Annotated in this window: 89 protein-coding genes and 1 pseudogene; 37 read left to right on the forward strand and 53 right to left on the reverse strand. The window is 70.0% G+C overall.

The window, feature by feature from the left end; genetic code table 11:
* The coding region (locus tag WCD84_RS01200) for a transposase zinc-binding domain-containing protein (RefSeq protein WP_449280038.1) at positions 1–563 on the reverse strand (563 nt) is incomplete at its 3' end.
* A 61-nt stretch (positions 564–624) separates the two neighbouring features.
* Between WCD84_RS01200 and WCD84_RS01205 the strand changes: the two genes are divergently transcribed.
* Both WCD84_RS01205 and WCD84_RS01210 read left to right on the forward strand, forming a co-directional pair.
* Positions 625–819, forward strand: a complete 195-nt coding sequence (locus WCD84_RS01205; protein ID WP_019186234.1) for a hypothetical protein — start codon at positions 625–627, stop codon at positions 817–819.
* Between the two features lie 146 nt (positions 820–965).
* Positions 966–1622, forward strand: a complete 657-nt coding sequence (locus tag WCD84_RS01210) for a hypothetical protein (protein ID WP_449280043.1) — start codon at positions 966–968, stop codon at positions 1620–1622.
* Between the two features lie 283 nt (positions 1623–1905).
* Here the strand turns inward: WCD84_RS01210 and WCD84_RS01215 are convergent, their stop codons facing one another.
* The 6 genes from WCD84_RS01215 to WCD84_RS01240 are packed head-to-tail and all read right to left on the reverse strand — an operon-like array spanning position 1906 to position 10902.
* Entirely contained in the window at positions 1906–3018 is a 1113-nt protein-coding gene (locus tag WCD84_RS01215; protein ID WP_343280148.1) for an ABC transporter permease, read from the reverse strand.
* Positions 3015–4202, reverse strand: coding sequence for an ABC transporter permease (locus tag WCD84_RS01220; protein ID WP_343280149.1), 1188 nt, complete (start codon positions 4200–4202; stop codon positions 3015–3017). The genes WCD84_RS01215 and WCD84_RS01220 overlap by 4 nt, the downstream gene beginning before the upstream one ends.
* On the reverse strand, positions 4187–5221 hold the full coding sequence (locus WCD84_RS01225) for an HlyD family secretion protein (protein ID WP_296278223.1): 1035 nt from the start codon (positions 5219–5221) through the stop codon (positions 4187–4189). The genes WCD84_RS01220 and WCD84_RS01225 overlap by 16 nt, the downstream gene beginning before the upstream one ends.
* The gene (locus WCD84_RS01230; protein ID WP_449280044.1) at positions 5214–6659 is read right to left on the reverse strand and encodes a TolC family protein; all 1446 of its coding nucleotides are present in this window, start codon (positions 6657–6659) and stop codon (positions 5214–5216) included. Before WCD84_RS01230 ends, WCD84_RS01225 begins: the two co-directional genes overlap by 8 nt.
* Positions 6660–6688: 29 nt before the next feature.
* The gene (locus tag WCD84_RS01235; RefSeq protein ID WP_343280151.1) at positions 6689–9769 is read right to left on the reverse strand and encodes an efflux RND transporter permease subunit; all 3081 of its coding nucleotides are present in this window, start codon (positions 9767–9769) and stop codon (positions 6689–6691) included.
* Positions 9766–10902, reverse strand: coding sequence for an efflux RND transporter periplasmic adaptor subunit (locus WCD84_RS01240; RefSeq protein WP_343280152.1), 1137 nt, complete (start codon positions 10900–10902; stop codon positions 9766–9768). Before WCD84_RS01240 ends, WCD84_RS01235 begins: the two co-directional genes overlap by 4 nt.
* A 168-nt stretch (positions 10903–11070) precedes the next feature.
* Between WCD84_RS01240 and WCD84_RS01245 the strand changes: the two genes are divergently transcribed.
* The gene (locus WCD84_RS01245) at positions 11071–11559 is read left to right on the forward strand and encodes a MarR family winged helix-turn-helix transcriptional regulator (protein ID WP_343253637.1); all 489 of its coding nucleotides are present in this window, start codon (positions 11071–11073) and stop codon (positions 11557–11559) included.
* A gap of 76 nt (positions 11560–11635) precedes the next feature.
* On the opposite strand, the gene WCD84_RS01250 is transcribed toward WCD84_RS01245, so the two are convergent.
* The 5 genes from WCD84_RS01250 to WCD84_RS01270 all read right to left on the reverse strand — a co-directional run bounded on the left by WCD84_RS01250 (position 11636) and on the right by WCD84_RS01270 (position 16986).
* On the reverse strand, positions 11636–12904 hold the full coding sequence (locus WCD84_RS01250) for a glutamate-5-semialdehyde dehydrogenase (protein ID WP_343280153.1): 1269 nt from the start codon (positions 12902–12904) through the stop codon (positions 11636–11638).
* Between the two features lie 17 nt (positions 12905–12921).
* Positions 12922–14082 (reverse strand): glutamate 5-kinase, encoded by a 1161-nt coding sequence (proB, locus tag WCD84_RS01255; RefSeq protein WP_343280154.1) that lies wholly within the window; start codon positions 14080–14082, stop codon positions 12922–12924.
* A 336-nt stretch (positions 14083–14418) separates the two neighbouring features.
* Positions 14419–15750, reverse strand: coding sequence for an MATE family efflux transporter (locus WCD84_RS01260; RefSeq protein ID WP_343280155.1), 1332 nt, complete (start codon positions 15748–15750; stop codon positions 14419–14421).
* Between the two features lie 7 nt (positions 15751–15757).
* Positions 15758–16621, reverse strand: coding sequence for a 4,5-DOPA-extradiol-dioxygenase (gene ygiD, locus WCD84_RS01265; protein WP_343253641.1), 864 nt, complete (start codon positions 16619–16621; stop codon positions 15758–15760).
* Positions 16622–16677: 56 nt separating this feature from the next.
* Entirely contained in the window at positions 16678–16986 is a 309-nt protein-coding gene (locus WCD84_RS01270) for a hypothetical protein (RefSeq protein WP_343280156.1), read from the reverse strand.
* A gap of 158 nt (positions 16987–17144) precedes the next feature.
* On the opposite strand from WCD84_RS01270, the gene WCD84_RS01275 reads away from it, so the two are divergent.
* Positions 17145–18221, forward strand: a complete 1077-nt coding sequence (locus tag WCD84_RS01275; RefSeq protein ID WP_343280157.1) for a catalase family peroxidase — start codon at positions 17145–17147, stop codon at positions 18219–18221.
* Positions 18218–18832: a cytochrome b gene (locus WCD84_RS01280; protein ID WP_343253644.1), complete on the forward strand. Its 615-nt coding sequence runs from the start codon at positions 18218–18220 to the stop codon at positions 18830–18832. Before WCD84_RS01275 ends, WCD84_RS01280 begins: the two co-directional genes overlap by 4 nt.
* Before the next feature lie 7 nt (positions 18833–18839).
* Here the strand turns inward: WCD84_RS01280 and WCD84_RS01285 are convergent, their stop codons facing one another.
* Together WCD84_RS01285 and WCD84_RS01290 are read right to left on the reverse strand one after the other, a co-directional pair.
* Positions 18840–19451 carry a beta-lactamase hydrolase domain-containing protein gene (locus WCD84_RS01285; protein WP_343253645.1) on the reverse strand — a complete coding sequence of 204 codons (612 nt, stop codon included), beginning with the start codon at positions 19449–19451 and terminating at the stop codon, positions 18840–18842.
* Positions 19448–19759 (reverse strand): ArsR/SmtB family transcription factor, encoded by a 312-nt coding sequence (locus WCD84_RS01290; RefSeq protein ID WP_343280158.1) that lies wholly within the window; start codon positions 19757–19759, stop codon positions 19448–19450. Before WCD84_RS01290 ends, WCD84_RS01285 begins: the two co-directional genes overlap by 4 nt.
* A gap of 125 nt (positions 19760–19884) precedes the next feature.
* Here WCD84_RS01290 and WCD84_RS01295 point away from each other — a divergent pair, with 125 nt between their 5' ends.
* Genes WCD84_RS01295 through WCD84_RS01305 form a run of 3 tightly spaced genes read left to right on the forward strand, consistent with a single transcriptional unit; the run spans position 19885 to position 21625 of the window.
* Positions 19885–20757: an MBL fold metallo-hydrolase gene (locus WCD84_RS01295; protein WP_449280039.1), complete on the forward strand. Its 873-nt coding sequence runs from the start codon at positions 19885–19887 to the stop codon at positions 20755–20757.
* Positions 20754–21179, forward strand: coding sequence for a YeeE/YedE family protein (locus WCD84_RS01300; protein WP_343253647.1), 426 nt, complete (start codon positions 20754–20756; stop codon positions 21177–21179). Before WCD84_RS01295 ends, WCD84_RS01300 begins: the two co-directional genes overlap by 4 nt.
* Positions 21176–21625 (forward strand): YeeE/YedE family protein, encoded by a 450-nt coding sequence (locus WCD84_RS01305; RefSeq protein ID WP_343280159.1) that lies wholly within the window; start codon positions 21176–21178, stop codon positions 21623–21625. Before WCD84_RS01300 ends, WCD84_RS01305 begins: the two co-directional genes overlap by 4 nt.
* A gap of 6 nt (positions 21626–21631) precedes the next feature.
* On the opposite strand, the gene WCD84_RS01310 is transcribed toward WCD84_RS01305, so the two are convergent.
* On the reverse strand, positions 21632–21856 hold the full coding sequence (locus WCD84_RS01310; RefSeq protein ID WP_343280160.1) for a hypothetical protein: 225 nt from the start codon (positions 21854–21856) through the stop codon (positions 21632–21634).
* Between the two features lie 115 nt (positions 21857–21971).
* Here WCD84_RS01310 and WCD84_RS01315 point away from each other — a divergent pair, with 115 nt between their 5' ends.
* Both WCD84_RS01315 and WCD84_RS01320 read left to right on the forward strand, forming a co-directional pair.
* Positions 21972–22241, forward strand: a complete 270-nt coding sequence (locus tag WCD84_RS01315; RefSeq protein WP_343280161.1) for a hypothetical protein — start codon at positions 21972–21974, stop codon at positions 22239–22241.
* Between the two features lie 159 nt (positions 22242–22400).
* On the forward strand, positions 22401–23045 hold the full coding sequence (locus WCD84_RS01320; protein ID WP_343277873.1) for a hypothetical protein: 645 nt from the start codon (positions 22401–22403) through the stop codon (positions 23043–23045).
* A 22-nt stretch (positions 23046–23067) separates the two neighbouring features.
* Here the strand turns inward: WCD84_RS01320 and WCD84_RS01325 are convergent, their stop codons facing one another.
* The 12 genes from WCD84_RS01325 to rlmE all read right to left on the reverse strand — a co-directional run bounded on the left by WCD84_RS01325 (position 23068) and on the right by rlmE (position 35694).
* Complete coding sequence (locus WCD84_RS01325; protein ID WP_343280162.1) at positions 23068–23592, reverse strand: M48 family metallopeptidase; 525 nt, start codon at positions 23590–23592, stop codon at positions 23068–23070.
* Positions 23593–23644: 52 nt separating this feature from the next.
* Entirely contained in the window at positions 23645–24937 is a 1293-nt protein-coding gene (locus WCD84_RS01330) for an adenylosuccinate synthase (RefSeq protein ID WP_343280163.1), read from the reverse strand.
* 122 nt (positions 24938–25059) lie between these two features.
* A complete protein-coding gene (locus tag WCD84_RS01335) occupies positions 25060–25248 on the reverse strand; it encodes a DUF2065 domain-containing protein (RefSeq protein ID WP_343280164.1) in 189 nt (62 codons plus the stop codon).
* Between the two features lie 16 nt (positions 25249–25264).
* Entirely contained in the window at positions 25265–26128 is an 864-nt protein-coding gene (gene hflC / locus WCD84_RS01340; protein WP_343280165.1) for a protease modulator HflC, read from the reverse strand.
* Positions 26125–27282: an FtsH protease activity modulator HflK gene (hflK, locus tag WCD84_RS01345; protein ID WP_343253655.1), complete on the reverse strand. Its 1158-nt coding sequence runs from the start codon at positions 27280–27282 to the stop codon at positions 26125–26127. Before hflK ends, hflC begins: the two co-directional genes overlap by 4 nt.
* 99 nt (positions 27283–27381) lie before the next feature.
* Positions 27382–28701: a ribosome rescue GTPase HflX gene (gene hflX, locus WCD84_RS01350; RefSeq protein WP_343253656.1), complete on the reverse strand. Its 1320-nt coding sequence runs from the start codon at positions 28699–28701 to the stop codon at positions 27382–27384.
* Positions 28702–28761: 60 nt separating this feature from the next.
* On the reverse strand, positions 28762–29046 hold the full coding sequence (hfq, locus tag WCD84_RS01355; RefSeq protein ID WP_343253657.1) for an RNA chaperone Hfq: 285 nt from the start codon (positions 29044–29046) through the stop codon (positions 28762–28764).
* A gap of 167 nt (positions 29047–29213) precedes the next feature.
* A complete protein-coding gene (gene miaA / locus WCD84_RS01360) occupies positions 29214–30161 on the reverse strand; it encodes a tRNA (adenosine(37)-N6)-dimethylallyltransferase MiaA (RefSeq protein ID WP_343253658.1) in 948 nt (315 codons plus the stop codon).
* Between the two features lie 76 nt (positions 30162–30237).
* A complete protein-coding gene (putP, locus tag WCD84_RS01365; RefSeq protein WP_343280166.1) occupies positions 30238–31743 on the reverse strand; it encodes a sodium/proline symporter PutP in 1506 nt (501 codons plus the stop codon).
* A gap of 145 nt (positions 31744–31888) precedes the next feature.
* Positions 31889–32788 (reverse strand): dihydropteroate synthase, encoded by a 900-nt coding sequence (gene folP / locus WCD84_RS01370; RefSeq protein ID WP_343280167.1) that lies wholly within the window; start codon positions 32786–32788, stop codon positions 31889–31891.
* Between the two features lie 329 nt (positions 32789–33117).
* A complete protein-coding gene (gene ftsH, locus WCD84_RS01375) occupies positions 33118–35031 on the reverse strand; it encodes an ATP-dependent zinc metalloprotease FtsH (RefSeq protein ID WP_343280168.1) in 1914 nt (637 codons plus the stop codon).
* Between the two features lie 30 nt (positions 35032–35061).
* A complete protein-coding gene (rlmE, locus tag WCD84_RS01380) occupies positions 35062–35694 on the reverse strand; it encodes a 23S rRNA (uridine(2552)-2'-O)-methyltransferase RlmE (RefSeq protein ID WP_343280198.1) in 633 nt (210 codons plus the stop codon).
* A gap of 69 nt (positions 35695–35763) precedes the next feature.
* Here rlmE and yhbY point away from each other — a divergent pair, with 69 nt between their 5' ends.
* Positions 35764–36069 (forward strand): ribosome assembly RNA-binding protein YhbY, encoded by a 306-nt coding sequence (yhbY, locus tag WCD84_RS01385; RefSeq protein WP_343277870.1) that lies wholly within the window; start codon positions 35764–35766, stop codon positions 36067–36069.
* A gap of 13 nt (positions 36070–36082) precedes the next feature.
* The gene (locus tag WCD84_RS01390; protein WP_343253662.1) at positions 36083–36460 is read left to right on the forward strand and encodes an Mth938-like domain-containing protein; all 378 of its coding nucleotides are present in this window, start codon (positions 36083–36085) and stop codon (positions 36458–36460) included.
* Between the two features lie 93 nt (positions 36461–36553).
* Here the strand turns inward: WCD84_RS01390 and WCD84_RS01395 are convergent, their stop codons facing one another.
* Genes WCD84_RS01395 through surE form a run of 4 tightly spaced genes read right to left on the reverse strand, consistent with a single transcriptional unit; the run spans position 36554 to position 39532 of the window.
* Positions 36554–37345: a peptidoglycan DD-metalloendopeptidase family protein gene (locus WCD84_RS01395; RefSeq protein WP_343280169.1), complete on the reverse strand. Its 792-nt coding sequence runs from the start codon at positions 37343–37345 to the stop codon at positions 36554–36556.
* A gap of 38 nt (positions 37346–37383) precedes the next feature.
* Positions 37384–38061 carry an exopolysaccharide biosynthesis protein gene (locus WCD84_RS01400; RefSeq protein ID WP_343280170.1) on the reverse strand — a complete coding sequence of 226 codons (678 nt, stop codon included), beginning with the start codon at positions 38059–38061 and terminating at the stop codon, positions 37384–37386.
* A gap of 5 nt (positions 38062–38066) precedes the next feature.
* Positions 38067–38750: a protein-L-isoaspartate(D-aspartate) O-methyltransferase gene (locus WCD84_RS01405; protein ID WP_343253664.1), complete on the reverse strand. Its 684-nt coding sequence runs from the start codon at positions 38748–38750 to the stop codon at positions 38067–38069.
* Positions 38747–39532: a 5'/3'-nucleotidase SurE gene (gene surE / locus WCD84_RS01410; protein WP_343253665.1), complete on the reverse strand. Its 786-nt coding sequence runs from the start codon at positions 39530–39532 to the stop codon at positions 38747–38749. The genes WCD84_RS01405 and surE overlap by 4 nt, the downstream gene beginning before the upstream one ends.
* 55 nt (positions 39533–39587) lie before the next feature.
* Here surE and WCD84_RS01415 point away from each other — a divergent pair, with 55 nt between their 5' ends.
* A complete protein-coding gene (locus WCD84_RS01415) occupies positions 39588–40136 on the forward strand; it encodes a Smr/MutS family protein (protein WP_343253666.1) in 549 nt (182 codons plus the stop codon).
* Positions 40137–40148: 12 nt separating this feature from the next.
* On the opposite strand, the gene truD is transcribed toward WCD84_RS01415, so the two are convergent.
* On the reverse strand, positions 40149–41210 hold the full coding sequence (truD, locus tag WCD84_RS01420) for a tRNA pseudouridine(13) synthase TruD (RefSeq protein WP_343253667.1): 1062 nt from the start codon (positions 41208–41210) through the stop codon (positions 40149–40151).
* A 42-nt stretch (positions 41211–41252) separates the two neighbouring features.
* Positions 41253–41732, reverse strand: a complete 480-nt coding sequence (gene ispF, locus WCD84_RS01425; protein ID WP_343253668.1) for a 2-C-methyl-D-erythritol 2,4-cyclodiphosphate synthase — start codon at positions 41730–41732, stop codon at positions 41253–41255.
* Between the two features lie 93 nt (positions 41733–41825).
* Between ispF and WCD84_RS01430 the strand changes: the two genes are divergently transcribed.
* From WCD84_RS01430 to WCD84_RS01440, 3 genes are all read left to right on the forward strand, one after another.
* On the forward strand, positions 41826–43457 hold the full coding sequence (locus tag WCD84_RS01430; RefSeq protein WP_343280171.1) for an RHS repeat domain-containing protein: 1632 nt from the start codon (positions 41826–41828) through the stop codon (positions 43455–43457).
* Between the two features lie 82 nt (positions 43458–43539).
* Positions 43540–43878 (forward strand): hypothetical protein, encoded by a 339-nt coding sequence (locus tag WCD84_RS01435; protein ID WP_343280172.1) that lies wholly within the window; start codon positions 43540–43542, stop codon positions 43876–43878.
* A gap of 210 nt (positions 43879–44088) precedes the next feature.
* Positions 44089–44319 carry an RHS repeat-associated core domain-containing protein gene (locus tag WCD84_RS01440; protein WP_343253670.1) on the forward strand — a complete coding sequence of 77 codons (231 nt, stop codon included), beginning with the start codon at positions 44089–44091 and terminating at the stop codon, positions 44317–44319.
* A 77-nt stretch (positions 44320–44396) separates the two neighbouring features.
* Here WCD84_RS01440 and ispD read toward each other — a convergent pair whose 3' ends face one another.
* The 6 genes from ispD to WCD84_RS01470 all read right to left on the reverse strand — a co-directional run bounded on the left by ispD (position 44397) and on the right by WCD84_RS01470 (position 50204).
* A complete protein-coding gene (gene ispD / locus WCD84_RS01445) occupies positions 44397–45086 on the reverse strand; it encodes a 2-C-methyl-D-erythritol 4-phosphate cytidylyltransferase (protein ID WP_343253671.1) in 690 nt (229 codons plus the stop codon).
* 34 nt (positions 45087–45120) lie between these two features.
* Positions 45121–45447 carry a cell division protein FtsB gene (ftsB, locus tag WCD84_RS01450; RefSeq protein ID WP_449280040.1) on the reverse strand — a complete coding sequence of 109 codons (327 nt, stop codon included), beginning with the start codon at positions 45445–45447 and terminating at the stop codon, positions 45121–45123.
* Positions 45448–45457: 10 nt separating this feature from the next.
* A complete protein-coding gene (gene eno, locus WCD84_RS01455) occupies positions 45458–46744 on the reverse strand; it encodes a phosphopyruvate hydratase (RefSeq protein ID WP_343253672.1) in 1287 nt (428 codons plus the stop codon).
* 309 nt (positions 46745–47053) lie between these two features.
* Positions 47054–47887, reverse strand: a complete 834-nt coding sequence (kdsA, locus tag WCD84_RS01460; protein ID WP_343253718.1) for a 3-deoxy-8-phosphooctulonate synthase — start codon at positions 47885–47887, stop codon at positions 47054–47056.
* 29 nt (positions 47888–47916) lie between these two features.
* The gene (locus WCD84_RS01465; RefSeq protein ID WP_343280173.1) at positions 47917–49581 is read right to left on the reverse strand and encodes a CTP synthase; all 1665 of its coding nucleotides are present in this window, start codon (positions 49579–49581) and stop codon (positions 47917–47919) included.
* Between the two features lie 122 nt (positions 49582–49703).
* Entirely contained in the window at positions 49704–50204 is a 501-nt protein-coding gene (locus WCD84_RS01470) for a globin (protein WP_343280174.1), read from the reverse strand.
* 142 nt (positions 50205–50346) lie between these two features.
* Here WCD84_RS01470 and parE point away from each other — a divergent pair, with 142 nt between their 5' ends.
* A complete protein-coding gene (parE, locus tag WCD84_RS01475) occupies positions 50347–52251 on the forward strand; it encodes a DNA topoisomerase IV subunit B (protein WP_343280175.1) in 1905 nt (634 codons plus the stop codon).
* A gap of 120 nt (positions 52252–52371) precedes the next feature.
* Here parE and hutG read toward each other — a convergent pair whose 3' ends face one another.
* The 4 genes and pseudogenes from hutG to WCD84_RS01495 form a co-directional block, all read right to left on the reverse strand.
* Positions 52372–53151, reverse strand: coding sequence for an N-formylglutamate deformylase (gene hutG / locus WCD84_RS01480; protein ID WP_343253676.1), 780 nt, complete (start codon positions 53149–53151; stop codon positions 52372–52374).
* Positions 53152–53195: 44 nt separating this feature from the next.
* On the reverse strand, positions 53196–54563 hold the full coding sequence (gene gorA / locus WCD84_RS01485; RefSeq protein ID WP_343280176.1) for a glutathione-disulfide reductase: 1368 nt from the start codon (positions 54561–54563) through the stop codon (positions 53196–53198).
* A complete protein-coding gene (locus WCD84_RS01490) occupies positions 54560–55810 on the reverse strand; it encodes an NAD(P)/FAD-dependent oxidoreductase (protein ID WP_343280177.1) in 1251 nt (416 codons plus the stop codon). Before WCD84_RS01490 ends, gorA begins: the two co-directional genes overlap by 4 nt.
* A gap of 101 nt (positions 55811–55911) precedes the next feature.
* Positions 55912–56391, reverse strand: a pseudogene (locus WCD84_RS01495) (FKBP-type peptidyl-prolyl cis-trans isomerase); the annotation flags it as partial.
* 71 nt (positions 56392–56462) lie between these two features.
* Here WCD84_RS01495 and WCD84_RS01500 point away from each other — a divergent pair.
* From WCD84_RS01500 to WCD84_RS01510, 3 genes are all read left to right on the forward strand, one after another.
* Positions 56463–57017: a C40 family peptidase gene (locus WCD84_RS01500; RefSeq protein ID WP_343280178.1), complete on the forward strand. Its 555-nt coding sequence runs from the start codon at positions 56463–56465 to the stop codon at positions 57015–57017.
* A 111-nt stretch (positions 57018–57128) separates the two neighbouring features.
* Positions 57129–57776 carry a C40 family peptidase gene (locus tag WCD84_RS01505; protein WP_343253680.1) on the forward strand — a complete coding sequence of 216 codons (648 nt, stop codon included), beginning with the start codon at positions 57129–57131 and terminating at the stop codon, positions 57774–57776.
* A gap of 168 nt (positions 57777–57944) precedes the next feature.
* Complete coding sequence (locus WCD84_RS01510; protein ID WP_343253681.1) at positions 57945–58796, forward strand: bile acid:sodium symporter family protein; 852 nt, start codon at positions 57945–57947, stop codon at positions 58794–58796.
* 64 nt (positions 58797–58860) lie between these two features.
* Here WCD84_RS01510 and WCD84_RS01515 read toward each other — a convergent pair whose 3' ends face one another.
* On the reverse strand, positions 58861–60285 hold the full coding sequence (locus WCD84_RS01515) for a M16 family metallopeptidase (RefSeq protein WP_343280179.1): 1425 nt from the start codon (positions 60283–60285) through the stop codon (positions 58861–58863).
* A 10-nt stretch (positions 60286–60295) separates the two neighbouring features.
* Positions 60296–61744, reverse strand: a complete 1449-nt coding sequence (locus WCD84_RS01520) for a M16 family metallopeptidase (RefSeq protein ID WP_343280180.1) — start codon at positions 61742–61744, stop codon at positions 60296–60298.
* Positions 61745–61881: 137 nt separating this feature from the next.
* Here WCD84_RS01520 and bla point away from each other — a divergent pair, with 137 nt between their 5' ends.
* Positions 61882–62757: a subclass B3 metallo-beta-lactamase gene (gene bla, locus WCD84_RS01525; protein ID WP_343280181.1), complete on the forward strand. Its 876-nt coding sequence runs from the start codon at positions 61882–61884 to the stop codon at positions 62755–62757.
* A 56-nt stretch (positions 62758–62813) separates the two neighbouring features.
* Here the strand turns inward: bla and WCD84_RS01530 are convergent, their stop codons facing one another.
* Positions 62814–64181, reverse strand: coding sequence for a dicarboxylate/amino acid:cation symporter (locus tag WCD84_RS01530; RefSeq protein WP_343253685.1), 1368 nt, complete (start codon positions 64179–64181; stop codon positions 62814–62816).
* A gap of 152 nt (positions 64182–64333) precedes the next feature.
* Between WCD84_RS01530 and WCD84_RS01535 the strand changes: the two genes are divergently transcribed.
* Positions 64334–66058, forward strand: a complete 1725-nt coding sequence (locus WCD84_RS01535) for an alkaline phosphatase (protein ID WP_343280182.1) — start codon at positions 64334–64336, stop codon at positions 66056–66058.
* Between the two features lie 86 nt (positions 66059–66144).
* Here WCD84_RS01535 and WCD84_RS01540 read toward each other — a convergent pair whose 3' ends face one another.
* The 3 genes from WCD84_RS01540 to WCD84_RS01550 all read right to left on the reverse strand — a co-directional run bounded on the left by WCD84_RS01540 (position 66145) and on the right by WCD84_RS01550 (position 68443).
* Positions 66145–67473 carry a peptidoglycan-binding domain-containing protein gene (locus WCD84_RS01540; RefSeq protein ID WP_343280183.1) on the reverse strand — a complete coding sequence of 443 codons (1329 nt, stop codon included), beginning with the start codon at positions 67471–67473 and terminating at the stop codon, positions 66145–66147.
* Positions 67474–67496: 23 nt separating this feature from the next.
* Positions 67497–67883 (reverse strand): hypothetical protein, encoded by a 387-nt coding sequence (locus WCD84_RS01545; protein ID WP_343280184.1) that lies wholly within the window; start codon positions 67881–67883, stop codon positions 67497–67499.
* Between the two features lie 107 nt (positions 67884–67990).
* Positions 67991–68443 (reverse strand): CopD family protein, encoded by a 453-nt coding sequence (locus tag WCD84_RS01550; RefSeq protein ID WP_343253719.1) that lies wholly within the window; start codon positions 68441–68443, stop codon positions 67991–67993.
* Between the two features lie 73 nt (positions 68444–68516).
* Here WCD84_RS01550 and WCD84_RS01555 point away from each other — a divergent pair, with 73 nt between their 5' ends.
* Positions 68517–69107, forward strand: a complete 591-nt coding sequence (locus WCD84_RS01555) for a class I SAM-dependent DNA methyltransferase (protein WP_343280185.1) — start codon at positions 68517–68519, stop codon at positions 69105–69107.
* A 91-nt stretch (positions 69108–69198) separates the two neighbouring features.
* Positions 69199–70527, forward strand: coding sequence for a polyhydroxyalkanoate depolymerase (locus WCD84_RS01560; protein WP_343280186.1), 1329 nt, complete (start codon positions 69199–69201; stop codon positions 70525–70527).
* Between the two features lie 17 nt (positions 70528–70544).
* Here WCD84_RS01560 and WCD84_RS01565 read toward each other — a convergent pair whose 3' ends face one another.
* Together WCD84_RS01565 and WCD84_RS01570 are read right to left on the reverse strand one after the other, a co-directional pair.
* Positions 70545–71465 (reverse strand): sensor domain-containing protein, encoded by a 921-nt coding sequence (locus WCD84_RS01565; protein WP_343253691.1) that lies wholly within the window; start codon positions 71463–71465, stop codon positions 70545–70547.
* Positions 71465–71845 (reverse strand): PadR family transcriptional regulator, encoded by a 381-nt coding sequence (locus WCD84_RS01570; protein ID WP_449280041.1) that lies wholly within the window; start codon positions 71843–71845, stop codon positions 71465–71467. Before WCD84_RS01570 ends, WCD84_RS01565 begins: the two co-directional genes overlap by 1 nt.
* Before the next feature lie 99 nt (positions 71846–71944).
* Here WCD84_RS01570 and WCD84_RS01575 point away from each other — a divergent pair, with 99 nt between their 5' ends.
* The 3 genes from WCD84_RS01575 (at position 71945) to WCD84_RS01585 (ending at position 75302) form a co-directional block, all read left to right on the forward strand.
* The gene (locus WCD84_RS01575) at positions 71945–72943 is read left to right on the forward strand and encodes a peptidylprolyl isomerase (RefSeq protein WP_449280042.1); all 999 of its coding nucleotides are present in this window, start codon (positions 71945–71947) and stop codon (positions 72941–72943) included.
* Positions 72944–73072: 129 nt separating this feature from the next.
* Positions 73073–73369: a hypothetical protein gene (locus WCD84_RS01580; RefSeq protein ID WP_343253693.1), complete on the forward strand. Its 297-nt coding sequence runs from the start codon at positions 73073–73075 to the stop codon at positions 73367–73369.
* A 118-nt stretch (positions 73370–73487) separates the two neighbouring features.
* Complete coding sequence (locus tag WCD84_RS01585; RefSeq protein ID WP_343280187.1) at positions 73488–75302, forward strand: DUF885 domain-containing protein; 1815 nt, start codon at positions 73488–73490, stop codon at positions 75300–75302.
* A gap of 156 nt (positions 75303–75458) precedes the next feature.
* Here WCD84_RS01585 and WCD84_RS01590 read toward each other — a convergent pair whose 3' ends face one another.
* Positions 75459–77090, reverse strand: coding sequence for a serine hydrolase (locus tag WCD84_RS01590; RefSeq protein ID WP_343280188.1), 1632 nt, complete (start codon positions 77088–77090; stop codon positions 75459–75461).
* A 116-nt stretch (positions 77091–77206) separates the two neighbouring features.
* On the opposite strand from WCD84_RS01590, the gene WCD84_RS01595 reads away from it, so the two are divergent.
* From WCD84_RS01595 to WCD84_RS01620, 6 genes are all read left to right on the forward strand, one after another.
* On the forward strand, positions 77207–78043 hold the full coding sequence (locus WCD84_RS01595) for a DUF72 domain-containing protein (protein WP_343280189.1): 837 nt from the start codon (positions 77207–77209) through the stop codon (positions 78041–78043).
* Between the two features lie 116 nt (positions 78044–78159).
* On the forward strand, positions 78160–79101 hold the full coding sequence (locus WCD84_RS01600) for a DMT family transporter (RefSeq protein ID WP_343280190.1): 942 nt from the start codon (positions 78160–78162) through the stop codon (positions 79099–79101).
* A gap of 3 nt (positions 79102–79104) precedes the next feature.
* Positions 79105–80814 (forward strand): ExeA family protein, encoded by a 1710-nt coding sequence (locus tag WCD84_RS01605; RefSeq protein ID WP_343280191.1) that lies wholly within the window; start codon positions 79105–79107, stop codon positions 80812–80814.
* A gap of 9 nt (positions 80815–80823) precedes the next feature.
* Positions 80824–81579: a general secretion pathway protein GspB gene (locus WCD84_RS01610; protein ID WP_343280192.1), complete on the forward strand. Its 756-nt coding sequence runs from the start codon at positions 80824–80826 to the stop codon at positions 81577–81579.
* Between the two features lie 96 nt (positions 81580–81675).
* Positions 81676–82206: an RNA polymerase sigma factor gene (locus WCD84_RS01615; protein ID WP_343280193.1), complete on the forward strand. Its 531-nt coding sequence runs from the start codon at positions 81676–81678 to the stop codon at positions 82204–82206.
* On the forward strand, positions 82207–82866 hold the full coding sequence (locus WCD84_RS01620) for a hypothetical protein (protein WP_343280194.1): 660 nt from the start codon (positions 82207–82209) through the stop codon (positions 82864–82866).
* A 6-nt stretch (positions 82867–82872) separates the two neighbouring features.
* Here WCD84_RS01620 and WCD84_RS01625 read toward each other — a convergent pair whose 3' ends face one another.
* Entirely contained in the window at positions 82873–83262 is a 390-nt protein-coding gene (locus tag WCD84_RS01625; protein ID WP_343253702.1) for an MAPEG family protein, read from the reverse strand.
* A gap of 98 nt (positions 83263–83360) precedes the next feature.
* On the opposite strand from WCD84_RS01625, the gene WCD84_RS01630 reads away from it, so the two are divergent.
* The 4 genes from WCD84_RS01630 to WCD84_RS01645 are packed head-to-tail and all read left to right on the forward strand — an operon-like array spanning position 83361 to position 87766.
* Positions 83361–83588 (forward strand): RNA-binding S4 domain-containing protein, encoded by a 228-nt coding sequence (locus WCD84_RS01630; protein ID WP_343253721.1) that lies wholly within the window; start codon positions 83361–83363, stop codon positions 83586–83588.
* Positions 83585–84142, forward strand: coding sequence for a LemA family protein (locus tag WCD84_RS01635; protein ID WP_343280195.1), 558 nt, complete (start codon positions 83585–83587; stop codon positions 84140–84142). Before WCD84_RS01630 ends, WCD84_RS01635 begins: the two co-directional genes overlap by 4 nt.
* A complete protein-coding gene (locus tag WCD84_RS01640; RefSeq protein ID WP_343280196.1) occupies positions 84139–85911 on the forward strand; it encodes a DUF2207 domain-containing protein in 1773 nt (590 codons plus the stop codon). The genes WCD84_RS01635 and WCD84_RS01640 overlap by 4 nt, the downstream gene beginning before the upstream one ends.
* Before the next feature lie 19 nt (positions 85912–85930).
* Positions 85931–87766 carry an ABC transporter ATP-binding protein gene (locus tag WCD84_RS01645; protein ID WP_343280201.1) on the forward strand — a complete coding sequence of 612 codons (1836 nt, stop codon included), beginning with the start codon at positions 85931–85933 and terminating at the stop codon, positions 87764–87766.
* The last annotated feature ends 397 nt before the right edge of the window (positions 87767–88163 follow it).

The raw sequence follows: 88163 nt of genomic DNA on the forward strand, positions 1-88163 counted from the left end.
CCGAAGCGCTGGATCAGGGTCACCGCACCGCACTGGGCGCTGGCGCGGTCGATGCCGGCTTGATCGGCCAACCAGCCGGCGATCACGCGCTGCACGATGCCCAGCACCGGGCCAATGGCTTCTGGCTTGCTGGCGAACAGGAAACGCAAGGGGTACGGAAAGCTCAGCACCCATTGCCGCACAGGCCGCGGGCCGAACACCTCCTCGACCAGGTGCCGCGCACTCTCGGCCATGCGTCGCGCGCCGCAACTCGGGCAGAACCCGCGCTTCTTGCAGGAGAAGGCCACCAGCCTCTCTGCACGGCAGTGCTCGCACACCACCCGCAGGAAGCCGTGCTCGAGCACGCCGCAACGCAGGTAGGCATCGAACGCCTCGCGGACATATCCGGGCAGCGAGCGGCCCTCCGCTTCGATCCGTACAATGAAGTCCGGGTAGTGCGCCTCTACCAACGCGTACAGCAGCGTGCGCTCGGGCGCGTGGCGCGCGTACCGCGAACCGGTGTGGGCGGACGGCAGTGGCGCGCATCCCGCGGCTTGCCGCCGGGATGTGGCGAGGCGCGGCACGCAGCGCTCCGGTGCGGGGACGGCTGCTCAGTGTTGCGCCTGTGTTCGCACGTTCGTATCGGTGCGTTCTGATCTTCGCGTCAGACATTGCCGCGGCGACTCCCGCCTCGACCGCCTCGACACCCAGGTGCAGGGCGCGGCCCAGAGCGCCGAATCCGCCAATCAGGGCGCCCAGCGCGCCAACCAGCGCCTCGACCAGATCGAAGGCCGCGTGCAGCAGCTGGAATCGTCGCCGCGCCGCGTGCCGCGCGGGTGAGCACGCACTCCGCTTGACCGACCGGCGCGGGGATCCGTCGCCTGCGCGGCGCGGATCCCCGCGTTGGATGGTGTTCCGCCCCCGAGGAGCTTCCCATCCGTACTTTCCCCCACTCCCTCCCCCACCCGGGCCGGCGCGCGGTTGCGCTGGCGCTGGCGCTGGTCAGCGTGGGCGCCACCGCCAGCGCGCGCGACGACGGCACCCCGCCGGTGACGTCACTGGACGAACTGCCCCGCGGCCAGGACGTCTCCGACACGGTGATCGAACTGGCCGGCTGGGTCGTCGCCTCCGGCGACAGCCAGGGCTATCCCTTCGCGATCATGGACAAGGCCGCCGCCCAGATCCTCGTGTTCGGCGGCGATGGTCGCCTGCGCGGCGCCGCGCCCGGCCTGTTCGGCTCCGCCGTGGGCGACCACACCGCCCCCGGCATCGCGGGCCTCGCCCTGCGCGAGATCCCCGGCCGCGACCGCACCACCCCGGCGGGCCGCTTCGTCGGCGGCTACGGTCCGTCCATCGATGCCGGCCGCGTGCTGTGGGTCGACTACGAGTCCGCGGTCTCGATCCACCCGACCGCGACCGGCGTGCCGGAGGAAAAGCGCCCCGAGCGCCTGGCCTCGGCAACGCCGGATGACAACCGGGTCACCCACGGCTGCATCAACGTGTCTCCGGCGTTCTACGAGCAGGTCGTCAGCCCCACCTTCGCGCGCGGCGGCGTGTTCTACGTGCTGCCGGACGAAGGCTCGCTGGAGGAGGCGTTTCCGGAGTTCGCGGGCGCCGGCACCCGGAAGACCGCCGGCGACTGAGCGCCGGTGCGTGGCCGCGCGGCGGATGACGCGGCGTCTCCGGTGCGTCGTCCGCAGCATGAAAAAGGCGACCCGGTCGCCCGGGTCGCCTTTTCGTTACCGCACCCGCCGAAGTCACTTCAGGCCGCGGTTGCGGCGCAGGGCATCGGCGCTCGGCATGCGGACGCGGAAAGCCTTGCAGCTTTCGGCCGGATCGATATTGTCGGCCAGCACATCCAGCGCGCAGACGATCTCCGATACCCGCGCAGAAGCCGCCCCGGCCCCGTGCTCCGTGACCGGCCCGTCAGGTGCCGTCCCGCCCCGGGGCGTAGCGCCATACCGCCAGCGCGCCATACAGCAGTGTCAAAAAAGCGAGGTTGCACAACTCGGGAAGCGCCTCGGCGAAGCTTGCGCCCATCTGGTTGAACTTCACCATCAGGTTGATGCCGGGCGTGGAGGGAACAAGCCTCGCCAGCCACGCCAGGGGCTGTGGCATCGCCACGGCCGGCCATGAGAGCCCGGACAGGAAGAAGAGTGGCAGCGCGGTGACGAGCATCAGCTGGAAGGGCCGTTCGCGGGTGCGGAAGAAACTGCCCGCGAACAGCGCGAACGCCACCACCGCGGCCACGTACAGCGCTCCGCCCACCAGCGTACCGGGCGGATTACCGCCACGCGGATAGTCCTGGAGCCACATCACCAGACCGTTGTAGTACAGCATGCTGCACACGCCGATCAGCGCGAACGCGGCGGCGATGCCGAGCAGGCCGCGGCGCGAGAACGCCAGCCGACCCAGGCGTTCGCGACGCGTGCCGGCCATGACCAGCATGCCGATCAGCAGTGTCTGCTGCACGATCAGCTGTGCCACGCCCGGCACCACGGCGCTGCCGTAACCCTCGCGGGTGTTGAACAGCGGCCGCGCCACCACCTGCAGCGGCGCTGCGCCGGGTGCGCCGGCGAAACTTGCCTGCACCACGGCGGCCTCGCGCGCGAACGCGGCGGCGGCCTCGCCCAGGCCCTCCAGCACCACGCCGCCGCGACCGAGGAACGCACCACTGCCGTACAGCGCGAGCTCGCCCTGCCCGCCGCGCAGGATCCCGCGTTCGAACCCCGCGGGCACCACCAGCAGGCCCTGCGCTTCACCGCGGGCGATCCTCGGCCGGGCCTCCTCCAGCGAGGTCGCGTCGCCGACGATCCTCACCGCGCGCACCGCGCCCGCCTTGCGCACCAGGGCGCGGCTCATGGCGCTATGGTCGAGGTCGACCACCAGCACCGGATACTGCGAAGCCACCTGGTGCCGGTAGGCGACCGGGTAGAAGAACGAATACAGCACCACGGCGCCGATCAGCGTCACCACCGCGTAGCGGTCCGAGAACACGGCGCGCAGCGTCTCCAGGAAGGCGGCCCTGACCTGGTTCATCGCTGCCCCCAGGAGACCGGATCGCGCGCTCCGCGCGCATACAGGCGCAGGCCCGCGCCGCCGGCCACCAGCACGAACAGCAGCAACGTCCCCAGCAACGACAGCGAGGCCGTCCATGCCGCATCCAGGTCGAGCTGCTGCGCCTGCAGCTTGAGGTAGGCGGTGAAGGGAAGCAGCTGGCTCCAGGCCTGTGCGAACAGCGGCGCTCCCTGCACCGGGAACGTCGCGCCCGAGAACGCCAGCGACGTGCCCGCGTACAGTCCGGTCAGCGACAGCGACGTGCCCATGTTGCGGGTGGCCCCGACCAGCAGCAGCGCGATGCCGCCGTAGGCCAGGTACATCGCCGCCTGCGCGGCGACCAGCAGTACCGCGCTGCCGGCCACACCGCCGCGGATCGCGGCCAGCCAGACCAGCGACAGCGTGCCGTAGGCGGTGAACAGCAGCAGGTACGGGGCCAGCTTGCCGGCCACCGCCGGCAGCAGGCGATCGCCGCACCCGGCCAGCCATGTGCCCACGCTGCCGTCACGCAGTTCGCGCCCGAGCGCGCCCACCATCGCCAGGCAGGCGGCGAGGTGCAGCAGTGCCGGGAACAGCAGGCCGAGCAGGAAGTGCTCGTAGCTGCGCGCGGCGTTGGCCAGCACGGTGGCCTGCACCCGCAGCGGCGGCTGGCGGACCGCTTGCGCCCCACCGACCCGCGCCACCCCACGGCGTACGAGATGCGCACTGGTCGCCTGCGCCGCCTCTCCGATCCCCCGCAGCACCGCCTGCCCTGCCGTCTGGTGGCTGGCGTTGTAGTAGGCGAAAACAACGGCGCTGCCGCCACGCAGGACCTGGCGCTCGGCACCCGCAGGCACGTGCACCACCGCGAACGCCCGGAGCGCGCGCACCTCCGACCAGGCCTGCGTCAGGTCCGCCGGCCGCGCGGCCACCCGCAGGCCCGGCACGGCATCGAGCCTGCGCACCAGTTCGCGGCTGGCCGCGCTGTTGTCATGATCGACCACCGCCACCGGCAGTTCGCGCGGCACGCCGGCCGAGAACATCCAGGCCAGCAGCGCCAGCGCCAGCAGCGGGACCCACGTGGCCAACGCCAGATCCCAGGGATCGGCGCGCAGCCGTGCGCACTCGCGCAACGCCGAACGGACGAACGCCTCGCGTGCCGTGGGCCGCGTCAGCGTTGCGGCCATGCGAACAGCACGCTCATGCCCGGCCGGAAGCCTGCGACTTCCGCGACCGGCCTCGCGCGCACTTCGAAACTCCTCACGTCGTAGCCGGCCGACTGCCGGGTCGCGCGCCAGGTCGCGAAATCGCCGGCCGGGCTGATGTGGTAGACCTCGAACTCGACGTCCTCGCGCTCCAGCGCCGGGATCGAACCGCGCAGGCGGCGGCCCACCTCCAGGCCCGCGAACTGGTCCTCGCGCAGGTGGAACGCCACCCACATGTGGTCGAGGTCGACCAGGGTGAAGACCGGATAGCCGGCCGCCACCAGCTCGCCGGTTTCGACCAGGCGCTTGGACACCTCGCCGGCCGTCGGCGCGCGGCCGCGCACTTCGCTTTCGGCCGCCTGCACTTCGGCCACGGCGCCTTCGGCCTGCCGCACCTGCGCCTGCGCGGCGCTCCTGTCCTGTTCGCGGGCGCCGGCCTGCGCCTGTTCGTACAGCGCCTGCGCTGCGCGCGCCTGCTGCTCGGCATCGATCGCCTTCGTACGGGCCTCGTCGCGCTGCTGCCGGGTCACCACGCCCTCGGCATGCAGCCGCTCCAGGCGCTGGAAGGTGGAACGCGCCAGTTCGTGTCCGGCCTGGGCGCGCCGCCAGTTGGCCTCCGCTGCGCGGATGTCCTCCACGCGCGCGCCTTCCTCGGCCTTGTCCGCCAGCGCCTGCGCGGCCGCGAGCGCGGCTTCGGCCTGTCGCTTCTTCGCGGCGATCTCGGGGCTGTCCAGCTCGAACAGTACCTGCCCCGCCTCGACCCGCTCCCCCTCGGCCACCAGCAGCGCCGACACCCGCGCGGTCACCTTGGCCGACACGTTGATGCTGTCGGCATCGGCCATGCCCTGCACCAGGTCCGCCGGGCTGCGGAACGCCAGCCACAGGCCGCCGACCAGGATCACGGCAATCACGCCCAGGGCGACAAGGCGCAGGCGACGGCGGCCGGACGGTGCATCCGCAGCCACGGGTGGCGGCGGCGGCGACGGAGCGGGTTCATTCATGGGGAAATACCCTGTGGTCTGCCTTGCGGATGTACTCGCCAAAGCGCGCCGACTGGCCACCCAGCTCGAGCAGGTGCGCCAATGCCACGCAATAGTCGTAGGCGGCGTGCGCGTATTCGATCCGTGCGGCGCCAAGGCCGAGCCTGGCGTCCATGACATCGAGCGAGGTCGACTGCCCCTCGCGGAACGCCAGTTCCTGCAGGCGCAGGTTCTCACGCGCCTGCTCGATGCTGCTGTCGAGCAGCAGGAACTGCTGGCGTGCCGTTTCCAGCGCATTCCAGGCCTGTGCCACGCCGATCCTGATCTGGTTCTGCGCCTCGCGCAGTGCGGCCTGCGCCTGCTCCTGCTGCGCGCGCGCAGCACTGATCTGGCGCGGGCGATCCCGCCCGGACAGGAAGGTGTACTTCAGGCCAATGCCGAAGGCCCAATCGGTGTCGGTCAGCAGCGCATCCTCGCGGTACAGGTCGTACTGGCCGAACAGGTACACCTGCGGTTTCAGTGACGCCTCCTGCACACGCACGCCTGCGCCCGCCTGGTCGTCAAGCGCCCGCAGCTGCGCCAGCTGCGGGTGCCGCTCAAGCGCGGCCCGGGTGAACGCCTCCAGCGTGCCCGGCGATGTGCCGACCACGAACAGCGGCGTGATCGGCGTCACCGGCCCATCGCTGCGCAGCAGCAGCGCCAGGGTCTGGGCCGCGGCGTCGCGGTCGTTGAGCGCCTTCTGGTACTCGCGCTCGCTGGCATCGCGCGCGACGACCGCCTGCAACACCTGCGCGCGCGTGGCGAAGCCTTCGCGTTCAAGCGATTCGGCATGGGCCACGTGCTGCCGCATGCCGTCGCGTACCTCGCGGCGCACGCTCAGCGCCTGCTCGGCCAGGCCCTGGCCGAAGTAGGCCTGGACCAGTTGCGACGTGAGCTTCTGGGACTGCTGCGCCCGTTCCGCGTCCGCCCCACGCAGGGCGGCCGCGGCCGCCGCCTGCGCGGCCGGGATCTGCCCGCCCGTGTACAGGGGCAGCACCGTGGTCAACACCGGACGCAATCGCCGGTCGCGCTCCTGGAACCGCAACGGGCTTTCGATGCCGAACGCCTCGCCCACTGGCGCCAGCGAACCCAGCGGCAAGCTCAGCGTCTTCTGGAACTCCAGGTAGCGCGCTTCGAGCGAAATCTCCGGCAGCCGCAGGCGCGCGGTCGCATCGGACAGGTCCTGCCGGGCGCGCAGGTTGGCGTCCGCGGCAGCCAGCGCGTCGGAGACCCGTTCCATCCGCTCGCGCGCCTGATCGAAGCTGAGTGCGTCCGCATCCTGCGCGAGTGCCGAGGTGGCCGGTACCAGCAGGACCAGACCCAACGCCAGACCGAATGCCCGTCCGTGCGCGGCGCGGGATCGCCGACGGTATGCCCCACCCAGCCTGCCAGCCTTGCCTGTCGACACCTGCCACTCCATTGCACCGGCCGCCGCCATCGTGATGCCAGTCATGGTGGCGCCGCAACCTCACTGGCGTCTGCGGCCCTCCGCCGCAACCTTCCGAGCACCCGCTCCTCCACATCATCGACCAGCGTGTACGCCGCCGGCACCACCACCAGGCTCAACACCGTCGAGGTGATCAACCCACCGATCACCGCCACCGCCATCGGCATGCGGAAGCTTGAATCCGCCGTCAGACCCAGCGCGATCGGCATCATGCCCGCCCCCATCGCCAGCGTGGTCATGATCACCGGCCGCGCACGCTTGTGGCACGCGTCCATCAGCGCCTCGTGGCGGGTCATGCCCTTTTCCTCGGCCATGACCGCGTAGTCCACCAGCAGGATCGAATTCTTCACCGCGATGCCGATCAGCAGGATCAGGCCGATCAGCACCGACAGCGAGATATCCAGGCCGGTGATCAGCAGCGCGCCGAACGCGCCGCCGGCGGCCAGCGGCACCGCGACCAGGATGGTGATCGGCTGGCTGGCATGGTTGAACAGCAGCAGCAGCACGCCGTAGACGCAGAAGATGCCGGCCACCATGGCCATGGCGAAGCCGCCGAACATTTCGGCGAAGATCTCGCTGTCGCCGGCGGCCTGGCGCTCGACGCCGGGCGGCAGTGCGTTGATCGATGGCAGCGCGTCGATCTGGCCCTCCACTTCGCCCATGGCCATGCCGTTCAGGTCCACGGTGATGGTGACGTTGCGGCGGCGGTCGAAGCGGTCGATCTGAGAGGGGCCGCTGGCGGTGGTGATCGTGGCCACGGACGACAAGGGCACGCTGCCGCCCGTTGCGGTTGGCACGCGCAGTTGGCCAAGCAGCGCCGGATCCGACAGCGCGCGCTCGTCCAGCTGCACGCGGATCGGCACCTGGCGCTCGGGCAGGTTGAGCTTGGCGAGGAACTGCTCGTAGTCGCCGCGGGTGGCGACGCGGGTGGCGGCGGCAATGTCCGCGGTGGACACGCCCAGGTCCGCGGCGCGCGCGGGGTCCGGACGCACGATCACCTCCGGGCGCACCAGCGAGGCCGATGAGCCCACGGTGCCGAGGCCCGGCAGCTGGCGGATCTCGCGCTCGACGTCGCGCGCGGCGGCGGCGAGCTTCACCGGGTCGTCGCCGGCCAGCACCAGCTGCAGGGCGCGGCCGGGTTCGCCGCCCTGGAAGCTCAGGCGCACGCCGGGCAGGTCCGCAAGCCGCTCGCGCACCTGCGTTTCCAGTTCGTACTGGGTGAGGTCGCGGTCGTCGGTCCAGCGGATGGTCAGCGTGGCCTTGCGCAGCTCGGCGCTGCTCATATCGCCGGCCGGGCCGTTGGCGCCGGAGGTGCTGCCGGCGGTCACGAACACGTGCTCGATCTCGGGGATGTCGGCGATGCGCTGGCGCGCGGTCTCGGCGACTTCTTCGGTGGTGGCGAGCGCGGAGCCCGGCGGCAGCTCGATCAGCACGTTGCTCTGGATGCCGTCGATGGGCGGGATGAAGGTGACCTTGAGTAGCGGCAGCAGCGCCAGCGAGCCGATGAAGATGCCCAGCGCGACCGACAGCGTGCGGTTGCGGTGCTTCAGCGAACTGTCGACGAAGCGCAGGTACCACTGCATCAGCTTCGAGTCGCCCTTGTGTTCGGGCAGGGGCTTGAGCATGTAGGCCGCCATCATCGGCGTGATCAGGCGCGCCACCAGCAGCGAGAACATCACCGCCGCGGCCGCGGTCCAGCCGAACTCGCGGAAGAACTTGCCGGGGATGCCGGGCATGAAGGCCACGGGAATGAACACCGCTGCCAGCGTGCACGAAGTCGCGATCACCGCCAGCCCGATTTCATCGGCGGCCTCGGTGGCGGCCTGCTTCGGCGACTTGCCCATGCGCAGGTGGCGGTCGATGTTCTCGACCTCGACGATCGCATCGTCCACCAGGATGCCGACCACCACGGCCAGCGCCAGCAGCGTGATCATGTTGAGGCTGAAGCCCAGCCAGTACATGACGGCGAAGGTCGGGATGATCGACAGCGGCAGCGCGATGGCGCTGATGAAGGTGGCCCGGAAATCGCGCAGGAACAGGAACACCACCAGCACGGCGAGTGCCGAACCTTCGTAGAGCATGTGCATCGAGGACTCGAACGAGTTCTCGGCCACTTGCGTCGTGGAGGCCACTTCCACCATGCGCACGCGCGGCTGCTCGGCCTGCAGCTTCGCCACGCTGTCGCGCACGGCGTTGCCGACGTCAACCTCGCTGGTGTTGGTGGTGCGCTGCACGGCGAAGCCGATCACCGGACGGCCGTCGAGCGTGGTGCGCTGGCTGACGGTGGCGTTGCCGTCGCTCACCGTTGCCAGCGTCGACAGCCGCACGCTGCGCCCGTCGGGCATGGAGATGGGGAAGTTGGCGAGGTCGGCGGCGGTCTCGACGGTGCCGAGCGTGCGCACGGCCTGCTCGCTGCCGCCCACGGTGGTGCGGCCGCCGGGCTGCTCCTGCTGGATGCGCGCGAGCTGCTGGCTGATCAGCGCCGGGCTGGCGCCGAAGCCCTGCACGGCTTCCGGCCGCAGATCAACGCGGATCTCGCGGTTGACGCCCCCGATGCGCCGCACCGTGCCGACTCCGGGCACGGCGAACAGGCGCTTGGCCACGGTGTCGTCGATGAACCAGCTGAGCTCCTCGTCGCTCCAGCCGTCGGCGGTGACGGCATAGGTCAGCATGTCGCCGCCGGTGACGTTGACCAGCGAAACGATCGGCGGCTCGACGTCGGCCGGCAGGTCGATGCGCACGCGGTCGATCGCGTCGCGCACTTCGTCCTTGGCCAGGGTGCCGTCCTTCTCGATCTCGAAGGTGAGGATGGTGGTCGACACGCCCTCGTTGACGACCGAGGCCATGTTGCGCAGGTCGGGAATGCTCGCGGTCGCGTCCTCGACCTTGCGCGTGACCTGGGTTTCCAGCGTGCTGGGGCTCGCGCCCGGCAGCGTCACGGTGACGTTGACCACGGGCACGGTGAGGTCGGGGAACTGCGAGACGGCAAGCTTGTTGAAGGCCAGCAGGCCCGCGGCGCTCAGAAGGATGAAGACCAGGATCGCCGGCAGCGGGCGGTTGATCGACCAGGCGGAGAAGTTCATTCGGCGACGGCCTCACCGGCGCCGTCCAGGCCGCGGCCCGCGGCAGGCGCGGCCGCGTCACCGTTGCCCGCATTGCCGACTGTGGCGGGTGTGCTCGCAGTACCTGCGGCGGATGCCGAAGCCGCCCCGGCGTTCGCCGCATCGGCCGCCTCCGCACTCTCGACCACGCGCACCAGGTCACCATCGCCGAGGAAGCCCGCGCCGCGCGCCACCACGCGAACGCCCTGCGTCAGCCCGTCGCTCACCTCAACCAGGTCGCCCTGCGCGCCGCCGGTCACCACGCCGCGCTCGCGCACGCGGCCTTCGTCGTCGACGGTGAAGACGTAGGCGCGCCCGTCGCGGCGCACCACCGATTCGCCCGGCACCAGCAACGCCTGCGCGCGGCCCAGCGCCAGCCGCCCCTGCGCGAACATGCCGGCGCGCAGCGCGCCCGGCTCCGGCAGGTCGACGTACACGGTGCCGGTGCGGCTCTGCGCATCCAGCCCGGGCGAGACGGTGCGCACGGTGCCTTCGACCGTGCCGCCGGCCGGCGCCTCCACGCGCACCGCCGTACCGGCGTCCACGTGCAGCAGGTCGCCCTCGGCAAGTTCGGCACGCCACTCCAGGCGGCCGTCGCGGATCAGCCGCAGCAGCTCCGTGCCGGCACCCACCACCTGCCCCGGCTGCACGCTGCGCGCGGACACCACGCCGGCAACCGGCGCGCGCACCACGGTGAAGTCGCGCTGCACGCGCGCGGCGTCGCGGCTGGCGACGGCGGTGTTGAGCCGCGCTTCGGCGTTGGCACGCGCAGCTTCGGCTTCTTCGGCGTCCTGCAGGGACACCATCTGCGAATTGGCGAGCTCGCGGATGCGCGCGGCCTTGCGGCGGGCGGTCTCCAGGTTGGTCTGCGCCTCGCGCACCTGGGCGTCGGACTGCGCCAGCTGCGAGGCCAGCGTGCGGTCGTCCACGCGCAGCAGCACGTCGCCGGCCGCGACCACGCTGCCCACCTCCACTTCCACCGAAGACACGCGCAGGCCGGAGAGTTCCACGCCCACCGAGACCTCCTCCCACGCCGCCACCGCGCCCGAGGCCACCACCTCGCGCGTGACCTCGCGCAGCTGCGGCGTCGCCAGGCTCACGGTCAGGCTGGGCATGGCCTCGGGGGGTGCATCGCTACCGCAGCCAGCGAGGGCGAGGACAAGCGCCAGGACACCGGAAGCGGCCGGCAGTCGGGAAAAAACGGGCATCGTCACGGACTCGTACCGGAAAGTCCGGCAAGGTATCAGCACACTGATAGGAAGTGGGTGACGACGGAGACCGGGATGGCCCAACGCAAGACCACCAGCCTGCAGGCGTTCAGGAAATCACGCGCCTACCGCACCGGCGTGCTGGCGCGGCGGCTGCACCTCGGCCTGAGCGCCGTGGTCGACCGGCGGTTGCACGAGGAAGGCCTGGACCTGACGCGGCCGCAGGCGCTGGCGCTGATGGCGCTGGTCGAACATCCAGGCCTGTCGAACGCCGAGCTGGCGCGGCGCAACGGGGTGTCGCCGCAGACCATGCACCAGATCCTGGCGCGGCTGGAGCGCGATGGCCTGGTGATCCGCAGCCCGCATCCGAGCCTCAAGCGGGTGCAGGCGCTCGCGGCCACGCCCGCGGCCGTGGAGCTGGTGACGCGCGGCAGCGCCGCCGCGCGCGCCGCGATCGAAGGCGCACTGCGCACGCTCGCACCCGCCGAACAGGACCAGCTCATCGCCCTGCTGGAGCGCTGCGCCGCCATGCTGCCTGCGGCAGGGCCGCCGCAGCTGGATTAGGCGCTGCGGTCGGGTCACCAACCATCGAGCGCAATGAGCCGGCGGTGTGCCTGCGGGCTGCCGGTTGCGCCGAGGCTCAGGCCTGCGCTGACTCCGGGTGCCGCACCTGGCCTTCGCCACGGACCACCCAGCGTTCGATGGTCAGTGACTCCAGCCCCATCGGCCCGTAGGCGTGCAGGCGGGTGGTGGAGATGCCGATCTCCGCGCCCAGGCCGAGCTGGCCGCCATCGTTGAAGCGCGAGGAGGCGTTGACCATCACCGCCGAGCTGCGGATCGCACGCACGAAGCGGTCGGCCGCGGCCTGGTCGGTGGTGGAGATCACCTCGGTGTGGTCGGAGGTGTGGCGCTGGATGTGGGCGATGGCGTGGTCGATCGAATCCACCACCCGCACCGAGATGATCGGCGCCAAGTACTCGGTGTCGTAGTCTTCTTCGGTGGCCGGCTTCGCATCCGCGAACAGCGCGCGGGTCCGCTCGCAGCCGCGGATCTCCGCGCCGCCCCGAACCATCGTGGCCAGCGCGTCCGGGATCCACGTGTCGGCAATGTCGGCATGCACCAGCAGCGTCTCCAGCGCATTGCATACGCCGGGGCGCGACAGCTTGCCGTCCACCGCCAGGCGGGTCGCGGCGGCCGGGTCGGCGGCGGCATCCACGTACAGATGGCACACGCCCTTGTAGTGCTTGATCACCGGCACCCGCGCGTTCTCGGCCACGAAGCGGATCAGGCGTTCGCCGCCGCGCGGAATCGCCAGGTCGACCAGGTCGGTCAGCTGCAGAAGCTCGAGTACATGCTCGCGCGCGGTGTCCTCCACCAGCGCCACCGCCTCGATCGGCAGGTCGAATTCGCGCAGTGCGGAATGCAGGCAACCGGCGATCGCGATATTGCTTTCGCGCGCCTCCGAGCCGCCCCGCAGCAGCACCGCGTTGCCGGCGCGCAGGCACAGCGCGGCGGCGTCGGCGGTCACGTTGGGCCGGGCCTCGTAGATCATCGCGATCAGCCCAAGCGGAATGCGCACCTTCTCCACGGTCATGCCGTTGGCATGGGTCTCGCTGCGGGTGACCTGGCCGACGGGATCGGGCAGCGCGACGATCTCCCGGATCGCCTGCACGATGCCGTCGATGCGGCCGTCGTCAAGCGCCAGGCGGTCCAGCATGGCGCCGGTGGTGCCGGCTTCGTTCGCCCGCTGCATGTCGCGCGCGTTGGCGGCCAGGACGTCGGCGCGGCCGGCGTCTACCGCGTCGGCCATCTTCGACAGCAGCGCCGCACGGCGGGAAGGATCCAGCGCGGCGATCGCGTGCGAAGCCGCACGGGCGCGCTCGGCAAGGGAGCGGATGTAACTGGTCATGGCAGGTGTCTCCTTGTTCAATGCGTGGTTGCCGCGGGCTGGTCGATCAGGACCAGGTTGTCGCGGCGTACGACGGCGCTGCCGTTGTCGAAACCGAGCAGCCCCTCGATCTCCTGGCTGTGGCGGCCGGCGATGCGCTGCAGGTCGCTGGCGTGGTACTCGACCAGGCCGCGGCCGATGCGGCGGCCCTGCCTGCTGACCAGGTTGACCAGGGCGTGGTTGCTGAAGTCGCCTTCCACCCCGATGACGCCGCCAGGCAGCAGCGAGGCGCCGCGCTCGGCCAGGGCCTTGCAGGCGCCATCGTCGATCCGCAGCTGGCCACCACAGGCCGGCTGGTGGCGGAGCCAAAGCTTGCGCGCCAACAGGCGTGGCCCGTGCGCCGGGATCAGGGTGCCGTGCAGGCGGTCGTTGGCCAGCGCCGCAAGCGCGCGGCGGTCGTGTCCGCATAGCAGCGCGGTGTCGATCCCCGCTGCGGCGGCCTTGCTGGCCGCCTCCAGCTTGGTGGCCATGCCACCGGTACCCAGCGCGCCGGCGCCACCTGCGGTCATCGCCATCACGTCCGGCGTGATCGCCTCCACCCGCGGCAAGGGCCGCGCCTCGGGATCACGCGTGGGATGGCCGCTGTAGAGGCCGTGGGTATCGGTGGCGATGAACAGCATGTCGGCATCGACCAGGGTGGCCACCGCTGCGGCCAGGTTGTCGTTGTCGCCCAGCTTGAGCTCATCCACCGACACGGTGTCGTTCTCGTTGATGATCGGCACCGCACCGATCCGCAGCAGCTCCTGCATCGTTGCCCGCGCATTGAGGTAGCGGCGCCGGTTGCGCATGTCGTCGTGGCTGAGCAGCACCTGCGCCACCGGATGCTCGATCAGCCCCTGCCACAGCGCCAGCATCGGCGTCTGCCCCAGCGAGGCCAGCGCCTGGCGCTGCACCAGGCTGCCGCGCTGGCGCGCCATCAGCCCGCGCCCCGCGGCCACGGCGCCCGAAGACACCAGCACGACCTCGCGACCCTGGGCGCGGAAACCGGCGATCAGCGAGGCCAGCGCGGAGGCATTGCGCCTCTCCAGGTTGCCGCGGCCGTCGGTCAGCAGGCTGCTGCCAACCTTGATCACCGCGCGCCGCCAGACAGGCAGCGGCTGTTCGGGAAACGGGTGTGGTTGATGGTCGGAATCTGGCATGGAGGCTCCATTGGACGACGTGAAAAAAGATTGTGCTGCGCACCATCCCGGCGTCCGGACACGCCAAAGACGCGCGGAGGCGCGGACCGGCAACGATCCTGGATACGCGAACGATCAGTGAAGATCACAAGCGCAGCGCGGCGCGAGAGAAAACTCGATCGCGCGCCTGGTTGTGGGGGGCCGCACCTGCCGCAGTGGGTGGAAAAAACGAGGGGGCAGGCCGGGCCGAACCTGTTCAGGTTAACAGAAGGGGCTGCTCGACCCAAGCCGGAGGAGTCCCGGAGCTGTCTGGAGCTGCTTGTCCGCAGGCCAGGCGGCGCCACGCTGCAACCGGATTCAGGCGAGTGCTTGCGGCATCCGCCGATAGCAGGGCAGCAACGCCAGCGCCCGCGCCACCACAAACACCACGAACGCCGCCCACAGCCCATGGTTGCCAAACCACGCCGCAAGCGGCCAAGCGCAGATCAGGAACACCGCCAACGAGGCCAGGCTGGCATTACGCATCGCCCGCGTGCGCGTAGTACCGATGAACACGCCATCAAGCTGGAAGGCGGCCACCGAAAGCAGCACGTACAGCGCGCTCCACGGCAGGTGTGCGGCGGCGACCTCGCGCACGGCGGGCAGCGTGGTCAGCGCAGCCACCGCAGCACTACCCAGCAGCGCGATCAGCGCGGCCAGCACCAGCGCAGTGCCCGCCGCCAGCTCGCTGGTCAGGCGCACGGCACGGCGGAACCTGCGCCTGTCCCGCGCCCCCCAGGCGGCACCCACCTGCGCCTCGGCCACGAACGCGAAGCCGTCCAGGAAGAACGCGCTGAACGACACCAGCTGCAGCAGGATGTGGTTCGCAGCAAGCGTCACGTCGCCAAAGCGAGCCCCGGCGTTTGCGAACCAGCCGAAGGCCAGCAGCAGGCACAGCGTGCGCACCAGGATGTCGCCGTTTGCCGCCAGCGCCTGGCGGACGCGGTCCATGTCGGCGATCCGCGCCCACTGCAGGAACGGCGCGTGATCCCGATGCCGTGCACGCAGCACGCGCAGCACCACGATGATCGCCACCACGCAGGTCAAGCACTCGGCAATCGCCGTGCCCAGCCCGATACCCCGCGCACCCATGCCCAGCGCGCCGGCAAACCAGACGTCCAGCCCGGCGTTGAGGCCGTTGAGCAGCAGCTGCACGAACAGCAGTTCGCGGCTGCGGCCGAGCCCGATCAGCAGGCCACTGCAGGCGAACAAGGCCAGCGCCGCCGGTGCGCCCCAGATGCGCGCGCGGAAGTATTCGCCGGCCACCGACTCGACCGCGTCGCTGCCGTCCATCAGCCCGAAGTACAGCGCGGTGACCGGCCACTGCAGCAGCATCAGCGCAACGCCCAGCCCCACCGACAGCAGCACGCCGCGTGCCAGCGTGGCCCGCACCTCGGGCTCGTCACCGGCACCCACCGCCTGCGCCACGAAGCCCGTGGTGCCCATGCGCAGGAAGCCGAAGCTCCAATAGACGAAGTTGAACAGCAGCGCGCCCAGGGCAAGCGCCCCAAGCTCCGTCGCGCTGCCGTAGTGGCCGATGACCGCCGTATCCACCAGCCCGACCGCCGGCACCGCCGCGTTGGCCAGGATGATCGGCCACGCCTGCCGCGCGACGGCGGCGCGGGTGAGCGGCTCCGTGGATCCTGCCAAGGCGGCGCTACAGGTTCGAGGAGTCCGCGGGCACCACGCTGGACGGCGCCGCCGCGCCCTCGCCCGCCTGGTCCTGCCGCGGGCACTGCGCCCCGACCGTGTACGAGGTCATCGACAGCGAACCGTAGGCCGGGCCTTCCACCAGTACGTCGGCGCCCTTGCCCGCCGCGGCGGCGATGCCTGCCAGGTAGAGCAGCGGCAGGAAGTGCTCGGCGGTGGGCGCGGAGAGCGCGTAGTCGCGATGCGATACCAGGCCCGCGGCGTCGCCGGCACGCTCGGCCAGCAGCTGCTTTGCGTGTGCATCGAAGCGCGTGTTCCAGTCGAAAGCCGCGTCGGGCTGCTTCCAGTCCATCGCGCGCAGGTTGTGGACCACGTTGCCGCTGCCCAGCACCAGCACGCCGCGTTCGCGCAGCGCCGCCAGGCGCACACCCATCTGGACGTGCCACTCGGGCGGCTTCTGCGCGTTGATCGACAGCTGCACCACGGGGATGTCGGCATCGGGGAAGGCGTGCACCAGCACCGACCAGGTGCCATGGTCAAGCCCCCAACCGTCGTGGTCCGGACCGACGAAGTCCGGCTTCGCGACGTCAGCGACCTCCTCCGCCAGCTCGGGCAGGCCGGGCGCCGGGTAGTCCACTTCGAACAGCGGGCGCGGGAAACCGTAGAAGTCGTGGATGGTGCGCGGCCGTGGCATCGCGGTCACCGCGGTGGCGTTGACGTACCAGTGCGCCGACACCACCAGGATCGCGCGCGGGCGCGGCACCGAGGCGCCGAACGTGCGCCAGGCCTCGGTGAAGCGGTTGCGCTCGATCGCGTTCATCGGGCTGCCGTGGCCGAGGAAGGCGGCGGGCATCAGGGGCATGGTGGCCATGGAAGCACCTCGCTGCTGCGGAACCCGGAGTCTAGGCCAGCGACGCCGGGCGCGGCCTAGAGCCGCTCGACGGGCGTGGCCCGAACGAGCACTTCGTCCTGGCGGAAGCGCCGCTCCAGCGACTCGCGATAGTGGCGCCACCAGGCGTGGTCGACATGGTCGGCCATGACTTCGAACAGGACGACGTCGTCGCGCTGTACTTCGCCGTCGTCGTCCTCCCACAGCCCGGTCGCGGGCGCGCGGCTGAAGGCGGTGACGCCGCCGAAGCGTTCGGTGAGCTCGGCGCGCACGGCGTCGAACAGCGCGCGCGCAAAGCGCTCGCCGCCGTCGTCATGCAGCGGCAGGAAAAGCTGGACCAGGTGCATGCGTACAAGGCTCGGCGCCATGCTGTCAGCGGACGGTGAACGCAGCCGTGCGCACCACCAGGGAAGGAGGTTCACCCAGGCGGGATGTCCGGCCGCGGATGGGTCATGATGCCGGCCTGCGGTCCTCTCCGGCTGCCAACCAATGGAAGGTCCCACCCGTGGAGTCCCGCCCCCCGGCCACCGCAACGTCCACGCCGCTGTCCCCGCGCACCCGCGCCCTGCGCACTGCACTCATCGTGGTGCTGGTCGCAGGCGGCGCCACCGGCGTCGCCGCGCTGCGCGGCGCGTTCGGCACCGGTGCCGACCACCGCGCCAGCTCGATCGTCGACACCATGCAGGGCGGCGGCAACGCGCTGCACGCGGGCTTCCGCCGCGCGCACGCCCGCGGTCTGTGCGTGTCGGGCCGCTTCATCGCGTCGGGCGACGCCGCGACGCTGTCGTCGGCGCCGCTGTTCGCCACCGGTGAATCCCCAGTGCTGGGACGGCTGTCCATCGGCGGCGGCAGCCCGGTCGCCCCCGAGGCCAGTGCCGGTGTGCGCAGCATGGCGCTGGCCATCACCCAGGCCGATGGCCAGCAGTGGCGGATGGCCATGAACACGCCTCCTGTGCTGGCCGTCGGCACGCCCGAGGCCTTCCACGACCAGCTGCGTGCGATGGCGCCCGACGCCGCCACCGGCAAGCCGGACTCGACGAGGATCGCGGCATTCTTCGACGCACATCCGGAAAGTGCCGCCTTCCGCGCCTGGCAGGCCGGCTACCAGGCCAGCGACAGCTGGGCGAACACGCGCTACCACAGCATCAACGCCTTTGTGCTGGTCGACGCCGATGGCCAGCGCCAGCCGGTGCGCTGGGCGGTGGTGCCGGAGGCGCCGTTCGCGGCCCTGGGCGAGGGGCCCCACACCGACGACGCGCTCAGCCGCGAGTTCCAGCAGCGCCTGGTGGCGGGTCCGCTTCGCTGGACGCTGCGCCTGCAGCTGGCCGAGCCGGGCGACCCCGTCGACAACGGTGCCCGGCCGTGGCCGGACGCCCGCCGCACCGTGGATGCCGGCACCATCGAACTCACCTCCGCCCACGCGCAACAGGGCGGCGACTGCAACGGCCTCAACTTCGACCCGCTGGTGCTGCCGGACGGCATCGAGCCGTCGGCCGATCCCGTCCTGCACGCGCGCCGCGCGGCCTATGCCGAAAGCCTGCGCCGTCGCGCACGCGAGACCCTGCTGGAGGGCGCGCCATGACCCGCTACCCGGTATCCGCCCGGTTGCTGCACTGGGCGATGGCCGCGCTGCTGCTGTCGCAGTTGAGCCTGGGCGCGTCGATGGTGGACCGCTGGCAACCCTGGACCACGCCGGCCATCCAGCTGCACAAGGCGTTCGGCGTACTCGCCCTTGTGCTGGTGCTGATGCGCCTGGCCAACCGCCTGCGCTTCCGTGCGCCGCCGCTGCCGCGCAGCATTCCCGCGCTGCAGCGTGGCGTGGCGCGGGCCAGCCACTGGGCGCTGTATGCGCTGATGCTGGCGCTGCCGCTGACCGGCTGGGCCATGCATGGCGCCGCGGGGCTGCCGGTGCGCGTGGGCGGATTCGTGCTGCCTGCGCTGATGGAAGCTGACCTGGCGCGCTATGGCCTGCTGCGGGAACTGCATGGATGGCTGGCCTACGGCCTGCTGGCGCTGGTGCTGGTGCATGCAGGCGCCGCCCTGCACCACGCCTGGGTGCGACGCGACGGCGTGTTCGAGCACATGGCGCTGGGCCGGCGCAGGGTGGCCGGCGAACCGGCCGGCCCGGCGAAGGCCGGATCCGTCGTCCAGCAGGATGCCGGCACCGCAACGGGCCCGGCCACCCGGGACTGAGCCGCGCTCAGCCTGCGTCGTCGCAGTCCGTGCCCCGTTCGGCCCGGCCCGCGTTAGCCACGCAGCGCTCGCGCGCGATGCGCTGGCGGACTTCGCCCTCCAGGCCAGTGAGCCCCCAGCGGCGGCCCTCCACCACGGCGGACTCCTCGTCCGCGCCCTGCAGCCAGGCCGCGCGCAGCGCCACCAGCGCACCCACGCGATTGCCGCTGCCGCAGTGCACCAGCGTGGGCGCGTCGGCGGCCTGCAGCAGGCGGTCGAAAGCCACCACCGCTTCACGGTCGAGATCCCCGGCGCCGGCGATCGGCAAGGGGTCGTAGCGCACTCCCGCCGCCCGCGCCGCCTCGGCCTCGTCGAATCCGGGCGTCTCGGATGCCGGTGCCAGGTTGATGACGTGGCGGATGCCGGCGGCGCGCAGCGCGGAAAGATCATCCGCCGTGATGCGGCCGCCGGAATGGACGCCGGCGACAGGGTTGGCGAAGCGTTCGAGCACGGGGGATGGCATGGTCAACTCCTGGTCGGCCTGGGCGCGCCGCACGTCGCCGGGCGTGGTGCAGGCGGTGAGTGCGGTGGAAAGTGCAGCCGCGAGCGTGATCGCCGGCAGGTTGCGTCGTGGGGTCATGGCAGGGTGCTCGTGTTGTGGGGTCGCGGCGCGGCACAGAAGGCGGCGTGCAGCGCCTCGAGCACGCTCACCGCCGGTCCGTCCGCCAGCGAATAGTGGATGCACTGCGCTTGGCGCCGGGTGTGCACCAGGGCCATGTCCCGCAGCACGGCGAGGTGCTGGGACAGGGCCGAGGCACCGAGTCCCGTCGCGGGCTGCAGCTCGCCCACGGTCCGCTCGCCCTCCACCAGCTGGCACAGCACCAGCAGGCGGGCGGGATGGGCCAGCGCTTTCAGGAGGGCCGCCGCCTCGCCGGCGTGGACGGCCATGTCGGAGGCCAGCGGCTCGGGGCTGGACGGTCTGGGGGCGCGGCTCGGCATCGACTCAGGACTCGCTTGACAGGACACGGGACGAATCATACTTTAGCATTTACTGAATAATATGGAAGCCCATCATGAATCCACAGGTAGAGAGCTTCTACGACCCGTCCACGTCCACCTTCTCCCACGTGGTCTACGACCGCGCCGGCGGCCACGCCGCCATCGTCGATCCAGTGATGGATTACGAGGCCGCCACCGCCCGCACGGCATTCGACTCCGCGCAACGGCTGCTCGACTTCGCGCGCGGGCACCACCTGCGCGTGGAGTGGATCCTCGAGACCCACGCGCATGCCGACCACCTCTCCGCCGCCGCCTGGCTGCGCGCGCAAACGGGCGCCCGGCTGGCCATCGGGCGCGGCATCACCGGCATCCAGGCGCGCTTCAAGACGGTGTTCGGCCTGGAAGACGGGTTCGCGGTCGACGGTCGCCAGTTCGACCGCTTGTTCGCCGACGGCGACAGCTTTGCCATCGGCGAACTCGGCGGCCGCGTGATCGCCACCCCCGGCCACACGGCCGACAGCGTGACCTACGTCATCGGCGATGCGGCCTTCGTCGGCGACACCGTCTTCGCGCCCGACACCGGCACGGCACGCGCCGACTTCCCCGGCGGCGATGCGGCCACGCTGTACAGCTCGATCCGCCGCCTGTTCGAGCTGCCGGATGACACCCGCGTGTTCCTCTGCCACGACTATCCGCCGGATGGCCGCGACGCGTGCGCGGAAACATCGATCGGCGCGCAGCGCGAGCGCAACGTGCACCTGGCCGGCGACGTCGGCGAGGCGGCGTTCGTGCGCCTGCGCAACGAGCGCGACGCGGGACTGGCGGCGCCCAAGCTCATCCTGCCGTCGCTGCAGGTCAACATCCGCGGCGGCGACCTGCCGCCGCCGGAGAGCGACGGCGTGCGCTACCTGCGGCTGCCGCTCAACCGCGTTGGCATCGGCGCATGAGTACGACCTGGCTGATGGCGCTCGCCGGCGGCGTGCTGATCGGACTCGCGGCCACGTTGCTGCTGTGGCTCAACGGACGCATCGCCGGCGTCAGCGGCATCCTCGCCGGGGTCGTGTATCCGCGCCGCGGCGAACTGGCCTGGCGGCTGGCGTTCCTTGCAGGGCTGGTGTTGTCCGGCGGCGCGTCGATCGCGCTGCTGCCGGGCATCGCGACCCCGCGCGAGGGCTTCCCGCCGCTGCTGCTGGTGGCGGCCGGCCTGCTGGTGGGCTTCGGCTCCAGCCTCGGCAACGGCTGCACCAGCGGGCACGGCGTGTGCGGGCTGGGCCGGCTGTCGCTGCGCTCGATTGTGGCGGTGCCGACCTTCATGGCCACGGCGGTGGCGACCACGTGGATCGTGCGCCACGCGGGAGGCTGGGCGTGAAGCGTTTCATCGCGGCGGCGTTCGCCTCCGGCGCGCTGTTCGGGGTCGGCCTCGCGCTGTCGGGCATGACCGATGCGCGACGCATCCTCGGCTTCCTCGATGTCGCCGGCGACTTCGATCCCACGCTCGCCTTCGTCCTCGGTGGCGCGGTGGCCACCACCCTGCTGCTGTTCCGCCCGGTGCTGCGGCGCGGTCGTCCGCTGTTCGCCGACGACTTCCCCCTGTCGCAGCTGCGGCAGGTGGATTCGCGGCTGCTGGCAGGGGCTGCGCTGTTCGGGATCGGCTGGGGCCTGGCAGGTTACTGTCCGGGTCCGGCGCTGGCGGCGCTGGGCGTGGGTTCGAGCGAAGCGGCCTGGTTCGTGCCCGCGATGGTCGCCGGGATCGTGCTGCAGCGGCTCGAAGAAAAGGCGCAGTGGCGTGCCGCCTCACACCCTCCGCCAGCGTGAAGCGGCCTATCTCGCGAGATAGGCCTGCTGCTTGTCCTGCACATGCCTACTGCCGGTTTCATCCATTGCTTGCAGCAGATAGACATCGTCGCCGCCCAGGTCGAGCGCCTGTTTGCCACGATTTCGAAGCGTGTGATGGCTCAGGACGACCTTGGATAGCACACCCGATAGACGCAGCAGATGCCTGCCACGACGGCCATAGCGAACATGGACTGAGCAGGGAGGTTTCAAGCGCCCCCACTCCTCTTCACAGGGAATGCACGTACTCCAACGTCAGCTGAAGGCTGTACATGGCGCTCGCCCAAAGGTCGCTATATTCGGACACCCCAGACGAAGGAGAACTACCATGTCCCCGACCCGGCAACATCTGATGGTGGCGCGTACGCTCGGCGTCGCGATCGTCGCCGCCGTGGGCCTTTCCGCCTGTGCCACCTACGACGACGAGTTTGCAGGCATCAACTCGCGCCTCGACCGCCTCGACACGCAGGTGCAGGGCGCTGCCCAGAGCGCCGAATCCGCCAACCAGGGCGCGCAGCGGGCCAATCAGCGGCTGGACCAGATCGAAGGCCGCGTGCAGCAGTTGGAGTCGTCGCCGCGCCGCGTGCCGCGCGGCTGAGTGCGCGCCGGGCCGGGCCGCGTGAGGCGGCCTGACCCCGGACCGGTGGCCGGTGCAGGCCACCGGTTTTCCCGCCTCCGCCTGTCTCCCTGTCTCCGCTCCAGGACCGATCCCATCCGTCACATCACACACCATCCGATCCGGACCGCCCAGGTCGCCTTGGCGCTGGCGCTGGCTCTTTCAAGCTTCACCGGCGTGGCCGGCGCCCAGGAGGATGCCGCGGCGCAGGCGGTCTCCACCTTCGACCAGCTTCCGCGAGACCAGGAAGTCTCCGACACGGTGATCGAGCTCGCGGGCTGGGTGGTTGCGTCCAAGGACAGCCAGGGCTATCCGTTCGCGATCATCGACAAGGCCGCCGCGCAGATCCTGGTGTTCGGCGGCGACGGCCGGCTTCGCGGCGCGGCGCCCGGGCTGTTCGGGTCGGCGGTGGGCGATCACACGGCCCCCGGCGTCGCAGGCCTCGCGCTTCGCGAGATCCCGGGCCGGGATCGCACCACGCCTGCCGGCCGCTTCGTCGGCGGGTACGGTCCGTCGATCGACGCCGGGCGCGTGCTGTGGGTGGATTACGAATCCGCGGTCTCCATCCACCCGACCGCAACCGGCGTCCCGGCGGAGAAGCGCGCCGAGCGCCTTGCATCACCCACGCCGGACGACAACCGCGTCACGCATGGCTGCATCAACGTCGCGCCCGGGTTTTACGAGCAGATCATCCGTCCGACGTTCGAGCGGGGCGGGGTGTTCTACGTCATGCCGGATGAGGCGACGGTGGCGGAGACCTTCCCGGAGTTCGCGCAGGGTCGCTAGCGCTCGCGCCAGGCCCACGCCGTCAACCCGCTGACGGGGATCCGTTGGCGGCCCGACCCACCAGATCCAGCTGCGTCAGGTACAGCCGCGTATCGAACTCCAGCTGGTGGTAGTCCGGCTCCATATGCATGCACAGCCGGTAGAACGCCTTGTCGTGCTCGGCCTCCTTCATGTGCGCCAACTCATGCACGGCGATCATCTTCAGGAACTCCGCGGGCGCATCGCGAAACACGCTGGCAATGCGGATCTCGCGGCTCGCCTTGAGCTTCCCACCCTGCACGCGCGAGATCGTGGTGTGCGTCCCCAGCGCATGCTTCACCACCTGCAGCTTGCCGTCGTAGATCACCTTGCCCAGCGGCGCGGACTTGCGCAGGTGGCGATCTTTCAGGTCCTGGACGTAGCCGTACAGCTGGCTGTCGTTTCGCACCGCGTGGCGGTCGCTGTACTTCGCGGCCAGCAGCGTGCCCAGCCGGTCCTGTTCGATCAGCGCGCGCACCTTCGCCTGCACCTCCAGCGGATAACCGCCGAGGTACTTCAGCGCGTCCATCAGAAAAAACCCCGCCGTAGCGGGGTTCCTTCATAGGCAGAAAGCCGCTCGCTCAAGCAAACGGATCCTGCAGCACCATCGTGTGCTTCCGGTCCGGTCCGGTGCTCACGATCGACAGCGGGCAGCCGGCCAGCTCTTCCAGCGCACGCAGGTAGGCGCGCGCCGCCGGCGGCAGCTTGTCCCACTCGGTGATGCCGTGGGTGTCTTCGCTCCAGCCCGGGAACTCCAGGTACACCGGCTCGCACTCGGCCCAGCCCTGGGCGTCCAGCGGGGCGTACTCGGTTTCCTTGCCGCGGTAGCGGTAGGCGATGCACATCTTCAGCTTGTCCATGCCGTCCAGCACGTCGAGCTTGGTGATGCACAGGCCGCTGATGCCGTTGATCGCCACCGCGCGCTTCAGCGCGACGATGTCGATCCAGCCGCAGCGGCGCGGGCGGCCGGTGGTGGCGCCGTATTCCTGGCCACGGTCGCGCAGGCGCTGGCCGTCCTCATCGTCAAGCTCGGTCGGGAACGGGCCGCCGCCGACGCGGGTGGCGTAGGCCTTGCAGATGCCCAGCACGTAGTCGATCGCGTCCGCACCCACGCCGGTGCCGGCGAGCGCGCCGCCAACGGTGGTGTTGGAGCTGGTGACGTAGGGATAGGTGCCGTGGTCGATGTCGAGCAGCGAGCCCTGCGCGCCTTCGTAAAGCACCTTCTTCCCTTGCTTGCGCAGGTCGTGGAGGATGCCGGCGACGTCGGACTTCATCGGCTCGACGTACTCGCCGAAGGCCAGCGCTTCGTCATAGGTCTGCTGGAAATCCACCGCGTCCACGCCCAGGTACCGGGTGAGCACGAAGTTGTGGTAATCCAGCGCCGTGCGCAGCAGTTCCTCCAGCTGCTCCGGGTAATGCAGGTCGGCCACGCGGATGCCGCGGCGGGCGACCTTGTCCTCGTAGGCCGGGCCGATGCCGCGGCCGGTGGTGCCGATGGCCTTGCCGCCGGCGGCCTTCTCGCGCGCCTGGTCGAGGGCGATGTGGTACGGCATGATCAGCGGCGTCGCCGGGCTGATCTTCAGCCGCGAGCGCACTTCGACGCCGGCTTCTTCAAGCTCGCCGATTTCCTTCATCAGCGCCGCCGGCGACAGCACCACGCCGTTGCCGATCAGGCACAGCGCGTCGTCGCGCAGCACGCCCGACGGGATCAGGTGCAGCACGGTCTTCTTGCCGCCGATCACCAGCGTGTGGCCGGCATTGTGGCCGCCCTGGAAGCGCACCACCGCGCCGATGTCCTGCGTCAGCAGGTCGACGATCTTGCCCTTGCCCTCGTCGCCCCACTGGGCGCCAAGCACCACCACCGACTGACCCATGACACTGCTCCTTGAACGGGAAAAAGCCGGAGGTCCGCGCTGTGCAGCGGGCCCTTCCGGCTTTTCTGGATTATCCCGGCTTTCTACGCCGGGGGCCAGCCCGGCGTGCTGCCTTGGCGCGTTCAGCCCTGGCGCAGCCACCACAGGGCCAGCAGGCCGGCGGCCAGCACGAAGCCGCCGATCCGTCGCAGCTGGCGGTCCGGGGTGGCCAGCATCTGCGCCATGGCCCGTTTCCACGCCCCCGGGGCTGCGAACAGCAGCAGCCCCTCCAACACGGCCACCAGGCACAGGGCGGCCCACAGGTCACTCACGCCCGGCGCCCACGCTTCAGCGGTCGCTGCGCATGTACTGCAGGAACGGGTCGTCGCGCTCCAGCACCATCACCGCTTCGCCAGAGGAGAAGGCACGCCGGTAGGCGTCCAGGCTACGCTGGAAGGCGAAGAACGCGGGGTCGCGGTTGGCGGCCTGCGCGTAGATGCCCGCGGCCTGGGCATCGCCCTCGCCTCGCAGCACCTGCGCGTCGCGCTCGGCCTCGGCCAGCAGCACGGTCTGCTCGCGGTCGGCCTCGGCGCGGACGATGCGCGCCTGCTCCTCGCCCTCGGCGCGCAGGGCGCTGGCCACCTGGCGGCGTTCGGCGCGCATGCGGTCGTAGACCTGGCCGATCACTTCGCTGTCGGTGGGCAGGTCGATCTGCTTGAAGCGGATGTCGACCACCTGCATGCCGAGGGTACGGGCACCTTCGTTGATGCCCGGCAGCTGGCGGTCGATCAGCTCGGAGCGATCGCCCGACACCAGCTGGGTCAGGGTCTGCGAGTTGATCTCGTTGCGCAGCGAGTCCTTGATGATCGGCGCCAGGCGGTCGGTCACCAGCTCTTCGTTGCCGCCGGTGGCGCGGTAGAAGTCCGCGACGTCGACGATGAAGCCGATGGCGACGAAGTCGACGCTGACGTCCTTGCGCTCGGAAGTCAGCGAGCGCTCGGGCGGGAACTCGTTGGCGGTGAAGCGGCGGTCGAACACGCGCGCGCTTTCCACCATCGGGATCTTGAAGTGCAGGCCGGGCCCGAGATCGGTGCGCGCGACGCGGCCGAGGTTCAGCACCAGGCCGACCTGGCCTTCGCGGACGATGAACATCGAGCCGAGCAGGCCGAGGATCACGACCAGGACGATGGGGACGAGGAATTGCGGCTTCATCGGGTGGCTCCCTCGCGCGGCGGGCGCGGCAGGTTGGCAGGCGCCGCTGCGGGCCTCGGATCAAGTTCGGGCGCGGCGTTGACGGTCGGCGAGACCATGTCGGGGGTCAGCAGCGGCTGCTGCGGCGCGCCGCCCTGCCCGCCCATCGGCACGTAGATCAGCTGTTGGCCGTCGCCACCGACGACCTTGCGGTTGTCGGCCAGCACGTCTTCGACCGTCTCCAGCCACAGGCGCTTGCGGGTGACTTCCGGCGCCTTGGCGTACTCGTTGACCAGCAGCGTGAAGCGCTGGGCGTCACCGGTGGCGCGGGCGACCTCGGCGGTCTTGTAACCCTCGGCCGTGGTGCGCACGCGCTGCGCCTGGCCTCGTGCCTCGGGCACGATGCGCGCGGCGTAGGCACGGGCCTCGTTCACCAGGCGCTCGTTCATCTGCTGGGCGCTGTTGACCTCGTCGAAGGCCGGCTTGACGGCCTCCGGCGGGCGCGCGTCCTGCAGGCTGAGCTCGGTCACGATCAGGCCGGTGCGGTAGGTGTCCAGGGACGCCTGCAGGGACGTCGCCGCGGCGGCCGACAGCGGGCCACGCGCGTTGAGCGCGGAGTCCAGGTTGGCGCGGCCGATCTGCTCGCGCACCGCGCTCTGCGAGACCTGCTCGAGCACGTTGTCGGCATCGCGCGAGCCGAACAGGTACATCTGCGGGTCGCTGATGCGGTACTGCACGTTGAACGACACGGTGACGATGTTCTCGTCGCGGGTCAGCACCGGCAGGCTGTTGCTGAAGGTGCGCACGCCGGTGGTGTTGAGCTTGGTGACGCTTTCGATCGGCCACGGCAGCTTGAAGTTGGGGCCGGGCTGCATGACGCGGGCGAACTTGCCGAAGCGCAGCACCACGCCGCGGTCCTGCTCGCCCACCAGCACGAAGCAGTTGAACGCCAGCCACAGCGCCAGCGCGATGCCGATCCAGCGCAGCGGATTGCCGCCGCCCGCGCCGCCGCCGAACATGCCGCGAAGCTGGTCGAGGATGCCGTCGAAGGGACCACGGCCGCGGCCACCGCCGCTGCTGCGGCGCGGCGGCCAGGGATTCTGGCGGCGACCGTTGTCGTCGTTGCGGCCCGAACCGCGGTCGTCGTTGTTTTTGCCGGGGATGTTCCAGGCCATGCTGGCTCCAGTCTGGGGATCCCGCCACCGGGACCGGCAGCGAAGGGACATTCTACAAGGTGCGCGCGCGGCAGGCCCGCCGCGCGCGTGTTCCGGTCATCAGGCCACGGGCAGCAGCGGCCGCAGGGGTTCGCCGTCGGCCTGCGCCGCCAGGCGGCGGGCGTCGCTCAGCGGCAGGTCGATGTCGAGGGTCCAGCCGTGCTCGTCATGCGCCTCGGCACGGATGGCGTCGATCTCGTGCAGGTGCGCGCGCAGGCGGCCGGCACCCGGCGGCAGGCGCACTTCGCCGTGCAGCCGGCGCAGCCCCAGGCGGCGGCCCAGCGCCGCGCGCAGCAGGTCCATGCCCTCGTGGTCGCGGGCGGAAATCCATACCCGCTCGCGGACCGCGGCCTCATCGATGTGGTCGCCGGCGTGTGGCTGGTCGTGGCGCGCGGGCACGCCAAGCCGGTCGATCTTGTTGTAGACCAGCAGCTGCGGGATGTCGCCGGCGCCGATCTCGGCCAGGACGTCGTCCACCTGGGCCACGCGCTCTTCGCGCAGCGGATCGGACGCGTCGATCAGATGCACCAGCAGGTCGGCCTCGCGGGCCTCGCTCAGGGTCGAACGGAAGGCCGCCACCAGCTCATGCGGCAGGTCGCGGACGAAGCCCACGGTGTCGGCCAGCACCACGTGCCCGCCCGGCAGGGTGATCTTGCGCACCGTCGGGTCCAGGGTCGCGAACAGCTGGTCGGCGGCGTAGGCGTCGGCGCCGGTGAGGGCGTTGAACAGCGTCGACTTGCCGGCGTTGGTGTAGCCGACCAGGGCGACGCGCGGCAGTTCGCTGCGCACGCGCGACCTGCGCATCTGGGTGCGCTGCACCTCGACCTTGGCCAGGCGGGCCTGCAGCTGCTCGACGCGCTTCTGCAGCAGCCGGCGGTCGGTCTCGAGCTGGGTTTCGCCGGGGCCGCGCAGGCCGATGGCACCGCCGCGCTGGCTGTCCAGGTGGCTCCAGCCGCGCACCAGGCGCGTGGCCATGTGCCGCAGCTGGGCGAGCTCGACCTGCAGCTTGCCTTCGTGGCTGCGCGCGCGCTGGGCGAAGATGTCGAGGATCAAGCCGGTGCGGTCGACGACGCGCCGCTCGAGGAATTTCTCCAGGTTGCGCTCCTGGCCCGGGCTCAGCGGGTGGTTCACCAGCACCAGGTCGGCGCCGGTGGCCTCGGCCGCGGCCTTGATCTCGTCGAGCTTGCCGCTGCCAAGCAGCGTGGCGGGATTCGGGCGGGCCATGCGCGCCGGCATGACGTGCACGACGGTGGCGCCGGCCGAGCGCGCCAGCTCGGCGAACTCCTCCAGCGCACCTTCGTCGGGCGGTCCCCCGGAGTGCGGCTGCACCAGGAGGGCGTTCTCGCCCCCGCGGGAGCGCTCGAAGAGCTCAGTGGGCATTCGGTCGTCGGCTGTATGTCATGGCCCCTGACATGGGGCCGGATGGCGACGACGCAAGGATCATTCGGCCTCGTCGGCCCCATGGTCCGGGGCGTCGGCGTCATCTGCCGCCTGCACCACGCCGCCGCCCGGACCCACGCGTACGTTGCGCGCCGGAACCACGGTGGAGATCGCGTGCTTGTAGACCATCTGGCTGACGGTATTGCGCAGCAGCACCACGAATTGATCGAACGATTCGATCGTCCCCTGCAATTTGATGCCGTTGACCAGATACACGGAGACCGGCACCCGCTCACGGCGCAGGGCGTTCAGGAAAGGATCCTGCAAGGACTGTCCCTTGGACATTCGGTGTTCCCCAGCTGTTTTATTGTTGTTATGGAATGGCGCAGATGCCGCGTCGCCCAACCGCTCCCCGGCGGCGACGCGCCGATCTTATACGACCCGGGGCCCCTTGGCCGGCGCCTGCAGGCGGTGGCGTGACGACGGGCGCGCAAAAGGCGCAGGAAACGCATTCATCCGAGGAATTCGCCGAGCCCGCGCGCGAGGCGGTCGCCGTCGGTCGCGGGATCGAACCAGCGCGCGTCAAGCTCGCCGCGCAGCCAGGTCATCTGCCGCTTGGCCAGCTGACGGGTGGCGGCGATCGCCCGCTCCCGGAACGCTTCGCCATCGGTCGCGCCGTCCAGGTGCTCCCACGCCTGCCGGTAGCCCACCGCGCGCAGCGCCGGCAGGTCCAGCGGCGCCGGATGGTCGCGCAGCTGCGGCAGCGCGCGCAGGGCGTCGACCTCGGCCAGGAAGCCGGCCCGGAGCATGGCATCGAAGCGTCCCGCGATGCGCCCGTGCAGCACCGCGCGGTCGCGCGGTGCCAGCACCAGCTTGAGCACCCGGTACGGCAGCCGCGGCGGCGCGGGATCGGCGCTCCATTCGCTGATCCCGCGGCCCGTCAGGCGATGGACCTCCAGCGCACGCTGGATCCGCTGCGCGTCGGTGGCGTGGATGCGCCGCGCGGCCGCCGGATCAACCTGCGCAAGCTCGGCGTGCAGCGCCGCCCAGCCGCGCGCGCGCGCCTCGCCGGCCAGCTGCGAACGCAGCGCGGCATCGGCCGAAGGCATCGCCGACAGGCCCTGCAGCAGGGCGCGGAAGTACAGCCCGGTGCCGCCGGCCAGGATCGGCAGCCGGCCGCGCACGGTGATGGCGTCGATCGCGGCGCGGGCATCGGCGGCGAACGCGGCCGCCGAGTACGGCTGCCACGGGTCGCGGATGTCGAGCAGATGGTGCGCAACGCCTGCCCGCTCCTGCAGCGTGGGCTTGGCCGCGCCGATGTCCAGGCCGCGGTAGACCAGCGCCGAGTCGACGCTGACGATCTCCCCGCCCAGGCGCTGCGAGCAGTCGATCGCGAACGCGGTCTTGCCCGACGCGGTCGGGCCCATCAGGGCAATGACGGGCGGGCGGGTGTCGATCATGCGCGGATTATCCCGCACGGCTCGGCACGGCACGGCGTGGCGCGGCGCGGGACCGGCCCGCGCCGGCCTTCCGGCTTCAGTACCCGGTTTCGCGCAGCGAGGCCTGGACCTCTTCATGGGTGCTGCGGATGTCCTGCGCCGGCTCGCGCCCGAGCAGGCTGACCGCGATGATCGCAACGGTTGCCACAAGGAAGCCGGGCACGATCTCGTACAGCTGGAAGTCCATGCGCTCGACCGCGATCTGCTTCCAGGCGATCACCACGATCGCGCCGCTCACCATTCCGGCCAGCGCGCCATCGCGCGTCATCCGGCCCCAGAACAGCGACAGCACCAGCACCGGTCCGAACGCGGCGCCGAAGCCCGCCCATGCATAGGACACCAGGCCCAGCACGCGGCTTTCCGGATCGCGCGCCAGCCACAGCGCGACCAGCGCGACCAGCAGCACGCTGGCGCGCCCGACCCACACCAGCTCGCGCTGGCTGGCCTGCTTGCGCAGGAAACCGCGGTAGAAATCCTCCGACAGCACGCTGGAGCACACCAGCAGCTGGCTCGACAGCGTGCTCATGACCGCGGCCAGGATCGCAGACAGGATGGTGCCGGCGATCCAGGGATTGAACAGCAGCTCCACGGCGGCGATGAACACGCGCTCGGGATTGGCGTCCACGGGGCCGGCCGCCTCGGGATTGAGCGAGAAGAAGGCGATGCCGAAGAAGCCGACCATCAGCGAGCCGATCATGCACAGGATCATCCAGACCATGCCGATCTTCCGCGCCTTCGGGATCGACTGCACGCTTTCGGCGGCCATGAAGCGCGCCAGGATGTGCGGCTGGCCGAAATAGCCCAGGCCCCAGGCGATCGCCGATACGATCGCCAGGATTCCTCCCGCGCCGACCCACTCCAGGCGCGCGGGATCGACCTCGCGGATCAGCTCCATGCTGCCATCCAGGCCGCCAGTGGCCACCAGCACCAGCACCGGCGTGAGCACCAGCGCGAACAGCATCAGCCAGCCCTGGGCGACGTCGGTCCAGCTCACCGCGAGGAAGCCACCGACCAGGGTGTAGAGGATGGTCACCGCCGCGCCCCACCAGATCGCCTGCGCGTAGGGCAGCCCGAACACGCTCTCGAACAGCCGCGCGCCTGCGACCACGCCCGAGGCGCAGTACACCGCGAAGAACACCAGGATGATCAGCGCCGCCAGCACCCGCAGCGAGCGGTTGCGGTCGTGGAAGCGGTTGGTGAGGTAGTCGGGCAGGGTCAGCGCGTTGCCCGTGCGCTCGGTGTACACGCGCAGCGGCCCGGCGACGAAGCGCCAGTTGAGCCAGGCGCCCAAGGTCAGGCCGACCGCGATCCAGGCTTCGGCCAGGCCGCTGGCATACAGCGCGCCGGGCAGCCCCATCATCAGCCAGCCGCTCATGTCCGAGGCACCGGCCGACAGCGCGGTCACGATCGGGCCGAGCTTGCGGCCGCCCAGGATGTAGTCGTCGAAGTTCTTGGTCCGGCGCCAGGCGTAGAAGCCGATCAGCACCATGCCGGCGAGATAGACAAGAAAGGTGACGATGAGCGGCGTGCTGGTCTGGAGCATGGGCGCAGGAATCCCCGGTCAGTGCCACCGCCCCACCGGCGCCAGCGGGGCACAGCCTAACGCAGGCATTCCGCGATAAACACCGCAGTGGCGGCCACCATGGCCTGGCCGGATCGCGTGGCGTCCGCGACCAGGAGACCCGGGCTCAGGCGTCGTCGGGCCAGGAAATCGCGGGCGCCGGCGTCGCGGCGCGCGGCGCCGGCACCGCAGCTACCGCCGCCCACACCTTCAGCGCATCGACGGTGGCGGCGACGTCGTGCACGCGCAGCAGCATCGCACCGCGCTGGGCGGCGATGAGGTGCGCGGCCACCGAGCCGTGCACGCGCTGGCGCGGCTCGTCGCGCCCGGTGAGCTCGCCGATGCTGCGCTTGCGCGACAGACCGGCGAGCATCGGCACGCCCAGTTCGACGAAGCGTTCGAAGCGCGCCAGCAGGGCGATGTTGTGCGCGGTGGTCTTGCCGAAGCCGAAGCCGGGGTCGGCCACGATGCGCTTGCGCGGGACGCCGGCCATCTCGGCGGCAAAGATGCGCTCGGCGAGGAAACGATGCACCTCGGCGACCACGTCGTCGTACTCCGGCGCCTCCTGCATCGAACGCGGCTCGCCGAGCATGTGCATCAGCACCACCGGCACGCCAAGCGCGGCCGCGGCATCGAGCGCGCCCTCGGCGCGCAGCGCGCGGATGTCGTTGATCATCCCGGCGCCGGCTTCGACCGCGGCCCGCATCACCTCCGGGCGCCAGGTGTCGATGCTGACCGGCAGCGGGGTCTCGCGTGACAGGCGCTCGATCACCGGCACCACGCGGCGGATTTCCTCCTCCGCACCGATGCTTTCGGATCCGGGACGGGTGGATTCGCCGCCGACGTCGAGGATGTCGGCGCCCTCGGCCGCCAGCTGCAGGCCGTGCGCGACCGCGGCTTCGAGGTCGAAATGGTCGCCGCCGTCGGAGAACGAATCCGGGGTGACGTTGACGATGCCCATCACCCGCGGGCGGTCAAGGCGCAGCGGGCGGCCGGCGCAGTCGAGGGTGGGGACGGTGTCGAACATGCACGGACTCCCTGGCGATGGTGCTTGATTATCGCCTGCAGTCGGGATTCCGGCATGGTGCGTCATTGATACAGCGCGGGTGCCGGGTACCCAAGTCCTGCCTTGGCACCCGGTGCGCAGCAACGCCGAGCCCCGTCGTGGCCGGGAGGCCTTCGCGGGGAAGTCAAGGAGGAGGCATCCGCTGGCAGGCGGATGCCGGGGGACATGAGCCGCGAAGGCCTCCCGGCCGCGGCGGGGCCCTCCAGGTCACAGCGAGGCGCACGATGATCGCGGCTATAGCCGCTCCCACAAGAAAGCAAAAAGGGGCGGTCGCCCGCCCCTTGTTTGCTTCAGGCCTGGGGCGCGGGATCGGAGATCGGCGGCATCGGGCGCTTGCTGCCGGCGTCGTCGTCGTCGCCCTTGGGCTCCGGCTTGGTCCAGCCGATCGGCGGCGGCGGGTCGCGGCCTTCCATGATCGCGTCGATCTGCGGCACGTCGATGGTCTCGTACTCGAGCAACAGCTTGGCCATCGTGTGCAGCTTCTCCAGGTTCTCGGTGAGGATGGTCCTGGCGCGGTTGTAGGCGTTGTCGAGGATCTCGCGCACCTCTTCGTCGATCCTGCGCGCGGTCTCGTCGGACACGCTCTTGTGCTGCGTGACCGAGCGGCCCAGGAAGACCTCGTCCTCTTCCTCGCCATAGGCGATCGGGCCGAGTTCGGTCGACAGGCCCCACTTGGTGACCATGCTGCGGGCCATCTTGGTGGCGCGCTCGATGTCGTTGGAAGCGCCGGTGGTGACCTTGTCGGTGCCGAAGATCAGCTCTTCCGCCACGCGGCCGCCGTACAGCGTGGCCAGGCGGCTGTGCAGGCTTTCGCGGGTGGAGCTGTAGCGGTCGCCCTCGGGCAGGAACTGGGTCACGCCCAGCGCGCGGCCGCGCGGGATGATCGTGACCTTGTAGACCGGGTCGTGGTCCGGCACCAGGCGGCCGATGATGGCGTGGCCGGCCTCGTGGTAGGCGGTGTTGGTCTTTTCTTCCTCGCTCATGGCCATCGAGCGGCGCTCGGCGCCCATCAGGATCTTGTCGCGCGCCTTGTCGAAGTGGTCCATGCGGACGTCCTTCGCGTTCTCGCGCGCGGCGAACAGCGCGGCTTCGTTCACCAGGTTGGCGAGGTCGGCGCCGGAGAAGCCCGGGGTACCGCGTGCCACCACCATGGCGTTGACGTCGTCAGCGCGCGGCACCTTGCGCATGTGCACCTGCAGGATCTGCTCGCGGCCCTTGACGTCGGGCAGGCCCACGACGACCTGGCGGTCGAAGCGGCCCGGGCGCAGCAGCGCCGGATCAAGCACGTCGGGACGGTTGGTGGCGGCAACCACGATCACGCCCTCGCCGCCCTCGAAGCCGTCCATCTCGACCAGCAGCTGGTTGAGCGTCTGCTCGCGCTCGTCATGCCCGCCGCCGAGGCCCGCGCCACGATGGCGGCCGACGGCGTCGATTTCGTCGATGAAGATGATGCACGGTGCGTGCTTCTTGGCCTGTTCGAACATGTCGCGCACGCGGCTGGCGCCGACGCCGACGAACATCTCGACGAAGTCCGAGCCCGAGATCGAGAAGAACGGCACCTTGGCCTCGCCGGCGATCGCCTTGGCCAGCAGCGTCTTGCCGGTGCCGGGCGGGCCGACCATCAGCACGCCGCGCGGGATCTTGCCGCCGAGCTTCTGGAAGCGCGAGGGATCGCGCAGGAACTCGACCAGCTCGGACACTTCTTCCTTGGCCTCGTCGCAGCCGGCGACGTCGGCGAAAGTGACCTTGACCTGGTCGTCGTTGAGCAGCTTGGCGCGCGAGCGGCCGAAGGACATCGCGCCCTTGCTGCCGCCCTGCTGCATCTGCCGCATCATGAAGAACCAGAAGCCGATGATCAGCAGCACCGGCAGGAAGTTGAGCAGCAGCGACCACAGGGTGATGCCGGACTCCGGCGGCGCCTGCTTGATCTCGACGTTGTGGTTGATCAGGTCGTCGACCATGCGCTCGTCGCGGCGCGGCGCGGTGGTGATGCCGGCGCTGCCGTCCTTGCGCTCGAACTGGATCGAACGCTCGTCGCTGGCGATGTCCACGGCCTTGATGCGGTCGTTGCGGACATCGGTCATGAACTGCGAGTACATGACGTCCTGGCTGGTCGCCACCTTGGGGCTGAAGCTGTTGAAGACCACCATCAGCACGACGGCGACCACTACCCACAGCATCAGATTCTTCACCAGGTCATTCATTCAACTCTGCTCCGCGGCAATGCCGCCATATTACTTGGGGTGGGCCAACTTGCCCTGCGCCAGCGCATAGACTTCCGGCGAACGCTGGCGCGAGGCCGCCGGCTTGCGGATCACGACCTTGGCGTAGCGCCGCCGCAGCTCGCGCACGTAGTCGTCGAATCCAACACCATGGAACAGCTTGATCAGGAATGCGCCGTCCGGCCGCAGGTGCCGGTCGGCGAAATCCATCGCAAGCTCGGCCAGGTACATGGCCCGCGGCTGGTCGACAGCATTCACACCACTCTTGTTGGGGGCCATGTCGGACAACACAAGGTCGACCGACGCGCCGTCCAGCTGCGATTCCAGCTGCGAGAGCACCACGTCTTCACGGAAATCGCCATGGATGAACTCGACGCCGGCCAGCGGCGGCATGTCCAGGATGTCCAGCGCGATCACCCGGCCACTGTCGCCCAGGGCCTGGCGGACCCACTGCGACCAGCCCCCGGGGGCGGCGCCGAGGTCGACCACGGTCATGCCGGGCCTGAGCAGGCGGTCGCGGTCGACCAGCTCTTCAAGCTTGTAGGCCGCCCGCGAACGCATGCCTTCGGCCTGCGCCTTCTTCACGAAGGGGTCGGCGAAGTGTTCCTGGAGCCAGCGCTGGCTGCTTCTGCTGCGGGTGGCCATCGCTTCGTGGGGGCGCATGCGGGCCGCCATGATACCCTGCGTGCCCTTCCGAACATGACCGCCACCCCCATGACCGTCGACCTTACTTCCGCCCAGATCCGCTTCCTGCGCGGCCAGGCCCACGGACTCAAGGCGATGCTGCAGCTGGGGGGCAAGGGCCTGACCGACTCGGTGGTCGCCGAGGTTGCCGGCGCGCTGGAACACCACGAGCTGATCAAGGTGAAGGTGGCCGCCGCCGACCGCGAGGAGCGCGACGCGCTGATCGACGCCCTGGCCGCGCGTGCCGGCGCCACGCTGGTGCAGCGCATCGGCCACGTGGCGGTGCTGTACCGGGCCAACAGCGAGAAGCGCCAGATCGTGCTGCCGCGGGCCTGACGACCGCTTCGCCATGGATCTCGTCCAGGAACGCCCCGATTACGACTACGTGCTGCGCGCCGCCAACGGCCGCTCGGCGCTGGTCAACGACCGCCAGCTGCAGGCCAGCTTCATCCTGGCCCCGGATCGCCTGATCGAGGACTGGGCGGCCACCGCGGTTGCCGCACTCACGCCGGAAGACCTCGAGCCGCTGCTCGCGCTTGAGCCCGAAGTGCTGGTGATCGGCACCGGCGACAGCCAGGGATTCCCGCCCCCGCGCACCCTGGCGGCGTGCCTGGCCCGCGGCGTCGGCCTGGAGGCGATGAACAACGCCGCCGCCGCGCGCACCTTCAACGTGCTGGCCAGCGAGGGCCGGCGCGTGGTGGCGGGGTTCCTCCTCTCCGGCGACTGAGCCGGGACGTGCCGGCGGCTCAGGCGCGAGCCTGGCGGTGGTCGCAGCTATAGCTGCTCCTACAGGTGGTCTACGGCGGCTCGGGTATGGCGCTCAGCGCTGCGGCAGGTAGCGCAGCGGGTCGACCGGCTTGCCGTTGTAGCGGATCTCGAAGTGCAGCATGTCGCGGTCGGCGCCGGTGCGGCCCATTTCCGCGATCTGCTGCCCCGCTTTCACGCGATCGCCCTCGCCCACCAGGCGCTTGCGGTTGTGGCCATAGGCCGACAGCCACTGCTCGTCGTGCTTGATGATGATCAGCTCGCCGTAGCCGACCAGGCCCGACCCCGAATACACGATCACGCCATCGCCGGCCGCGCGCACCGCGTGCCCGGCCGAGCCGGCCACGCCGATGCCCTGGCGGGTCGGGTCACCCTCGGTGAAACGGCTGACCAGCTGGCCCTCGGCCGGCCAGCGCCAGGCCACGGCGCTCTTGAGCGGTGCGGCACCGGTGGGCTGCGGCGGTGCCTGCGTGGGCTGCACGGTCCTGCCGCGGCTGTCGGTGACCGGGCGCGAGGTCCCGCTCGCCCGGCCTCTGGCGGCTGTGGACGTGCGCGTGCCCGCGGAGGGGTACAGGCGCAGGGTCTGCCCCGGATAGATGGTGTACGGCGCCGCGATGCCGTTCCACATCGCCAGGTCCAGCGCGCTGATGCCGTTGTTGGTGGCCAGGCGATAAAGGTTGTCGCCCCGGCGCACGGTGACCGTCTGGCCCGGCCTGGGCGTGGAGCTGCGCGTGCCGGCGCTGCCGCCCTCGCGGACCACCTTGCTCGTGCCGCAGCCGGAAAGCGCCAGCAGCGCGGCGATGGCGGGAACCAGGGCGATGCGGGCGAGTCGACGGATCGGGGGCATGCGCGGGGGAAGCTCCGGGTTGGGCGTGGCGGTGCGGGTCAACCGGCGAAACGCTGCCACATGTGCTGCAGTGCGAATCCACCGCCACCGATCAGCACGCTGAAGTAGACCACCGTACCGATGGTGGCGAGATGGCCGAGAAGCACCGCGCCGCCATCACGCTGGATGAAGCCGACAGCGTAAAGCAGCAGTGCGATCGCCGGGATGGTGTTGCTGAACGGGACGAATCCGAACGGCGCCATCAGCAGCAGCGCGGCGAAGATGAAGGCCAGGTTGTTGAACAGCTGCTGCGCACGTCCGTCGACCACGCCGGCCATGCGGTGCGGGCGGCTGATGCGCTCAAGCCGGCGCACCCAGGACATGCCGCCGGTGAGCGCGGGGCGCAGGCGGTCGGCGGGCAGCGAGCGCTCGGCCAGCTTGCGCGGCACCCACAGCGGGCGACCGGACACGCGGCTGAGGCCGACCAGCAGGATCGCGGCGCCGAACACCGTGCTCACGCCGGGGATCGACACCGGGATCAGGAACACCAGGGTCAAGAGGATCGAGAGCACCAGCAGGCCCTCGTCGCCGATCACGGCAAGCAGCTCGCCCAGGGTCATCGAACCGCTGGGCAGCCTGGCGATGATCCCTTCGAGCTGGGTGCGGAGGGATCCGTCGCCGGCGGTGTCGCCGGCGGGGTCAGGCGCGCGCCTGGAATCCTGCATCGGATCAGCCATGCGGGTCAGTCCACCAGGCCGGACAGCAGCGGCACGAAGGCGACGCTCGCCAGCGTGTCCTGGGTGATGCGGCCGTCGGCATCCTTGCGCAGGCGCAGCAGCGACTGCGCGCCGCCGGCGCCGACCGGCGCCACCAGCACGCCGCCGGGCGCGAGCTGCGCGGTCAGCGCATCGACCAGGGCCGGCGCGCCGGCGGTGACCAGGATGCCGTCGAACGGCGCCTCCTCCGGCCAGCCGACGCGGCCATCGTCATGCTTGCTGCGCACGTTCAGCCCCAGCGAGCGGAAGCGCTTGCGCGCCACCCGCAGCAGGTCGCCGATGCGCTCCACGGTGTAGACCTTCAGGCCGAGCGCGCCGAGGATCGCGGCCTGGTAGCCCGAGCCGGTGCCGACTTCGAGCACGCGCTCGGGATGCGCGCCGTCGGCGAACAGGGCTTCGGTCATCCGTGCCACCACCCAGGGCTGGGAGATGGTCTGGCCGTGGCCGATCGGCAGCGCCGTGTCCTCGTAGGCGCGGGTGGCCAGCGCCTCGTCGATGAACAGGTGCCGCGGCACGGTGCGGATGGCGTTGAGCACACGCTCGTCGGCGATGCCGTTGTCGCGCAGGCGCTCGATCAGGCGGTCGCGCACGCGCTGGGACGTCATGCCCATGCCCAGCGCTTCGGGCTGCAGGCGCAGCCGCGGGGTCACGCCCCGGCTCCGTTGCCCAGGGCCTGTTCCAGCCCGCCGACCCACGCGGCCACCTGCTCCAGCGCCTGGTAGCGGGTCAGGTCGACCTGGATCGGGGTGATCGCGATGTGCTTCGTGCGCACGGCGTGGAAGTCGGTGCCGGGACCGGAGTCCTGCTCCTTGCCGGCGCCGCCGATCCACCAGAAATGGCGGCCGCGCGGGTCCTGCGCCGGGATGCAGGCTTCGGCGCGATGGCGGTTGCCCAGGCGCGTGACTTCGAAGCCCTCGATCTCGGCCCAGGGCAGGTCGGGCACGTTGACGTTGAGGATGGTGTCGGCCGGCAGCGGGTCGGCCTTCAGCCGCGCCACGATCTCGACCGCCGCGCGCGCCGCGGTTTCGTAGTGCTGCCCGGGCCTGCCGCCGGTGACCAGCGACACCGCCACCGCGGGCAGGCCGAGGAAGCGGCCTTCCATCGCCGCGGCCACGGTGCCGGAATAGATCACGTCATCGCCGAGGTTGGCGGTGTCGTTGATGCCCGAGACCACGATGTCGGGCTCGTCCTCGAGCATGCCGGTGATCGCCACGTGCACGCAGTCGGTCGGCGTGCCGTGGATGCGCCAGGTGGACGCGTCCAGCTGCACGGCCTGCAGCGGCAGGTCCAGGGTCAGCGAATTGCTGGCGCCCGAGCGGTCGCGGTCGGGGGCGACGACGGTGACATCGTGGCCCGCGGCGCGCAGGCCTGCGGCGAGGGCGCGGATGCCGGGGGCGTCGACGCCGTCGTCATTGCTAACGAGGATTTTCATTGCCTTCATGATAGCGGAAGGCGACGCGGCCGGTCCCGCGCGCTAGGCTTGCGCGATGGCGGGAACCGACGAAAAACACGACGACGATGACGACGCGGCGCTGTTCCGCGCCGCCGTCGGTCCGGTGCGCGAACTGCCCGCCGCGCCGGCGCCGCCCGAACGCCCGCGACCGCGCCCGAGGGCACGCATGCGCGAGCGTGACGAAGCCCAGGCGCGCGAGGAGTTCCGGCTTGGCCGCGGGGACGCGTTCTCGATCGAGCGCGGCGACGTACTCTCGCACCGGCGCGAACAGATTCCCGCACGCACGCTCAAGCGCCTGTCACAGGGGCTCTATGCCGCCCAGGACGAACTGGACCTGCACCATGCCGATGCCGCGACCGCCGAGGTCCTGCTGCGCCGCTTCATCCTCGAAGCGCGCGACGCCGGCCACGGCTGCGTGCGCGTGGTCCACGGCAAGGGCATCAACTCCGACGACAGCCTGCCGGTGCTGAAGAACGTGGTCGATCGCATCCTGCGCCAGCGCGCCGACGTACTGGCCTTCCATTCCGCGCCCGCCGCCCAGGGCGGGACCGGCGCGGTGCTGGTGCTGCTGGACCGGCGCTGACGGCTACGCCCGTCAAGCGCCGGAGTGGGCGCCCGCGTCGACGACCTCGCCCAGCTCGGCCAGTACCGAGGTGGCATAGGTCCCGGGCGGCAGCGCGAAGGCAAGTTCCAGCGCGCCATCGTCCAGCCAGCGCCAGGCCAGTCCGTCGGGACGCAGTCGGGTCGCGCGGCGCTCCTGCTTCAGGCCCGCGGCTTCAAGGCCTGCGCGGAGCGCAAGGCTGTCGTCATCGGCGAGTGCGGCGAGCTCAAGCGCGCGCGCATCGTCGGTGCTGCGGAGTTCGCCGCGCCCCCAGAGCGGTGCGGCGGGGTGGATGTCGAAGGCCGCCAGCCGTTCCGCCAGCGCATCGCTGAAGGGTTCCGGCCCGAACACGCTGCGGCTGCCATCAAGCATCCAGGCCTCGCCTTCAAGGCCGCGGTCCCAGCTTCCATCGGCCACGCGCGCGGCCAGCACCCGGTTGAACAGCGCCGAGCGCGCCGCCGACAGCAGCATCGCGCGCTCGTCGCGACGCACGCGCTGGCCGGCGAACATGCGCCGGGCCTTGTCGACGTTGGCGCCGCCGCGGCCGAAGCGCTGCGCCCCGAAGTAATTGGGCACGCCGCGCGCAGCGATGGCCTGCAGGCGCGCATCGACCGCCGCGGCATCGCCCTCCAGCTCGCGCAGCACCAGCACGAAGCGGTTGCCCGCAAGCGCACCGCGCGGCAGCTTGCGCGCGTGCCGCGCCTGGCCGATCACCCGCAGCGACTGCCTGGCGGCGGGATCGTCGCGCTCGAGCGCGGCGACGTCGGGCGTCGCGCGTCCCGGCAGGTGCACGCTGAAACGCTGGCGGGTCAGCGCGTGGCGATCCTTGAGACCGGCGTAGCCGATCGCGCGCTCATCCACGCCGGCCCATTCCGCCAGCAGGCGGGCGACGAAGGCGGTGTTCATGCCGCGCTTTTCGATCGTCAGCATCAGGTGTTCGCCGGTACCGCTGGCCTCGAAGCCATCGAGTTCGGTGACGTCGAAGTCTTCCGGCGCAACGCGGATCCGCGCGGCAAGCACCGGCGCGCCGTGGGCGCGCGGTGGCGGCACGTTCAATGCCGCAGTCCCGGGCTCAGCCGCACGCCCGAAGTCATGGCCTCAAGCCGCCACGAGCAGGCACACGGCCTGCGCCGCGATCCCCTCCTCGCGCCCGACGAAACCCAGGCGCTCGCTGGTGGTGGCCTTGACGCTGACCGCATCGAGCGCGACGCCGAAGTCGGCGGCGATCGCCTCCCGCATCGCCTGCGCGTGCGGGCCGATCTTCGGCCGCTCGCAGATCACCGTGGCGTCGACATTGCCGATCTTCCAGCCGCGCTCCGCGGCCAGGGCCACGCAGTGGCGCAGCAGCGCACGGCTGTCAGCGCCCTTCCAGCGCTCGTCCGAGGGCGGGAAGTGCACGCCGATGTCGCCCAGCGCCAGCGCGCCGAGGATCGCGTCGCACAGCGCATGCAGGATCACGTCGCCGTCGCTGTGCGCGACAAGCCCGCGCCCGTGGGGCACGCGCACGCCGCCGAGCATGACGTGGTCGCCCTCGCCGAAAGCGTGGACGTCGTAGCCGTGGCCGATGCGGATGGTCATGAGGTGCACGGAGAGCTGGGGAGGTGTAATTATGACTGCAATCCGGAGGTGCGACTCTGCTGGCACCTCCGGTTTGGGGATTCACCGCCAGCCATGCCCACCTACCCGAGCGGGCACACCGTCACCAGCGCGGTCAACGCACTCGGCCAGCCGACGTCGATATCTGGCGGCGCGCAGGCCTATGCCAGCGGCATCAAGTACCACCCCAATGGCGCCGTGGCGGAATTCTTCTACGGCAACCAGATCACGAAGTACGGCAGCACGGAGTTCCTGGACGACCAGTACGACTACGACGGCCATGGAAACGTGCTGTCCATTTTCGATGACCGCACCGGCAAAGCCGGCCGACGCTCACGAACGATGGTGTACGACAACCTGGACCGCCTCCCGAAGGTTACTTCGCAGATGTACGGCAGCACAGGGGCCAACTACACCTATAACGTGCTCGATGACCTCCGGAAAGTGACCATTGGCGGCGCCCAGGGCCGCAGCCACGATTACTGCTACGCCACCAATCGCCGGCTGACGAGCATCAGGAGCGGGGGCTGCGGCGGGACGATAGTGACCAGTCTTGGTTATGACGTGCAGGGCAACGTGGCCAGCCGTGGCAGCCAGGGCTATCGCTTCGACTTCGGCAACCGCCTCCGCGAAGTGGATGGAGTGGAACGCTACCGCTACGACGGCCATGGACGACGGGTGTTGGCGATGCAATTTGTGCAGGGAACGGTGCTGTCGCAGTACGGGCTGGACGGCAAACTGCTGTACCAGAAGAGCGACCGGACGCTGTTGCAGACCGACCACGTCTACCTGGGCGGCACCCTCATCGCCAGTCACGAGCGACCGGCAAGCGGCGTCGGCGGAACGGTGGTGAAGTACCAGCACACCGACGCGCTGGGAAGCCCCGTGGTAGTGACGCGGCAAGACCGCAGTATGGTGGAGGAGACGGAGTACGAGCCGTACGGCCAAGTGCTGAACCGGCCGATGCACGATGGGACAGGCTATACGGGCCACGTGGAGGATGCCGCGACGGGGTTGGTGTACATGCAGCAGCGCTATTACGATCCGGAGATCGGGAGGTTCTTGTCCGTGGATCCGGTGACGGCGTACTCAATGCCGGGGAGTAACTTCAATCGCTATTGGTACGGCAACAACAACCCTTACAGATTCATAGATCCGGATGGAAGATATGTGTGCACGGCTTCCGGTAAAGGTCAGTGCGCGCGAGTCGAAAAGGCTGTAGGGCTGATCCATGAAGCAGCGAATGGTGCCAAGGAAGGCTCGCGGATCCGGCAGGTGAGTGAGATGCTAGGAAAACCTGGGGATGCGAACGGTGTTGTCATATCAGACAAGCTCAGTGACCAGAGGAATCTTGGTGAAGCAACTTCGGATGGTGGAAAGAGTATCCATATCGGCCTAAATTTCGATAAGTTGACGGGCGGCGACAAGCTGGCAAGCGCTGCAATGCACGAAGGGTCACACGGGTTCGACCACAGGTCGGATCCGGATCTCTCATCTCGGATCAACTCGAGGAGCCGGGCGGCACTTGAAATCACGGAACACCGAGCCTCTACGTCTCAGGCTCAAATGTTCCAGGCGCTCGGTCGAAATGAACCTTTCCAACTTTTCGATATCAATGGTGGCATCCGATGGGACAAGATCAATGATCAGATGCAACGATCCGTCGACTGGGCATGCGCTCCCCCTAATGGCGGGTGTGGTCCGTAGTCGTCCATTCATCGCACTTTCGATTCTTGTGGCTCTCTCTGGCTGTGTGATCGCACATCCGGGAATCGTTGAGCCTGTGCGCGTGCCGCTGGAGAAGATCTATCTTGATTCTGAGGCCTACGATGGTAAGTTCGTGCGGGTGGATGCTTGCCTTAGCGTCATAATGGAAGGAATGTACTTGCTGGACTGCGGCACCCGTCATCCAATCATAAATTTCGAGACAGAAGAGACCTCGATTTCAAATGGCGCCGTAGCAAGATTGATATCGTTCGGACATTTGCATGTGGGAAAGGCACCCGAAGATGTTCGAATTCAAGTTGACGGTATTTACGAGGCCGGCAAGACTCCCCAGCAGTTTGAGCACACGATTCGGGTGCGAGACTTCCGGCCGGCTCCCTCCCGGCGTGACCTTCCAAGATAGGAAGTATTGGCGCCGTATGCTGCCAGACACACCAGCCGTAGCTGTGTCGGATTCGCGGGCACCGAGTTTCGGCGGCATGTGGAGGTGGCCCGGTCAGCTCGGTATAGCGTCCGCATTGGGTCAGCTAGCGCAAGTCCATTGCTGGCGCCAGAAACAACCAGTACTCGTAGGCGCGAATGCATGTGCTGGTCGCAATAATCAGCGGAGCCGGTGTCGGGTCAGAGCATTCAGCGCTATTACGATCCGGGGATCGGGAGATTACTGAGCGTCGATCCGGCAAGCGCGCTGGAGAGTCCGGTTGCTCTTTTCAATCGCTATAGCTACGCGGGCAATAACCCGATCAATGCCACGGACCCTGATGACAGAAGGTGCGTTGTTGCCAATGCTTCAAGCGTCTATTGCATGCGGCACGACATCTATAGCCACTTCGACAGAATGTAACTACCCAGCGGTTTCTGCTCAGGTCCGACCGAAGGACACAAGCCCACCGAGAGTCCGAGATGGGGCTTCCTCGACGATCACGCAGCAGAACGCCCCAGAAGAAACTCGAAATACGCCAAGTCCGCCGGCGTTGTCACCTTGATGTTGTCCTCGGCTCCCTCGACCAGCAGCGGGCGCGCGCCCAGGCGCTCCATGGCCATGGCCTCGTCGGTAACCTCGACGCCGTCCGTGGCCGCGGCTTCCAGCGCGCGGCGCAGCTGCAGGCGGCGGAACAGTTGCGGCGTCTGCGCGCGCCACAGGCGCTCGCGCGGCTCGGTACCGTCGATGCCACCGTCGTCGCCGGCACGCTTCAACGTGTCGCGCACGGGCGTGGCGAGGATGGCGCCGACCGGATCCTCGCGACCGCGCTCCAGCAGCGCGGCGAGGTCGGTCAAGCGCAGGTTGGGGCGCGCCGCGTCGTGCACCAGCACGAAGGCGTCGGCGCGCACGTCGTCGGGCAAAGCAGCCAGGCCGGCCAGCACCGATTCCGCACGGGTACTGCCGCCGGTGCAGGCGATCACGGGCCGGCCGCTGCCGTCGCTCCATCCCTGCCAGCGGGAATCGCCTTCGGCCAGTGACACCACGGCGCCTTGGACGCCCGGGTGTGCGAACAGCGCGCGCAGGCTGTGCGCGAGCAGCGGCTCGCCCGCGACCTCGAGGTATTGCTTTGGCACCTCGCCGCCGAAGCGGGCGCCACGACCCGCGGCGGGAACCACGACCCAGGTCACCGCGCGCCCCTCTCGTTGCCGGGAACGGTCCAGCTCACGGCGTCTCGTCCTCTGTGTCCGCCGTCGTTGCCGCCGGCTGTGCGTGATCGACCACGCGATAGAAGGTCTCGCCCGGCCGGATCATGCCCAGCTCGGCACGCGCGCGCTCTTCGATCGCCGCCTCGCCCGACTTGAGGTCGGCGACCTCGGCGGCGAGCGCGGCGTTGCGGTCGCGCAGGCCGTCGTTCTGCCGCGCCTGCTGCTCGACCCGGGCCTGCAGGTCGGCAACCTCCTGGTTGCCGCCATTGCCGAACCACAGCCGGTACTGCAGCCACGCCAGCAGCGCGACCAGCACCACCAGCACGATCCGCAGCGTGCGCATGGCGGTCGCGTCAGCGCTTCAGCGAAACGAAGGCGTCGCGGCCGGCGAAGCGCGCCTTCGCGCCAAGCGACTCTTCGATGCGCAGCAGCTGGTTGTACTTCGCCACGCGGTCGCTGCGGCACAGCGAGCCGGTCTTGATCTGGGTGGCCGTGGTCGCGACCGCGATATCGGCGATGGTGGTGTCCTCGGTCTCGCCCGAGCGGTGCGAGACCACCGCGGCGTAGCCGGCGGCGTCGGCCATGGCGATCGCTTCCAGGGTCTCGGTGAGCGTGCCGATCTGGTTGACCTTGATCAGGATCGCGTTGGCGGTGCCGCTGTCGATGCCCTCGCGGAAGATCGCCGGATTGGTCACGAACAGGTCGTCGCCGACCAGCTGCACGCGATCGCCCAGGCGCTGCGTCAAAAGCTTCCAGCTGTCCCAATCGGCCTCGGCCATGCCGTCCTCGACGGTGATGATCGGGTACTGGTCGCACCAGGAGGCGAGGAAGTCGGTGAACTGCTCGCCGGTCAGGCGCTTGCCCTCACCGACCAGGTGGTACTTGCCGTTGTCGTAGAACTCGCTGGAAGCAACGTCCAGGCCCAGCAGCACGTCGTCGCCGGCGCGATAGCCGGCCTTGCCGATGGCTTCGAGGATGGTGTCGAGCGCCTCGACATTACTGCGCAGGTCGGGGGCGAAGCCGCCTTCGTCGCCGACGGCAGTCGACAGGCCGTGACCCTTCAGCACCGACTTCAGCGCGTGGAAGATCTCGGTGCCGGCGCGCAGGCTTTCGGAAAACGAGTCGAAGCCCACCGGCAGGATCATGAACTCCTGCAGGTCGACGTTGTTGTCGGCGTGCGCGCCGCCGTTGATGATGTTCATCATCGGCACCGGCAGCACCGGGGCGCGGTCGTCGGCCAGCAGCTGCCACAGCGGGATGCGGCGGGACGCCGCCACCGCGTGCGCCGCGGCCATGGACACACCCAGCAGCGCATTCGCGCCCAGGCGGCCCTTGTTGTCGGTGCCGTCAAGATCGATCAGGCGCTTGTCGAGGCCGGCCTGGTCGGCGGCGTCGAAGTCCTTGAGCGCGTCGGCAATGGTCCCGTTGACGTTGGCCACCGCCTGCATCACGCCCTTGCCCAGGTAGCGCGTCTTGTCGCCATCGCGCAGCTCCACGGCTTCGCGGGCACCGGTCGAGGCGCCCGAGGGCACCATCGCGCGGCCGAACGCGCCATCGGCGAGGGTCACCTCGGCTTCGAGCGTGGGATTGCCGCGGCTGTCGAGGATTTCACGGGCGTGGATCCTGGAGATATTGGTCATGGGCTCGCTGTGTCGCTTTGTGTGTGTGGGTGTGGGATTGCGGGAAGAGCGTTTTTGCCACGGATTTACGCGGATTTTTCACGGATTTACACGGATGAAGCCAACAGCCTTTTGTGTAAGCCTCTCTCTTCCATGTAGGAGCAGCTAAAGCTGCGACCTGCAGATTCGGCCATTCCGGGGGTCGCAGCTATAGCTGCGACCTGAAGATTCGGCCATTCCGGGGGTCGCAGCTATAGCTGCTCCTACAGGAAAGATGTCTTGCTCTATCCGCGTTTATCCGGGCAATCCGTGTCATCAATGGCCAAAAAATCAAACCTCGTTCTCGAGAAAGCCTCCACGCTTGGTCACTGCGTCGAGCTCCAGCATGGTTTCCAGCAGGGCACGCATCCTATCCAGCGGCCAGGCGTTCGGGCCGTCGCTCAGCGCCTTGGCGGGGTCGGGGTGGGTTTCCATGAAGACGCCGGACACGCCCACGGCAATCGCGGCGCGGGCAAGGACCGGCACGAACTCGCGCTGGCCGCCGCTGGAGGTGCCCTGCCCGCCCGGCAGCTGCACCGAATGCGTGGCGTCGAAGACCACGGGGCAGCCGGTGTCGCGCATCACCGCAAGCGAGCGCATGTCACTGACCAGGTTGTTGTAGCCGAAGCTGGCGCCGCGCTCGCAGACCATGATGTCCTGGTTGCCGGTGGCCTTGGCCTTTTCGACCACGGGCTTCATGTCCCAGGGCGACAGGAACTGGCCCTTCTTGATGTTCACCGGCTTGCCCGCGGCACAGACTTTGGTGATGAAGTCGGTCTGGCGCACCAGGAAGGCCGGCGTCTGCAGTACGTCCACGACGCTCGCGACCTCGTCCATCGGCGTGTATTCGTGTACGTCGGTCAGCACCGGCACGCCGATCTGCCGCTTCACCTCGCCCAGCACGCGCAGGCCCTCCTCCATGCCCGGCCCGCGGAACGCGGTTCCCGAGGTGCGGTTGGCCTTGTCGAAGCTCGACTTGAAGATGAAGTTGATGCCGAGCGCCGAAGTGATCTCCTTCAGCTGCCCCGCCACATCAAGCTGAAGCTGCTCGCTCTCGATCACGCAGGGGCCGGCGATCAGGAAAAACGGCTGGTCGAGGCCGACCTTGAATCCACAGAGGTTCATAGAAGAGCCCTTTTTTGCCACGGATTTGCTCATACCGTTGCTTCTTTCAGCAGCTTCCCACCCGCCTTGCGCTCGCGCGCGGCGCGGACGAAGCCGATGAACAGCGGGTGGCCGCCGCGGGGGGTGGACAGGAACTCGGGGTGCGCCTGGCAGGCGATGAACCACGGGTGGTCGGCCAGCTCGACCATCTCCACCAGCAGGTCGTCCATCGACTTGGCGCTGATCACAAGGCCCGCGTCTTCAAGCTGGGTGCGGTAGCGGTTGTTGAATTCGTAGCGATGGCGGTGGCGCTCTGCAACCACGTCCTTGCCGTACAGCGCGCGCGCCTTCGTACCCGGATTCAGTCGCTGCTCCTGCAGGCCCAGGCGCATGGTGCCGCCCAGGTCGCTGTCCTCGCCGCGACGTTCCACTTCGCCGGTCTTGGTGCGCCATTCGGTGATCAGGCCGATCACCGGGTGCGGGGTCTGGCGGTCGTTCTCGGTGCTGTTGGCGCCGTCCAGCCCGGCCAGATGGCGTGCCACGTCGACCACGGCCGCCTGCATGCCGTAGCAGATGCCGAAGTACGGCAGGCCGGTTTCGCGCGCATGCTTCGAAGTCAGCACCTTGCCGTCGAAGCCGCGGTCGCCGAAGCCACCGGGCACCAGCACGCCATCGACGCCGGCCAGCGCGGCCGCGGCGCCGTCGCGCTCGATGTCCTGCGATTCCACCCACTTCAGGTTCACCCGGGTGCGCTGGCGGATGCCGCCGTGGCGCAGGGCCTCGGCCACCGACTTGTAGGCGTCCTTGTGGTCGACGTACTTGCCGACAACGGCGATGGTGACCTCGTCGATCGGGTTCTGGGTGGCGTCGACCACCGACGCCCATTCGGACAGGTCGGCCACCGGCGCGGCCTTGTCGGCCAGGCGCAGGCGCTCGACCACGAAGGCGTCCAGGCCCTGGCTCTGCAGCCAGGCCGGAATTTTGTAGATGTTGTCCAGGTCGACGATCGAGATCACCGCCTTCTCGGACACGTTGGTGAACAGGGCGATCTTGCGGCGCTCGCTGTCGGGCAGCGGCTGCTCGCTGCGGCACAGCAGCACGTCGGGCTGGATGCCGATCGAGCGCAATTCCTTCACCGAATGCTGGGTGGGCTTGGTCTTGAGCTCGCCGGCCGCCGCGATATACGGCACCAGCGTGAGGTGCATGAAGATGGCCTTGTCCGGGCCGCGCTCGGTGCGGATCTGGCGGATGGCCTCGAGGAACGGCAGCGATTCGATGTCGCCCACCGTGCCGCCGATCTCGACCAGGGCGACGTCGAAGCCCTGGGTGGCGGTGTCGATGCAGCGCTTGATCTCGTCGGTGATGTGCGGGATCACCTGCACGGTCGCGCCCAGGTAGTCACCGCGGCGCTCCTTGCGGATCACGTTCTCGTAGATCTTGCCGGTGGTAATGGAGTTCTTGCCCGACAGGCGGACGTTGATGAAGCGCTCGTAGTGGCCCAGGTCGAGGTCGGTCTCGGCGCCGTCGTCGGTCACGTAGACCTCGCCGTGCTGGAACGGGCTCATGGTGCCGGGGTCGACGTTGATGTAGGGGTCGAGCTTCATCATCGTCACCCGCAGGCCGCGGGCTTCGAGGATGGCCGCGAGCGAAGCCGCGGAAATGCCCTTGCCAAGCGAGGACACCACGCCGCCGGTGACGAAAATCAGGGGAGTCATGAATCAGGCTGCCGCAGGAAAGCCATAGTCTAGCGGGTGGCGGTTGCAGGGGCGACCTTGACAGCGCGCCGGGGTGTTCTGCTTCTGTGGGAGCGGCCATGGCCGCGATCGCCGCCCCCGGCTCAGCCCTGCCGCGGCCGCAGCCCCTGCATGACGCGCGAGAACAGGCCTCGGGCCCCTTCCCGGGCGGCCATCTCCCCAGTGGGGCCGGCATCGCGTGCGGTGAAGGTATCCACCACCACGGCCATGGCCTCGCGCCAGCGCGCCATCAGCGCCGGATCGGCCTCGGGATCGGTCTCTTCGACCACGTGCAACAGGCTGGCGATCCAGTCCCGGTACAGCGCCGCCGGCACCGGGCAGCGCCCGTCGCGGGCGTGGACGGCACCCATCTCCGCGATGCCGCGGTCCACGACCCGGCTGCCGCCTGCGTGGAAAATGGCCATGGTGATGCCCTTGCGCAGGGCCATGCGCTGCTTGTTGAAATCGGTGTGGGCGAACAGTGCGGGGACATCGGGATTGCTGGCCAGGAACACGTCGTAGAAGCGGCCGATGAACTCCTTGTCGCGCAGGCAGCGGCCATAGCTCTGGTGCAGGTCGGCGTAGGCGTCGGTCGCGGCGGTCATGGCGGTCTCCTGGTGGGGGCGCCAATTCTCCCGCGCGACCGCGGGAGCCGGATTGACCCCCGTCAACACCTGCCTTGACCCGCCCCTGCCCCGCCGCCATTCTGGTCGGCTTCCCCCGCTCTCCGGCCTTGCCCTTTCCGCGATGAATTCACGCTACGACGCCGCCGACATCGAAGTCCTGTCCGGCCTGGACCCGGTCAAGCGCCGGCCCGGCATGTACACCGACACGACCCGGCCCAACCACCTGGCGCAGGAGGTCATCGACAACGCCGTTGACGAGGCCCTCGCCGGCCACGCGCGCGCGATCGCGGTGACCATGCACAGGGACGGCAGCTGCGAGGTCTCCGACGACGGCCGCGGCATGCCGGTGGACATCCATCCAGAGGAAAAGGTGCCGGGCGTCGAGCTGATCCTCACGCGCCTGCATGCGGGCGGCAAGTTCAGCAACCGCAACTACGCGTTTTCCGGTGGCCTGCACGGCGTGGGCGTGAGCGTGGTCAATGCGCTGTCGACCCTGGTCGAAGTCCACATCAAGCGCGATGGCAACGAGTATCTGATGTCCTTCCGCGACGGCGACCCGGTCAGCGGCCTGGACATCGTCGGCACCGTGGGCAAGCGCAACACCGGGACCAGGCTGCGTTTCTGGCCTGACCCGAAGTATTTCGACACGCCGAAATTCGGCCTGCGCGCCCTGCGCCATCTGCTGCGCGCCAAAGCGGTGCTGTGCCCGGGCCTGACCGTGACCCTGTTCGACGAGGCCAGCGGCGAGCGCGACGAGTGGCACTACGCCGACGGCCTGCGCGATTACCTGGCCGGCGAACTCACCGGCCGCGAGCCGCTGCCGCCGGAGCTGTTCCTGGGCCGCCTGAAGAAGGACACCGAGATGGTGGACTGGGCCGTGGCATGGATCCCCGACGGCGAGCTGGTGCAGGAAAGCTACGTCAACCTGATCCCGACGCCGCAGCACGGCACCCACGTCAACGGATTGAGGTCCGGCTTCACCAACGCCCTGCGCAGGTTCTGCGAGTTCCGCAGCCTGCTGCCACGCGGGGTGAAGCTCGCGCCCGAAGACGTCTGGGACCGCGTCGCCTTCGTGCTCAGCCTGAAGATGAGCGATCCGCAGTTCAGCGGCCAGACCAAGGAGCGCCTGAGCTCGCGCCAGGCCGCGGGCTTCATCGAGGGCGCCGCCGAAGACGCGTTCACCCTCTGGCTCAACAGCCACGTCGAGCTGGGCGAAAAGATCGCCCAGCTGGCGATCGACCGCGCCAGCGCGCGGCTGAAGACCGAGAAGCAGATCGTCCGCAAGAAGGTCACCCAGGGCCCCGCGCTGCCGGGCAAGCTGGCCGACTGCATCAGCCAGGACCTGTCGCGCACCGAGCTGTTCCTGGTCGAGGGCGACTCCGCCGGCGGCAGCGCCAAGCAGGCCCGCGACAAGGATTTCCAGGCGATCCTGCCGCTGCGCGGCAAGATCCTGAACACCTGGGAGGTGGCGTCGACCAGCGTCCTGGCCAGCGAGGAAGTGCACAACCTCGCCATCGCCATCGGCTGCGATCCGGGCAAGGACGACATCAGCGGCCTGCGCTACGGCAAGGTCGTGATCCTGGCCGACGCCGACTCCGACGGCCTGCACATCGCGACCCTGCTGGCGGCGCTGTTCCTGCGCCACTTCCCGGCGCTGGTGCGCGCCGGCCACATCTTCGTGGCGATGCCGCCGCTGTACCGCGTCGACATCGGCAAGCAGGTGTTCTATGCCCTGGACGAGGAGGAGAAGCGCCTGCTGCTGGAAAAGATCGAGCGCGAGGGCGCATCGAAGAAGGGCCCCAAGGGCACGGTGAACGTCACCCGCTTCAAGGGCCTGGGCGAGATGAACCCGCCGCAGCTGCGCGAGTCGACCATCCACCCCGACACCCGCCGCCTGGTGCAGCTGACCGTCGACGATGCCGAGCAGACGCGTTCGCTGATGGACATGCTGCTGGCCAAGAAGCGTGCGTCGGACCGCAAGGCCTGGCTTGAGGACAAGGGCGACCTGGCGACGCTTGAGGTCTGAGCCCGCCAGCGCTGTAGGAGCAGCTATAGCTGCGATTGCGCGCAGGTGGTCGAAGCTGTAGTGGCACGGATGGGGCTGTGGTGGCACGGATGGGGGCTGCGGTCGCAGCTATAGCTGCTCCTACTGGGGGAGGGTGGCTTCAAGCAGGGCGCGCAGCACCGGCTGCAGGGCGCCGGCCTTCGCCGCATCCCAGTCGAACGTGGCTTCGTCCATGTAGGCGCGCTGGGCGATCTCCAGCTGCACCGCCTCCACGCCCTGTTCGGGGCGGCCGTAGTGGCGGGTGATGTGGCCGCCCTTGAAGCGGCCGTTGGCGACCCAGTCGTAATCCCCCTGGCCGGTGAGCACCAGGCCCAGGCGTTCGGCCAGATCAGGCGAGCAGCTGCTGCCACTCGCGGTGCCGAGGTTGAGGTCGGGCAGGCGCCCGGGAAACAACCACGGCAGTTCGCCGCGGATCGAGTGGCCTTCCCACAGCACGACCCGGCCGTGCTCGCCGCGCAGGCGTTCGATCTCGGCCTGCAGGGCGGCGTGGTAGGGCCGCCAGTACAGGTCCACGCGCGCGCGCACTTCGTCGGGCGTCGGCTCCTGCCCCACGCGGTAGACGGCGCTGCCATCGAACTGGCGCACCGGGCACAGGCCGGTGGTGTTCTGTCCCGGATACAGCGAGGTATCTTCCTCGCCGCGGTTGAGGTCGACGACATAGCGCGAGTGCGTGGGCACCAGGATCGACGCCCCCATGTCGCGCGCGAAGTCGTACAGGCGCGCCACGTGCCAGTCGGTGTCGGGCACCGCCCGTGCACTGTCGGCCAGGCGCTCGGCGATGCCGTGCGGGACATGGGTGCCGTCGTGCGGCAGGCTGACGAGCAGCGGCGCGCTGCCTTTGTGCAGGGTGAATATCTCCATGCCCACGATCGTAACCGACGGGCCGGGCGGGCGACGCGGACCGCTCAGCGCAGCAGCACGATCTCTTCGGCGCTGGTCGGGTGGATGGCGACGGTGGCGTGGAAGTCGGCCAGCGTCGCGCCCATCTTCACCGCCACCGCGAAGCCCTGCAGGATCTCGTCCGCGGCCTCGCCCAGCAGGTGCAGGCCGACCACGCGCTTCTCTTCGCCCACGCAGACGGCCTTGAACATGCTGTGCTGCTGGACGTCGGCCAGGGCGTGCAGCATCGGCCGGAAGGTGGTGTGGTGGCAGCTGACCGCATCGCCGCCGAAGCGCTCGCGGGCTTCGGCCTCGGTCAGGCCGATCATGCCGATCGGCGGATGCGAGAACACCACGGTGGGCACGTTGGCATGGTCGACGCGCGCGTCCGGCTCACCGCCGAACACGCGGTCCATCAGCCGCCGCGCCTCGGCGATCGCCACCGGCGTCAGCGCCAGGCGGCCGGTCACGTCGCCGACCGCGTAGACCCCGTCGGCGCCGGTGGACTGGAACCCGTCCACCCTGATGTAGCCGCGGTCGTCGGTCGCAACCCCGGCTGCATGCAGCCCGAGGTCGTCGGTGTTCGGACCACGCCCGGTGGCGAGGATGACCACGTCGAACGGCTCGCCGGCCTCGCCGCCTTCCTCGCGCAGGCGCACGCCGCCGGCCTCGCCGGCCTCCAGCGCGGCCAGCGAATACGCCAGGTGCAGGGCGACGCCGGACTGGTGCAGGTTGCCCTGCAGGCGCTCGATCAACTCGTGGTCGAAGCCCTTGAGCAGGCCCTGGCCGCGCACGAACAGTTCGACGTGGCTGCCCAGCGCCTGCATCACCCCGGCCAGTTCGACGCCGACGTAGCCGCCGCCGATGATCGCTACCCGTCGCGGCGCCTCCGACAGCTTGAAGAAGCCGTCGGAATCGATTCCCAGCTCCGCGCCGGGAATGCCAGGCCGCACCGGCCGGCCGCCGGTGGCAATCACGATATGCGCCGCACGCACCCGGGTGCCCTCCGCGCATTCAACGAAGCCTTCACCGGCAAGCCGGCCGCGCGAGGGCAGCAGCACGATGCCCGCCTCGTCCAGGCGCCGGCGGTAGCTGGCGTGGATGTTGGCGATGTAGCGCTGGCGGCTGGCCACCAGCTTCGCCCAGTCCGGATAGGCCGGTTCGACCGGGAAGCCCAGCGCCGAGGCCATGCCGATGCGCGCGCCGAGGTCGGCCGCCAGCCACATCGCCTTCTTCGGCACGCAGCCGACGTTGACGCAGGTGCCGCCAAGTTCGCCCGGCTCGAGCAGGGCGACGCGCGCGCCGTGGCTGGCCGCGCGAAAGGCCGCCGCCAGCCCGCCGGAGCCGCCGCCGACGACGGCAAGGTCGACCTCGATGCCGCGGACCGCGCTCACCGGAACCGCGCCGGCGAATACGGCGCGGGGTCGATCCGCGGCTCGCGGCCACAGACCAGGTCGGCGACAAGTTGTCCGGTGGCGGGGCTCATGCTGACCCCGAGCATGCCATGCCCGGTCGCAATCCAGGCATGGCGGCGCCCCGGCACGCGGCCGATGATCGGCACGTCGTCGATGCTCAGCGGGCGCCAGCCGTACCACTCCTCGTGCTTCACCGGGCCCACGGGCTGGTGCAGGAACTGCGCCGCGCCGCGCTCGAGCGCATCGAGCCGCCGGCGGTTGAGATCGGTGCTGTAGCCGGAGAATTCCATCGTGCTGCCCAGCCGGTATCCGCTGCCCCAGGTGGTGACGCAGACCCCGGGCTCGTGCAGCGACAGTGCGCGTCGCGGCACCAGCGACGGGCGGTCGTAGGTGATCGAATAGCCCTTGCCGGGCTGGACCGGCAGCGCGCCCAGGCCCGCCGACCGCATCAGCGTCGGCGACCAGGCCCCGGTGGCGATGACCACGTCGCGCGCCTGCACGCGTCCACGGCTGCCATGGACGGTCACGCCGTCGGCATCCTCGTCGATGCCCTGCACGTCCCAGCCGTCCTCGACCACGCCGCCAAGCGCCCGCAGCGATTGCAGCAGGCCGTTGACATAGCGGTCCGGCCGCAGGCTGGCATCGCCGGGGAAGCGGATCACGGCGTGGATGCCGGGCTTCAGCGCCGGGTCCGAACGCTCGTAGTCGGCGCCCTCGATCACCTCGGCGCCGATGCCGACTTCGGCCAGCTGCGGGATCTCGCGCGCGGCCGCGTCGAAGCCGGACGCGCTTCGGAACAGATAGTCCACGCCCTCCGCCGCGTATTCCGCACCGGGTGCATGGCGCGCCACCCAGTCGGGATAGGCGGTGATCGAATCGTTGAGGATGGCCGCGCGCGCGACCAGCGCCGTGCGCCAGTCGCGGGCGTTGCAGCGCCTGGCAAAGCCCATCAGCCAGCGCCACAGGCCGGGGTCCAGCCGCGGTGCCACGTAGAACGGGGCATCGGGCGTCAGCATCCAGCGCAGCGCCTGCAGGATGGCGCCGGGTGCGGCCAGCGGCGCGGCGTGGCTGGGCGTCAGCGTCCCGCAGTTGCCGTGCGAACTGCCGCTGCCGACGGTCCTGGCTTCCAGCACGCGAACGCTGCGCCCGGCATCGACCAGGCACAGCGCGGTGCACAGGCCGATGACGCCGCCACCCACCACCACCACGTCAACGCGGTCGTCCATGCGGAAGTCCAGCGGGCCGGCGGCCTTCAGCCGGCCTTGCCGGCGGCGTCGTCGCTGGCGGAGGCCTCGGCCGCAGCCTCGTCCTGATCGGCCGCGTCACCATGGTCATGGCCACCGGCTCCGTGCACGTGGCCGTGTTCGATCTCGACCTGCTGCGCCTCGCGCACGTCGACGATCTCGACGTCGAAGTGCAGGTCCTGTCCGGCCATCGGATGGTTGAGGTCGACGTCAACCACGCTCATGCCGACCTTCTGGATGGTCACCGCGCGCGGGCCGAAGTTGGTGTTCAGCACCACCTGGTCGCCGACGCTGAGCTTCTGGCCGCTGAAGTGCTTCTTCGGCACGCGCTGGGTCATGCCCTCGCGACGCTCGCCATAGGCCTCGGCGCAGGGCACGTCGGCGCTGAAGCTGTCGCCGGCGACGTGGCCTTCCATCGCCTTTTCAAGGCCCGGGATGATGTTGCCGTGGCCGTGCAGGATCGCCAGCGGCTCGTCGCGGTCCTTCGACGTCTCCACCGGTTCGCCGCCCTTCTGCGAGACGGTGTAGTGGAAGCGGACGACGCGGTCTTTTTCGATCTTCATGGGCAATGGGTCCGGAAGCGCGGCACGCGGCCGCTTGTAGGAATGCGGGGGCTCGGCCAAGATGCCGGCCGATGGGCAAGGACACGCATTATCCAGACACCGGCCGTCGCGCGCCAATCGCCGCCGCGGTGTTGCTGGCCGTGGCCTTCGCCGCCGGCTGCGGCCGCGACGCTGTCCGCGCGCCGGTGCCGGCCCGGGCTCCGGCCGTCGCCGAACGCGAATGGCCCCAGGTCACGCCGGCCGATCCGGCCGCGGCCAATGCGGTGCTGATGCGCGCCATCAGCCTGGTCGGCACGCCCTATCGCTACGGCGGCAACACGCCCGAGGGCGGCTTCGACTGCTCGGGCCTGGTCAACTATGTGTACCGGGACATGCTGGACCTGAAGCTGCCGCGCACCTCGCGCGACCTCGCCGCCTACCAGGGGCCGAAGATCCAGCCGGAAAAGCTGGCGACCTCCGACCTGGTGTTCTTCGGCAGCGGCGGCAGCGTCACCCACGTCGGCATCTACATCGGCGAAGGCCGCTTCGTCCATGCCCCCAGCACCGGCGGCACGGTCCGCCTGGACCATCTCGACGGAAGTTACTGGCGGCGCAACTACAGCGGTGCAAAACGCATCCTGCGCTGAATCGGGGACATGCGTCTCACGACCTTCACGCCCTGATAATGAAATCGTAACAAGTTCACGCCGTCTCTACGGCACCATCACGCGCTGCTGTTGTCGACTTGTGAAGACCGCGTGACATTTTTCCCAGGCATCGCCTTCTCCAGCCGCTCCACCCTCCGGGTGCGATCGCTCCTCTTCAGCGGCCTGCTGCTCTGCGCGGCCCCGGCATTCGCCGCCCCGCTGGGCGCCGACTCCGCCGACCAGATGCTTTCCGGCTCGGCCAGCCAGACGCTGATGGGCACCGCCGTCGCGCCGAACCGCGACATGCTGAGCGCCGCCGACGTCCTGCAGCTGATCGAGGCCGGCGAGTCCAGTGCCGACGCCCAGCCGGCTGGACGCATCCAGGTCCTGCTGCAGCGGGCCATGGGCCTGCTCGGCACGCCCTACCGCTGGGGCGGCACCTCGCCGGACTCCGGCTTCGACTGCAGCGGCCTGGTGGGCTATGTGTTCCGCACCGCGCTGGGCATTGAACTGCCGCGCGTCTCGCGCGAGATGGCCGGCAACGGCGAAAAGGTGGAACGCGCGGCGCTTGCCGCCGGCGACCTGGTGTTCTTCGGCCGCCGCGGCAAGCGCGTCGACCACGTCGGCATCTACGTCGGCGACGGCCAGTTCGTGCATGCGCCACGCACCGGCCGCGATGTCACGGTGTCGCGCCTGGACACCGGCTACTGGGCCGGCAAGTTCCTGCAGGCCCGCCGCGTGGACGGCCTGCACAGCTGAGCCGCTGCCTGGCGCGATGCTGATTTGACCGAAGGCCGCCTTCCCAGGGCGGCCTTCCTGCTTGCGCTGCCCGGGCCCCGTTGCAGCGCGGCGTGCACGCCCCCGCGCCGCGGGTGAAGCTCGCTGCCATCGAAACCACGATAAAGGACCGCGATGCAGGCGACGCTGTTGACCAACCTCCTGCTGCCACTGGCGCTGGGGGTGATCATGCTCGGGCTCGGAATGGGCTTGACCATCGACGATTTCCGGCGCGTGGCGCGCTATCCGGGGGCGGTGTTGACCGGCCTGGCCCTGCAGACCCTGGTCCTGCCCTGGATAGCCTTCGGGCTGGCGCTGGGCTTCGGCCTGCGGCCGGAACTCGCGGTCGGGCTGATGCTGCTGGCGGCTTCACCCGGCGGCGCCACCGCCAACATCTACAGCCACCTGGCCCGCGGCGACGTGGCGCTCAACATCACCCTGACTGCGATCAACAGCCTGCTCTGCCTGCTGACCCTGCCGGTGATCCTCAACCTGTCGCTGGAGTATTTCCTGGGCGCCGGCCAGTACGTCCCGCCGCCGGTGGCGAAGGTGGTCGAAGTCGGCGTCATCATCCTGCTGCCGGTCGCCGCGGGCATGGCCGTGCGCCGGTTCGCGCCGGGGTTCGCGGCCAGTTCGGCCAAGCCGCTGAGGCTGCTGTCGGTGGTGGTGCTGGCGCTGCTGGTCGCGGTGGCGGTGGCGCAGTCCTGGCAGGTGCTGCTGTCGTCGGTGGCCGTGGTTGGCTTGGCCTGCCTGCTGTTCAACCTGGCCAGCCTGGGCGCGGGCTATGCGGCGCCGCTGGCACTGAAGCTGCCGCGCCCGCAGGCAATCGCGATCTCGATGGAGATCGGCATCCACAACGGCACGCTGGCGATCTTCATCGCGCTCAACGTGCTCGGCACGGCCGCGATGGCGATCCCCGCGGCGGTGTACAGCCTGCTGATGTTCTTCACCGCGGCCGCGTTCGCCTGGTGGCTCAACCGCCCTGCCACGGCGCCGGCCTAGGCCCGCGACCGCCGCCGGGCCGCCGGGCATCTTCCCCCGCAGTCGGGGGAAGACGGCTGCCGGTCTATTCGACCCTGGTGAACTCGCCCCACTCGGCCAGCTGCCCGGCGATCGCGCCGCCATCGCCGACCACGATGATGCTCTGCCGCTCCGGCGCGAAGTACTTCGCCGCCATCGCCTGCACCTGACCGGCGGTCACCGCGCGCACCCTGGGCACGAACTCGCCGAGGTAGTCCGGCGGCAGGCCGACCAGCCAGTTCGAGGCCAGCGACGACGCCACCGATGCCTGCATCTGGTTGCCGATCAGGTAGCTGCCGGCGACATAGCGCTTGGTGTCATCGAGCTCGGTCGCCGGCACCGGCTCGGCGCCGAGGCGTGCGTACTCACTGAAGAACTCGGTCAACGACGCGCCGGTGACCTCGTTGCGAACGTCCGCGGAGCCGACCACGTAGCCGCCCTGCGCCGAGGACGTGGCGCCGGCACGTGCGCCGTAGGTGTAGCCCTTCTCCTCGCGCAGGTTCTGCATCACCCGGCTTGAGAAGCTGCCGCCGAGCACGGTGCCGGCGAGCTGCAGCGCAATCGCGTCGGGGTCGCTGGCCGGCACCGCCGGACTTGCCAGCCGCAGGGTCGACTGCACGCTGCCATCGCGCTGCAGCAGCAGGCGCCGGGCCTCGGCCTGGCGCGGGGCGGCGGGCGTGGCCGCGACGTCGGCCGATCCCTGCGCCTTCCAGTCGCCAAAGGCCGCCTCGGCGAGGCGGAACGCCTCGTCGGCCTCGACGCGGCCGGCAACCACCAGCAGGCTGCGCCCGGGATGGAAACGCCGCGCGTGCTCGCGGCGCAGCACCTCGGGGGTCACGGCCGTGATCGAGGCTTCGGTCGGCTGCGTGCGCGCATAGGGATGGTCGCCGTAGACCGCCGACAGCAGCGCGCGGGTGGCGCGGAACCCCGGCTGCGCCTCGGCCGCCTTCAGCGCCTGCAGTGCATTGGCCTGCGCCAGCTTGACCTCGCCCTCCGGGAAGGCCGGCGTGCGCGCGACCTCGGACAGAAGGGACAGCATCGGGCCGGCATTGGCCGCCAGCGCATTGGCATGCACGATGGCGCCGTCGCTGCTTACGGTGGCGCCGATGCCACCGCCCTGGGCCTGCGCGAATTCGGCGATCTGGCGTGAATCCCGCTCGGCGGTGCCTTCGGGCAGCAGGGCGGCGAGCAGCGAAGCGAAGCCCGGCGCGTCCGGTGCATCGGCCACGTAGCCAGCATTGCGCACCGCAAGCACGTAATCCACGCGCGGGATGCCGTCGCGCGGCACCACCCAGACCTCGAGGCCGTTGGCGAGCGTCCTGCGTGCAATCTCCGGCACCGGGAGCGGCTTGTCGGCCGCGTACGGCGGCAGGTCCTTGGGAAGGTCGGCGGCGGGGCCGGCGACGGCGGCGCCGCAGGCCAGCGCGGAAACGGCCAGGGCGAGCAGCGTGTGCTTGAAGAAGATGGTCATGGGCGTCTCCTCAGTCCTGGCCGCTGGTGGCAGGCGTGGCGGCGTCGGCGTCGGTGCCATCGTCAACCGCGGCGGCGTCCACGTCGCTGGTTGCGGCCGCGGCGGCCTGCAGCATCGCCTCCGGCTTGCGGTCGATGACGGTGCGGTTGTCGCGCGTCAGGTAGGTGCGCGCGGCGCGCTGCACGTCGGCCGAGGTCACGGCATCGATCCAGCCCGGAATCCGGTTCACGACTTCGGCGTCGTCCCACATCAGCTGCAGCTTGGCCAGGGCATCGGCGCGGGAGAGGAAGGACTCCAGGCCGTTGTACCAGTCGGCCAGCATGCGGGTCTTGACCCGGGCCAGCGTTGCGTCGTCGACGCCGTCGGCGACCACCTTCGCGATCTCCTCGTCGATGGCGGCCAGCATGGCGTCGGCATCGGTGGTGGGCTTGTACAGCGCGAACACGGTGAACAGCGTCGGGCCGTCATATTCCCACTCGCTGGTCAGGCCATAGAGCGAGTCGACGTTGAGCGCCAGCTCCCGGCCCTTCACCAGCCCCTGGTACAGGCGCGAGGCGTCGCCGTTGGCGAGCAGCGCGCCCAGCACCGCCATCGGCGCCTGGTCGGCGCTGCCGCGGTCGGGCATCTTCCAGGCCACGGCGATCGCCGGCACCTGGGCCAGCTTGTCGCCCTGCTGCAGGCGCGTCTCCTGCGTGTTGAGGCCTTCGCTGAAGTCGGGTGCGGCAGGCGTCTCGCGCCGCGCGATGTCGCCGAAATACTGCTCCGCAAGCGCGAAGCCTTCGTCCGGCGAGATGTCCCCGGCCAGCGAAAGGATCGCGTTGTTCGGGCCGTAATAGTCGCGGTGGAACGCCTTCACGTCTTCCAGGCTGGCGCTTTCAAGATCCTCGAAGCTGCCGTAACCGTCGTGGTTGTTCTCCCACTTCTGGAACGCATGCATGCCGATGTCGATCCACATGAAGCCGCCATAGGGCTGGTTCTGCACGTTGTTGCGGATCTCTTCCTTGACCACGTCCTGCTGGTTCTTCAAGGTCGACTCGCTGAAGTCGAGCATGCGCATGCGGTCGGCTTCGAGCCACAGGATCGGCTCGATCGCCGACGAGGGCGCGATCTCGATGTAGTTGGTGAAGTCGGCGCGGGTCGAGCCGTTGTTGCGCCCGCCGCCGCCGGTGATCACGCGGTCGAACACGCCCTCGGGCGCGTTGGCCGAGCCCTCGAACATCAGGTGCTCGAACAGGTGCGCGAAGCCGGTGCGGTTGCGCGGCTCGAGCCGCATGCCGATGCCGTAGACCACGCTGACGCCCACTACCGGCGCGCTGCGGTCCTCGGAGACCACCACGGTCAGACCATTGTCGAGGGTCTTCGTCGCCACCGGGATATCCCAGCGGTCGGTGTCGGCGGCGAAGGCCGGCGCCGCGATCAGCAGCGCCGACAGCCACGCGATGTGCCTGGGCAGTTTCATCTGTCCCCCTCTCCCTTGTGGACGAATCGCGAACATACCGCGGATGCCCGGGCCGGTAGCCGGCCGGAAGTCATGCCCGCGACGCAGGGCCGGCATCGGTGGATACTGCCGCCTTTCCGCCCCCGCACCGGTGAACGATGTTCCCTCGCACCCTGCCCGCCGCCCTTGTCCTGGCCCTCCTCCTGTCGCCCCGGGCCGTCGCGGCCGCGGAGCCGCCGCTGCCGCAGCTCGAGGCCTACACCGTCCACGAAAGCTGGCGCCAGCCCATCGCACCGGTGCGCATCGCCGACAGCACCTGGCACATCGGAACGGCCAACCTGAGCGCGATCCTGGTGAAGACCCCGGCAGGCGCGGTGCTGATCGACGGCGGCATGCCGCAGGCGGCGAACATGCTGTTGCGACACATGGCCGACCTGGGCGTGGCGCCCGGCGACCTCAAGCTGATCCTGCTCAGCCAGGCCCATGCCGACCACGCCGGCCCCCTCGCCGAGATCCGCCGGAAAACCGGTGCGCGCATGGCCGCGAACGCCGAGTCCGCGGTGCTGCTGGCACGCGGCGGCAGCGACGACATCCACTTCGGCGACGCCATCACGTTCCCACCGGTACAGGTCGACCGCCTGCTGCTTGACCGCGAAGTCGTCGAACTCGGCGGCATGCGCTTCACCGGACACTTCATGCCTGGACACACGCCGGGCAGCACCGCCTGGACCTGGACCGATCGCGACGATGGCCGCGAAGTCCGCATCGCCTATGCCGACAGCCTGAGCGCGCCGGGCTACCAGTTGCTCGGGAACCCGCGCTATCCGCGCATCATCGAGGACTATCGCCGCAGCTTCGACGTGGTCCGCGCCCTGCCCTGCGACCTGCTGCTGACCCCGCACCCGGGCTCCAGCGGACGCGATTTCGCCGATCCGGCGGCTTCCAAACCGATGGGCTGCATCGAGTACGCCGACACCGCGGAGCGCGCCTTCGAGGAGCAGCTCGAGGCCGAGCGCAGCAAAGGCGGGCGCTGAGCGGAGCAGGCCAGGCGCAGGCCGGCAACCGGCGCGGCGGCAGCGGCGGCCACACGCTATGGCTGGCCGGCGCGCCCTGTATCGACGGCTTCTTCTTCGGCCCGGTCGCCTTCCTCGACCCCGACGTTGCTCGACGCGCGCTCGTACACCGCGCGGTCGAGCAGGCCGGTCTCCTTCGCCACCAGCACCGGCACCAGCACCTGGCCGGTCACGTTGGTCATCGTGCGCATCATGTCGAGGATGCGGTCGATCGCGTAGAGGATGCCGATCGCCTCCAGCGGCAGGCCGGCGGCGCTGATCACCACCGTGGCCATGATCACCGCCGTGCCCGGCACGCCGGCGGTGCCGAAGCTGCCCAGCACCGAGGCCAGGGCGATCAGGAAGTACTGGCCCGTCGACAGCTCGATGCCCATGAACTGGGCGATGAACACCGCGCCCAGCGCCGGATAGATCGCGCCGCAGCCGTCCATCTTGATGCTCGCGCCGAGCGGCACGGCGAAGCTGGCGTAGTCCTTGTCCACTCCGAGGTTGTGCGTGGCCGAGGTCAGCGACAGCGGCAGCGCGGCGAAGCTCGACGACGCCACGAAGCCGATCTGCATCGCCGGCGCCGCGCCGCGGAAGAACTTCAGCGGGTTCAGTCCGTGCGCCAGCAGCAGCCCGGTGTAGACCACCAGGATGTGGAAGGCACAGGCGAGGTACAGGGCGATGACGAACTTGCCCAGCGGGATCAGCTGCTCGAATCCATAGCTGCCCACCAGCGCCGCGATCAGGCCGAAGGTGCCCAGCGGCGTGGCCTCGAGCACGAAGCGGGTGACCTGGATCATCATCTCGCGCGACTCGTCCATCAGCGCGCGCAGGCGCAGCGCCTTCGCGCCCAGCCGGACCAGGGCGAAGCCGACCAGGCCGGCGAAGAAGATCACCTGCAGGATGGTGAAGTTGCTTGGCACGATGACGCGCTGCCCGTCCTCCGTGCGCCCGGCGCCCAGCGCGGCCATGGCGCGGAACGGGTTTTCCGGGACGATGTTGACCAGCACGTCCAGCGGACCGGGCACGTCGCGCTGCTGGTAGGTCTCGGCCACCTGCAGGCTGGCCGCATCGACGCCGACGCCGGGCTTGAGCACCAGCCCGAACGTCAGCCCGACCGCCACCGCCAGCACCGCGGTGATCGCGAACCAGGCGAAGGTGCGCGCCGCCAGCGCGGCGATGGAGCGCTGCCCCGCCAGCGAACCCACGGCGCTGACCACGGCGAAGAACACCAGCGGGATGGCGATCATCTTGATCAGGTTGACGTAGACCGTGCCCAGCGGGCCGAACCAGGTCTCCGCCGCCGGGCCGAGCAGCCAGCCCGCCAGCGCGCCGAGCACGAAGCCGGCGGCCACCCGCTGCCAGAACGGGATCTTGAACCAGGCCTTGACGTGCTTCATCGGCATCCAGCGGAAATTGCAGTAAGGCACCTTAGCCCATGGGTCCTCCCGGCGGCGATGACGGAGGCGGAACGCCGGAGTGTCATCACCGGGACGCTGCCCGCCGGCCATAATGTCCCTTCCATCGGCCGCCCGAACCGCACAGGACCCTCATGACCCGCACCGCACGCCCCTTCTCTCCGGCTTCGATCCGCACCCGCCTGCCCGCCATGCTGACCGTGATGGCGGCCTGCCTCGCGACCGCCTGTGCGACGCAGCCCGCCGGCGGCAGCGCCGCGCACGCGACCTCCAGCAGCGCCGCGACGCCGGCGTCGTTCCACGTCGACGTGCCTGCGATCAGCCGCCCCGAAGGCGAGACCGCGGAATGGTGGTATCGCAGCGGTGCCGCGCACGCGGCGGCCAACGGCGCCATGGCCGGGCGCGCGAAGAACGTGATCCTGTTCGTCGGCGACGGCATGAGCCTGACCACGGTGGCCGCGGCGCGGATCTACGCCGGCCAGCGCGAGGGCGGCTCCGGCGAGGAGAACCTGCTGTCCTGGGAGCATTTCCCGGCAACCGCGTTCTCGCGCACCTACAACACCAACGCGCAGACGCCGGATTCCGCCGGCACCATGACCGCGATGGCCTCGGGCGTGAAGAGCCACATCGGCGCGATCGGCGTCAGCGCCGGCGCCATGGACGACTGCGCGGAGTCCCGCGGCAAGCGCGTGCAGAGCTGGCTGGCGCTCGCCGCCGATGCCGGCATGGCGACGGGCATCGTCACCACCGCGCGCCTGACCCACGCCACGCCCGCGGCGCTGTACGCGCATGTCCCCAACCGCAACTGGGAAAGCGACGCCTCCACCCCGGACGCGGCGAAGGCGGCCGGCTGCACCGACATCGCCAGCCAGTTCATCGACTTCGTGCGCGACACCGGCGGCCCGCAGGTGGTGCTGGCCGGCGGCGCGCGCGAGTTCCTGCCGGCCGAAGAAGTGATGCCGGGCGTGCGCGGTCGCCGCAGGGACGGTCGCAACCTGGTGGCCGAGTGGCAGGAACTAAACCCCGACGGCGCCTTCGTGCACACGAGCGGCCAGTTCGAAGCCGCGCGCGGTGCATCGCCGGTGCTCGGCCTGTTCGAGTCCAGCCACATGCAGTACGAGCACGACCGCGACCGCAGCGCTGAGGGCGAACCCGACCTCGAAGCCATGACCCGCTTCGCGATCGAGTCGCTGTCGCGCCGCGACCAGGGCTACGTGCTGCTGGTCGAGGGCGCCCGCATCGACCACGCCAACCACGAAGGCAACGCCTACCGCGCGCTCGACGAGACCGCTGCCATGGCGCGCGCGGTGCAGGCGGCGTCGGACATGACCTCGGCCGAGGACACGCTGATCGTGGTCACGGCCGATCATTCCCACGTGCTCAGCTTCTCCGGCTACCCGCGCCGCGGCAACCCGATCCTCGGCAAGGTGCGCGAATACGGCGACGGCCCCGCCCTGGACGCACTCGGCCTGCCCTACACCACGCTCAGCTACGCCAACGGCCCCGGCTACGCGGGCGCCAGCAACGAACAGCCGGCCGGGCCGAAGCGCCACGGCCACGACCTGGAACAGGCGCAGCCGGCAGTGGGCCGCCCCGACCTGAGCGACGTCGATACCGCGCATCCGGACTACCTGCAGGAAGCGCTGGTGCCATTGGGCTCCGAAACCCATGGCGGCGACGACGTCGGCATCTGGGCGCGCGGCCCGGGCAGCGCCGCCTTCCGCGGCACGCTGGAGCAGAACGTGATCTACCACGTGATCGTGCAGGCGGCGCCGAAGCTGCGCGGCCAGCTGTGCGCCGCGGGCAGCTGCGACGCATCGGGCGTGCCGGTGGATCTGCCGGACGTCTCCAAAAAGTAGACCGACATCCGCGCCGCGCGAAATGGACGCAGCGCGGCGGCTTCACGCACGCACGCCGTGGGCCATCCGGTCCACGGCAGCCCGTCTCAGATTCCGTGGGCCATGCGCCCGGGCTCCGCTGGTGCCAGCGCCCGGGCCATGAGTCCGGGCCCGGCGGTGTGCGGCCCCATCTCCTGGAGCGCACGCAGCGACTCGCGTGGCGACACGGCCTGGGCCTCCTCGATGGCCATCGACACCCGACGCTGCGCCGGGTCGTCCAGCCGTCCCTGGACAACGAACACCCGCGAAGGCCCCGCTGTCCCGCCTTCGGGCGAAGCAAACACGACGTGGTCGGCGGACGTCAGCCGCTGCGCCGCTGCACGGCCGGCAAGCGCGAGCGCCACGAGTTCGCCATCCGCCTCCGGTCCGGCGCCGCGATCCGGTTCCAGGCGCCTGATGTGGCCGCGGATCTGTTCCAGCAGCCGGAGTCCACCGCGCGGCGAGTCCATCCGGCCGCCCTCCTCGAAGACCGGCGACGGCAGCACCGGCCTGCCGAGCACCACGTCAAGCGACGCCCGCCACGTGCCAGGGTCGATGTCGGCCGTCGGCTCCAGCCCCTGGTCCAGCTGGAAGGCGAGCACCGCGCCCTGCATCGACAGCCGGTAGACCCCGTCGATCTCGACCGGCAAGCTGCCCACGGCCCGGTAGTCACCGGCCAGCAGGGCGCGCTGCACCATGGTGATGCGCTCGCCGGACCCGCCGACGCGCAGCACGCCGTCTTCGACCGGCGCACGCGGCTCCACGCCCGCGCGGTGCGCGGCCTGCACCGGCAGGCGGCCCTCCACCAGGTCGCGGATGTAATTGTCGAACCGGCCGTAATGGCGCGTGTCCATTTCGATGTGGACGTGCTTGCCCGCATTGCGCGGCAGCCCGATGTTGTTCTGGGTACCGAGGGACTGACCGTAGGCCACGGCGTCGTCGACCTCCACGGCGATCGGCCCGAGGTGGCGGATGCGGGCGATCAGCGACCGGTCATCCGGATCGAGGATGTCGACCACGCCATTGGGCGCGTCCACGCGCCCGATGATTCCCGCCACCGGTGCCGGCACATCAACGCGGCGGCTGTCCCTCGCGGTCGGGTCGTCGAGGATGAAGTCCTTGATGAGCAGGACCTGGTCGGGGGCCAGGGAGCCATAACGGTCCGTGCGGCGCACCTGTACTTCCTGGAATTCACCGCCGACGACGGCATAGGAGCGCCGCACGCTGTTTTCCGCCTGGAACGGCACGCCTTCTTCAAGTCGGGCGCGATGGTTCGCACCAGGATGGTGGGTAACCAGGCTCTCAAGATCGGTGACGGGCACGTTCCACTGGTTGCCGCTGGCATCCGGACCACCGAGCTGACGCACCAGATAACGCGTTGCCGGTTTATCGGCCATCGGACACTCCTTGTCCCCGGGGTTTACTTGCAGCGCATATACATCCTTGCGCTCCGTCCATCAGCCACCGTCAGCAAATCCCCTTCCAGCACGTAGATGAAAGGCTGCTCCAGGCCTTCAGGGCCGATGTTTGAGGTCGTCAGGATCCGCCATGTCCTGGGTGACGAGGTCAGAAGGTCCGCGGACACAAGGTCCTCGATCTCCTCGTAGTTCAGGCGCTGCCGGCCGGTGATCTCGAAGCGGCCGTCGCGATCGGAGGCTTCACCGGGATCACACGGCAGCTCAGGCTCCCATACACCGAGCATGGGAGCGGGGAAGGACGTCCCTTCTGCAGCGGCGAAAACAGGCGCGCAAAGCGCGATAAGAAAAAGTGCCAGAACCGTGCCCCGATTCCTTCCGACAAGACGCATGACGTCCTCCATGACATGCCACAACGAACCCCGAGCCTAGCAGCGCTGCCTGCGCCCCGGTATAGGGCTTTCCCGAGGCGCGGCACTGGGTTTCCCGTCGCCCGTGATCAGAACGGCTTCGCAAGCACCAGCCAGACGATGACCAGCAGGATCAGCACCGGCAGCTCGTTGCGGATCCGGAGCATCTTCGTGGAAGGAAGGCTGCCTCCGCGCGCGGCGGTCTTCAGCTGGCGGCCTTCGAAGATGTACATCGCGAACATCACCGCGACCAGCAGCAGCTTGGCATGCATCCAGCCGGTACCGGTGCCGACCAGGGTCGGGAACTCCGGGATCACCCGATAACCCATCCACAGCACCAGCCCCGCGACCACCGCCAGCCCGAACATCACGTGCCCGAAGCGGTACAGGCGGCGGCCCATCAGCAGCAGGCGCTCGCGCACCGCGGCGTTGCCGCCGTCCTCAGCGATGTTGATCAGGATCCGCGGCAGGTAGAACGCGGCGGCGACCCAGGCCATCACCAGCACGATGTGGACAGCCTTGACCCAGAAATAGCTCTGCATTTGCTTGAAGCCCCTTGGAGTAATGCGCGACAGGATCGCACGGAGGCCGCCGCAGCCGGTATCGTGCGCGCCCATGGACAAGACCTATGACCGGGAGTATTTCGACCGCTGGTACCGCCAGGGCGGCATCGGCGGACGCCAGCGGCTGGCCCGCAAGATCGCGCTGGCCGTGGCCACCGCCGAGTACCACCTCGAGCGCCCGCTGCGCACGGTGCTCGACATCGGCTGCGGTGAGGGCGCCTGGCGCGCACCCCTGCTGAAGCTGCGCCCGAAGGCCCGCTACATCGGCTTCGACAGCAGCGAGTACGCGATCAGCCGCCACGGCGCGCGCCGCAACCTGCATTTCGCGCGTTTTTCCGACTTCGAACACCTCCGCCCCTGCCCGCCGGCCGACCTGGTGGTCTGCAGCGACGTGCTGCACTACCTGCCGGCGCGCGAGATCGATCGCGGCCTGCCCGGCCTGGCGGAGCTCTGCGGCGGCGTCGCCTTCCTCGAGGCCTTCGCCCGCGAGGACGCCGCCGTAGGCGACGAAGACGGCTTCATCGGCCGTCCCGGGGCCTTCTACCGGCGCCGCTTCGAGGCCGTCGGCTTCCGCGCACTGGGCTCGCACTGCTGGCTGGCCCCGGGCCTGGCACCCGGGGCAACCGCCCTCGAACTTGCCTGAACGGGGGCTCCGGCCATGTGACGAAAGGCCGACACGGGCCCCGGCCCGCCTGCGCTATGCTGCAGCGCGCAATAAACGAGCACGCCCGCCGATGATGTACCAGCTGCACGAATTCAACCGCACCCTGCTTGCCCCGTTCACCGAACTGGCGCAGGCCAACGCGAAGATCTTCGGCACCGACGGCACCTGGCTGTCCTCGGTCCCCGGCGCTGGCCGCCTGGCCGCGGGCAACGAGCTCCTGCACCGCATCGGCAAGGACTACGAAAAGCCGCCCTTCGCCATCCACCAGGTGGTCAAGGACGGCCACGACGTGCCGGTGGTGGAAAAGGTGGCGCTCGACAAGCCCTTCTGCCGCCTGCTGCGCTTCAAGCGCTACACCGACGACGCCGAGAACATCCTCGGCATGAAGGACCAGCCCACCGTGCTGGTGGTCGCGCCCCTGTCCGGCCACCATGCCACGCTGCTGCGCGATACCGTGCGCACGCTCCTGCCCGAGCACAAGGTCTACATCACCGACTGGGTCGACGCGCGCATGGTGCCGAAGGAGGCCGGTGCCTTCACCCTCGACGACTACGTCGCCTACATCCAGGAGTTCATCCGCCACATCGGCGCCGAACGCCTGCACGTGATGAGCGTCTGCCAGCCGACCGTGCCCGTGCTGGCCGCGGTCTCGCTGATGGCGTCGCGCGGTGAAGAACTGCCGCGATCGATGGTGATGATGGGCGGCCCGATCGACACCCGCGAATCGCCGACCGCGGTCAACAACCTGGCGGCGAAGAAGCCGCTGTCGTGGTTCCAGAACAACGTCATCCACGTCGTGCCGCCGAACTACCCCGGCCACGGCCGCCGCGTGTACCCGGGCTTCCTGCAGCACACCGGCTTCGTGGCGATGAATCCCGAGCGCCACTTCATGTCGCACTGGGATTTCTACCAGGACCTGGTCAAGGGCGACCAGGAGGATGCGCAGTCGCACCGCAAGTTCTACGACGAGTACAACGCCGTGCTCGACATGCCCGCCGAGTACTACCTCGACACCATCCGCGTGGCCTTCCAGGAGCACCTGCTGCCGCGCGGCGAGTGGGATGTGGCCGGCGAGCGCGTCAACCCCGCGGCGATCCGGGACTGCGCGCTGATGACCATCGAAGGCGAGCTCGACGACATTTCCGGCCTGGGCCAGACGCGCGCCGCGCACGATCTGTGCAGCGGCATCGCCGAGGCCGATCGCGCGCACTTGACCGTGGACGGCGCCGGCCATTACGGCATCTTCAGCGGCCGCCGCTGGCGCACCCAGGTGTATCCGCAGGTGCGTGACTTCTTCGCGGCGCACGATGCGGCGCCGGCCAAACCGGCTGCAGCGGCCAGGCGTCCCGCGCCGGAACGCGCCGCCAAGGCGGTACGCACCGGTGCCAAGCGCCGCTGAGGCGCGGCGCCGACCGCTCAGGAATACCGGGCGGTCTTGACCAGCAGGTGCTTGGCCAGCAGCCCGTGGCCACGACCGATGGCGCGCGCAAGGTGCAGGGTGGCGAACAGCAGCAGCACGCCGCCGAGCAGCATCGGAAGCAGTAGCGCGCCCTCCACCGGCACGCCGTCGACGCCGTAAAGCACCACGTGGTTGCTGTGCAGCCAGGCGTCGCCGATGCCGGTCCACGACGCGATCGGCGCGAGCACGAAGCTGATCCCGATCGCCAGCAGGGTGGTGGCCAGGGTGAAATAGACGATGCCAAGCGGCAGCATCAGCAGCATGTACAGCATCGTGCTCCAGGTCCGCACGTCGGTGAACATGTCGCCGATGCGCTGCCAGATGCTGCGCCCGCGCACCGTGTACAGCGGCCGCCGCGGCATGCGTTCGCCCAGCATCACTTCCACGATCCGCCCCTCCACCAGCGACAGCACCCGCACCGAGCCGAAGAACAGGATCAGCAGCGGGATGCCGACGATCGTGATCGACAGGCCGAGCGTGGTCGAGAAGCCGGCCACCACCCAGGTGAAATAGAAGATGCCGGTGGCCAGCGCCAGCACCATGTAGAACAGCGAGGCATAGGTGCGGGGATCGGCAACCACGCCGAAGAAGCGCCCGAACGCCGACTTGCGCGGCGGCGGTACCGGCGAGCGCAGCGCGGTCTGCACCGTGGCCTCGGTATCGCGATAGATGTCGGCGACTTCGTCCGGCGCGCCGTAGCTCGACGCGACCGCGGCGATGACCTCGGCCTCCGATCTGTCGGGGTTCTCGGCAAGCTCGGAGCGCAGGTACTCCTCGGCGTCGTACAGCGCGTCCTGGACCATGGCCGGGTCGGCGCCGGCCAGTGAGCGCCGCAGCTGTTCGAGGTATTCGGGAATGGTGTGCGGCAGGCTGTTCATCACGGGGTCCCCTCCAGGACGGTGTCGACGGAATCGCGGGTCGCGCGCCAGGCGGCGGCCCATTCGCGCAGGGCGGCCTGCCCTGCCTCGGTCATGCGGTAATAGCGCCGCGGCGGCCCCGACTCCGAGGGCCCGACGTGGCTGGACAGCAGCCCGGTCGCCTCCAGGTTGCGCAGCACCGGGTACAGCGCGCTCTGCTTGCCGCTGAGCACGCCCTCGCCGAAGCGCTCCAGGGTCTTGGCGATCTGGTAGCCGTACATCGGCTCCTCGGCGCGCGAAAGCACCGCCAGCAGGGCCAGGGCGACCACGCCCGAACTCAGCTCGCGCTGGAACTTGCGCATCGCGGCGTCGATGTCGGGCGGGGGCAGCTGTTCGACCATGGGTGGATGCTAGTGCTAACTTCCATATAGTGAATGTGCCGATAGTCAGGACCACCAGCGGATGCGCAACAATCGCGGCCACCCGACTGGAGCCACGACGTGCACACAAGCCACCGCATCCGCCCCCTGGCCCTGCTGGCCGCCCTGTTTTGCAGCGCTGCCGCGTCCGCCGGCTCCGACCCGGCCGGTCGATCATCCGATGCCGGCCCGGCTGCCCCGGCCGCCGAGCCCGCCGCGGCGCAGGCCGAAGTCCAGGCGCAACGCCCGAAGACCACGCAGGAGCTGCTCGATGCCTCGCTGCCCGCCGACTGGCGGCGCCCGGATCCCGCGAACACCCTGTACATGGAGCTGGCCGGCAGCCGGGTGGTGATCGAGCTCGCGCCGGACTTCGCACCGGAGCACGTCGCCAACATCCGCGCGCTCGCCAAGGAAGGCTTCTGGGACGGGCTGACGATCTACCGCTCGCAGGACAACTTCGTGGTCCAGTTCGGCGACATCACCGACGAAGGCGAGGTGCCGAAGCCGCTCGGCGGCGCGAAGGCGGCATTGCCCGCGGAGTTCTCGCGCCCGGCCGAAGGCCTCGCCTTCCACGCCCTGCCCGATCCCGACGGCTGGGCGCCGGAGACCGGGTTCGCCGCCGGCTTCCCCGCCGCGCGCGATCCGGCTGAAGGCCAGGCCTGGATGGCGCACTGCTACGGCACGCTCGGCGCCGGCCGCGACATGGCCGCGGATTCCAGCAACGGCACCGAGCTTTACGTGGTCATCGGCCAGGCGCCGCGCCAGCTCGACCGCAACATCACCCAGGTCGGCCGGGTGCTGCAGGGCATGGAGCTGCTGAGCGTGGTGCCGCGCGGCACCGGCCCGCTCGGGTTCCACGAACAAGCCGCACAGCGCATGCCGATCAAGGCCGTGCGCCTGGCGTCCGAAGTCCCTGCGGCCGAACGCACCGAGATCCAGGTGCTGCGCACCGACACACCGCTGTTCGACGCAGTGGTCGAGTCGCGCCGGAACCGCCGCGACGACTGGTACCTGCAGCCGGCCGGCCACATCGACCTGTGCAACATCACCGTGCCGGTGCGCACGCCGCCGGCGACCTGAGCGTGGCGGCCGGCCGGCACGTCCGATGCGGCGTGCCCGGTGCATGGCCCGTCACGCGGCCTTGGCCCGCGGCTTCCTAGCCTGCAGTCCCGGCCCCCACGGCCACCGACCCCCAGAGGATCTCCCGCGATGGCCCTGCTCAGAATCCGCCTCACCGGCAGCGACGACACCACGCGCGCTGTCATCAACCTGCTGCAGAGCCTCGACGGAATCGAGCACGTCGAAGAGATCGACGACCTGATGCCCCAGCTCGACGACGCCGACTCGAGCTCGGCCGGCCTGAGCGACGTCGGCGGCCCACAGGGACACACGATCGAGATCGACGCGCCCAATCCGTCGACCGCGCGTCGCGTGCGCGAAGCGGTCGAAGCGCTGGCGTTCGACCTCGACGCACTGGTCGAGTTCGAGGAAGAAGACGAGGACTGAATCCGGGAGGGCCGCGACCCGCTCTGCAATCCGGCGATCGCAAGGTAAACCATTGGCCCGGGCGACGGCTTCCCGCCCGCCCTATGCTGGTGGATTGCCACCATGCCCGAGATCCGCCATGTCCCGTCCGCTGCTCGCTGCATCCCTGCTCGCGCTTGCCCTCGCCGCCTGCCAGGGCCAGGTTCCCGCGACGCCCTCCGGCGACGCCGCGGCCGCGCCCACCAACGCCGCCGAGCGCGCGCAGGACCAGGCCTTCGCCGCGGTTTCCGCGCGCTTCCTCGACGAGGGCCTGGCCCTGTCCCCGGTCTCTGCCACGCAGATCGGCGATCACCGCTTCGACTCCGAACTCGACGACCTCAGCGCCGAAGGCCGGAAGAAATCCGCCGACTGGACGCGCGGCATGCTCGCCGAACTCGACGCCATCGATGCCGCCGCGCTCTCGCGCGAGAACCAGGTCGATGCGCTGATCCTGCGCAACACGCTTGAAGGTTCGCTGTGGGACCTGGAGACCATGCAAGGCTGGGCCTGGGATCCGCAGGCCTACAGCGGCCTGGCCGGGGGCGCGATCTACAGCCTGATGGCGCGCGAGTTCGCGCCGCTGCCCGAGCGCCTGAAGTCCGCGACCGCGCGCATGGAAAAGATCCCGACGCTGCTGGCGCAGGCGCGCGAAAACCTCGACCCGGCGCGCGTGCCCCGCACCCACGCCGAAACCGTTGCCAGCCAGAACAAGGGCATCTTCACCCTCATCGACACCTTCATCACCCAGCATGCCGACGAGCTGCAGGGCGCCGACCGTGAGCGCCTGGACGCGGCCATCGCCGCGCTGCGCCCCGCGGTGGAGGAGCACCAGGCCTGGCTTGACGACACCCTGGTGCCCAATGCCAAGGGCGAGTTCCGGATCGGCGCCGAACGCTACGACCAGAAGCTGCGCTTCTCGCTGAACTCCTCGCTGGGCCGCGAGGAGATCCGCAGCCGCGCCGAGGCCGAACTGGCGCGCGTGCGCGACGAGATGTACGACGTGGCGAAGATCGTGCTGAAGGATCGCGACGGCGCACCGGACACGCCGGAGCAGCCGGGCGAAGACCAGCGCCAGGCCGCGATCGAAGCGGCGATGGAACTCGCCAACGAAGACCGCCCCGGCCGCGACGAAGTCGTGGACTTCGCCAAGCACACCCTCGACGTGGCCACCGACTTCGTGCGCGAACACGACATCGTCACCGTCCCCAAGGACCCGGTGAAGATCATCCTGATGCCGGAGTTCCAGCGCGGCTTCGCGGTGGCCTATTGCGACTCGCCGGGTCCGCTCGACAAGGGCCTGGACACCTACTACGCGATCTCGCCGATCCCCGAGGGCTGGGACGACGCCCAGGCGACCTCGTTCCTGCGCGAATACAACAAGCGCATGATCCACGTGCTCAGCATCCACGAGGCGATGCCGGGCCATTACCTTGAAGGCGCGCACTCGGCCCAGCATCCGTCCACCCTGCGCGCGGCGCTGCGCTCGGGCCCCTTCGCCGAAGGCTGGGCGGTCTACACCGAGCGCGTGATCGCCGATGCCGGCTACCTCGACAACGACCCGCTGTTCCGGCTGATGCAGCTGAAGTTCTACGCGCGCTCGGTGGGCAACGCGATCCTCGACCAGGGCATCCACGTCGACAACTGGACCAAGGAGCAGGCGATGGACCTGATGGTCCGCCAGACCTTCCAGCAGCAGAGCGAAGCCGAGGGCAAGTGGATCCGCGCGCAGCTGTCATCGACGCAGCTGGCGACGTACTTCGTCGGTGCGCAGGAGCACTTCGACATGCGCCGCGCGGTCGAGGAGAAGGAAGGCGAGGCTTTCGACATGAAGCGCTACCACGACAGCGTGCTGGCCCAGGGCGCCCCGCCCGTCCGCTTCGCCCGCCAGCTCCTGCTCGACGAACCCATCCTGTAGCCACCCACCTGTAGGAGCAGCTATAGCTGCGACCCGGATCCCCCGACCTGCAGGAGCAGCTGCAGCCGCGACCACCCACCTGTGGGAGCGGCTATAGCCGCGATATCGAGGCGTCTCGTGGTCGCGGCTATAGCCGCTCCTACAACAGCTGACCGGTCAGTCTTTCCCCGGTACCAATCGCAGGTCGTGGAAGTCGAAGCTGAAATCGGTCAGCGGCGACACCGCTTCCATGCGCGCCTCGCGCACCTTGCCGTCGTGGTCGAGGCTGAAGTCGACGAAGGCGTCGGCGTTGAGCGTCCGGTCGCGCCAGCGCACGATGAAGCTGTCGTTCTGCCAGTGCTCCAGGTCGCCGACCAGCTGCGGGGTACGGGTGAAGCGCATCTCCAGGCCCTTGCGGCCTTCGGCCACGAGCACGTCGCCATACCAGGGATCGCGATAGGTGTCGGCATAGCCGGCCAGCGGCAGCGATGGCTTCGAACGCGCATCACGGGCGGCCTCGTGCTTCGCCCAGTCCTCCTCCGCCTTGTCGCCGCCCTTGGCGATCGCCGCGGAATAGGCCGCGACCCAGTCGGTCTCCGGCGCCTGCATGTAGGCATCCAGCACGTGCATCGTGATCGCGTTGAACGCGGCGCCGACTTCCTGGTTGGTCAGCACCACCACGCCCAGGTCCAGCTCCGGCACCAGCGTCAGGCGCGAGACCATCCCCGGCCAGCCTCCGGTGTGCCAGACCAGGCGCTGCCCGCGGTAGTCGCTGAGGCTCCAGGCCTCTCCGTAGCCGGCGAAGTTGGGCTTCGTGGCGGCGAGTTCAGGCACCGCCGGTTCGCGGACCGGGATCGGCGTCACCAGCGACCACATCGCCTCGTGGCGCTTGGCGCTGAACAAGCGCCTGGCATCGTCGCCATCGGCGGCACCGTCTGCGGGCACGCCTTGTTCAAGCACGCCGCCGTCCAGCTGCACGCGCATCCACTTCGCCATGTCGTTGACGCTGGAATAGATGCCGCCGGCGGCGGTGTTGTTCGACCAGGACATCGCCGGCACCGGTTCCGGATCGCCGGCAAAGCCCGGCCGCGCATGCCCGGTCGCGACGTTGGTATCGCTCGGGCGCAGCGCGTTGCTGTCGATGCGGGTGCCGGCCATGCCCACCGGCGTGAACAGCCGTTCGCGCACGAAGTCGGCATAGGTCTGGCCGGACACATCCTCGATCACCAGCTGCGCCACCGCGTAGAGCACGTTGTCGTAGGCGTAGCGGTCGCGGAAGCCGCCTTCGATCGGCACCTGCGCCAGGCGTTCGACCACGTCGCGGGTGCTGTAGTCCGAGGGCGGCCAGAACAGCAGGTCGCCGGCCCCCAGGCCCAAGCCGCTGCGGTGCACCAACAAGTCGCGGATGCGCATCTCGCGGGTGACGTAGGCGTCGGACATGCGGAACCACGGCAGGTGGTCGATCACGCGGTCGTCGAGCTTGAGCTTGCCCTCGTCGGCCAGGATCGACAGCGAGGCCGAAGTGAAGGCCTTGGTGATCGATGCGATCGAGAACAGCGTATCGGCGTCCACCGCTTCCGGCTTGCCGACCTCGCGCTGGCCCCAACCGCCGGCGAACACCACCTCGCCATCCTTCACCACCGCCACCGCGATGCCGGGGACCTTGAAGGTCCCGCGCGCCGCTTCAACCTGCGCATCAAGGCCGCCAAGCGGCGCGGGCGGCGCCTCCTGCGCGGCCGCGGCCGGTGACAGGAGGATGGCCGAAGACAGCAGCAGGGTGACGGCGAGGACGGTGTCTGGCGTGCGCATGGACGGGGCTACCGGCGTGGACTGCCCTGCAGTATCGGCGACTGCGACCTGCACCGGAACACGCGGGGCTATGATCGCGCTTCGGCCGGGGCGCTCCGGCGCAAGGCACCGCTGCGATGGACTCCCTGTTCGAGAACGCGGTCGCGCCGGTCGACCGCATCCGTACCGGCATCGGCGGCTGGACCTACGCGCCCTGGCGCGACAATTTCTATCCCAAGGGCCTGGTGCAGCGACGCGAGCTGGAATACGCCAGCCGCAAGCTGTCGGCGATCGAGATCAACGGCACGTACTACCGCGCCCAGACGCCGGCCACGTATGCGAAATGGCGCGACGAAACCCCGGCCGGATTCGTGTTCTCGGCCAAGGTGCCGAAGCGGATCACGCAGTCGCGGACCCTGGCCTCGACCGGCCGCCAGGTGGAGGACTTCATTGGCGGCATCGCCACGCTGGGCGACCGCCTGGGTCCGCTGGTGTGGCAGTTCGACCGCGGCACGCGCATCGAACGCGAGGACTTTGCGGCCTTCCTCGCCCTGCTTCCGCGCGAGGCCGATGGCCGCCCGCTGCGGCACGTGCTCGATGTCCGCGACCACCACTTCGTCGACGCACGCTACCTGGCGCTGGCGCGCAGGCACGGCATGGCGACGGTGTTCACCGACTCGGACGAACACCCCTCGTTTGCCGATGTCACCGCCGACTTCGTCTACGCGCGGCTGATGCGCGCGCGGGCCGGGACGCCCACCGGCTATCCCGGGGCGGAGCTCGCACGCTGGGCCGAACGCGCCCGCACCTGGGCCGCGGGCCGCGACCCTGGCGACCTGCCGCGCATCGAGCCCGCCAGCGGCAACGCAGCGGTGCCGCGCGACGTCTTCGTGTACTTCATCTCCGCCGCCAAGGAACGCAATCCGGCCGCGGCGATGGCCCTGCACGAGCGGCTGGTACAAAGCGCCGCCTGATCGCGGCAATGTGCCCCCCTGCCCCCGCCCGCGAGGACGGAGCCCCGGATTGTCCGGGGACACGAACGGGACGACGCGATCCGCGATAATCGCCTCCCCGTCCGCGACGACGCACCATGACACCGACCACCAGGACCCAGCTGCAGGTCCATCTCTGCGTACTGCTGTGGGGCTTCACCGCCATCCTCGGCAAACTGATCACGCTGCCGGCGCTGCCTCTGGTCTGGTGGCGGATGCTGCTGGTCGCCGCCGCCCTGGCGCTGGTGCCGCGGGTATGGCGCGGGGTGCGCGCGATGCCGCGCCGGCTGCTGCTGTCCTACGCCGGCATCGGCGTGCTGGTGGCGCTGCACTGGCTGACCTTCTATGGCGCGGTCAAGCTGGCCAACGCCTCGGTGGCCGCAACCTGCATGGCGCTGGCAACGGTGTTCGTGGCGATGATCGAGCCGAGGCTGGCGAAGCGGCGCTTCTCGCGCGCCGAACTCGCGCTGGGCGTATCCGTGCTGCCGGGCGTCGCGCTGGTGGTCGGCGGCATCCCCGACGGCATGCGCATCGGCGTGGCGGTGGGCGCGGTGTCGGCGCTGTTCGTCGCGCTGTTCGGTTCGCTCAACAAACGCCTGGTCGACCATGCGGACCCGCTGGTGGTGACCGCCATCGAGCTCGGCGCCGGCGCGATCGCGCTGACCCTGCTCGCGCCGGTGATGCCGCTGCTGTTCCCGGCCTTCGCCGGACCGCTGTTCGTGCTCCCGGGCGCGGCCGACGCCGGCTACCTGCTGCTGCTCGCCTTCGCCTGCACCCTGTTCCCGTTCGCGCTGTCATTGGTGGCGCTGCGCCACATGAGCGCGTTCTCCGCGCAGCTGGCGGTCAACCTGGAGCCGGTCTACGCCATCGTGCTGGCGATCGTGCTGCTGTCCGAACAGCAGGAGCTGAGCCTGCCCTTCTACCTGGGGGTGGTGATCATCCTCGCCGCGGTGCTGGTGCACCCGATGCTGGCCCGCCCGCGGCGCATCACCCATCCCGAGGCGCTGGCAGTGGGGGAGTCGCGCGACGTCACCGACTGATCCGTGGCAGGCTGGCGGCCCCGTCCCGCCGCGCAGCGCATGTACCTCGAGCATTACGGCCTCGCCGAGCCACCGTTCTCGATCACGCCGGACCCGCGCTTCGTCTTCCTGGGCGAGCGCCACCGCGACGCGCTCGCGCACCTGCTGTTCGGCATCACCCAGGGCGGCGGCGGCGGCTTCGTCCAGCTCACCGGCGAGGTCGGCACCGGCAAGACCACGCTCAGCCGGCTGCTGCTGAACCAGATTCCCGACAACGCCCGCGTGGCCCTGGTGCTCAACCCGCGCCAGGATCCGGTGCAGCTGCTTGAAACCGTGTGCGAAGAGCTGCGCATCGACCTTGACGGTCGCCGCGGCAACGCCAAGGCGCTGGTCGATGCGCTCAACGTCCACCTGCTCGAGGCCTATGCCCAGGGCCTGCGCGTGGTGCTGCTCATCGACGAAGCGCAGGCGCTGCCGGTCGAAACCCTGGAGCAGGTGCGCCTGCTGACCAACCTCGAGACCGACACCCAGAAGCTGCTGCAGGTCATCCTCATCGGCCAGCCCGAACTGCGCGACATGCTCGCCGAGCCGGGCCTGCGCCAGCTGGCGCAGCGCATCACCGCGCGCTTCCACCTCACCCCGCTCGATGCCGCCGGCACCGCGGAGTACCTGCGGCACCGCTTCCGCATGGCCGGCGGCCAGCACTTCCCCTTCGATGCCGGCGCGGTGCAGCGCATCCACCTGCGCAGCGGCGGCATCCCGCGCCTGGTCAACGTGCTCGCAGAACGCGCCCTGCTGGCCGGCTATGCGCGCGATCGCGCCACGATCGATGCCGCGCTGGTCGAAGAGGCCGCACGTGAAGCGCTGCCGCCCGCGGTGACGTCGGGCGCGCGGCGCACGGGCCGGCTGCTTGCGGTCGCCGGCGTCGGCGCCGTGGCGGTGATGGCGATCGCCGTGGCCGCGCTGTGGCCGCGAGAGGCCGACCGGGACGCCGTCGCCTCGCCCGGGACCGGGTCGGCAGCGCCCCGCGATCCGGCGACGGGCGCTGCCTCGCTCGCGGGCATTTCCACCGTCGAGGCGCCGGTGTCCGCGGCAGCGGCCGCCGTGGACGCCGCCGGCCTTGCGACCCGCATTGCCGGCGCCGCGGACCACGCAGCCCGGAACGCCGCGTGGCAGGCCCTGCTGCTCGCCTGGGCGCTGCCGCACACGGCCGAGGACGCGCGTGCCGCGAGCGGCTGTGCACCGGCGCTCGCCGCCGGTACGTACTGTGTCCGCGGCAGCGCGCACCTCGACCGCCTGGTCGCCATCGGTCGTCCCGCACTGCTCCAGCTCGACGCCGCCAACGCGAGCGCCTGGGCGCTGCTGCAGGGCTCGGACGGTCGCCATGCGCGCCTGCTGCTGGGTGATGCGGTCATCGACGTCGACCGCGCCACGCTGCAGCAGGCATGGAGTGGGCGCTATTCCGCCGTCTGGCGCTCCTCCGCGGGACTGCTGCCGGCGCCCGCCCGCGGTGCGGCTGGCGCATCCGTCGACTGGCTGCGCGAGCGCCTGGTGCGCGAAGGCGTAGCGGACGCGGCGGCGCCAGGGGCGGGATTCGATGACGCCCTGGTGGACTCCGTGCGGCGCTTCCAGCGTGCGCGCGGGCTCGCGGTCGACGGGGTGGTCGGCCCGGAAACGCTGTTCGCGCTGGCCTCGGACGACGCCGGCCCTCGCCTGCTCCGTCGGCTGGACTGAGGCACGCGCATGTCACTCATCCTCGAAGCCCTGCGCAAATCCGAAGCCGAGCGCCGCCGCGGCGAAGCACCCGGCCTGCGTGCCGAACTGCCGCCTGTCGCACGCGCGGCCCGGCGCAGCCTGCCGCCCTGGACCTGGATCGCCTGCGCAGCGCTCGTGCTTGCACTGCTCCTGGTCGCGCTGTGGCTGCGCGGCAACGGAACCGCGATCGAGGATGGCCACGGCGACCATGGCGCACGTGCAACCACCGCCCCCGCGGCGCCCGCAACGCCCGCAATGCCATCGGCAAGCATGCCGACGGCCGGCGATTCCGATCCCTTCCCGCCGGTCGACAGGATCACGCCGCCGGAGCCGCCGTCGCGCACGCCGCCGGAGCCAGACGCAGCAGCCCCATCGCCGCCCGCCGGACCGGCGGAAGCCGCGCGCCCCGCGGCTGCCGGCGACACCGTGGCTGCCAGCGACATCGCGGACATCGCGGACATCGCGGACACCGCCGACACCGCCCCGGCCCCGCGCCCTGCCCTGGCGCCTGCCAGCGGTGCGCTGCGCATCACCCAACTTCCGCCGGCCCAGCGCCAGCGCCTGCCGGAAATGAAGCTGACCATGCACATGTGGAACGAGGATCCGGCCCGCCGGTTCGTGGTCATCGACGGCCAGCGCAGGTCCGAGGGCGATCGCGTCGGCGAAGCCGGCATCACCGCCATCGATCGCGACGGCGTCCTGCTCGAACTCGACGGCCAGCCGATCCGCGTTCCCCTGCCCTGACCCGGCCAACCCCTGGCCGCGCCCTGGATGCGTGACAAACCCCCTCCGCCAGCGAATCACTCCCTGTCACGCAGAATCAGGGAATCCGCTCCGGGGATGGACGCCATCAGCAGCCACCGCCAGCACGACGGTGCCGAAGAGTTCTCGGCGCTGCTGCAGCAGCATCGCGGCATCGTCTTCAAGGTCGCAGGCACCTACGCGCGCGACGCGGACGATCGCGAGGACCTCGCACAGGACATCGCCGCCCAGCTCTGGCGTGCCTGGCCGCGCTACGACCCGTCCCGCAGCTTTTCCACCTGGATGTACCGGGTGGCGCTGAACGTCGGCATCTCGCACCTGCGCGGCGACGGCCGGCGCCGCCACCTGGTGCCGCTGGAGGAGGGACTCCACGAATCCGTCGCCCCCGACACGGTCGACCACGAACGCGACCAGCGGTCGCGCATGCTGCACGGCTTCATCGCCACGCTCGAACCGCTGAACCGGGCACTGCTGCTGCTCTACCTCGAGGACCGCAGCACGAGGGACATGGCCGAGGTGCTCGGCATGTCCGAAAGCAACGTCACCACCCGCATCAGCCGCCTCAAGCGGCGCATCCGCGACCACGTCGCACCCACCGGCACGCCTTGAATGGACATCACCATGGAACTCGACGAACTCAAGCAGGCCTGGCAGGCGCTGGGGCGCCAGCTGGAACGCCACGATGGCATCCAGCTGCAGATCCACCGCGAGCGCCGGCTGGACGCCGCGCGACGGGGACTGCGCCCCCTGGTCTGGGGACAGGTGCTGCAGGCGGCCCTTGGAGTGGCGCTGGTGGTGCTTGGCGTCGCCTGCTGGACGCGCAACATGGATGTCCCCGGACTGCTCGCCGCCGGCATCGCAGTCCATGCCTTCGGTCTGGTGAACATCGTCTTTGCTGCAATCACCATCGCCCTGGCAACGCGCATCGACTACGGCGCGTCCGTGCTCGACATCCAGCGGCAACTGGCACGCCTGCTTCGCGTCCACGGCCTGGGCGCCGCGATCTGCGGACTGCCGTGGTGGATCATGTGGGTCCTGGTGGTGGTCGCAGTGGCCGGACTGGGCGACGTCCGCGCCGCTGGCGGGACGCCGGGCTGGATCACACTCAGCCTGGGCGCGGGCATTGCCGGTCTGATTGCGACGGCGCTCTATGCCTGGCTGCGGCCACCCCGCATGGACGACCCCGCGGCGCCGCGCTGCGACGGCGGCGACGGCATCCGCCGCAGCCGGCGCATCCTCGACGAGGTCGCCGGCTTCGAAGGCCGCTGAGCGCGATCAGAACAGCGCGACGAGGACCAGCAGGATGCCGACCAGCGACACGCCCCAGATCAGGCTGCGTACGTACGGAATGCCCGAGGCATACGCGGGGATGTAGGCCAGCCGGGCCCAGAAATACAGCTGCGCACCCAGCGCGGTCTGGTCGCCGGTGCGCTCCGCGAGCACCACCGCCAGCACGGCGGCAGCGAACATGGGGAAGGTCTCGAGGAAGTTCTTCCAGCCGCGGTTGACGCGCCCGGCCACCGGGCCGAGCGGCTTTGACTGGCCATCGCGCGCGCTGGCATTCCAGGCCAAGCCGCGTTCGGAGGTCTTCATCGCGGCGTCCAGCATCAGGTGGACAAGGCCGAGCGCGATCGCCCAGGCCAGCATCTGCAGTTCAGTGCCCATCGGTCTCTCCCTCGTGCGCCGGCGGCGCGTCCCGGCCGAGGTTAACGCCATTCCACGCACTGCGTTACGCTCCTTCCTCCATGCGACAGGGCACCCGGATGCAGCACATCGATTTCGAACTCGAGGGCGACTACGTCGAGCTCAACCAGCTCCTCAAGCTCGCCGGCCTCTGCGACAGCGGCGGCGCCGGAAAGGCCCTGGTGGCGTCGGGCGCCGTGCGCGTGGATGGCGTGCAGGAGTCGCGCAAGACCGCGAAGATCCGCGCCGGGCAGGTGGTGGCCCTGGGCGACGCCGAGGTCCACGTCGGCGCGGGCACGGCACCGTGACCGCACTGGTGGCCACGGTCCTGCTGGCGGCCGCGGTCGCGGCCTGGGGCGTGTTCGCCTACAACCGCCTGGTGCGCCTGCGCAACCAGGTCGCGACGGCCTGGGCGGACATCGACGTGCAGCTGCAGCGCCGACACGACCTGGTGCCGCAGCTGGTCTCCGCCGTGCAGGGCTACGCCGCACACGAAGGCGCGGTGCTCGAGGCCGTCACCGCGCTGCGCACGCGCGCCCTCGGCCTGCAGGACCCGGGCGAACTGGGCCACGTGGAAGCCGAACTGGAACAGGCGCTCGGCCGCCTGCTGCTGCTGAAGGAGGCCTACCCCGACCTCAAGGCCAGCGAGAACTTCGCGCGCCTGCAGGCCGACCTGGTGGAGGTGGAAGAGCACCTGCAGTACGCGCGGCGGTACTACAACGGCGCCGTGCGCGACCTCAACGACACCGTGCAGCGGGTCCCCGACGTGCTGGTTGCACGCGGCTTCGGCTTCCGCGAAGCGGCGTTCTTCCAGGCCGGTGCCGACAGCCGCGCGGCGCCCGTCGTGGAGCTGTCACGGTGAACCGGCTGGCCGCGGTCGCCGCCACCTGGCTGCTGGCGGCGTCCGTGCTGCTCGCGCCCGCACCGGCCGCGGCCGACGAGCGGGTCCTCGCCTATGACAGCGTGGTCCAGATCCAGGCCGACGGCAGCCTCGACGTGACCGAACACATCCGCGTGCGCGCGGAGGGCACCCGCATCCGCCGCGGCATCACCCGCGATTTCCCCGTCCGCTACAGGGATCACCGCGGCAACAACGTCGTGGTCGCCTTCGAAGTCGAAGGCGTCGAGCGCGACGGCCACCCGGAACCCTGGTTCACCGAGCGCGTGGCCAACGGCGTGCGCGTCAACACCGGCAACGACGACCTGCTGCAGGTGCCGGCCGAATACACCTACACCCTGCGCTACCGCACCGATCGCCAGCTCGGCTTCTTCGAAGACCACGACGAGCTGTACTGGAACGCGATCGGCCTGGGATGGGATTTCCCGATCGAAACCGGGACGGTGGAGCTGCGGCTGCCCGAGCCCGTGGCGATGGCCGACCTGGCGGTGGAAGGCTATTCCGGCGCCCGCGGCGCACGCGGGCAGGATTTCGAGGCGGTCATCGCGGCCCCCGGCGTGGCCCGCTGGACGCTGACCCGGCCGCTGGCCCCGCGCGAAGGCCTGACCACGGTGCTGTCGTTTCCCAAGGGCATCGTCGCACCGCCGTCGTCGACGCGCGACGCGTTCTGGTTGCTGCGCGACAACCTCTCGATCCTGATCGCGCTGGCCGGGCTCGCGGGGCTGCTGCTGTTCTGCGTGCGGCGCTGGCGCAAGGTCGGACGCGACCCCTCACCCGGCGTGGTCATCGCACGCTACGAGCCGCCCCGTGGCGAGTCACCGGCGGCGCTGCGCTACATGAAGCGCCGCAGCCACGATGCCCGCGGATTCTCCGCCGACCTGCTCGCCTGCGCGGTGCAGGGCGCGGTCGGAATCCATCGCGACGAAGGCATGCTCGGCGACTCATGGACGCTCGAGCGCAGCGACGGCGGCTCGCCCGCGATCGACAACACGGACCAGCGCAGGCTGCTGGAGGCCCTGCTTCCCATGCCGGGCACGACGCTCTCCCTGGACAAGAAGAACGCCACCCGCATCCAGCGTGCAATGCAGGCGCACCGCAAGGGCTTCGAAGATCGCTTCCAGCCGGAGATGTTCACCGATAACGCCGGCAGCATCGGCATCGCGGTCGCGATCCTGTTCGTGACGTGCGCGCTGGCGATGGTCGCGATGGTGTTCACCGACGGCGGCGGCCTGCCCTGGGTCTTCCTGCCGCTTGGCCTGATGCTGGCGACGACGATCGCGTTCGCGCTGGTGATCGGCGCGCCGACGGCCGCCGGGCGCGAGCTGCTCGACGAGATCGAAGGCTTCCGTCGCTACCTGGGCGTGGCCGAGCAGGACGATATCGCGCGCGTGCAGGCGCCGGAGGCGGCCGGGGGCGATGCGTCCGAGCCGGCGCTCGACGCCGGGCGCTTCGAACGCCTGCTGCCGTACGCGGTCGCGCTGGACGTCGAGGACGCGTGGACGAAGAAGTTCACCGTGGCCGTCGGCAGCGCCGCCGCGGCCGCCGCGGCCGCGGCCATCACCTGGTACCACGGCGCCAGCCTCGGCAACATCGGCAACCTGACCAGCGCGGTCGGTGGCGCGCTCAGCTCGCAGATCGCGTCGTCGGCCACGCCGCCCGGAAGTTCGTCGGGCGCGGGCGGCGGCGGATTCTCCGGGGGCGGCGGCGGCGGTGGAGGTGGCGGTGGCCGCTGACGGCCGGCGGCGGCGCGGGCTGTTCGACTGGTTCGAGTCCCGCCTGCAGCCCTTCCCCGACGCACCGCCACAGCAGCCGCCGCGCGGGCTGGTGGCGTTCTGCCTGCACTACACCCGCGGCGCCGGCGGCTGGCTGGCGCTGATGGGCGTGCTCGGCGCACTGATCGCGGTCGCCGAACTGGGCATGTACGTCTACCTCGGCGCGTTGGTGGATCGCCTGGGCGAACATACGCCCGCCACCTTCCTCGCCGTCGAAGGCACGCGCCTGGCGTGGATGGCGGCGCTGGTCGCGATCGGGCTGCCGCTGCTGGTGTGGATCGACAACCTGGTGCAGCTGCAGGTGCTGCTCGGCAACTTCCCGATGCGCATCCGCTGGAACGTGCACCGCTACCTGCTGCGGCAGTCGATGGGCTGGTTCCAGGACGAGTTCGCCGGGCGCATCGCCACCAAGCTGATGCAGACCTCGCTCGCGGTGCGCGAGACGGTGGTCAAGCTGCTGGACGTGGGCGTGTACATCCTGGTGTACGTATTTGGCGCGATGCTGGCCGCCGCCGCGGCCGACTGGCGGCTGATGCTGCCCTTCGCCGGATGGCTGATTGGTTACGTGCTGCTGATGCTGTATTTCGTGCCGCGCATGGAGCGGGTCTCGCGCGAACAGGCTGACGCCCGCTCGGACATGACCGGCCGCATCGTCGACAGCTACACCAACATCGCCACGGTGAAACTGTTCTCGCACTCGCGGCGCGAGCAGGCCTATGCGCGCGAAGCGATGGATGGCTTCCTCGGCACCGTGTACCGGCAGATGCGCCTGGCCACGCGCGTCGGCGTCGGCAACTACGCGCTCAACATGGCGCTGGTGTTCGCGGTGGCGGCGATCGGCCTGTGGCTGTGGCTGGGCGGCGCGATCAGCGCCGGCGCGGTGGCGGTGGGCCTCGCGCTCGCGCTGCGGCTGGTGGGCATGAGCCAGTGGATCATGTGGGAGCTGTCGGCGCTGTTCGAGAACATCGGCACCGTGCAGGACGGCATCAATTCGATCTCGCTGCCGCCGACCGTCGACGACGCGCCCGACGCGCCGGAGCTTGGCGCGGTGGAAGGCGACATCCGCTTCGAAGGCGTGGGCTTCCACTACGGCAAGGGCTCGGGGGTGATCGAGCGCCTGGACCTGCACCTGCGGCCGGGCGAGCGCATCGGCGTGATCGGGCGCTCCGGCGCCGGCAAGTCGACGCTGGTGAACCTGCTGCTGCGCTTCCACGACGTCGAGGCGGGGCGCATCCTGGTCGACGGCATCGACATCGCCAGCGTGCAGCAGGACAGCCTGCGCGCACGCATCGGCGTGGTGACCCAGGACACATCGCTGCTGCACCGCTCGGTGCGCGACAACATCCTCTACGGCCGTCCCGACGCCAGTGAGGCCGAGATGCTGGAAGCCGCGCGCCAGGCGGAATCGCACGATTTCATCCTCGACCTGTCGGACTCCAAGGGCCGCCGGGGCTACGACGCCCACGTCGGCGAGCGCGGCGTGAAGCTGTCGGGCGGCCAGCGCCAGCGCGTCGCCATCGCCCGCGTGCTGCTGAAGGACGCGCCCATCCTGGTGCTGGACGAAGCGACCTCGGCGCTGGACTCGGAGGTCGAAGCCGCGATCCAGGGCAACCTGTACCGGCTGATGGAAGGCAAGACGGTGATCGCGATCGCACACCGGCTGTCGACCATCGCAGCCATGGACCGGCTGGTGGTGATGGACCAGGGCGCGATCGTCGAGCAGGGCACGCACGACGAACTGGTGGCCCGCGGCGGCATCTACGCCCAGCTCTGGCGCCGCCAGTCCGGCGGCTTCCTCGCCGACTCCGAGGCCTGACTTTCGTCCCTCTCCATTGCGCCTGACCCTGCCCTTGCGGGAGCAGCTATAGCTGCGATCCCGGCTGCAGGAGGGCGACGACACCGCCGCGCCCCGGGAAGGCCCGACGCCGGCGCAGCTGCGACACCGGCGCGCGGTACGGCGGGTCGGTGGGTACTCCGTGGGCTGTCCCGCTGCGCGGGCCTTTATGCCCACTGCGCACCCCCCAACCCGCCTCGCAGCGCCTTTCCGCGGGCCGCAGGGAAAAGCGGCAAATCAAAAGCGCGACGCCCCTGCCTTTCCCACCACCTCGCGGCGCCGCTGGCAGCGGAGGGTGGGCGGGTATTCCGCCGGCAATCAGGAGCAGCTCCACCGCGACGCCGGCGGAGTACCCGCCCACCCTCCGCCCCCGCGACGC

It is taken from the genome of Luteimonas changyuni (assembly GCF_039548395.1).
GTDB lineage: Bacteria > Pseudomonadota > Gammaproteobacteria > Xanthomonadales > Xanthomonadaceae > Luteimonas.

What these genes read in the sequence shown, in the direction of transcription:
- WCD84_RS01530 (WP_343253685.1), bottom strand. Translation starts at nt 64,181, where the DNA reads ATGAAGCACGTCAAGGCCTGGTTCAAGATCCCGTTCTGGCAGCGGGTG.
- proB (WP_343280154.1), bottom strand. Translation starts at nt 14,082, where the DNA reads ATGCCAGATTCCGACCATCAACCACACCCGTTTCCCGAACAGCCGCTG.
- WCD84_RS01560 (WP_343280186.1), top strand. Translation starts at nt 69,199, where the DNA reads ATGATGTACCAGCTGCACGAATTCAACCGCACCCTGCTTGCCCCGTTC.
- WCD84_RS01295 (WP_449280039.1), top strand. Translation starts at nt 19,885, where the DNA reads ATGAATCCACAGGTAGAGAGCTTCTACGACCCGTCCACGTCCACCTTC.
- WCD84_RS01490 (WP_343280177.1), bottom strand. Translation starts at nt 55,810, where the DNA reads ATGGACGACCGCGTTGACGTGGTGGTGGTGGGTGGCGGCGTCATCGGC.
- WCD84_RS01600 (WP_343280190.1), top strand. Translation starts at nt 78,160, where the DNA reads ATGACACCGACCACCAGGACCCAGCTGCAGGTCCATCTCTGCGTACTG.
- WCD84_RS01430 (WP_343280171.1), top strand. Translation starts at nt 41,826, where the DNA reads ATGCCCACCTACCCGAGCGGGCACACCGTCACCAGCGCGGTCAACGCA.
- WCD84_RS01325 (WP_343280162.1), bottom strand. Translation starts at nt 23,592, where the DNA reads ATGGACGCGCTGAAGTACCTCGGCGGTTATCCGCTGGAGGTGCAGGCG.
- WCD84_RS01230 (WP_449280044.1), bottom strand. Translation starts at nt 6,659, where the DNA reads ATGGAGTGGCAGGTGTCGACAGGCAAGGCTGGCAGGCTGGGTGGGGCA.
- WCD84_RS01225 (WP_296278223.1), bottom strand. Translation starts at nt 5,221, where the DNA reads ATGAATGAACCCGCTCCGTCGCCGCCGCCGCCACCCGTGGCTGCGGAT.
- ftsB (WP_449280040.1), bottom strand. Translation starts at nt 45,447, where the DNA reads ATGCGCACGCTGCGGATCGTGCTGGTGGTGCTGGTCGCGCTGCTGGCG.
- miaA (WP_343253658.1), bottom strand. Translation starts at nt 30,161, where the DNA reads ATGATCGACACCCGCCCGCCCGTCATTGCCCTGATGGGCCCGACCGCG.
- WCD84_RS01390 (WP_343253662.1), top strand. Translation starts at nt 36,083, where the DNA reads ATGGATCTCGTCCAGGAACGCCCCGATTACGACTACGTGCTGCGCGCC.
- WCD84_RS01555 (WP_343280185.1), top strand. Translation starts at nt 68,517, where the DNA reads ATGGACAAGACCTATGACCGGGAGTATTTCGACCGCTGGTACCGCCAG.
- WCD84_RS01610 (WP_343280192.1), top strand. Translation starts at nt 80,824, where the DNA reads ATGTCACTCATCCTCGAAGCCCTGCGCAAATCCGAAGCCGAGCGCCGC.
- WCD84_RS01580 (WP_343253693.1), top strand. Translation starts at nt 73,073, where the DNA reads ATGGCCCTGCTCAGAATCCGCCTCACCGGCAGCGACGACACCACGCGC.
- WCD84_RS01500 (WP_343280178.1), top strand. Translation starts at nt 56,463, where the DNA reads ATGGGCAAGGACACGCATTATCCAGACACCGGCCGTCGCGCGCCAATC.
- WCD84_RS01315 (WP_343280161.1), top strand. Translation starts at nt 21,972, where the DNA reads ATGTCCCCGACCCGGCAACATCTGATGGTGGCGCGTACGCTCGGCGTC.
- bla (WP_343280181.1), top strand. Translation starts at nt 61,882, where the DNA reads ATGTTCCCTCGCACCCTGCCCGCCGCCCTTGTCCTGGCCCTCCTCCTG.
- WCD84_RS01570 (WP_449280041.1), bottom strand. Translation starts at nt 71,845, where the DNA reads ATGGTCGAACAGCTGCCCCCGCCCGACATCGACGCCGCGATGCGCAAG.
- WCD84_RS01235 (WP_343280151.1), bottom strand. Translation starts at nt 9,769, where the DNA reads ATGAACTTCTCCGCCTGGTCGATCAACCGCCCGCTGCCGGCGATCCTG.
- WCD84_RS01220 (WP_343280149.1), bottom strand. Translation starts at nt 4,202, where the DNA reads ATGGCCGCAACGCTGACGCGGCCCACGGCACGCGAGGCGTTCGTCCGT.
- WCD84_RS01395 (WP_343280169.1), bottom strand. Translation starts at nt 37,345, where the DNA reads ATGCCCCCGATCCGTCGACTCGCCCGCATCGCCCTGGTTCCCGCCATC.
- WCD84_RS01250 (WP_343280153.1), bottom strand. Translation starts at nt 12,904, where the DNA reads ATGACCAGTTACATCCGCTCCCTTGCCGAGCGCGCCCGTGCGGCTTCG.
- parE (WP_343280175.1), top strand. Translation starts at nt 50,347, where the DNA reads ATGAATTCACGCTACGACGCCGCCGACATCGAAGTCCTGTCCGGCCTG.
- hutG (WP_343253676.1), bottom strand. Translation starts at nt 53,151, where the DNA reads ATGGAGATATTCACCCTGCACAAAGGCAGCGCGCCGCTGCTCGTCAGC.
- WCD84_RS01515 (WP_343280179.1), bottom strand. Translation starts at nt 60,285, where the DNA reads ATGACCATCTTCTTCAAGCACACGCTGCTCGCCCTGGCCGTTTCCGCG.
- WCD84_RS01585 (WP_343280187.1), top strand. Translation starts at nt 73,488, where the DNA reads ATGTCCCGTCCGCTGCTCGCTGCATCCCTGCTCGCGCTTGCCCTCGCC.
- WCD84_RS01465 (WP_343280173.1), bottom strand. Translation starts at nt 49,581, where the DNA reads ATGACTCCCCTGATTTTCGTCACCGGCGGCGTGGTGTCCTCGCTTGGC.
- WCD84_RS01300 (WP_343253647.1), top strand. Translation starts at nt 20,754, where the DNA reads ATGAGTACGACCTGGCTGATGGCGCTCGCCGGCGGCGTGCTGATCGGA.
- rlmE (WP_343280198.1), bottom strand. Translation starts at nt 35,694, where the DNA reads ATGGCCACCCGCAGCAGAAGCAGCCAGCGCTGGCTCCAGGAACACTTC.
- WCD84_RS01245 (WP_343253637.1), top strand. Translation starts at nt 11,071, where the DNA reads ATGGCCCAACGCAAGACCACCAGCCTGCAGGCGTTCAGGAAATCACGC.
- WCD84_RS01415 (WP_343253666.1), top strand. Translation starts at nt 39,588, where the DNA reads ATGGCGGGAACCGACGAAAAACACGACGACGATGACGACGCGGCGCTG.
- ygiD (WP_343253641.1), bottom strand. Translation starts at nt 16,621, where the DNA reads ATGGCCACCATGCCCCTGATGCCCGCCGCCTTCCTCGGCCACGGCAGC.
- hflK (WP_343253655.1), bottom strand. Translation starts at nt 27,282, where the DNA reads ATGGCCTGGAACATCCCCGGCAAAAACAACGACGACCGCGGTTCGGGC.
- ftsH (WP_343280168.1), bottom strand. Translation starts at nt 35,031, where the DNA reads ATGAATGACCTGGTGAAGAATCTGATGCTGTGGGTAGTGGTCGCCGTC.
- WCD84_RS01520 (WP_343280180.1), bottom strand. Translation starts at nt 61,744, where the DNA reads ATGAAACTGCCCAGGCACATCGCGTGGCTGTCGGCGCTGCTGATCGCG.
- WCD84_RS01615 (WP_343280193.1), top strand. Translation starts at nt 81,676, where the DNA reads ATGGACGCCATCAGCAGCCACCGCCAGCACGACGGTGCCGAAGAGTTC.
- WCD84_RS01215 (WP_343280148.1), bottom strand. Translation starts at nt 3,018, where the DNA reads ATGAACCAGGTCAGGGCCGCCTTCCTGGAGACGCTGCGCGCCGTGTTC.
- eno (WP_343253672.1), bottom strand. Translation starts at nt 46,744, where the DNA reads ATGACCAATATCTCCAGGATCCACGCCCGTGAAATCCTCGACAGCCGC.
- WCD84_RS01565 (WP_343253691.1), bottom strand. Translation starts at nt 71,465, where the DNA reads ATGAACAGCCTGCCGCACACCATTCCCGAATACCTCGAACAGCTGCGG.
- WCD84_RS01280 (WP_343253644.1), top strand. Translation starts at nt 18,218, where the DNA reads ATGACCCGCTACCCGGTATCCGCCCGGTTGCTGCACTGGGCGATGGCC.
- WCD84_RS01620 (WP_343280194.1), top strand. Translation starts at nt 82,207, where the DNA reads ATGGACATCACCATGGAACTCGACGAACTCAAGCAGGCCTGGCAGGCG.
- WCD84_RS01550 (WP_343253719.1), bottom strand. Translation starts at nt 68,443, where the DNA reads ATGCAGAGCTATTTCTGGGTCAAGGCTGTCCACATCGTGCTGGTGATG.
- yhbY (WP_343277870.1), top strand. Translation starts at nt 35,764, where the DNA reads ATGACCGTCGACCTTACTTCCGCCCAGATCCGCTTCCTGCGCGGCCAG.
- WCD84_RS01545 (WP_343280184.1), bottom strand. Translation starts at nt 67,883, where the DNA reads ATGCGTCTTGTCGGAAGGAATCGGGGCACGGTTCTGGCACTTTTTCTT.
- surE (WP_343253665.1), bottom strand. Translation starts at nt 39,532, where the DNA reads ATGAAAATCCTCGTTAGCAATGACGACGGCGTCGACGCCCCCGGCATC.
- WCD84_RS01290 (WP_343280158.1), bottom strand. Translation starts at nt 19,759, where the DNA reads ATGGCCGTCCACGCCGGCGAGGCGGCGGCCCTCCTGAAAGCGCTGGCC.
- hflC (WP_343280165.1), bottom strand. Translation starts at nt 26,128, where the DNA reads ATGAAGCCGCAATTCCTCGTCCCCATCGTCCTGGTCGTGATCCTCGGC.
- WCD84_RS01270 (WP_343280156.1), bottom strand. Translation starts at nt 16,986, where the DNA reads ATGCACCTGGTCCAGCTTTTCCTGCCGCTGCATGACGACGGCGGCGAG.
- WCD84_RS01535 (WP_343280182.1), top strand. Translation starts at nt 64,334, where the DNA reads ATGACCCGCACCGCACGCCCCTTCTCTCCGGCTTCGATCCGCACCCGC.
- WCD84_RS01625 (WP_343253702.1), bottom strand. Translation starts at nt 83,262, where the DNA reads ATGGGCACTGAACTGCAGATGCTGGCCTGGGCGATCGCGCTCGGCCTT.
- WCD84_RS01630 (WP_343253721.1), top strand. Translation starts at nt 83,361, where the DNA reads ATGCAGCACATCGATTTCGAACTCGAGGGCGACTACGTCGAGCTCAAC.
- folP (WP_343280167.1), bottom strand. Translation starts at nt 32,788, where the DNA reads ATGTTCGACACCGTCCCCACCCTCGACTGCGCCGGCCGCCCGCTGCGC.
- WCD84_RS01595 (WP_343280189.1), top strand. Translation starts at nt 77,207, where the DNA reads ATGGACTCCCTGTTCGAGAACGCGGTCGCGCCGGTCGACCGCATCCGT.
- hflX (WP_343253656.1), bottom strand. Translation starts at nt 28,701, where the DNA reads ATGCCCACTGAGCTCTTCGAGCGCTCCCGCGGGGGCGAGAACGCCCTC.
- WCD84_RS01240 (WP_343280152.1), bottom strand. Translation starts at nt 10,902, where the DNA reads ATGCCCAGCCTGACCGTGAGCCTGGCGACGCCGCAGCTGCGCGAGGTC.
- kdsA (WP_343253718.1), bottom strand. Translation starts at nt 47,887, where the DNA reads ATGAACCTCTGTGGATTCAAGGTCGGCCTCGACCAGCCGTTTTTCCTG.
- hfq (WP_343253657.1), bottom strand. Translation starts at nt 29,046, where the DNA reads ATGTCCAAGGGACAGTCCTTGCAGGATCCTTTCCTGAACGCCCTGCGC.
- WCD84_RS01470 (WP_343280174.1), bottom strand. Translation starts at nt 50,204, where the DNA reads ATGACCGCCGCGACCGACGCCTACGCCGACCTGCACCAGAGCTATGGC.
- WCD84_RS01330 (WP_343280163.1), bottom strand. Translation starts at nt 24,937, where the DNA reads ATGGGTCAGTCGGTGGTGGTGCTTGGCGCCCAGTGGGGCGACGAGGGC.
- putP (WP_343280166.1), bottom strand. Translation starts at nt 31,743, where the DNA reads ATGCTCCAGACCAGCACGCCGCTCATCGTCACCTTTCTTGTCTATCTC.
- WCD84_RS01400 (WP_343280170.1), bottom strand. Translation starts at nt 38,061, where the DNA reads ATGGCTGATCCGATGCAGGATTCCAGGCGCGCGCCTGACCCCGCCGGC.
- WCD84_RS01590 (WP_343280188.1), bottom strand. Translation starts at nt 77,090, where the DNA reads ATGCGCACGCCAGACACCGTCCTCGCCGTCACCCTGCTGCTGTCTTCG.
- ispF (WP_343253668.1), bottom strand. Translation starts at nt 41,732, where the DNA reads ATGACCATCCGCATCGGCCACGGCTACGACGTCCACGCTTTCGGCGAG.
- WCD84_RS01540 (WP_343280183.1), bottom strand. Translation starts at nt 67,473, where the DNA reads ATGGCCGATAAACCGGCAACGCGTTATCTGGTGCGTCAGCTCGGTGGT.
- WCD84_RS01285 (WP_343253645.1), bottom strand. Translation starts at nt 19,451, where the DNA reads ATGACCCCACGACGCAACCTGCCGGCGATCACGCTCGCGGCTGCACTT.